Raw genomic sequence first — 81,596 nt, forward strand, 5'->3', positions numbered from 1 at the left:
GATATTGCCGGTGGTGGGGGCGGTGGGTATGCCGCGGGAATCTGACGATGCCTGATGGAGCTTTACGAGCTAATGTGCCCAATCATCACTCTGCGCCGAGGTTGCCTGACTGCGCAGATCGAGCAGACAGTGGAGGAAGCCGACAATGGTAAGTTCGCAAGCGATGAGCAAGTAGCGGCAATCCGTGCCCGGCGCTGGAGCCGGAATGCGGGTTGAGTGGCTGGCAAGGGCGCTCAAGAATCTGGAAGACCAAGCCAATTACATCGCGTTGGAAAACCCCAAGGCAGCTGACGACTTCTCTGAAGCTATTTTCGCGAGCGTCGACAGACTTGCGCAGTTTCCCGACATGGGGCGTGAGGGGCGGGTCCGTAACACACGAGAGTGGGCTGTACCGAACTGGTCGTATTTGAGATTCCCTATCGCGTGCGGGGCGACTGCTTGCAAATCCTGGGTGTCTTTCATACCAGGCAACGTCCGCGCTCAAAGTGGTAGGGAGAACCGAAAGTGATTAACGACAATCAGATTTAACCCCTTCCTTGTAGTCCATTTCCCAAACATACTTTTGCCGCCTTTTTTCCGTTGCGGTCGATCTAGCAGGCCCCTAGTCTCGGCGAGTCGTTGCACATCAACGATACAGCTTTGACAGGCTGTGACGGTAAATCGTGTATAGCTCGTCCTCTATGGCGGCTGTACGTGCGGGCACGCTTGCGTGCGCCGGAACTTTACGATTTCCGCCGGTCTGTCAACCCACGTACAGCTGCCACCCTTCTGTTTGACAGCGGGCAGGTGGTCGCACGCCAGAGGAAAATCGTGATGTTGAAGATCGTCCCCGATCCACCCCACAACCACCACTCCCTCGAAGACACCCTCATCCAGGCCACGGAGTACGCCCTGTGCGCGCAGGCTGTGGCGCATCAGGCCATTTCGGTCCAGCAGCCCAAGTCGCCCGCGTCGATTCTGATCGTGGCGTTGACGCATGAGATCGAGGCGCTGCGTGTGCTGCTTGAGTCGGCGTTGATTCAGGTGCAGATGCCGCAGATGGAGCGCCGGGCGTTCCACTAGGCCTTTAGGCGTGTTTGCCTGTGGGGGCCTCATCGCCGGCAAGCCGGCTCCCACAGGGTTCTGCGTTGCTTCGCCGTTTGCGCCGTACCTGTGAGGCTGGGTTGGCAGCGATATGGTCCGCCCAGGCATTGATCATTTCAGGGAGATTGAGCAATGAACACAGACGACACCACGCCCCGCACTACTGTGGGCAAGACCAAGTTCTACCAAGGCGAAGGGATGACCGACCCGCTGTTTTGTATCGAGCCCGGCATCCCCTGCCAACATGCACGGGACCAGGCCTCGGAGCTGATGGGCTGCGTGCGCGACTTGACCATCACCGGGATCATGGAGGAGAAGCCGCAACTGCTCTGGGCATCGTATTACCTGAGCGCGCTGGCCAAGGCGCTGATGGATGATGCGGAGTTGGGGATGAAGCACTGAGAGTGGGTTACCTAGCCTGGCTACCTCATCTTTTTTGACTGCAGTATTCCTGTGAGTGAGGCGGCGCCTGCCTTTCGTGCATGACGCAAGACAGGCGCAGCGGCATTCGCGCGCACCGGGATATCGCGCCATGCCAACAAGGCGGACAGTGGTGACCTCACAGGAGTGAATGGCCAGAAACAGATGTGGGAGCTGCGGTTCGCCGCTGCGACTTGCCAGCGATGCGCCGCGCGGGCGGCGCTCGATCTTGAGAGCGCTGCAAATTTCCCGGCGAGCACATGGTGGCCTTCACCCAATATCCTGACATGCATCTGTTGGCCATTACCGAATGCTGATTCAACAAAGCCAGCGGTGTGACTCCCAAGCTTCTGTCTTGAGATCGCCATGTGGGCCACTAGGTGCATGGCGACAGCTTTGCAGCGCCTATGAAATCGAGCGCCGCCCGCGCGGCGCATCGCTGGCAAGCCAGCTCCCACATCTGTTTCGGGCCAGTCACGCCTGCGAGATCACCGCTGTCCGCCTTGTTGGCATGACGCGGAATCGCGGTGGGCATTGCAGCCGCTGCGCCAGTCTCAAGGCATGCACCTACACAGGTGCCCCGCCTTGCACAAGACTGCCGCGGTATAAACAGATTTGGCGACGGGGCCAGCACAACCAATGAAAAGCTCCGCCTACCCCGCAGCTTATCGCCGATCGGACCGGACGAATCCCCCCGCGCTTGGTAAACTGGCGCCCATCTACCTTTCCATCGCCTGCCAGCGGCCTGCCGCCTGGCTCCGTCGAGTGCGTGCCCCAGACTTATGCCATCACCAACCGCCACCTCCCCTGCCCTGCGCCCTGAGCCCTCCCGCCGCTTCAGCGTTGCGCCGATGATGGATTGAGGCCACTTTTCTGGAAGCCCAGTATTTACGGGGCCTCTAGGCTAGGACTACCACATCCGTACCAATTCTGTACCACACGGTGCCCCAAAGATCAGATGCATCTTGCCCCGCAGCATAGACCTTGCCTCATAACTAGCCTTCCCGGTAATGTCACGGTACCACTCGAGTAAAACCAGCGGAGGGCATGGGTGACTAATTTTGTGTTCTCACGGAGAAAGATCCAAGAGTGTATCAATGCGCTGGTGCCAAGCCTTGACGGTTCTCAGCTTGCTGCACTTGTGAGCCGTCTCAATGCGAGAAATGCATCTCGACTTGATGCAATGTGGGAGGTAGCTATCTTTTCAGCGCTTTCCAAAGTTGGAGATCTTCAACATGAAAAAGCTCTCACAAACGGACGCCGCCCTGACATTTCTTGGAATATAAAGAAATTAGACGGCAGCAATCTGACGATAATCGGTGATATTACTACCATATCCGATGATGGCCTTGAAGATCAGAACCCCTTTAAACTTGTAAGCCAAGAGATAATTCGAATTGCCTCAAAAGCTGGGTTGCGACCCGGAAGCTTCTGGGTAGATGCACGTGGTGAAACTGTCGGCCAGCCTCACAAAAGCAAGATGCGGTTGATACTGCCAGAAAAGGCTTCGCTTATAAAATTTATCCAAAACGAGCTTGAGCCCTGGATTTACAGCATAAAGAATAACAGCACAACGAAATTGATATTTGAGAGCACCCTCCCCTCTAATGCTCTCAAGGTAATATACGACCCTAACTGGAAAAACGGTGGCGGGAGCTATACAAGCTATACAGTGGCAACTTCAAAATCCATCAACCCTTTATTCAGCGCACTCAAAGGAAAAATCAAACAATTAAATGGCGCCCCTGATAACGCAATCCGAATAATTTTTGCATGTGATGGAGGCTGCAACCTCATTAGACAGGGCGCGAAGGGAAAATCGCTATACACCTATAACTCAATAGAGGTAGCAGAAGACTTCCTGCGCCAGAATAGTAGCATCGACTTTATTTTGCTGAGCACTATTGACGAACACCACCATCCATTTGGTTTACCAACCAAATACAACATGAGCTACGAATTAGTTTGTGCACCAACAAAATTCCGGTCAGCCCGTGTGACGGCTGAGTCGATCGACACTATCACGAAAGCACTGACGCTTGCCTTGCAAAACATACCCCAACCTCTTCGCCCAGCTTATCATGCCGCAACACTATTAAAAAAAGCGGGGGTCGGTCGTGACCAACTAGGAGGACACTCGATGCAAGGGAACAAGATAACAATCTCTTCGAGAGGCTTGATCAAGTTTCTCGCCGGCGAAATTTCCGCCGAAGAGTTCAACAAGGCCCACGGCTGGGAACACTCTGGAATATATCAAAACCCGTTTATCAGGCATCTTAAAAGCGGCTTGATGATTAGCGATATAGAGGTAATCAGCGGCGCTGATAAAGACGACGACGAGGTTACATTCACAATCGACAAGTGGGATGCCGCAAATATGCCTTTCGCGGCGCCGAACGCAGACGAAAAACACAACGCCTGACCTTATGTCGACAATGCCTGTGCGACAATAATTGTACAGGCTTTAGTCACCTCGCTCATAATGTCGGGACCTGTGCGCCTTTTGGGCTACGGGGACTCAGTACATGTATCGGTATGAGCTGGCGTGGAAAGGTGTTCGGTTTGTCCCATTTCTCCCTTACGCAACACCTAGGCCCAAGGAGGAAGTCGAGCTAGCACTGACATTGCCGGGAATATGGGTAGGGAACCCGCCCGGAAGGCTCAGTAGGCTGCAACCAGCCCGATTGTACTGGGGGCCAACCCTACAAGCGTGAGCTATGGCACCATAATGCAGCCCAGATTTTGCCCTAAATCTGCCTAAATCTGCCCTAAAATTTCGGGGATGCTCGCCGCCAAACAAACTGCGTAGCCGCCTTTGGCTTAAAGCTAATTTTCTTGGCTTAACGGAGTAGCTAAGTGCTATCTTGGCACCTCCTTTTGACATCAGAGAACGAATCGATGACGGCTGAAGAAAAGGCACTCGCTAAACTGCTTGAATACGGGCATTTCGATCAGGAAGACAGCAAGGTTGAGGGCATTGCAAAACGAGCCATGAGCCATGGTTACAACAGCCTTACGCAACCGCAAAAAGCAGTTCTCAGTAATCATCTCACTAGAGACTGCGAAGGCGTCACAGACCCAGGCGGGCACCACAATGGCTGTCAGGCAGAGCTTGAAGGTGAAGCTCTCGCCGAAGCACTCGACAGAGAGAGCTACGGCGATGGCTTCATTTGTGAGTCATGCGATCAAGAATCACATGAGCATCAGCGCCTGTGGGACAAGATGAACGCAGAGTAAGTCGCGACCTGCACACCCCAATTGGGCTGGAGTATTAACGAGAAAAGGCGCCCAAGCCCCTAGAGTCAGGGCTTGAACGCCTTTTGTGCATTGGCGTATTAGAGTTGCAAATGGCATAGGGTGGCATAGAACGACGTCCGGCTTGCCCCATTTTTGCCCAATCTCAGAGCCAACGGCCAAGCTCTACGTCTTGGGCATTCATAGCTCATCACCAAGCCGACTCGACGAGCTCTAACATCTCGGGCCGATATTCGACACGACACCACCAGGACTGCGCGTACAGAACGCCGTCGGCCTCCGATCTTGGCCTCGCAGGCGTATGGACATGGCTCGACACGGCCAAAATTAATTATGACTTGTTGTTACTTTCAGCCGCTGGCCTACTCCACGAACTAGCAGCGTGCCCTGCAACCATGCATAATCGCAACCTTTCTGATCTAGCCAGTAGCACTTGCAATAGGGAGACTACATGATTTTTTCTCAGCTAATTGACGCCACCCCCGAAGTACAAGCTGAAATACGGCTTCTGAGAAACCAAGAAGAAGTCCGTAAATATATGTACACCGCCCATGAGATCTCGCTGCAAGAGCATGAGAACTGGCTAAAGTCGCTGCATGGCAATGCGCGCCAGTCCGTATTCGTGGCAATCCATGATGATAAAGCCGCAGGCGTAGTTTCTCTGAACGCAATTAACGCCACACAAAAAACTGCCGACTGGGCTTTCTACTTGGACACCGAGCTACAAGGCAAAGGGTTCGGCAGCTTGGTAGAGTTCTGGATGCTTGACTATGCATTCGGTGAAGCCGGCCTGGAAAAGCTGAACTGCGAGGTACTTGAGACGAACCCCTCAGTGGTAAAAATGCACCAGAAGTTTGGCTTCACTATTGAAGGGGTCCGCAGAAAAAACATCCTAAAAGATGGCAATCGTATCGACGTAGTATTACTGGGCATAGCGAAAGATGAGTGGATATCTCACCGCCCCTCAATTGAACCGATCATCACTCGCCTGAAACGAAAGTCATGATTTTAATCAGCGTTTACGAATCCGAAAGTGCTCCCCTGGCGCTTTATGAGCTTTTGAAGAAGCGCTCAGCCACTCATTCTATCAGCCACAATGCCGTGCCTGAGTATGCGGAACATGAGTTATTTGTCCAGTCCAAGCCATACCGATACTGGTATCTGGTAACACTGGACGGCATGACCATTGGATCTGCCTACATAACCGAAAATAATGAAATCGGTATATTCTTAACAGATGAGTTTTCTCACCTTCAGTCCGACTTGCTGGGCAAGATGATTACCAACCATGAGCCGCTGCCAGCGGTGAAATCGAAACGAGTGGGCCAATTCAGCATCAACTCCAATCCAGGGAATGCTTCGCTGATTTCTGCGATCATCTCAACTGGAGGAATACATGTGCAGAACTCTTATCTTCTTGGCAACTCAACGAAGTCTAAGCCCGAATAAGTCGCGGGGCCGCCTGCCTAGTCACAGCCTGATAACTTCATGCACACATGCTTGGCACAGCGCATCCACTACTCGATCACCTTCGTCGGCGATGGTGATAAGCCAAGACCCCTAATTGATCGATCTCATTAGAGGCGGGCCGAGGATCTCGGAACGCCTCTACAAGGACTAGAACAGCTGGCCAAGCCCCTCAGGCTGCCAGTTCATGATCACCAGCTCACCAGTCACATCAGCCTTGCCGTGTCGCTGATTCGCCGTGGTGTAGCGAATATCCAGGCACTCGAAGTGGAAGCCGTCGAACGCCCGCCGGATATCCGGGTGGTCGTTGATGCTGACCATCACCCTCCCCTTGCACCGCCGCATGAAGTCGGCCATGCGCTCGTACTCCTCGAACGGGAAGTCGACGCCGTAGCCGGCGGTCTGCCAATAGGGCGGGTCCATGTAGAAGAAGGTGTGCGCGCGATCGTAGCGCTCGGCGCAGTCGAGCCAGGATAGATTTTCAATGTAGGTGCCGGCGAGTCGCTGCCAGGCGGCCGAGAGGTTCTCCTCGATGCGCAGCAGGTTGATGGCCGGCCCGGTGGTGGCGGTACCGAACGTTTGCCCGGTGACCTTGCCTCCGAAGGCATGCTGCTGCAGGTAGAAGAACCGGGCCGCGCGCTGGATGTCGGTCAGCGTTTCTGGGCGGGTCATCTTCTGCCACTCGAAGATCTGGCGCGAGCTGAGCGCCCATTTGAACTGGCGGACGAACTCTTCGAGGTGGTTCTGCACCACGCGATACAGCGTCACCAGGTCGCCATTGAGGTCGTTGAGCACCTCCACCGGGGCAGCCTGGGGGCGCATGAAGTACAACGCGGCACCGCCGGCGAAGACTTCGACATAGCATTCATGTGGGGGAAAGAGGGGGATCAAGCGATCGGCCAGGCGGCGCTTGCCGCCCATCCAGGGGATGATTGGAGAGGTCATAAATATGCAAGTCTTTACTGTATGGATAAACAGGTGGTAGGCTCGCAGCGCTTTGTGCACAAGGCAGGGGCCGCGGCTGAACTTGCAGGAAATGTCTGCAGGTGCGGCGGGCCAGGTAGGATGTTGGCGCATCCAACCTGGCTCGCTCCTTTTTGATTTGCTAAGGGATGAGGTCTTTCATGAGCGCTAAAGAGTTCGCGAGACAACTCAAGACTGAGATAGAGGGTTTTGCGGCTCAAGGCCAAAGCTCTATCAGCATTGATACCCTTACCTCTGGGCTCGACAAGTTCATAACAAGTACAGAGGAAGAGAGCGAAGGTGTTTTAATCGAGCGCCTAAAGGCACACCTCCAATCTAAAGTTGAGAAAGAAAAATATAGTTACTCCGCCGAACTGGAAATGTTCAAGTCAGTTATACAAACTGGGCAGAGCGCCCTCAAAGCCATTGTCCTCTTAAACGGTGGTGCCGCAGTAGCACTTTTAGCTTTCATTGGGAAGCTAGCCGACGTCAGCAAACCAAACATATCCTTATTTGCTCTGCCCCTTACCATATTTGTAGTTGGCGCTTTCCTTTCTACCATATCGTCAGGACTCACATACCTGACTCAATTAATTTATTCAGAAAATGGAAGATGGCGAGTCCAATCTGGCATAAGCCTTCAAGCAATAAGTATAGGTTTAGGCATGGGGGCATTGAGCTTGTTTGGATACGGCACGTATCTCTCCTATAACGCTTTTATAGCCTTAGGGGCCGGAAACTAACCTTACGTAAGCCTGGCAGGCCTTCAAGGCGATCACTGCTCGATCACCTTCGTCGGTGATGGCGATAATTCGTCGAGCATGCGCTGGGTCAAGCTGGGCGCGTAGGGCTCCATCCACCACGCCCCTGGTGCCGGCGGGCGCTCGCACCCCACCGTTACAACCCTGGGCGGCAGCGGCTCCAGCGTCGACCAGGACTGACAGCCGCAGATCAGCAGTAGCCAGCCGGTCGCGCAGGCGAGCCTGAGCTTGGTTCGCATCATTCATCTCCTTCCAGTGATTTTTATCCTGCGTCTGCAGGCGGTCTTCCAGGTCGCGCCGGGCATCCTGCTGCACCGCCAACTGATCGAGGGCGGCACCGGCGGCGGCTTCTCGCTCGCGGCTGTGCGCCAGGTCCTTCGCCGCAAGCTGCCGCTCATACGCCGCCGCCTGCTTCTCCAGCTCGTCGGCCTGCCATGCCCAGGCGAGGCGCGCCCCCACTGCCGCCCCGAACAGCAGGGAGAGGAGCACCAACCGCACACCAAGCGACATCAAATCAGCACCTGTTCGGCGCGCTTGTAGATGGCCAGGCGGTCGTCTTGGCCGTTGAGCCCACCGTTGATACGGCGGGTGATTGCCTCGAACGCCGATGGCCCCTTGTCGGCCAGCGAGTTGAGCCCCGCCTGATGCCAGAACCAGCCGGCCGAATCGGCCGCGTGCTCGGGCCGCTCAAGCTGCTCGGGGCGAGCGAGCAGATCGAGGCCCAGCGCTTCGCCGCAGCGCTTGTAGTTGTCATGCCCGGTGACCTGAATCAGGCCACGGCCGCGATACTTCTGGCCGTCGCCGTCAGCCTCGGGCGTGTTGCCCAGCCGGGCGGCGAGCCGGCCGGTGTCGTACCTCGACAGATACTGGTCATTGCCCAGCTCACGCACGTAACGCAGCTGGCCCGACTCATGGCCAACCTGGGCCAGGAAGGCGCGCTTGCGCAGCGGAGTCACGATGCCCCACTTGACCATCGCCGCATTCAGGACGGGAAGAAAAACGCCGGCTTGAGTGCCGGCGTTGGGGAGGATGTGCTGCAGCTGCTTGAGTGTGACAGTCATGTTGGATCTCCTGCAGTGGCCGCTCAGGCCGGGTTAACGTCGACCACCTTCAGTGGTTTGTCGGATTTCTTTTTCTTGCCTTTGGCTTTCGCCTTGCCCTTCTTGCCGCCGTTGCACTCGACGGCCGTCGACCAGCCCGAGGCATCGAAGGTCTGCTCGACACTGTCGACCAGGTACTCGCCGTCCAGGCCGATCTTGAAGCCCTGGGCATTGATGACCCGCTCGGCGAATAGATCGGTGCGCCCTTTCATCTGTAGGCGCACGCTGGCCGTGCTGCGGTTGAACGCCGCGAGCTTGGCTTTGGCGGCCTGCTGGGCGGCGGACTTGTCGGGGTAGATGTGGCGGTCGGTGTGGACTGCCGGCAGGCCTGCGGGGGCGTCATCGTTGCCCAGCTCAATGACCTCGAGCTTGCCGCTCTTCTTGTCCTGATGCTGGGTCTTCACCGCCTTCTGCGCGGCGCGATCGCCGAGGCTGAACTGCCAACGACTCACATCGGCCGGGGTGATGGTCACCACGCCAAAGGTCTTGCCGCTGGCACTCATGCTGGCTTCGCGCGGCATGACCAGCAGCTTGCCGTCGCCGACCTTCGCCGTACAGTCGTACTGCTTTGCCAGGCGGGTGATGAAGTTGAAGTCCGATTCGTTGCGCTGGTCGACGCGATCGACCTTGGTTTGTACCGGGCAAACCGGTGTCCAGCCGTTGCGGGCGGCGATGTCGCGCACGATCTGCGACAGCGGGACGTTCTCCCAGCTGCCGCTACGCGTGGTCTTGCCGGTGCCGCGCATGTCGCTGGCCTTGCCCCGGATGACGATCGTGCGCGGCGGGCCAGACACCTCGACCTCGTCGACGGTGTAGCGGCCCAGGCGGGCCAGGGCGTGACCGACATAGCCCATGTGCACTTCGATGCCTGCACCGCGCCCGGGCAACGCCACAACCGCGTCCCGGTCATCGATGCGCAGCTCGAACTCGTCGGAGTCCATGCCCGGCTTGTCGGTGGTGCGCAGCAGCGTGAGCCGGTCATTGATCAGCGTCGTGATGTGCCGACGGCCTGGGTGGCGCTGTGCTTCGGCGTTATCAGCAGCCGGGGCTGGGCGTTGAAACGGCTCTTGCCGTCGAGCAGTGCCTGCAGGCCGGTACGCTGCCCGCCCGCCTTCACACCGCCGATGATCACCGAGGTCTGCTCGGCAGCATCCTCAAGCTTGGCCACACCGCAGGCGACGATCACCGCCTTGGCGCGCGTGTAGATGGCGCGGCAGGCCTTAGTGATCGCGGCGTTCTCGCCAAAGGCTGCCACCGCCTCGCGCTCGCTGGTGATCAGCACCAGGTCGTTGGCTTTGGCGGTGACGCCAGGGCCTTCAGTGAAGGTATCGACCAGGCCGATGATCGAGGACGACGGCAACGCGATCGCGCGCGATCCGGTGTCGACGTTCGTTACGGTAACGCCGTGGAAAAAACCGCTCATACAAAGTCTCCAGATACGAAAAAGCCCCGCAATGCGGGGCCTGGGTGCAGCGGAAAAGAAAGCGCCCTGTCAGTGCAGGGCGTCATTCGGCTTGGCTAGTGATCCATGGCAGTGGAGCAGGCCGATACTCTGGATCAGGAAAATGCTCTGACTGCGGCCAGTCACGGAGGGACTGAAGCAAAACCAGAAGCTGCTCATACTGCTCGGCTGTAATGGTTGTGGCTCGGTTCAACTCCAGCTCGTCACGATGCCGATCTCGCAAAGCGCCATAGATTGAAAGCTGAGAATCCCGCCAGGCTCGCTCGTCATCAGCCGACGGAGGCAAGTAGAAACACTTACGCTCAGCGTCCCAGTAGTACTTCGAACTCTCTGGCGCGCTTGGTACTTCGATGAAGCCCTGCTCTGCTAACTCGTTGTGATCTTGATCGGGGTCACCCCACTTGTTTTCCAACGCAAGGTTCTAGCGGGAGAGATCAAAATCCCTATCACCCGACTCGAACCGAGCCAGAAGAGTGCCCGAGGGGTTCACATTTCTGATCTGGCCCTGTATCTGGATCAACAACGGGATGCTGCGCGTAAAGAATGCGACCAGCTGAACAGGGCTCTACGAGCAGGGTGACCACCCAAACCAGGGTGCGAAATTCGCGCCCTGGCTTTCATCAAGACTTATTCGCCTGCGCATGAGCTGCTTCAAACACGGAAACATCCATGCCAACTACGTTGTCATAGCTCTTTTTGCCTGAAAAAAGACTAATCGCATTATCAGAGAGCTCATCCACTCCGATTATCGCGCGACATAACAACGCGATCTTTGCCATTCTCGACTCAAGTTTTGAAAGCGAAATAGCGCTGATGACCCCATGATCATCAAACTCCTCCAAAACGTCACAATAAAACTTGGACATCCTCTTGAGCTCGAGCCAAAATTCAACGGGCATTATTACTGCGGACTTCTCCTCCAACTCGCAATATTGCCTATAGTAATCAGCAATATCGTCACGCGCTTGAAGGGCATAGGGGGATTCTTCACAGGACAACAGGGTAGCAAAAACCCGAATCCGAGACTGAAGATGCCCTATCTGCATAGCCATATCGAGTTGGCGAGTGAATAAAGCATCTCTCAAAGGGGCGACCCTCGCTTTGGCGGTGTAATACAACCCCATAGCACTAACTAAAAGCGTTGAGGCAATACCGGCAACCCCAACCACCAACGTCACCACTGTTTCTTCCATAAAAGCCCCAAGAACGTTAAAGTTTGCTTACTTGCAAAATACGAGCTAGCCAGCCCTCGCCCCAAGTGTAACTTTTGAGCTTAAGACTTTCACAAACCATTTCCAATCCTTGTAACGATCCCCGCGCCCACGCAAATGGGTATATCGCCGCAATGAGTTCCAATCGCGGTGACCAGATACACTCGAAACCCTCGGAATATCCCAGTCCATTTCAAACAGCCGACTCACTCCCTCATGGCGCAAGTCATGAAAGTGCAGATCTTCGACACCCTTCATCTTGCACGCCTTTGCCCAGGCCGTACCGACTGAGTCGGTGTTGTAAGGGAAGATCTCCGGGCACTCGCGCGGCATGCTGTGCACGATCTGCCAGGCCTCATCTGGCAGGTGGCACCAGACGTCATTGCCGATCTTCTGGCCGGGGTTCTTCATATCGCGGACCTTCACAGCCTGCCGGTGCTCATCCAAGTCTTCCCATCGAATACGGGTGATTTCATCCATGCGCCGCGTCGAGTAGATGGCAAACGCTACGACCTTGGGCATATGGATGACTGTCGGCCTGCGCTGCAGCATCTCGAAGAAGTGCTCGAGCACCAAGTCAAGCTCGTCCAGCCCAGGGCGACGATCCCGCTCGCGGCTCTTGAGGTTGTACCCGAACTGCTTCAAGACCAATCGAGCATCCGACATCGCCTGAGGATCGATCTCATAACCCCACGCCGCCCTGGCCAGCGACAGTACCGAGCCCAGATGCGCCATATCGTTGCCGGCCGTCTGGGGCTTGACCCCTCCGCCCTCGGTACTCATACGCCAAAGCGCATAGTCCACAAGTACCTGCTGGGAGATGTCGGAATCGACACTTTCCCCAAGCGGGCTGCGCTTGATAGCTTCCAAGGTGCGCCGCTTAGTTTCCCCGAGAGGCCGGGCTTTCTCGGCCTCGACCAGATAACGATCGATCATGTCCTTGACCTTGTGCCCCACACGACTGGCGCGCTCAATCGCACCAGGCTCTGCCAGCTCCGTCTCCCGTCGCTTCGCCCAGGCCACGGCGGCCTGTTTCCGGGCGAACGTCTGGCTCTCTTGGTAGACTGTGACTTTGTCGCGGTTGATGCGAATCTGAGCGGTGTAGCTGATAGTGCCATCGGCTTTCTTGCGTGGTCTGATCGTTGCCATAGTAGTTGGTACACGTCATTGGTCGATTGGTACATTGTACCAAGCGCTTGGTAGAAACGCCGCAAAACCCCCGGAAATCGGTAAGAAACACGTTGAACGAAAACACCACAAAATTAGACGCTAAGCCAGAAAATACGCGCCCTGAGCCCTCCCGCCGCTTCAGCGTTGCGCCGATGATGGATCGGGTCGATTAATCGGGAAGGCCCAGTAAATACGGGGCCAAAATGATGCTTGAAGATTTGCTAAAGCAAAAATTCAGCAAGGAAGGTAGGATGACCATCGAAATGGTCATTTTTTAGGCAGGAAAACAGTGGCACTCCGGTCTGCCACTGCAGGTGTTTCTCACGGCCTCCGGATGCCGTCAATCACAGCCTCGCACGCCAGCCCCGCTATTCGACTTCGCTCAAGCGCTTTCGCGAGGTCTCCCGCCATTCGGTCAGACTCTTCAAGCAATCCCCCGAGCACCACGACGGCAGAGGTTCCTGCCTTGCGCTGCTGGGCAGCGATGGTATCGCAGGTAGCTCGGTGCCCGGCGCGCAGTCGGGAGATTTCCCCGCGCAGCCCACTAGCAGCAGACTCAGCAGTAGCGGCGCGGCCTTGGGCCAGTTCCAGTTGTTGTCGTGCACTCTCACCCTCCTCATCCGCCACGGCCTGGCGGCGATGTTCTTCAGTTCTGGCCTGGACCGCGGCGCGCCGGTCACGCTCAGCCACCTCCAGGCGGTAGTCGGACAGTTCGCCGCGGGCAGTGCCGGTCTCGCCCTGGGCAACCACCACCCGGTACTGCTGGCCGCCGGCGACCAGCACCAGAGCGACCAGCCACCAGCACCAGGCCGGTACCGCAGCAACCCAGCTCACGCAGCCTCCAGGAACAGCTCTCGCTCAGCGGCGCGCCGGCGTACCAAACCCTGAAGTACCTTGCCGCCCGCCTTGTTCCAGCGCGGGAATTGCTCCGCAGCGCCGGCATAGTCACCAGCATTGAGCAGTCGACGAAGCGTGGACGACTCAAGGTTGGCAGCGCCCAGGTTGTAGGTGAAGCAGATCAGCGCATCCCACTGGTTCTGATTCAGTGGGGCAGTCACCAGGCGCTGAACCTCCGGCTCGAACCGCTGCACATCGTTCAGCAGCATGCGCTCGGCCTGATCCTTGGTGATTGTCATCCCGGTCTTCACGCCTCGGGTAGCACCGTAGCCGATGGTCCAGACGCCCACGGCATCCTGATAGGCCTGCAGGCGCAGTCCTTCGAACGACTTGATCAGGTTCAAGCCGCGTTGCGATGTACGCATGTGTTTTCTCCAGGAAAAAAATACCCTCAACTGGTCGGGCATTGGGTAGGATCTGAAGCAGCTGCTGCTGGGTGATTGGCATGGATTTCACATGACAACACCTATTCGGTTAATAGGCTCTTGGAGCATTTGGCTCAGACAATCGACATCCAATCGCTAAAAAACATGATTCACGACAATTAAAAAGCGCATAGAAAGCGCCTCACAAATGGAAATTGACATGAGTTATCAGGCGCCAGAGAGACGATTTGAGTTCATACACTTATTGCGAGGAATCGCTCCAATACTTGTCATATGGGCGCACCTCGCCGACTGGTGGCCTACTGCGCAAGGTATTCATTGGGCCGGACAAGACATATGGACAGACTATGTCGTTAACCCTCTACGCCTTTCACAATTCGGCGGCCACCTAGGCGTAGTAATATTCTTTATAATTAGCGGCTTCGTTATAACTCACGCCTCACTAAGAGAAAGCAGAACCGAATTCTTCACAAGAAGACTCTTCAGGCTGGCTCCAATGCTAGTCCTATCCATTCTGCTTACTGTTTTAGCTGTAAGACTGAGCCAGTACTGGGGGCTTCCGAAGCCAATAGGCTCCGAAACCATAAAGCCACTGGACATATTTCTAAATATTACTCTGCTCTCTTGGTTTATTGGAACCCCCTGGGTATTGAGTGTGGCATGGACGCTATTGATTGAGGTTGCCTTCTACACAGCCGTTTTGCTTGCGATCCCTCTTAGGGATAGACACGTTACATCGACGTTTGTAATCCTTGCAATTTGCGTTTCGATGATCATCCCAATTCAGATGTTTTTTGACGCAAGCCAATACCTCGACAGGATCATCTATCTTCCTTTCCTTATATTCGGGCGCTGCCTCTACTTCCTCAGAAAAAATCCATCATGGAAGTGGACTGTAATTTCCGCAATATGCATTGCCACTTTCTTCGGCCTGCACATTATGAGATTTGGAACAACCCTATGGACTGATAGCTACCCACCAATAACCACTTATGCAATTGCGATAATTGCATTTATTACATGCATGTATGCACCCATCAAAAGAACGCCACAGCCATTCAGGTGGCTGGCAGACATTAGCTACTCTGCCTATCTTATACATCTTCCCGCTGGATCAGTTCTGCTTGGAGCCTTGACGCACTTTGGCTTCCCATTCTATTCCGCATTCTTCATTGCAGTCGCTATCTGCCTCGGCCTTTCAACCATCACATTCAAGACAATTGAAAGGCCTATGCAGAACTTCGGACGCTCGCTAACTACAGGAATGAGAGATAAAAGTTCTGCGGGAGGTGCAGACGGAAGGCTGCCTCGTTGATGAGGCTTGGTCAGCCATCGGAGGGCGCTACCGGCCATTCGATTTGAGCCGGGTACTCCGCCTGCAACTCAATTCTGTTCAGGGCTACTCGGTACTGCTTCCACGACGTTAGCAGTACCTTTTCGGAATCCGCAGCATCACCAAGGTCAACCGCATCCTGGAGCGGTGCCACCATTGCGGCAGCTATCTGCATGCGATAGGTCTTCTCGGCAGAAGCCTCTGCCACCAGCTGCTCATGGGACGGCGCCGGCGCATCGATCCACGCCGGCAGCCCGTCTGCTCCCCCGGCGCGCACCTTCCCCACCGGAGCAGGAGTGATGGCGAACTCCTGGAACACCTCGTCCGAGGCCTGGACGCAGTCCTCTGGCCAATTGCCCGCCTGCTCGTAAACATCCCGCAAGGAGTCATCCAGGAAGGCATTCAGTAACTTGCTGTAGTAGTAGGACATGTCAGTACCCCAACGCGAAGGCAGCAACGGCAGCAACGCCGGTGTTCACTACGGTTTGAATGGTGGTCAGTGACGGCGGAGAAACTACCGCTGCATACTGAATAAGTGGGCCGCCAGGTACTGAGACAGTTGACCATTCAATAAGAACCGACGTTGGAAACGCAATCGGGAAATTGTCAACCTTGCCGCCAGTGCCAACACCGGTTTGAGTAACCCACTGCAAGATAAGCACTCGCTTGAATCCGCCGACGCTCACTGGAAATTTTACATAACCAGTAGCAGAGAAAAGGCAAGGGAAGTCAGAGACGTTGACGGCATGCCTGACCTGAGTTGGTGCGGCTACCTGCAATGCGCCACCAGTGCTGGACACCAGCACCCATGAGCCACCACCGATAGATGTGTTGTATTGCAACCACACATCACCGCCAGAGATAATTTCTCCGCCCTGCAACGGAGCGTGCGCGCCACCGACTATGTCCTTAGCGCCAAGCCCGTTAGGATTGAAAGTACATGCCCCAGTGTTCGCAATGGAAGCCTTGTACTTAATTACCATGCCATCATTGAGCGCAGTTACTGGAGGGCTTAGTGTTGCCGTATGCGCGTTCGCAGTACCTCCACCAAGCACATACGTTCCGATACCTCTCCGGAATAAATTGAGTAATGCGTCAAAATTTTGCGACGACCCAACCTTGTCCACATTTCCGTTTGGCGCTATTCCTGCCGCTGAAAGAAGCGACTGGAAAAAACCTTCCTTATCGTTAGCCCAATCTTTCTCAAGATAAGATCCATCTTTGGCGACCGGCGTGGTTCGATTCTTGAATGAACCTTGTGGATAGTCAGAAGATGGATTTCCGTATCGACCTGGGTAACGCTCGTTAAGCTTGAGTGACATTTTAAGCTCCTGTATATCCTGCAAATTCTGCTTCTTCGTCACCGAACTCGGCATCCATATCGCCAAACTCGACCATTCCGAAACCTTCAAGGAAGCCGTTAAACCTAACTGCCTGTGGCTTCGGTACGAGCCCTTCGTTCAGTAGAGCGAATCTCTCAAGGTTGGTTATCTGTCCATAAAATTCGATGCTGAACGACATGTCTTCACCATCCGTAACGCGCAGTACTTCGGCATTCGGTAGAAGGAAGTTCATGCCATACAGAATGTTTTCTATGGTGGCGTCACCGTTGTTCTTGACGATTTTCGCCTTTATCACCAGCCGGTAGAGCTCATCCGATAGAACCCCGTCCTGGCTGATGGTGAGCGCGCTGAACATGGCGTCATCATCACCGAACTCAGATCCATCGGTCAGGTCGAATAGTCCAGGATTGAGCGGGGTTGTACCTACGAAGCTTCTAGGGGCGACAACTATTCGACCGATGGTGTTCAGCTGTTCGCCTTCAGCGCTATCGATGTCATAACTATTTCGAACTGCCTCTGCTGCAGCTTCAATGCTGCCGCCCATCTCTCTAGCAATGGCGTACCATGCCACTGCCTTAGGCTTGTTCTGGTATTGAGCGTATATCCTGTCAGGAATGTTCATCAGGTCACCGTCACGTTGACGTTGGCGGATGTCCATCTCGACATCTGGTTGTAGGCAATCGCCAGCGTCCCTGTCGATCCATTTAGGTTTGACAAGGCGATGTTGATGTAGCTATTCCCATACGCGCCGATCACTTTGTTGACAGGGGTCAGAGCCGTGCTGAACGGGACAGATTCACCAATATCGAAGCCCGTGATCTTGAATCCAACATCCGCTGGGATAAGCTCACCCTGTGCGAACTCGACGACCGCGTCCTTGATCTCCTGATCAATGGTCGATGGAAGCGTGCCGTCGCTGACCAGGGTTATATTGAGAATCGCGTCGACGTATATAGGTCGGCTTGCCTTGATTACCTTCTTGTTGGCTGGGTAGTTGGGCGAAGTAACCTCGACCGAAAAAGGTGTTCCCGCCTGATACAGCCGCGCGCCAGGATTTTTTTTCAGATATATCGCCATGGCGACATCGGAATCTGTGCCGCCATCAATGATGGGGGCAATCGAGTGCGCCGGGAGACCATAGGGGTTATCAGCAGATACAGCAGCGCTGTTTGTGTCGTTCTCGTAGATCTTCGCCCGACGAACTCCAGCTACACCGAACAGTTGACCCAACATTGAATCAATCTGGTTGTTGCCAGGCTTTCCCACGGCAGTCGCGCGAGTGACGCGCAGCTGCTCATCGGTCTGGGCGTCAGTGCCTGGCGTTGCTGGTGCAGTGTTTGTTGCGGAAGAAAGCCCTGCGACCACGTCGACTATCCGGGTGATCGTCCCTGCGTCCGCCTGCGTCGGCCCGACAACCGTGCAGGTAGCATTTACCGTCGCGCTTCCAGATGAGTCAGCCGTCACCGTCTGGTCGATTGACCACCGGCTGCCGTTGATTGTCGACTCGAATCGAGTTCCAGAGATTATTACGGTACCAGGTGTGGCCGTCAGTGTAAGGGCTACGCTGGATCCTGATCCGCTCGATCGTGTGGTGCCGGTCAGCGAACAGACGATATCAAGGTCTGTCCTCTTTGCCTTGTTCGGGTCTTTGGAGTTGTATGCCTGCTGCAGGGTCTCGTCGAGCGCGTAGAAAATCTCCGCGTCGTGCGCCATCTTGAGGCCGTCAGGTGTTGACGGGTCAAGGTTCCACAGCGGGTCGATATCGATGTAGAACTGGCGCTCTTGGGCAAACCATTCATTTTGAGTCTGCAACACGTAGCCGGTCGAAGTCAGGCTAGCCATTCAGTGTTACCTCTTCCAGACCGAACTCGGTAAGAATCCCAGCAGTTACGCTGTAGGTGCGGTTGTTGATGTCGAAATCCGCAGAGAAGCTGGTGAGGCGCACGACGCCTTGAGTGTTTGCGATCCGCGCCCGCAGCGCCGCTTCGGCAGCAGATAGGCTGGCGAATTTGCCGAGAATTTGTTCGTACCACGGCGTGCCGTCGGTGACGTCGCGAAAGTATTCGCCCAGGAAGAGGCGAAGCCTTGTCAGAACGGTCTGAGCAATTTCTGACTTTCCGCTTATGAACTGCTGCCCACGCGTCACGATGTCGCCAGTTTCGTCGTCTAGTCTGCGTACGGTCATATGATCGGCCCATCCGAGATTTGGTTGCCGCGCGTAACGCCGGTGGTCCTGTGGGTATCCAGCGATATGCCAGCGGCAGTGATTACGTCACCGCCGGGCGTGATCTTCAGGCCGTTAATTAAGAAAGTTCCATCAGCCTGAAGCTGAAAGCTTCCTGCGCCGTTCTGCATGAGGGTCGTTCCATCTGGCAGCACATCAAACTTCGCGACACCGTTATCCATGGAGATGCTGTTGTCGTTTTTCAGCCAAACAAACTGGGCACCAGCCTTATTGCGCAGACGCACCCCATTGTTTTGAAAGTCTGGAAGAGCATGAGGCTTTGACCTGAATCCGGGCAGGAACATGGCATCCTGCATGTTATGGAAGCGTCCAACCGGGTTCGAGGCGATACCGCCACTCTGCACCCACCCGTCAATGCAGCGCTGAGAGAAAAGGATGTCGCCCTCGCAGCCTGGGTCGATCTGGTACTCCATGCAATAGTCGCCGCCCGGGAAGTGCACAGGAACCTCGATGATCGGCGGGACGGTGAACTCCGCGCCGTTAATGTCCACTCGTAGAACGCCGACTTGTAACTGGGCTAGCTGGGTTTCCGCATCGAAAGTCAGAACGTGCCCAGGTATAGACGTGCAAACCCCTTTCATAACTTCACGAAAGGCGTCACGAAGCATCTTGGCCTGTTTTGCGCGGCCTTCTGTTCTAACCATGCGAACCTCTTGATCTCGTAGCGTTGGCGATAGATCAGCGCACGAACTGCTGTCCTCGCATGTAGGCGGTGTTCACCGATGCGACGGCCTCACCGCGGGTGATTTTCCCGTCACGATTTACATCGAGACCTGAGTTCGCTGCGTACTCGCGCTGGTATGGTCCGGTGTCTCGCTCCCACATGACATAGGAGTCAGGGCGCCCTATAGCGGCCGGCCATAGCACGGCAAGATAGGCGTCGCCGAGGTTACGGATTCTTCCCGCGTAGGTCTGGTAGTAGGACTCGACATAGTCGAGCTGGCGCACCGCCGTCATGCGCGCAAGCTGAGCCGTAGTGGTACCCAGCCCAACCGCAGTCGGCTCAATGAACTGGATAAGGCCTGTGGCCGAGCTGCCTGGGTTGCGAGCCGCGGGGCTGAATGTGTATCCAGTTTCGAAGCCCATCACAGCCATTAACCAGTTCGGGTCTATCGACTGCCGTCCTGCAATATCCCGTGTCTTTACCCTGAACGCCTGGTCAACCCTTGCACCCCAGATCAGCTTACCGTTCTCGGGGGTGGCAGATTGCATCAGCGGAGGCGTTGTGCCGGCGCGCAGTCCGTCGATTTCAGTCTTCCACACATCACCATGCGAATCGCCCGAGTGCTTCAGCGAGAAGACGTTGTATTCGCCGTTCGCGCTGGCATCCCCACTGATTTCCGACACATAGAGATTGCCGGTGTTGAACGTGGCGAACTCACTTTCAACGTTTATCTTCCCATTGATTCGCAGGGACGGATTTAGCTGGACAGATACGAACACGCCCAGGCCATCCGGGCCTCTAGACACTTCAGGGATACCGATCATCCCGCTGAACTGGTCGACCTGTACAGGGCTCGCAATGCGGGGAAGTTCAGGTTTCGTAATGACGATGCGACCGCGATCCTGCATCCAGTCGAACTTGTAGGCATAGGAAAGATCAGCGAATGCTGAAGGGATGTCACCATCAACCACAAGTCCAGAGGCAAGCGGCTTGGCGTCGGCGAACTGACTGTTGTCGATGTCAATCGGCAGCGGCCACGCCCTGGCCAGGGCGCGCAATACCTCCTCGACCCTCGTGCCAACCCCGAACGAGATCTGTGCAGAAGCTCGGTCAATAGCCGGCTGCCCAGACCGGCAGATCAGGCGCGTGATGATCTCTGGCGCACCTGGCTCGCGCTCCCTCAGTGAGTTGGTAACGTAGCCAGTGAAAACCGCGTCGATGTTATCGGTATATCCAGCGCGGAAGACGATGCTTGACCCCTGGGGAATCGTCGATAACTTATTTGCGTTATATAGCCTGATGTCTGCGAACGAGATCGCATCTCCCGGAGAAATGTCGATATCGAATAGGCATCTGAACTGCCGCCGACCTACCTGCTCGGACATGTACGGCTGCCCATTGATGTCCACGGACCATGCTCGCTCTCTCATGCGCTCACCGGGGGAGGTACCCATACTAGATGGTTGTCAGTTCCGAGGTTGTCGAGGGTAACGTCGCTTCCGGTAAATACAAGCTGCCCGATTCCAGTCCGATAGCTCTGGATCACATCGCTACCTGGCTCGAGCATTGCCCCAGAAACAATTCGACTACCATCGCGCAGCAGATTCATTGACCAAGCTGGAAGGTCCAGGTACGAAATGAAGTCCACTTCGAAGTCGATCAAGTTGTCGCCAAGCTGCACAGAGAACCGCTGGTGGGCGTTGGCCGCGCCTGACCTTAAAGGGATCACGTACATCAGAGTACTCCATCAAGGATATCGTTGACGGCGCTCGACACGGCATCGTTGGCTTCTTTTGCGATCGCCTGGCCGCGCTTGATCGCCCTGGATAGAGCGCTTTGCGAGGGGTCACCCTCCCGCAACTGCGGAATTGAACACTCCGTATCCCGAGCGATCCTGTCTAGCTCAATAACCTCCTGGAGCTCGACAACAAACTCAAGACCACCTTCATTGCGTGGCTCTTTAGTCCGCGACAAGCGGGTTATGGCCATGTTCTTAAGCAGGATGTCACCGGCGTCTATGTCGAAAGGGTCAGCTGACTGCATCAACCAGATCAGGAAGTCCAATGTGGTGCTTGCCCTGGTCTGATCGCTGCCGGCCAAGAAGCCAGCAGATAGGCCAGCTATCGTAGAAACAATTGGATTGCTGGTGATGTTCGATAAGGCCCCTCCTAGGAAGTCAGTCAGTTGAACCTTGACCGGGTTGTTGCTGATAGATCCAGTCATCGTCCATTTGAACGGGTTGAGGATCCTGTGATCAGAGATTCGAACACCCGACTCGATCGGAAACGACGTGATCGTTACAGACACATCCAGGGTGTCTTCAAGAACTGCATCGAATGAGTAGCCGGCAATCGTTGGAGCCTGACGGGTGAAGATATTGACGATACTCAAGGCTATCGCTCCGTGGTCGTTGCCAGGTCACTCAACGTCTCGTAATTCTGGCGCTCATTCACCTGCATGATTTTGCTTTCTAGAGCCTGCCCGTCGAGCTGGATGGTCATGTCTAGGTTGTTTTGCACCTTTAATGGAGCTCTGGTAAGCGCTCCCGCCAGCGCCTCGGCGCTGGCTTGGCGGTCCTCATTTTTCGCGTCCCGGTCAACCGCCGGCACACTGTCGATGACACCTATGTCTCCGTAGACCTCTGATTTTTTTAGCTGAATGTGATCGTAGCCTGGCATGGGATCTGCGCGCTCATCGCCTTGAGGCCATATGCTGCGCTGTTCAGGCGGCGAAAGCTGAGGCGACGCCCGATCTTCGGCGAGGTAACCGGCATCCTGTGCCTGTTCTCTATGATCGCGATCTCCTGGCGCGAACACCTCGTTGATCAACTGCAGTGGACTTTTTATCGCCTTCAGCCCGGTAATTTCTTTCAGCCAGTCGTCGAACTCACGGGAAGCCTGGCCGTAGCCTGGTAGCTTGCCGTTCAAGTACTCGCTCAGCTCGCTTGCGCCTATTGCGCCACCGACAGTCGCTAAGCCAAACGTGCCAGCAGATGAGGCTGCGCCACCAACAGCGCCCAAGCCAATCTTTGAGGCGGCAACTCCGGCCAGCGACGCCCCCGCAGACAAGCCTACTGCTGCGGTTGCACCGTCGTTCTCTGCTGCATAGTCGATGGCCTTAGAGATGCCTTCTCGGTTGTTCTCAATCAGCTTGTTCAGCCAATTGCTCGCGCCGATGAGGCTGGGGAGGAACTTGTCCGCCAGCTCATTGCGCACGCCTTCGATGACAAGGCCCAGCTCTGCCGAACTCTCGCGTAACTTCCTGCTGTTCTCGGTAAGGCCATCAAGGTCGCCGGCCAGACCATTTGCCTTTTTGGCCAGGCTGTCCAGCTGATCAGCTCCGCCCGAAAGAGCTCTGAAGGTCGCATCAGACAGGCCAAGCGCGTTTTGCACTTGAGCCCTCTGCCCCTCATCCAGGCGAGGGATCATGTCGGACAGAGCCCGCATGAACTCCTCGCCGGTGTTGGTCTGGTACAGCGAGCTGACGTCAATTCCGGCGGTGGCCAGGTCGCCCACAGGACCAGCATCACCCTTCAGGCGCAGGTTGTTCTGTATTTCCTCGAAGCGGGTGATTGCCTCAAGGGCCTCGCTCACCTCGCCACCCATCAGCCGTACGGATCTCACCGAGCAGCGCCAGGCGCGCTACCGGCACGAGCTGCCGCTGATCGAAGCGTTCCGCGATGGCCTGGGCCAGGTGGCGCGGATCATGGCCCACCTGCCCTGCCTGATGATCTTCGACGACCACGACATCACCGATGACTGGAACCTCTCGGCGCAGTGGGAACAGACCGCCTATGGCCACCCGTTCTCGCGGCGCATCATCGGCAACGCGCTGCTCGGCTACCTGCTGTGCCAAGGCTGGGGCAATGACCCGGATACCTGCACGCCGCTGATCGAGCAGTGCCAGCGCTTTACGCAGCAGCGCACCAGCCAGGATGAACTGATCGGCGAGCTGCTGCGCTTCCAGGGTTGGCAATACGAGCTGCCCAGCAACCCGCCGCTGCTGGTGCTGGACACCCGTACCCGCCGCTGGCGCAGCGAAAGCAACCTGGGCAAGCCGTCGGGCCTGCTCGACTGGGAGGCGCTGTGCGAGTTGCAGCAGGCGCTGATCGATCACCCTTCGGCGGTGATCGTGTCGCCGGCGCCTATTTTCGGGGTCAAGCTGATCGAAACCGTGCAACGGGTATTCAGCACGCTGGGTTACCCGTTGCTGGTGGATGCCGAGAACTGGATGGCCCACCGCGGCGCGGCGCAGGTGATCCTCAACATCTTCCGCCACTCGCGCACGCCGGGGCACTACGTTGTGCTATCGGGCGACGTGCATTACTCGTTCGTCTATGAGGTGCTGATCCGCCACCGCCAGCGCAGCCCGCACCTGTGGCAGGTGACCAGCAGCGGCATCAAGAACGAATTCCCCCGGCGCCTGCTGGATGTGCTCGACCGGCTCAACCGCTGGCTGTATTCACCGCGCTCGCCGCTCAACTGGTTCACCCAGCGCAGGGAGATGGAGGTGGTGCCACGGGTGCCCAGCCACAGCAAGGCCGGTGAGCGGCTGTGGAATAGCGCGGGGCTGGGGCAGGTGTTTTTCGACGAGCAGGGGCGGCCGGCGCGGGTGTATCAGCTCAATGCCGATGGGGCGGCGGCGACGGAGTTTGTGCGGCGAGGGTGAACTAATGGAGGTTTGTGGCGGATTTGCCGGCCTCTTCGCGGCTAAAGCCGCTCCTACAGAGATCGCGCTGCGTCTGTGGGAGCGGCTTTAGCCGCGAAGAGGCCTGGATCAGGAACGCTCCAGCGCGCTCACCAGGTCGTGGAACGCCTCGCGGTTGGAGTCGTTCAGGCCCATGAGGATCTTGTGCGCCTCCAGCACCTTGGAACGCACCACGTCTTCGCTCTGGTCCTGGGACGGCAGGTCGGTCAGGCACTCGGGGCATGGCACCGGGCGGTCGACGATGTTGAACACCTGGTCGAAGCCCATGGACTGCAGCAGGCGCGAGATGTCCGGGTTGGTGGTCACCACGGTCGGCAGCAGGCCGATTTTCTGCCGCGACAGGATCGACAGCTTGGCCAGCAGGCCCAGCGTGGTGCTGTCGATGCTTTCGGTTTCGGTCAGGTCGATGACGATGGCCGAGAAGTTCAGCGCAGTGAAAATCTTCTCGATCGTCGCATCCAGCGCCGAACACAGGGTCAGGCGCACTTCACCGACAAATTTCAGAACGAAGGTGCCGTTCTGTTCGGCGAACTGGATTCTACCGGTACTCATTCAAGGTTCCTGCTCAACACCAATAGGGCGATATCATCCGGCATCTCCCCAAGCGTAGCCAATTCGAATCGTTGGCGCAGCCCCTCCAGGCTGCCCCCCGCTTCCTTGACGATCTCCGGCAAGGTCGCTTCCTTATCTTTGAGTGTGCCCCCTGGCAAAAGGTCCAGAATGCCATCGGACATGAGCGTGAGGCTGAACTGCGGTGGCAGCTCCAGCACCAGGTCCTGGTAGCTGGCCTCATCGAACAGCCCCACTGGCAGGCCGCGGCCTTCCAGGTAGCGGACTTCACCCGGGGTGTACAGCACCGGCAACGGCAAATGGCCGCCGACGCTGTAGGTGAGCAGGCCGGTTTCCTCGTCGATGACGCCACCGACCATGGTTACATGCTTGCCCAGCTTGCAGTTGATCAGCCCGCGGTTGATGTGGCTGAGCACTTCCGAGGGCTTGAATTCGCGCACCTTGCTACCGCGCTTGAATTCGAACAGCAGCCGCGTGGTCATGAACTTGAGCAGCACGGTGACGAACGCCGACGACGCGCCATGGCCGGAAACGTCTGCCAGGTAGAACGCAATGCGCCGGTCATCCACACGGAAGTAGTCGGCGAAGTCGCCCGACAGGTACAACGACGGGATGATCTGGTGCTCGAAGGTGTATTCGCCCGCGACCCAGGGGTTCTCGGGCAGCATGTTCATCTGCACCTGGCGCCCGGCGGTCTGGTCTTCCTGCAACAGGTGCAGGCTGGCCTCGAGCTCGCGGTTGGCGGCTTCCAGCTTGTCGCGGTAGCGCTGGTTTTCCAGCACCAGGCGCGAGCGGTCGAGCGCGCGGCGCACCGAGTGCTCGAGCACGGCGAGGTCTTCAAGCGGCTTGATCAGGTAATCGGCGGCGCCAAGGCGCAAGGCCTCGACCGCGTCGCTCATGACACCGGCACCGGACACCACGATCACCGGCAACTGCGGCGCGCGCTCGCTGATCTGGCGGATCAGTTCGAGGCCGCCCATCTGCGGCATGCGCAAATCGCAGATCACGAGGTCGGGCTGGTGTTCTTCGAAGACCTGAAGGCCCTGCTGGCCGTTCCCGGCCTGGAGGACGCTGAAGCCACTGTCTTCCAGATAGGCGGCGAGGCTGGCACGGACCACATCGTCGTCATCGATAATCAGCAGCGTTGCACTGGTTTTCTGCATGTGGGCGAACGGCGCCGATTTGGGTTGGCGTAGCGGGCGGCGGCAAGCCGGCGCGAAGCTACTGGAATACTGTGTGATCACTCACTCTCTGAGTTGTAGGACAAGAAGACTTGCCCGGCAAATAGCAGTGGTGCCCTGTAAGGCGCAGACGGTACTCCCATCCGCCGGGCGTTTCAAGCACACAAGGGTCGAGTGCTGCGCCGTAATCACTGGTGGTTATTAAGGGCCCTGATTCGCACACTGTTATGCATATCCGCAGGCCCTGCCCTGCTCTGCAACTGGCGATTGCCGATGCAATTTGCCCGGACGTATGATCGGCTCTACTGCCTGCACAGCGGCGCAACCCGATGGAAAGGACCGAGCATGCACCTGACGCCTGACAGCCACAGTGAAAAACGCGATTTCATCCGCATGCGCATCGACACCGAGGTCAGCCTGCTGCATGAGGGCCAGGTGATCGCAGCGGTCTGCCTCGACCTCTCCAGCAGCGGGATGCAGGTGCAGGCGCCACAGCGCTTCCAGGTGGGCGACCGCATTGAAGTGCGCATCGACTCCGACCACCCTGCCCTCAAGGGCCTGCATGCCAGCACCGAGGTGGTGTGGATCGCCGACCAGCCGGGCGGCGAACAGAAGTTCGGCCTGCGCATCCTGGCCATGCACTGAGCGCAAGACGCAAAAAGGCGACCCGAAGGTCGCCTTTTTTCACATCGACACAGCTTAGAAGTCGTCTTCGACTTCGCCATCCTTGACCTTGAACTCGCGGTTCTGCAGGTAGGCGTTGCGGATGAAGATGTACTTGTCGCCCTGGATCAGCTTCTCGGCAGGCAACAGGCTGGCACGGGTATCGATCACGTCCAGGGCGAAGATCGAGTTGCGCGTCGGCACGTGGTCGATATAGCGGTAGGGTTCGGTGTAGGTGTCCGGGTACTTGGCCAGGCCGTCACGCACGGTGCTTGGGCCAAGCAGCGGGATGACCACGTAGGGGCCGCTGGGCACGCCCCAGTAACCGAGGGTCTGGCCAAAGTCTTCGTCGCTGCGTTGCAGGCCCATCTTGGTGCCGACATCGAAGAAGCCGCCCAGGCCGAAGGTGGTGTTGACGATCAAGCGTGCAGTGTCGACACCCGCCGCGTGCGGCTTGAGCTGCAGCACGTTGTTGGCCAGGTTGGTCACATCACCCAGGTTGCGGAAGATGTTGTGGATGCCATCTTCGAGGAACTGCGGGGTGACGGCCTGGTAACCCTGGGCCAGGGGTTTGAGGGCGTAGGTATCCAACACATCGTTGAACTTGAAGATCGGTCGGTTGACCGTCTCCCACGGGTCGTCCTCGGTGGCCGCCTGGGTGGCTGCCACGGGCGCCAGCAACAGGCTGGCGCAGACACAGGCCTGGGTGAGTCGCTCGATCACTCCGGCACCGATCCTACGCATAGATGTTTCTCCATCGGATTTCAGGGCGGCAACGGCCCTGGGCGCGCTGCGAACAAGGCGCCAGTATAATGGCTCGCTGGCTGATAAACAGCTTTACATATATTTGCTCAACATTTTGTGAACAACTGTTGCAGTCATCGCTCGGTAACAAACGCTGGATAGCCTGCAGGGTATTTCAGGGAAGTTGCCATGCAAGACGCACCTGCCTTCACTGCCGTGCTGTTCGGCCTGCGTGGCTGCCTGGTCCAGGCCAGCAACGGCAGCCCCCTGCCCGCCCCCGGCGCCCTGGCCTCGCTGGCCAGCCTGCGCGCCCGGCAAGTGCCCTGCATCTGGCTCGACGAAGTCAGCGCCAGCGCGGGCAAACGCCTGACCAGCGTGCTCCCTGCCTGGCTGCCGGGCCAGCCCAGCAACGGCTGCAAATGGCCGGCGCCCGATGCCTGCTGGCACGCCCTGATGGCCCTCGAAAGCCAGCAACTGGAAGGCTGCGTGCTGATCAGTGGCGAGCCGCTGCTGCTGCAGTCGGGCCTGAACGCCGGGTTGTGGACCGTCGGCCTGGCCGCCTGCAGCCCATCCTGTGACCAGGCCTCAAGCCAATGGCAGGCCATGAGCCAGCAGGAGCAGGAGCGCGCCCGCGGCAAGGCCACGCTCGAGCTGTTCGGCCTGGGCGTGCATTCGGTCATCGACCACCTGGAATCCCTCGACACCTGCCTGTCGGACATCGCCCTGCGCCGGCACAAGGGCGAAAAACCCTGACACATCCGCTTTGACGCGGGTCATGCAAAGCACCGGCAGGTGGATTACGCTAGAGGTCAGGCACGAACCTTTACCATTGCGCCGAGGTCCATGCCTTGCCAAGCCATTGATGGAGAACGAACAATGCCTGCCCGCGAACTGCAAGAGCGCCTCAACAGCCTGCGCGAGCAACTGGACCGCAACGTGCCGCTTTCGGAAGAAGAGCTGGCCAACCTGCATGAAGAAGCCCGGCAGATCGAGGCTCAACTCAAACTTGAGGAAGCCACGCCAGACAACAACCTGGTGGATGGCGTGAACCTCGCCATCGAACGCTTCGAGGCCGACCACCCCGACCTGACCGCCACCCTGCGCAGCATCGCCAATTCGCTGCATAGCATGGGGATCTGATCCTTCAACTCCATTGGGGCTGCGTTGCAGCCCTTTCCGGCCGGTCCGGCGCCCCGGCAAGGCCGCTCCTACAGGGACAACGCGATACCTGTAGGAGCGGCCTTTTGCCGCGAAAAGGGGCGCAACGCGCCCCCAATCCCTTACTGCCGAACCAGTCGCAGGTTCTGCGGGCTGATCGCCCGGGTGCTGCGGTAAGGGTTGATATCCAACCCACCTCGGCGCACATACCGCGCATACACGGTCAGGTGCTCCGGCTGCAGCAGCTTCTTCAAATCCAGGTAAATGCGCTCGACGCACTGCTCATGGAAATCGGCATGCTGGCGGAAGCTGATCAGGTAGGTCAGCAGGCTGGCGTGATCCAGCGCCCGCCCCTTGTACTCCACCACCACACTGCCCCAGTCCGGCTGGCCGGTCACCGGGCAATTGGACTTGAGCAGGTGGCTGTGCACGGTCTCTTCCACCACGCGCTCTGCAGAGCAGTGCAGCAGCTCAGGCTGTGGCTGCTCGTAGTTGCTGATGGTGATATCCAGCGCATCGATGCACTGGCCCGGCAAGGCGGTCACGCCCTGAGCTTCGACTTCAGCCAGGGTGCGGACCTTGACCAGCACCGGCTTGCCGGCAGCGCCGGACAGGTCTTTCTCGAGGCAGGCCTGCAGCTCGGCCACCGAGGCGAACACGGTCTGGTTCAGCGAGTTGAGGTACAGCTTGAACGACTTCGACTCGATGATGTTCGGCGAGTCGCAGGGGATGGCGAACTCGGCGATGGCCACCACCGGCTTGCCCGACGGCAGCAGCCAGGACAGCTCGAAGCAGTTCCAGAAGTCCACCCCCTGCCACGGCAGAGCCTCGCCACTGACCCCCAGTTCGGCCCACTTGGCCAGGCGCGGGATGGGGAACAGCAGCGCGGGGGTGTAGGTGGCGATGTATTCGCTGGACTTGCCCAGCGGGGAGTGTTCGGCGGCGGGATGCATGGAAACTGACCTGAAGGTTCGAAATGGCCCCTAGTCTACCGGTTTTGCACCCCGCCTTGGAGCGCAAGCTACTCGATGGTCAGTGGGCCGACCATGCCGGCCTGGTAGTGCCCGGGTACGTTGCAGGCGAACTCGATGGGTGCCGAGGTGCGGAAGGTCCAGGTCAACTCGGCGCGCCGGCCGGGCTGCACCAGCACGGTGTTGCCGCCGCCATGGGCGTGGCCGCCCTGGCTCATCTGGCCGTGGTCCATCTGGCCATGGTCCATGCCCTCGTGGTTCATGCCAGCGGTGAAGAGCTTGCCCTGCATCGCCACCATCTCTTTCTGGTGCTCGGCATGCATGGCCTTGTCACCCAGGTTGAACTCGTGGGGCAGCTTGCCTTCGTTGATCAGTACGAAACGTACCGTCTCACCGGCCTTGACCTTGAGGCTCTTGGGCTCGAAGGCGATGTCCTTGAGCACGACCTCGACGGTACGGGTGGCCTTGGCTGCCGGCGCCGGCTCGCCGAAGGCGAAGTGCTGCGCCTCATCGGCGAAGGTGGGCAGGCTGACCAATGCAAGGGCGGCGGTGATGAACAGGTGTTTCATGGGAACTCCGGGAACTGCAGCGAGAATGAGGCCATTCTGGAAAGCGCCGGCTGGCAGCTGGCTGACGGGAAGATTACAACTTTGTCAGCTTGGGCGGCGCACGGGATCGTCACGTATGATTTCCAGCATCGTACCTGTGGGAGCGGGTTTACCCGCGAATGCTGCGGTGAATGCGCCGACGCTTTCGCGGGTAAACCCACTCCCACAGGGCCCGCTTGACCCAGACGGAACCGTGAAAAGCCCATGAAACTGCTGATCGTCGAAGACCAGGCCAAGACCGGCCAATACCTGGCCCAGGGCCTGAGCGAGGCCGGCTTCAACACCGAGCTGGCCGGTGACGGCGAGACTGGCCAGCACCTGGCGCTGACCGGCGACCACGACCTCTTGATCCTCGACGTGATGCTGCCCGGGCGCAATGGCTGGCAGATCCTCCAGGCAGTGCGCCAGGCCGGCCTGGCCACCCCGGTGCTGTTCCTCACCGCCCGCGACGCCGTCGAAGACCGCGTGCACGGCCTGGAGCTGGGCGCCGACGATTACCTGGTCAAGCCCTTCGCCTTCTCCGAACTGCTGGCCCGCGTACGCAGCCTGCTGCGCCGCGGTGCCAGCGCCAGCCAGGACACCTGCCTGATGCTCGCCGACCTGCGCCTGGACCTGATCCGTCGCCGTGCCGAGCGCTCAGGCCTACGCATCGACCTGACCGCCAAGGAGTTCGCCCTGCTCGAACTGCTGCTGCGCCGCCAGGGCGAGGTGCTGCCCAAGTCACTGATCGCCTCCCAGGTGTGGGACATGAATTTCGACAGCGACACCAATGTCATCGAAGTGGCAATCCGCCGCCTGCGCCTGAAGATCGACGACAGCCACGCCACCAAGCTGATCCACACCGTGCGCGGCATGGGTTATGTGCTTGAAGAGCGCCAGGACTGATGCGCCGCCTGTCCCTCGGCGGCCGTCTGGCCCTGCTGTTCGCCGCCTGCACCGCCAGCGTCTCGCTGGGTGCCGGGCTGTTGTTCAGCCGCGCCAGCGAGCAGCACTTCGTCGAACTCGACCAGCAGTTGCTCAGCGGCCGGCTGTCATTGATGCGCAGCCTGCTCGAAGGCGTGGCCACGCCTGAGCAGCTGCGCGCGCGCCTGCCCCAGTTGCGCGACGAACTGAGCCACCAGTCCGAGCTGGCCTTGCGTGTGCGGGGCGCCGACGGCACAGCCTGGTTCGACAGCCGCACCGGCCTGCCGGACGAACCGCGCCAGCCGGGCCTGGCGACCCTGCATACCAGCGGCATCGACTACCGCAGCCTGAGCACCACGCTGGCAGACCGTCAGCCCAGCGCCGCGCAGCTGACCCTGTTCCTCGACATCACCCATCACCAGCACTTCCTGCAGGGTATGCAGCGCCTGATCTGGCTCACCGTCGGCCTGTCCGCGCTGGCCACCGCGCTGCTCGGCGCCTGGGCCGCGCGCCGTGGGCTCAAGCCGCTGCGGCAGATGGGCAAGGTGGCCGCCAGCGTCAACGCCCGCTCACTGACCACGCGCCTGCCGCTGGCGCAGTTACCCGAAGAGCTGGCCGAGCTGGGCGCCACGGTCAACGCCATGCTGCAGCGCCTGGATGACGCCTTCCAGCGCCTGTCGGCGTTCTCTGCCGACATCGCCCACGAGCTGCGCACGCCGCTGTCAAACCTGCTCACCCACACCCAGGTCACCCTCACCCGCCCACGCAGCCTCGAGGAGTACCGCGAAGCGTTGCACGGCAATCTGGAAGAGCTGCAGTGGATGGCCCAGCTGGTCAACGACATGCTCTACCTGGCCAAGGCCGACCACGGCCTGCTGATGCCCAGCCGCCAGCCACTGGACCTGGCGGCGGAGGTGGACGCGTTGCTGGAGTACTACGCGCCGCTGGCCGAAGACGCCGAGGTGCGGTTGCTGCGCGAGGGTACGGCGCACACTGAAGGTGACCGGCACATGCTGCGCCGGGCCCTGTCCAACCTGCTGGACAACGCCCTGCGCTTCACCCCTGCCGCAGGCCAGATCCGTGTGACACTCGAGCCCGGGCTGCGCATCGTGGTGGCCAATCAGGGGCCGGCGATTGCACCAGCATTGCTGGAGCGGCTGTTCGACCGTTTTTATCGGGCAGACCCGGCACGCCAGGAAGGCAGCAGCGAGCATGCGGGGTTGGGTTTGGCGATCACCCGCTCGATCGTGCAGGCGCATGGGGGGAGCATCAGGGCAGAGTGTGCCGATGGCTGGACTAAGTTTGTGATCGAGTTACCTGAAAGGCCTTGAACTGGGGCTGCTTTGCAGCCCATCGCGGGGCAAGCCCGCTCCTACAAGGGATCGCATTTTCCTGTAGGAGCTGCCTTGTGCCGCGAAAATCTTCAATTCAACGAGCGGTTTGAGCCTTACTCGTAACGCAGCGCCATCGCCGGCTCGATCTGCGAGGCGCGGTACGCCGGGTAGATGGTCGCCAGGAAGCTCATCACCAGGCCCGCCGTGCAGATCAGCGCCACGTCGCCCCACTGCAGCTCGGACGGCAGGCTGCTGATGAAGTAGATGTCGGAGGTGAAGATGTGCTGGCCGCTGACCCGCTCCAGCCAACCGACCACCGCGCTGACATTCAACGCCAGGGCCACCCCGAGCACACCACCGAGCAGGGTGCCGACGATACCGATCAGGCTGCCCTGGACCATGAACGTGCCCATGATCTGCGCAGGGGTGGCACCAATGGTGCGCAAAATCGCAATGTCCGCGCCCTTGTCGTTCACCACCATCACCAGGGTGGCGATGATGTTGAACGCCGCCACCGCGATGATCATCATCAACAGCAGGCCGATCATGGTCTTTTCCATCTTCATGGCGCTGAACAGGCTGCCCTGGGTGTGCGACCAGTCATCGGCGCGGTAGGCATCGCCCAGGCCCGCGGCAATGGCCTTGGACACCTGCGGCGCGGCATACAGGTCGTGCAGTTTGAGACGTACGCCCTGCACCTGGCCCGGGGCCCAACGCTGCATCTCGCCGGCATCGGCAATGTGGATGTAGGCCTGGGAGCCATCCAGCTCGGCGCCCACCTTGAAGATGCCGACCACGGTCAGGCGCTGCATGCGTGGGGTGATGCCACCCGGCTCTTTGCTGACTTCAGGGACGATCAAAGTCAGCTTGTCACCGGTATTAAGGCGGAAGCGCCGGGCCGTCAGCTCGCCGATGACCACCCCGTACTCGCCCGGCTGCAATGCTTCCAGGCTGCCCTGGACAATATGCCGGGTAACGATGGAGACCTTGCCCTCCTCGGCCGGGTCGATACCGGCAACCTGGATCGGCTGCATCGCCCCGCGGTACGACAGCATGCCTTCCATCTCGGTGATCGGCGCGGCAGCCATCACCGCCGGGTTGCCTTCGGCGGCGCCGGCGACCTTGCGCCAGTCGTCCAGTGGCTGCACGCCGAGGATGGCGGCATGTGGCACCAGGCCAAGCACGCGCGAGCTCATTTCGCGCTGGAAGCCGTTCATCACCGACAACACCGTGATCATCGCCAGCACGCCCAGCGACAGGCCGATCATCGAGGTCATGGAAATGAACGAGATGAAGTGGTTGCGACGCTTGGCACGGGTGTAGCGAGCACCGATGAACAAGGACAAGGGTCTGAACATGAACCGGGATACCCAATGAAAGTGTGAACCGGGGCGCTTCAGCACGCCCCGCGCAGGCGATTCAGATCGCCACCAGGCGCCCGTCTTCCAGGCTCAGCACGCGGTCCATCTGGCGCGCCAGGTTGAGGTCGTGGGTCACCACCAGGAAAGCGGTCTGCGAGTGAGTGGACAGCTCGCGCATCAGCTCCTGGATACCGAGGGCGGTATGGTGATCGAGGTTGCCGGTAGGCTCGTCGAGCATCACCAGGCCCGGGCGGTTGACCAGGGCACGGGCGATCGCCACGCGCTGGCGCTCACCGCCGGACAACTCGGCCGGCTTGTGATTCAGGCGATGGCCCAGGCCAACGCGCTTGAGCAGCGCTTCGGCACGCTCGCGGGCCTCGGCGATCGGCGTCTTGCCGATCAGCAGCGGCATGCAGGCGTTCTCCAGCGCGGTGAACTCTGCCAGCAGGTGGTGGAACTGGTAGACGAAGCCCAGCGCGCGGTTGCGCAGCAGCCCACGGGCCCGCTCGCCGAGCGCCGAGAGCTCTTCACCGGCCAGCCACACGCTGCCCTGGGTCGGTGTATCGAGGCCGCCCAGCAGGTTGAGCAAGGTACTCTTGCCCGAGCCCGAACTGCCGACGATGGCCACCCGCTCACCGGGGTGCAGCTCAAGGTTCAAGCCGGACAGCACCTGGACCGACTCCGGGCCTTCGTCGTAGCTCTTGCCCAGGTTGCGGCAACTCAACACGGCTTTATCACTCATGCGCGACTCACTCATAACGTAGCGCCTCTGCAGGCTGGGTGCGCGAGGCACGCCAGGCCGGGTACAGGGTGGCGAAGAAACTCAGGACCAAGGCCGCACCGCAGACCATCCACACATCCTGTGCCTGGAGCTGCGAGGGCAGGTAATCGATGAAGTACACGTCGGCGTTGAGGAACTTGTGCCCGATCAGCGTCTCGATGCCGGCGATCGCCGCACTGACATTGAGTGCACCGAGGATGCCGATGGCGGCGCCGATGAGGGTGCCGACCACGCCGATCACCGTGCCCTGGACCATGAAGATGGCCATGATCTGGCCCGGCGTTGCGCCCAGGGTGCGCAGGATGGCGATGTCGCCGCGCTTGTCGTTGACCACCATCACCAGGGTGGAAATGATGTTGAACGCTGCCACCGCCACGATCAGCAGCAACAACAGGCCGATCATGGATTTTTCCATGCGGATGGCCTGGTAGAGGTTGCCGTGGGTGCGGGTCCAGTCACGTGGATAGAACTCCTGCTCGCCCAGTTGCTGGGCGATGGCCCAGGCTGCACGCGGGGCCTGGAACAGGTCGTCGAACTTGAGGCGGATGCCCTGGACCTGGTCAGGCTTCCAGCGGTGCAGGCGCGACAGGTCGTTGATGTTGGTGAGGCCGAGGTAACCGTCGATCTCGCCGGCGCCAACGTGGAAGGTGCCGACCACGGTGAAGCGCTTCATGCGCGGGAACATGCCCGCCGGCGTCACGCTGACCTCGGGGGCGACGAAGGTCAGCTTGTCGCCGATGGCCACGCCGAGCTTCTGCGCGGCCTTGTCGCCGATCATGATGCCCCACTCGCCCGGTGCCAGCTGGTCGAGGCTGCCGTCGAGCACGAACTTGTCGATGATCGACACTTCACGTTCGCGCGCCGGGTCCACGCCGTTGAGCAGCACCTTCTGCACTTTGCCTTCATGGGTCAGCAGGCCCTGCATCTGGGTGAAGGGCGCAACCGCCAACACTTGCGGATTCTGCTTTACTTTCGAGGCAAGGCCCTGCCAGTCGTCGATCGGCTGGCCGGTCTCCAGCGTGGCATGGGGGATCATCCCCAGCACGCGGGTACGCATCTCGTGATCGAAGCCGTTCATGACCGACAGCACCACGATCATCACCACCACGCCCAGGGCGAGGCCGATCATCGAAGTGAGCGAAATGAACGAGACAAAGTGATTGCGGCGTTTGGCACGGGTGTAGCGCGTACCAATGAATACGAAAAGAGGTCTGAACATGTCGGGGCTTGTTCGGATGAAAGGGAACGTCCTTGTGGCGATGCGCCTACGGCGGCTTTACACTCGGACCACCGCCGCAACCTTGGGTTCGCCATGACGACATTAGACGAAGAAGATCGCCGCGAATACTACCGCATCGAAGATCGGATCGCACTTCAAATCAGCCCCCTCAGCGCGGCCGAAGCCCTTGATACAGAACTGTTGCAGGATGATTCTGAGCTGTTCAACCTGCTCAGCGAATTGCACCTGTCCGACTTCGAATCACAACACCTGCTGCGCCAGCTGAGTGAGAAGGACCGCACCCTCGCCGCCTTCCTGCGCGCCCAGAACAAACGCCTCGACCTGCTCAGCGCCGTGGTCGCGCAGACGCTGCTCGGCGAAGTGGGCCAACCGCAGCCGGTGATCATATCCGAGGGTGGCATCGAGTTCGCCCAGGCACAACGGCTAAACCCCGGCACCCGGGTAAAAGTGAAGATGGTACTGATGCCCCGCGCCCACGGCTTGTTGCTGCGTGGCCGCGTCACCCACTGCGACCCACGCCCCGACGGCAGCTTTGAAGTGGGCACCGAATTCATCGACATGAGCGACGCCCAACGCCAACTGCTCGCGCGCTACATCCTGCAGCGCCAGCAACAGCAACGGCGCCAGGCACTGGAACAGAACGACTCCGCCACCTGAGCCATTTTTCTCTGATTTGAAGGAACGAACGTGACCCTGATCTATGGCCATCGCGGCGCCAAGGGCGAAGCCCCCGAGAACACCCTCACCAGCTTCCGCCAATGCCTGTCCCACGGCGTGAACCGCTGTGAACTCGACCTGCACCTGTCGGCCGACAACGAACTGATGGTGATCCACGACCCTACGCTCAAGCGCACCACCGGCCGGCGCGGCAAGGTGGTCGAACACCCGGCCGCCGACCTGATCAAGATCGACGCACGCCAGGGCGGCCCGGGCCATGTGCAACCCTGCCCTATCCCCAAGCTGGAAGAACTGTTCGAAAAATGCCCGTTCGAGCATTGGCAGCTCGAAGTGAAGAGTGCGTCACGCACCCGCGCCGCCACCACCGTGCTGGCGATACGCGAACTGGCCCAGCAGTACGGCCTTCTGGACAAGGTCACCATCACCTCGAGTTCACGGGAAGTGCTGGGCGCCGCCCAGGAACTGGTGCCCGACGTGAAGCGCGGCCTGGTAGCCGAATACGCCTGGCTCGACCCACTGAAGGTCGCACAGAACTATGGTTGCGAGATGCTGGCATTGAACTGGACACTGTGCACCCCCGAACGCCTGCTTAAAGCACAGGGCCAGGGTTTGCACGTGTCGGTGTGGACGGTCAACGAACCGGCACTGATGCGCCGGCTCGCTGATTTTGGCGTGGACAGCCTGATTACAGACTTTCCCGGTTTGGCCAAGACCACCCTCGGGTAGGGCTGAAATCGGTCTCCCCGACCGGCTCAGGCCACCGGCCGGAGCCGCTCAAAAAAGCCGGTTCAGGCCGTCGTAGGCAGCTACCCGATAGGCTTCGGCCATGGTCGGGTAGTTGAAGGTGGTGTTGACGAAGTACTTCAGATTGTTCTGCTCACCCGGCTGGTTCATGATCGCCTGGCCGATGTGGACGATCTCCGAAGCCTGGTAGCCGAAGCAGTGCACGCCGAGGATTTCCAGGGTTTCGCGGTTGAACAGGATCTTCAGCATGCCTTGCGGCTCACCGGCGATCTGCGCGCGGGCCATGCTCTTGAAGAAGGCCTTGCCCACTTCGTACGGCACCTTGGCCTGGGTCAGTTCCTGCTCGTTCTTGCCGATCGAGCTGATCTCCGGAATGGTGTAGATGCCGGTGGGCACGTCATCAACGAAACGCCAGCTGCCGTTGTCGACGATGCTGCCGGCAGCGGAGCGGCCCTGGTCGTGGGCGGCACTGGCCAGGCTCGGCCAGCCGATCACGTCGCCGGCACCGTAGATGTTCGGCACGCTGGTGCGGTAGGCCTGGTCGACTTCGATCTGGCCACGGCTGTTGACCTTGATACCGATGTTCTCCAGGCCCAGCTTGTCGGTGTTGCCGGTACGGCCGTTGCACCACAGCAAGGCGTCGGCCTTGATCTTCTTGCCCGACTTCAGGTGCAGGATCACCCCGTTGTCCAGCCCTTCAACCCGGTCGTATTCCTCGTTGTGGCGCACGGTGATGTTGTTGTTGCTGAAGTGGTAGCTCAGCGCCTGGGAGATTTCCGAGTCGAGGAAGCTCAGCAGCTGGCCACGGTTGTCGACCAGCTCCACCAGCACGCCCAGGCCACTGAAGATCGAGGCGTATTCGCAACCGATCACCCCGGCACCATAGACGATCAGCTTGCGCGGGGTGTGGCTGAGGCTGAGGATAGTGTCGCTGTCATAGACGCGCGGGTGGTGGAAGTCGATGTCGGCCGGGCGGTACGGGCGCGAGCCGGTGGCGATGATGATCTGCTTGGCATTGAGTTTCTCTACCACACCGTTGGGGCAGACCACTTCCACGGTTTGCTCGTCGGCGAAGCTGCCGGTGCCGGTGAACACGTCGACGCGGTTGCGGGCGTAGTAGCCGGTACGCGAGGCGACCTGCTTGCTGATCACCTTCTCGGCGCTCTTGAGCACGTCGGGGAACGAGAACCAGCGCGGTTCGCCGATGGCGCGGAACATCGGGTTGGTGTTGAACTGCATGATCTGCCGCACGGAGTGACGCAGCGCCTTGGACGGGATGGTGCCCAGGTGGGTGCAGTTGCCGCCGACCTGACGACGGCTGTCGACCATGGCCACCTTGCGCCCTGCTTTGGCGGCGTTCATTGCCGCGCCTTCTCCGGCCGGGCCGGAACCCAGCACCACTACGTCGTAGTTGTAGACAGCCATGCGTACTCCTTCAGAACTGGCCCGCCGGCCGGTTGGCCGCGGGGCGCGATCATGTCGCCTTAGCGCCATGAGAAAATTCGGGTGCAGTCTAATCAAGCGTGAACGCCGCGCACATTAACCCTTGGTCGCGTCGTAGGCCACTTTTGCCTGCACTACATGTGGTTTCACCGAATCCATGGTGGCGATCATCCGTGGCTTGCCTTTCATTCGCCTTTCAGCGCCCGCTCGAACGCCGGGGTGGAACGGGAGACGAAGCCACCTTCGGCCCGAGTCACCAGCACCGCGGCGATACCCTGGGCGATGGCGAAGTCCCAGCCCTGCTGCGGCCCCAGGATCAACAACAGGGTCGAGTAGCCGTCGGCCAGCAAGGCCGATGCGTCGAGCACGGTCACTGACGCCAGGTCATGCTCGACCGGGCGCCCGAGGCGGGCATCGAAGGTGTGCGAATAGCGCCGGCCATTGTCCTCGAAATAGTGCCGATAGTCACCCGAGGTCGATACCGCCAGCCCCTGCACGGCAATGACCTGGCGGGCGATCTGGCGATCCTCGCGGGGCAGCTCCAGGGCCACCCGCCAGGGGCTGCCATCGGGCTTGCGGCCCACGGCCTTGAGCTCGCCGGTGGCCTCGGCGAGGAAGCTGTCGATGCCCATCGTTTGCAGGTGCGCGGCAATCAGGTCGACGGCATGGCCGGCGGCGATGCTGTTGAAGTCCAGCTCGATCAGCGCGTCCTTGCACAGGCGCTCGCCCTCGATGCGCAAGTGGCGGTAGCCAACCCGCTGGCGGGCCAGGGCCTGCGCCTGGGCGTCCGGCACCTGCAGTTGGCGGGCTTGCGGGCCAAAGCCCCACAGGTCCAGCAGCGACTCGACGGTGAGGTCGTAGGCGCCCTGGCTCTGTTCGGCCAGGTGCTGGCCGAAGGTGACCAGTTCGAGCATGTCGGCATCGACAGGTAGGCACTGGTTGGCCGGCAACTGGTTGAAGCGGCTGACGGTGGAATCGCCGCGGTAGGTGGAGTAATGCGCGTCGATGGCCTGCAGGATGCCTTCGACCGCCGCCTGCACCTGCGCCGGCGCCGGGCCGCCGGGTTGGCGCACGTACTGGATGCTGTAGCTGCTGCCCATCGTCGGGCCGCCGAAGCGCTCGAGGGTGGGGACTGGATCGCAGCCAGCCAGGAGCATCAGGATGGACAAGAGTGCTGCGCGCAAATTCAAGTTCTCGACAGGTTGCACTGGCCTCTTCGCGGGCAAGCCCGCTCCCACAGGAATCGCAGTCGCCTTGGGAAACACAATACCTGGCCAAAAAAAACGGGAACCCGAAGGTTCCCGTTTTTTCAATGCATTACAAGCGGATCAGCGTGGAAACGCTGGCGGGTTCACACCGGCCATGTCTTCCATCACACGAACTACCTGGCAGCTGTAGCCGAACTCGTTGTCGTACCAGACGTACAGGACAACGCGGTTGTCGCTGCAGATGGTCGCTTCGGCGTCGACCACACCGGCGTGGCGCGAACCGACGAAGTCGGTGGAGACCACTTCCTGGGAGCTCACGTAGTCGATCTGCTTGTGCAGCTCGGAGTGCATGGCGGTCTGGCGCAGGTACTCGTTGAGTTCCTCGCGGTTGGTGGCCTTCTCCAGGTTCAGGTTGAGGATGGCCATCGACACGTTTGGCGTCGGTACACGGATCGCGTTGCCGGTCAGCTTGCCCTTGAGCACTGGCAGTGCCTTGGCGGCTGCGGTGGCGGCACCGGTTTCGGTGATGACCATGTTCAGCGGCGCGGCACGGCCACGGCGGCTGCCCTTGTGGAAGTTGTCGATCAGGTTCTGGTCGTTGGTGAACGAGTGAACGGTTTCGACGTGGCCGTTGACGATGCCGTACTGGTCGTTGATGGCCTTGAGCACCGGCACGATGGCGTTGGTGGTGCAGGAAGCAGCGGAGATGATCTTGTCATCGGCGCTGATGTCGCCATGGTTGATGCCGTGCACGATGTTCTTCAGCGCGCCTTTGCCCGGTGCGGTGAGGATCACGCGGGCAGCGCCCGGGCAGGCCAGGTGCTGGCCCAGGCCGTCGGCGTCACGCCATACGCCGGTGTTGTCGACGATCAGCGCATCCTTGATGCCGTACTGGGTGTAGTCGACTTCGCTCGGGCTCTTGGCGTAGATCACCTGGATCAGGTTGCCGTTGGCGGTGATGGTGTTGTTGGCTTCGTCGATGGTGATGGTGCCATCGAACGGGCCGTGCACCGAGTCACGACGCAGCAGGCTGGCGCGCTTGACCAGGTCGTTTTCGGCGCCCTTGCGCACGACGATGGCGCGCAGGCGCAGGCCGTCGCCACCACCGGTCTTCTCGATCAGGATGCGCGCCAGCAGGCGGCCGATGCGACCGAAGCCATACAGCACGACGTCGGTGCCCTTGCGTGCAGAGGCGTTCTGCTGACCGACCACATCGGCCAGTTCTTCGCGAACGAACTGCTCGGCGGTGCGACCGTTGCCTTCCTGCTTGAACTTGTTGGCCAGCTTGCCCAGGTCAACCGAAGCGGCGCCCAGTTTCAGCTCGCTCATGGCCTTGAGCAGGGGGAATGTCTCGTGGACGGACAGTTCGGTTTCGTCGGCTTGACGGTGACGCGCAAAGCGGTGGGCCTTGAGAATCGAGATAACCGAACGGTTGATCAGGCTGCGGCCATAGATCGAGCTCACCACATTGTTGTTGCGGTAGAGCTGACCGATAAGCGGGATCATCGCTTCAGCCAGGGCTTCACGATCGATCCACTCACCAAGACACTGGTCGGGCTTCTGAGTCACGGTAACCTTCCACATGTAGGGGAACAAAAAAGGGGCTACATTATGACGCCCCGCGGCGTATCGGGCAATGAGCGCCTGTCGCCGGCCGCAAGCCCCGTCGCCATGCCCTTTCGAGCCTGACAGCGCGCCCACTCACCGGTACAATCGACCTCTTTGCCGCAACGCTTGGAGTCGGATCTTCCGTGTCAGTTCTGCGCCTACCGAAAATGTCGGCCACGGCCGGCAAACACACCTGGGGCAACCTGCCCGGTGCCGCCTTGAGCCTGGCCGTCGCCGAAGCCGCCAGCAGTGCCGGCCGCTTCACCTTGCTGCTGACCGCCGACAGCCAGGCTGCCGACCGCCTGGAGCAGGAGCTGCGCTTCTTCGCCCCGGACCTGCCGGTGCTGCCCTTCCCCGATTGGGAAACGTTGCCCTACGACCTGTTCTCGCCGCACCAGGACATCATCTCGCAGCGCATCGCCAGCCTGTACCGGCTGCCGGAGCTGGACCACGGCATCCTGGTAGTACCGGTCACCACCGCCCTGCACCGCCTGGCCCCCACGCGCTTTTTGCTGGGCAGCAGCCTGGTGCTGGCCGTGGGCCAGAAGATCGACGTCGAGCAGATGCGCACGCGCCTCGAGGCCAGCGGCTACCGCTGCGTCGACACGGTCTACGAGCATGGCGAGTTCGCCGTGCGCGGGGCGCTGATCGACCTGTTCCCCATGGGCAGCAAGCAGCCGTACCGCATCGACCTGTTCGACGACGAGATCGAGACGCTGCGCACCTTCGACCCGGAGACCCAGCGCTCGATCGACAAGGTCGACTCGGTACGCCTGCTGCCGGCCCGCGAGTTCCCCATGCACAAGGACGAGGTGACCCGCTTCAAGGCCCGTTTCCGCGAGCGCTTCGATGTGGACTTCCGGCGCAGCGCGATCTTCCAGGACCTGACCAGCGGCATCATCCCGGCCGGCATCGAGTACTACCTGCCACTGTTCTTCGAAGAAACCTCGACCCTGTTCGACTACCTGCCGGCCGACACCCAGGTGTTCTCCCTGCCGGGCGTGGAGCAGGCCGCCGAGCACTTCTGGAACGACGTGCGCGGGCGCTACGAAGAGCGTCGCGGCGACCTCAGCCGCCCACTGCTGCCGCCCGCCGAACTGTTCATGCCGGTCGAGGACTGCTTCGCCAAGCTCAAGCAATGGCCCCGCGTGGTGGTCAGCGCTGATGACCTCGAGCCCGGCGTGGGCCGCGAACGCTTCCCGGCACGCGCCCTGCCCAACCTGGCCATCGAGGCCAAGGCCAACCAGCCGCTGGCGGCGCTGTCGAACTTCCTTGAGCAGTTCCCAGGCCGCGTACTGTTCACCGCCGAGTCCGCCGGCCGGCGCGAAGTGTTGCTGGAGCTGCTCGAACGCCTGAAGCTGCGCCCGCAGACCGTCGAGGGCTGGGCCGACTTCATCACCGGCAGCGCGCGCCTGGCGATCACCATCGCCCCGCTCGACGACGGCCTGGTGCTGGACGACCCGGCCATCGCCCTGGTGGCCGAGAGCCCCTTGTTCGGCCAGCGCGTGATGCAGCGCCGCCGCCGCGACAAACGCGGCGAGGCGGCCAACGACGCGGTGATCAAGAACCTGACCGAGCTGCGCGAAGGCGCGCCGGTTGTGCACATCGACCATGGCGTGGGCCGCTACCTGGGCCTGGCCACGCTGGAAATCGACAGCCAGGCCGCCGAGTTCCTCACCCTTGAGTACGCCGAAGGCGCCAAGCTCTACGTGCCGGTGGCCAACCTGCACCTGATCGCCCGCTACACCGGCAGCGACGACGCCCTGGCGCCGCTGCACAGGCTGGGTTCGGAAGCCTGGCAGAAGGCCAAGCGCAAGGCCGCCGAACAGGTGCGCGACGTCGCCGCCGAGCTGCTCGACATCTATGCCCGCCGCGCCGCACGCAAGGGTTATGCCTTCGCCGACCCGGCCGCCGACTATGCCACCTTCAGCGCTGGCTTCCCGTTCGAGGAAACCCCCGACCAGCAGAACGCCATCGAGGCCGTGCGCGAGGACATGCTCGCCGCCAAACCGATGGACCGCCTGGTGTGCGGCGATGTCGGCTTCGGCAAGACCGAGGTGGCCATGCGCGCGGCGTTCATCGCCGTGCACAGCGGCCGCCAGGTGGCGGTGCTGGTGCCGACCACCCTGCTCGCCCAACAGCACTACAACAGCTTCCGCGACCGCTTCGCCGACTGGCCGGTAACGGTCGAGGTGATGAGCCGGTTCAAGTCGGCCAAGGAAGTCAGCGCCGCCGCCGCAGACCTTGCCGAAGGCAAGATCGACATCCTCATCGGCACCCACAAGCTGCTGCAGGACGACGTGCGCTTCAAGGACCTGGGCCTGGCCATCATCGACGAGGAACACCGCTTCGGCGTGCGCCAGAAAGAGCAGCTCAAGGCCCTGCGCAGCGAAGTGGACATCCTCACCCTGACCGCCACGCCGATCCCGCGCACGCTGAACATGGCGGTGTCGGGCATGCGCGACCTGTCGATCATCGCCACCCCGCCGGCACGACGCCTGTCGGTACGCACCTTCGTCATGGAGCAGAACAAGAGCACGGTCAAGGAAGCCCTGCTGCGTGAACTGCTGCGCGGCGGCCAGGTGTACTACCTGCACAACGACGTGAAAACCATCGAGAAGTGCGCCGCGGACCTTGCCGAACTGGTCCCGGAGGCACGCATCGGCATCGGCCACGGGCAGATGCGCGAACGCGAGCTCGAACAGGTGATGAGCGACTTCTACCACAAGCGTTTCAACGTGCTGATCGCCTCGACCATCATCGAGACCGGCATCGACGTGCCCAGCGCCAACACCATCGTCATCGAGCGCGCCGACAAGTTCGGCCTGGCGCAGCTGCACCAGCTGCGCGGCCGGGTTGGCCGTAGCCACCACCAGGCCTATGCCTACCTGCTGACGCCGCCGCGCCAGCAGATCAGCGCCGATGCCGAAAAGCGCCTGGAAGCCATCGCCAACACCCAGGACCTGGGTGCCGGCTTCGTCCTGGCCACCAACGACCTGGAGATCCGCGGCGCCGGCGAACTGCTCGGCGACGGCCAGAGCGGGCAGATCCAGGCGGTCGGCTTCACCCTGTACATGGAAATGCTCGAGCGCGCAGTCAAGGCCATCCGCAAGGGCAACCAGCCGAACCTCGAGCAGCCGCTTGGCGGCGGCCCGGAGATCAACCTGCGCCTGCCGGCGCTGATCCCCGAGGACTACCTGCCGGATGTGCATGCGCGGCTGATCCTCTACAAACGCATTGCGTCGGCGGCAGACGAGGAAGGCCTCAAGGACCTGCAGGTCGAGATGATCGACCGCTTCGGCCTGCTGCCCGAGCCCAGCAAGAACCTGATGCGCCTGACCCTGCTCAAGCTGCAGGCGGAAAAGCTCGGCATCAAGAAAGTCGATGCCGGCCCCAATGGCGGCAAGCTCGAGTTCGAGGCGCAAACCCCGGTCGACCCACTGACCCTGATCAAGCTGATCCAGGGCCAGCCCAAACGCTACAAGTTCGAAGGTGCAACCCAGTTCCGCTTCATGGTGCCGATGGAACGCCCCGAAGAACGCTTCAATACACTGGAGGCGCTGTTCGAGCGCCTGACCCCACAGCCAAACTAAGGAAGCTCCATGCGTGCCATTCGTTGCCTGACCCTGCTGCTGGCGTTGTTCGCCCCGGCCGCCTTCGCCGCAGGCCCCTATCAGGTGGAAATGGTGCTGGTGCGGCAGAACGCCGTGCCGGCCATTACCAGCCCGTTCGCCCCGGAAGACTGGAGCGCCGGCGCGCCGCGCCTGGAAAAAGCCGCCGAGCGCCCGACCGGCCTGGGTGACGAGATTACCCGCCTGCAGGCCACTGCCGACTACACCGTGCTCTTGCACAAGGCCTGGCAACAGGAAGGCGAAACCGTCGCCCTGAGCGCCGGGGACGAACAGTTCGGCCACTTCCCCATCGAAGGCAACCTGAGCATCAAGGAAGATCGCTTCATCGCCGTCGACGCCAGCTTCTGGGTCAACCAGCTCGACAGCAATGGCAGCGTGCTGCAGAGCGAACAGCTCAAGCAGAGCAACAGCAACATGAAGGCTGGCCAACTGACCTTCCTCGACGGCGGCCACCTGGCCGTGCTGATCAAGGTCTCGCCTGCCGGCATGCGCAAGATACCGCTGCCGGACCCGGAGATGATGGAGCAGTGAGGTGAGCGAGACCGATGCGCAGTTCCTCGTCCGTAATCACGACGGCTGGACGTTCGCGTTCGACCGCGGGGCGCTGCAGCGCGGCCTGAAGTATGCCGAAGAGGGCAGAAGCGAGATCGTCTCGATCCTGCACCTGACCATCCGCGCGCAATGCGATGGTTCTGCGGGCAGCGTCTATTACCAGCGGATCACGCTGGGCATGACCAAGGGCGGCCTGACGTGTGACGGCACCTGTTCATGCCCTGTCGGCAAAAACTGCAAACACTGCGCCGCTGCCCTGTTCACACTTGAGCGTGGCGCTGCCCCAGTCGAAGGTGAGCAACACTTCCCGGGCAGCAGCACGCCAGCCGCCGAGCACTCCCTGGACTTGCCGCCGGAGCTTGCGCACTGGGTGGAGGCACTCGAGGTGCCGGCAGCACCCGCCGCCGAGCCGGCCAAGCGCAAGGGCCCGTCACTCTATTACCTGGTCAGTGTCGATCACGGTCGGTGCAACCTCTGCGTGTTCAAGGGCACGCGCCAGGCGGACGGCAGCTTGAAGCTGACACGCCCCAGCTCGATGCCGGAGCTGATGTATTACACGCCGCGCTATGTAACCGACCAAGACCTGCGCGTGCTGCGCTTGATCGATGCCATGAACAAGGAGTACAGCCTGCCCAGTGCCCGCCTTGAAGGCAAGAAAGGCGCAGACCTCTACGAGTTCGCACTGGCAACCGGTCGACTTTTGTACAGCGAACAGCAGCCTCCGCTTGCAGCCGGCCCGGACCTGCATGCCGACTTCCGCTGGGTCAGGCTGGACAATGGCAGCTACCGCGGCGCCTGGCACCATGATGACAAGGCGCACTGGCTGGCATTGCCACTCGACCCGCTGTACTACGTAGACCCACAAACGGGACAGACCGGCAAACTGCTGCATGATCTCGACCCGTTCATCGCCAGCCAGCTTGCCAGCGCCCCCACGGTCCCGGAACACCTGATCGTGCCGTTGAGCCACCGCCTGAACGCCTTGAATCGCCAGGTACCGACGCCCACGACGGTGCGCAGCGAGCAGATCGAGGACATCCAGCCCACGCCGCGGTTGACCCTCGGCAGCCTCGAATTCAGCGCCTACACACCGAAGACCGGGCGCATGCAACGGCAGATGCAGCACCGCGCCGCACTGTCGTTCGACTACGATGGCCTGCGCACCAGTGGCACCGACAACAAGCCGCTGACCCGCCTGGTCGACAGCACCAGCCAGCGTATCCGCCGCCAGCCCCAGGCCGAGCAGGCGCTGCGCAATGTGTTGCGCGATGCCGGCTTCAAACCTGCCACCCGCCAGAGCAAAGCGCTGCCTGACAGCGCCGGCGAGATGTATCAGCTGGCCGATGACGAGGCCTGGCTGCGCTTTGCCCGCGAGGGCCTGCCGCGCCTGCGCGAGGCCGGCTGGGCAGTGGATGTGCACCGCGACTTCGCCTTCAACCTGCATGAAGTCGACGACTGGTACGCCACCATCGACGAGGCGCCGGGCCACGAATGGTTCGACCTGGAGCTGGGTATCGTGGTCGAGGGCCAGCGCCACAGCCTGCTGCCCATCGTCCTGCAGTTGCTGCGCAGCAGCCCGGAGCTGCTGCGCGCCAGCGAGCTGGCACGGCGCAGCGACGACGAACACCTGTTGATCGACCTCAACCGCGCCCGCCACGACAGCCCTGCCCTGCGCGTCGCCCTGCCCTACGGGCGAATCAAGGCGGTGATGGGCACCCTCGGCGAGCTGTACCTGCACGAAGACGCCGTGGGCCCTAGCCTGCGCCTGGAGCGCGCCGACGCCGCGCGCCTGAACGACATCGAACACCTGCCGCTGCTGTGGGAAGGTGGCGCCCAGGTGCGCGACCTGGGCCGGCGCCTGCGCGATGCCCGCGACCTGCAGGTGCAAGCCCCCAAAGGCCTCAATGCGACCCTGCGCCCCTATCAACAGCAAGGCCTTAACTGGCTGCAAGCCCAACGCGAGATGGGCACCGGCGCCATCCTCGGCGACGACATGGGCCTGGGTAAAACCCTGCAGACGCTTGCCCACCTGCTGCTGGAGAAAGAAACGGGGCGCCTGACGCACCCGGCCCTGGCGGTGATGCCCACCAGCCTGGTGCCCAACTGGCTCGACGAAGCCAAGCGCTTCGCCCCCGAACTGCGCGTGCTGGCCCTGCACGGCCCAGGCCGCAACAAGCATTTCCCCGCACTAGGCGACTACGACCTGGTGCTGACCACCTACGCGCTGGTACCGCGCGACCTTGAGCACCTCAAGCCACAGCCCTGGCACCTGCTGGTACTGGACGAGGCGCAGAACATCAAGAGCAGCACCAGCAAGGCCGCCCAGGCCGTGCGCGAGTTGCAGGCCACCCAGCGGCTGTGCCTTACCGGCACGCCCATGGAGAACAACCTGGGTGAACTGTGGTCGTTGTTCCACTTCCTGATGCCCGGCTGGCTGGGCGACAGCAAGCGCTTTACCCAGGACTACCGCACCCCGATCGAACGCCACGGCGACACCGAGCGCATGGCCCACCTGGCCAGCCGCATCCGCCCGTTCCTGCTGCGCCGCACCAAGGAACAAGTGGCCACCGAGCTGCCGGCCAAGACCGAGATGATCCACTGGGTCGAGCTCAGCGACGCCCAACGCGACACCTACGAGGCCGTGAGGGTGGCGATGGACAAGAAGGTCCGCGACGAGATCGCCCGCAACGGCGCGGCGCGCAGCCAGATCATCATCCTCGACGCCCTGCTCAAGCTGCGCCAGGTGTGCTGCGACCTGCGCCTGGTCCAGGGCACCGAAACCAAGGGCAGCTTCGCCGACAAAGGCAAGCTGGGCAGCCTGCTGGAGATGCTCGAGGAGTTGCTCAGCGAAGGCCGCAAGGTCCTGCTGTTCTCGCAGTTCACCTCGATGCTGGCGCTGATCGAGTTCGAACTGGAGAAACGCGGCATCCGCTACAGCCTGCTGACCGGCGACACCCGTGATCGCCGCGCCCCGGTGCAGCAGTTCCAGAACGGTGACAGCGAGGTGTTCCTGATCAGCCTCAAGGCCGGCGGCACCGGCCTGAACCTGACCGCCGCCGACACCGTGATCCACTACGACCCGTGGTGGAACCCGGCCAGCGAAAACCAGGCCACCGACCGCGCCTATCGCATCGGCCAGGACAAACCGGTGTTCGTGTTCAAGCTGATTACCCGGGGCACGGTGGAGGAGAAGATCCAGCAGCTGCAGCAGGAGAAGGCAGCGCTGGCGGCCGGGCTGCTCGATGGCGGGCAGGCTGGGCAGTGGCGGCTGGGGGATGAGGAGATTGACGCGTTGTTTGCGCCGTTGCCGGGTAAGCGCGGCCGTTAAGCCAGGTTCTTCCTGTACCGGCCTCTTCGCGGGCAAGCCCGCTCCCACAGGGGCAGTGCCAGGCTCAAGGGCCGCACGAATTCTGTGGGAGCGGCGGTTCGCCGCTGCGTTTTACCCGCGAAGAGGCCGGCGAGGTCAATCGACCAGCTGTGCTTCTTTCAACGCACCCAGCGCCTCCAGCCAACGCGGCTGCTGGCGGTAATCGGTACGCGCGAAGCCCTGCCCACGCATGCGCGCAATGCGCGGCGACGGCTTGACCTTCAGCCGCTGCGCCGCGCTCAGGGCCAGCTCCGCCGCAGCCCGGTCATTGCACACCAGGCCCATATCGCAACCGGCGCTCAAAGCGGCTTCGATACGGTTGGCGGCATCGCCCACTACGTGCGCGCCAGCCATCGACAGGTCATCGCTGAAGATCACCCCATCGAAGCCCAGTTCGCCACGCAGGATGTCCTGCAACCAGCGGCGCGAGAAGCCAGCCGGCTGGTTGTCGACCTGCGGGTAGATGACGTGGGCCGGCATCACAGCCGCCAACTGGCCGCTGAGGCGACTGAACGGCACCAGGTCGGCGGCGCGCAGTTGCTCCAGGTTGCGCTCATCAACCGGGATGGCCACATGGGAGTCGGCCTCGGCCCAGCCGTGCCCGGGGAAGTGCTTGCCACAAGCGGCCATGCCAGCGGCATTCATGCCACGGATAAACGCCCCGGCCAATTGCGTGGCACGCTCGGGGTTACCCTCGAAGGCCCGGCTGCCCACCACCGCGCTGCGCTGGTGGTCGAGGTCGAGCACCGGCGCGAAGCTCAGGTCCAGGCCAACCGCCAGCACTTCGGTCGCCATCAGCCAGCCGCATTGCTCGGCCAGGTACTCGGCGTTTTCGTTGTCGGCGATCGCCCGCATCGCCGGCAGGCGCACGAAGCCTTGGCGCAGGCGTTGCACCCGGCCACCTTCCTGATCAACCGCAAGGATGAGCTCGGGACGGATGGCACGAATCGACGCGCACAGCTCGCGCACCTGGCGCGGGCTGTCGATATTGCGGGCAAAGATGATCAGGCCGGCCACTTCGGGCTGGCGCAACAGATGGCGGTCCTCGGCGGTCAGCCATTTGCCGGCGATATCTACCATCAGAGAGCCTTGCAGGCTGGCGGTCATAGCGAGTCCTTCATTGAAGATTCAGGGAAGCCCAGTGCGGGCAAGCGGCCTCGTCTATCCGTACCGGGCAATGGGCGGGTACGCGATCGAACAAGGCAAGCAAATCGTCGTTGCGCAGCCGTACACAGCCATGGGACAGCGCAGTGCCCATAGGTTCAGTGTCGGGCGTGCCATGCAGATAGATATAGCGCTGGAAGGTATCGACCGGACCCAGCCGGTTGTATCCCGGCTCGCAACCGCTGAGCCAGAGGATGCGCGTGAGGATCCAGTCACGCTCGGGAAACTGGGCGTGTAGCGCTGGCGACCATACCTCACCCGTCCAGCGCCGACTGCTGAGCACCGCGCCCCGCGGCAAGCCGCCACCAATCTTCGCGCGCACCTGGTGCAGGCCACGCGGTGTGCAGCCAGAACCTTTGCGCTCACCCGCGCCATTGAGCGCCGTGGAGACCGACAGGCGCACCAGCAGCACGCCATGGGCGAAGCCATAGAGGCATTGATCGGCGAGGGAAACATGCAGGAAATCGAGGTCGGGCATGGCGCTAGCTTATCTGAAGCGCCCTGCTCCGCCCAGTGCGTCAGGCCTTGGCCGGGGCGCTGGCCTTGCTGCGCGGGCGCAACTGTGCGCCAGCCAAGGCCTCGTCGGTTACACCGGTGTCTGCACGCATGCCAGCCGCGAGGAAAGGCACCATCAGGCGCATCACCTGCTCGATCGAGGTATTGATGCCGAAGTCGGTCTCGGCGATGGCGCGCAGGGCCTTGATCCCGGACATGCTGAACGCCGCGGCACCCAGCATGAAATGCACCCGCCAGAACAGCTCAAGCGGCGGAATGCGAGGGGCGGCCTCGTTGACCAGCAGCATGTAGCGGCGAAACACCTTGCCGTACATGTCTTCCAGGTAACGGCGCAGGTGGCCCTGGCTCTGGCTGAAAGCCAGGCCCAGCAGGCGCATGAAGATAGACAGGTCGTTGTTGCTGCGCGGCTGTACCGCCAGGGCCTGCTCGACCAGCATTTCCAGCAGCTCTTCAAGCGAGGCCTTCTGCTCGGGGCGCACCTGACGGCGCTCAAGTTCACGCTCGAGGCTGGCGCAGAACGGCCCGAGGAAACGCGAGAAAACCGCCTGGATCAGGGCCTTCTTCGAACCGAAGTGATAGTTCACCGCCGCCAGGTTGACCCCGGCCTTGCTGGTGATCAGCCGCAATGAGGTTTCCGCGAACCCGCGCTCCGCGAACAGCTGTTCCGCCGCATCGAGGATGCGTTCAACGGTTTCCGATTGGGCCATGACTACTCCGCCTGACAAACAGTTGTTTGAAACATACGTTTCAGGCCTGCTGATGTCAAGGCTCGGTGACTGGGCAGTCGCCATTTAAAAGCGCCAAGCCACAAGCCGCAAGCGCCAAGTTGCGCGGGGCTTTTGATCTTTCTTGCAGCTTGCAGCTTGCAGCTCACAACCCACTGTATATAATCCCAGTCACTGTATAAAAAGACAGAGCCCTCGCCCATGCTGAAACTGACGCCACGCCAAGCCGAGATCCTGGCTTTCATCAAACGTTGCCTCGAAGACAACGGCTTCCCCCCAACCCGCGCCGAAATCGCTCAGGAGCTGGGCTTCAAGTCGCCCAACGCGGCCGAGGAACACCTCAAGGCCCTGGCGCGCAAGGGTGCCATCGAGATGACCCCTGGCGCCTCACGCGGCATCCGCATCCCCGGCCTGGAAGCCAAGGTCGAAGAGCACGGCCTGCCAATCATTGGCCGGGTCGCCGCAGGCGCGCCGATCCTCGCCGAACAGCACATCGAAGACTCCTGCAACATCAACCCGGCGTTCTTCCACCCCCGTGCCGACTACCTGCTGCGTGTGCACGGCATGAGCATGAAGGACATCGGCATTTTGGACGGCGACCTGCTCGCCGTGCACACCACCCGCGAGGCCCGCAATGGCCAGGTGGTGGTGGCGCGCATCGGTGACGAAGTGACCGTCAAACGCTTCCAGCGTGAAGGCAGCAAGGTCTGGCTGATCGCTGAAAACCCGGAATTCGCCCCTATCGAAGTCGACCTGAAAGAACAGGAGCTGGTGATTGAGGGCTTGAGCGTCGGCGTCCTGCGCCGCTGATCGAGGAGGCCTCATGCAGCCGTTCATCCCTGCACCGCAACAAGTCCAGTTGCCACTGTTCGAGGCATTTTTCGCCAATCCGGTTTTGCCAGGCTTCAAGGCCCGCGAACAACCGCGCAAGAGCAACCAGCCCGAGCTGTTCAGCGAACTGGCTCTGCGCGGTGCACCCGGCCATTGCCAGAGCCTGCTGGCACCTGTTCTACGCGAACTCAGCGAAGAGGACGACAGCCGCTGGCTCACCTTGATCGCTCCGCCTGCCAGCCTCACGCAAGCCTGGCTGCGCGATGCCGGCCTCAACCGTGAACGCATCCTGCTGCTTCAGCCAGGCAGCAACCAGAACGCCCTGCAGCTGGCTTGCGAAGCATTGCGCCTGGGGCACAGCCATACCGTCGTCAGCTGGCTGGGCAGTGTGAGCAACAGCGCTCGCCAGCAGCTGCTACGCGCCGCTGCCGCTGGCAAAGCACAAAGCCTGAACATCCGCCTGGGCTGATGTTCAGGCTTTGCCTGTCATCCGTTTGTAGCCGTGAACCTCTAACGTGGTTCAGTGAAGGACTCGCGGCCCTTCATCACGCTCGAAATCGCCTTCTACCAAGCGGCCAGCCATTTGCACACCGACGCTGAGCATGGCCTTGGCCACTTCCACATGCTGTCCTTGCAGGAATGCCTTGGCATCCTCGGAGAAATCCAGGGTTACCAGGGAACCTTCATCCTCGGCGCGGCGCAGCTCGATCCGGCCATCAGGCAACTCGACAATTTCTAGAAAGGACGTTGACATACTTGGGGCCTGCTTTTCACGAAAGGCCGATAGTGTACCAGCCATGATTGCTGTCAGCACTCACTCAGCGCGTCGCGAAATCGTCTCACCAAGTCCTTCAAACTCTTCCGCCAGGCCTCCAGCTCTTCCTGAGAAAGCTCCAGCGGCTCAGCCTCGTCCAGATTAACCGCTTGGATCAATGGCTGGGTAACATCGGTTTTCGCGCTTTTCTTCGCGACCGGCGGTCGGAACAAATCGGCATAAGCGGCGAGCAGACGAGCCAGCCAGGTTTCCGGCTGACGTGCCAGCTCCAGCATTTCTGCCATCTCCGGAATCGCCACGTTCTGCAGCACCTCATCGTTGAGCAGCAGCTCAGCCCGCGCCGCAGCCGCCTGCGGCAAGCGATAGAAACCGGCGATCTCGTGGCACAACCCCAGTAACGCACCATACAGGTGGAACAACGCCGCTTCGCGCTCGGCCTGGACCAACCCTTGGGCATTCATGGCTCCGCTGGTAGCGGCCTTGGCCATGGACTCCAGCGCGAGGCCGGCAAAGAACAGTTTCTGATTGGTGCGAGTGTACAGTTCCTGGGCCATTTTCGATGACCTCCCATTGGCAGCAAGGCGATGTTGCAGTGTCGGGGATTGGCAAGCATTACGGCAAGCACAAACGATCGCGGGGCATGCGCGCCCCCACTAAGCCGTGGAAGCGCGCTTGCCCCGCGATCAGGCTGCGCTCAGATCAGCGCTTGTCTTCGACCTTCCACGCCTTGCCGTCGTAGAACGCCTTCCAGCCGGTCGGCTTGCCGTCGACTTCAGACTGCACGTACTGCTCCTTGGTCTTGCGGCTGTAGCGGATTACCGCCGGGCGGCCCTCAGGGTCCTTCTGCGGCGCTTCGCAGAGGAAGTGGTACTTCGGATCGATCTCGTGCTTGTGCGGCACGATTTCCAGCACCAGCGGCGCACGGGTCTCGCGATTCTTGGGGAACTGGCTGGCGGCCAGGAACAAGCCCGAGGCACCGTCACGCAGCACATAGGTGTCGTCGACCTTTTCGCACTTGAGCTCTGGCATGTCCACCTTGTCCATCTTCGGTGGCGCCGCCTCGCCGCTTTTAAGCAGCTTGCGGGTGTTCTTGCACGCAGCATTGGTGCAACCGAAGAACTTGCCGAAACGACCGGTCTTGAGCTGCATCTCGCTGCCGCACTTGTCGCACTCCAGGCTCGGCCCTTCGTAGCCCTTGATGCGGTAGCTGCCCTCTTCGATCTCGTAGCCGACGCAATCCGGGTTGTTACCGCAGATGTGCAGCTTGCGCTTCTCGTCGAGCAGATAGGCATCCATCGCGGTCGAGCAGATAGGGCAGCGATGCTTGCCACGCAATACCAGCGACTCGGACTCACCTTCGTCGTCGGCAGCGATCTCGTCGCCCGGCACCAGGTTCACAGTGGCCTTGCAACGCTCTTTGGGTGGCAGACTATAGCCCGAGCAACCCAGGAATACGCCGGTGGAGGCCGTACGGATCATCATCGGCCGCCCGCATTCCTTGCACGCGATATTGGTTGGGGTCGGCTGGTTGGCACGCATGCCATGCTCGGTAGACTCCGCGGTCTGCAGCTTCTTGCTGAAGTCACCGTAGAACTCGTCCAGTACGTTCTTCCAGTCGCGCTCGCCCTGGGCCACGTCGTCGAGGTGCTCTTCCATGCCGGCGGTGAAGCCGTAGTCCATCAGGTTGGAGAAGCTCTCCGACAGGCGCTCGGTGACGATGTCGCCCATCTTCTCGGAGTAGAAGCGGCGGTTGTGCAGCGTCACATAGCCGCGGTCCTGGATGGTCGAAATGATCGCGGCATAAGTCGATGGTCGACCGATACCGCGCTTTTCCATTTCCTTGACCAGGCTGGCTTCGGTGAAACGCGCTGGCGGCTTGGTGAAGTGCTGGCTGGGGTCGATCTGGATCAGCTTGAGCGCTTCGCCCTGCGCCATGTCCGGCAGCACGTCATCTTCACCTGGCTTGCTCTGCTGCGGCAGGACGCGGGTGTAACCGTCGAACTTGAGGATGCGGCCCTTGGCACGCAGCTCGAAGTCGCCAGCCGCTACGGTGACGCTGGTGGACAGGTACTGCGCCGGCGGCATCTGGCAGGCCAGGAACTGGCGCCAGATCAGCTCGTACAGGCGCTCGGCGTCACGCTCCATGCCGGTGAGCTTGGTTGGGTGCGTATTAACGTCGGACGGGCGAATCGCCTCGTGCGCTTCCTGGGCCCCTTCCTTGCTGCCATAGACGATGGGCGCGGCCGGCAGGTACTGCTTGCCGAATTCTTTCTCGATATAGCTGCGCGCCATCTCGACGGCATCGGTCGACAGGTTGGTCGAGTCGGTACGCATGTAGGTGATGTAACCCGCTTCGTACAGACGCTGGGCCATCATCATGGTTTTCTTCACCCCGTAGCCCAGCCGGTTGCTCGCGGCCTGCTGCAGGGTAGAGGTGATGAACGGTGCCGATGGTTTGCTGCTGGTCGGCCGGTCTTCGCGCTTGCTGACGCTGTAGCTCGACGCCTTGAGTTTCTCAAGGGCGGCCATGGCCTGGGCTTCGTTGAGCGGCTTGAAGGCTTCACCCTTCTCGCGTGCCACCTCGAAACGCACCTTGGCGTTCTTGGCAGTACCCAGGTCGGCGTGGACCTCCCAGTACTCTTCCGGATTGAAGGCGCGGATTTCACGCTCGCGCTCGACCACCAGCTTCACCGCCACCGACTGTACACGGCCAGCGGACAGGCCACGGGCGATCTTGGCCCACAGCAGCGGCGAAACCATGTAGCCGACCACACGGTCGAGGAAGCGACGCGCCTGCTGGGCATTGACCCGATCGATATCGAGCTCGCCCGGCTGCGAGAACGCTTCCTGGATGGCTTTCTTGGTGATTTCGTTGAACACCACACGCTTGTAGCGGCTGTCGTCACCGCCGATGGCTTCGCGCAGGTGCCAGGCAATGGCTTCCCCCTCGCGATCCAAGTCGGTTGCGAGATAGATGGTGTCGGCATCCTTGGCCAGGCGGCGCAGCTCTTCGATCACCTTCTCCTTGCCGGGAAGGATCTCGTACTTGGCTTTCCAGCCGGCTTCCGGGTCGACGCCCATGCGTGCCACCAGGGTGCGGCGGGCCTTTTCCTTGGGCGACAGCGCCGGCGCTTCACCTGCTGCCTTGCCACGCTTGGCCGCCGGATCCTTGCTCGCACTGGCGGAACCGCTGGTGGGAAGGTCGCGGATATGGCCGATACTCGACTTCACCACGTACTGGTTGCCCAGGTACTTGTTGATGGTCTTGGCCTTGGCCGGGGATTCCACAATGACCAGCGATTTGCCCATGGATCGGAGTATTCCTGAATCTGAAGATGAAAAACGCGTCAGGTGCCGGACGCGGCACCGCTATATATAGTGGCAAAACAGTGAGGTCAAGCGCGGTCGTTCACTCGCCCGCTTTGCCTTGCAGCTCCGCCAGCCCCTCTTCGGCCTCGACCAAAGCAAAGCGTGGCACCTGCTCGCCGTCAACCTCGACGCACTCCTGGAACATCGAAAGCGGCCTGACCCAGAAGCTGTAATCACCGTACAGGCACTGGTAGAAGACCATCCATTCTTCGCTCTCGGAATGCCGCGCAGCACTGAAGACACGGTACTCAGGCCCTTTGTAATGCCGGTATACGCCTGGTTGTATCTGCATGTCGCCCTGCCTCTTGAACAAATCCTGTAAAAAACAAAAACCGGGGCACTGGGCCCCGGTTGCTGCCTTGCAACGCGATCAGACGCGTTCGAAGACAGTGGTGATGCCTTGGCCCAGGCCGACGCACATGGTCGCCACGCCGAGCGTGCCGCCATTCTGCTTCATGACGTTGAGCAGGGTGCCGGAAATTCGCGCACCCGAGCAACCGAACGGGTGGCCCAATGCGATGGCGCCGCCGTGCAGGTTAACCTTCTCATCCATCTTGTCGAGCACTTTCAGATCTTTCAGCACTGGCAGGGCCTGTGCCGCGAAGGCTTCGTTGAGCTCGATGAAGTCGATGTCGGCCATGCTCAGGCCGGCGCGCTTGAGGGCTTTCTGCGTCGAAGGCACCGGGCCGTAGCCCATGATGGCCGGGTCCACGCCGGCCACCGCCATGGAGCGGATTACTGCCAATGGCTGGATGCCCAGGTCCATGGCACGCTGGCCGGACATGACGATCATGCACGAAGCGCCGTCGGTGATCTGCGACGAAGTACCGGCAGTGACGGTGCCGCCTTTGGGGTTGAACGCCGGCTTCAGCGACGCCAGGCCTTCAAGGGTGGTTTCCGGGCGAATGGTTTCGTCAAAGTCGAAGACCTTGAGGAAGCCGTTCTCGTCATACCCCTGCATCGGGATGATCTCGTCCTTGAACTTGCCTTCCACCGTCGCCTTGTGGGCGAGCTGGTGCGAACGCAGGCCGAACAGGTCCTGCTGCTCGCGGCTGATGCCGTGCATCTTGCCCAGCATCTCGGCGGTCAGGCCCATCATCCCCGAGGCCTTGGCGGCATGCAGGGACATGTGCGGGTTCGGGTCGACGCCATGCATCATGCTGACGTGGCCCATGTGCTCGACACCACCGATGACGAACACGTCGCCGTTGCCGGTCATGATCGCCTGGGCGGCGGTGTGCAGCGCGCTCATCGACGAACCGCACAGGCGGCTGACGGTTTGCGCGGCAGAGGTGTGCGGGATCTGGGTCATCAGCGACGCCATGCGCGCGATGTTCCAGCCCTGCTCCAGGGTCTGGTTGACGCAGCCCCAGATCACGTCCTCGACTTCTTTCGGGTCGACCTTGTCGTTGCGCTCCAGCAGCTTGCTGATCAGGTGCGCGGACATGTCTTCGGCGCGGGTGTTGCGGTGCATGCCACCCTTGGAGCGGCCCATCGGCGTGCGACCGAAGTCGACAATCACCACGTCTCTTGGATTCAGGCTCATATCAGTATTCTCGCTCTAGCTCGTTGGGCGCTCAGTTGAAGAAGCGCTGGCCGCTCTTGGCCATTTCGCGCAGCTTCGCAGTGGGGTGGTACAGCGGCCCCAGGTCGGCGTACTTGTCGGCCAGTGCGACGAACTCGGCGACCCCGATCGAATCGATGTAGCGCAGCGCGCCACCGCGGAAGGGAGGGAAACCAATGCCGTAGACCAGGCCCATGTCGGCTTCGGCGGCGGTTTCGACGATGCCGTCTTCCAGGCAGCGCACGGTCTCCAGGCACAGCGGGACCATCATCCAGTTGATGATGTCTTCGTCGGTTACCTCACGCTGCTCGAAGACGATCGGCTTGAGTACGTCGAGCACCTCGGCATCGAAGACTTTCTTCGGCTTGCCGCGCTTGTCGGTCTCGTAGGCGTAGAAGCCCTTGCCGTTCTTCTGGCCCAGGCGGTTGGCCTCGTACAGGGCATCGACGGCGGAGCGACGATCGTCCTTCATGCGGTCCGGGAAGCCTTCGGCCATCACGTCACGGCCATGGTGACCGGTGTCGATACCAACCACGTCCATCAGGTAGGCCGGGCCCATCGGCCAGCCGAACTTTTCCATGACCTTGTCGATGCGCACGAAGTCGACGCCGGCGCTGACCAGCTTGGCGAAACCGCCGAAGTACGGGAACAGCACGCGATTGACCAAAAAGCCCGGGCAATCGTTGACCACGATCGGGTTCTTGCCCATTTTCTTGGCGTAGGCCACGGTGGTGGCAACGGCCACTTCACTGGACTTCTCGCCACGAATGACTTCGACCAGCGGCATCATGTGCACCGGGTTGAAGAAGTGCATGCCGACGAAGTTCTCGGGGCGCTTGAGCGCCTTGGCCAGCAGGTTGATCGAGATGGTCGAGGTATTGGAGGCCAAAATGGCGTCCTCTTTCACCTGCCCTTCCACCTCGGCCAATACCGCTTGCTTGACCTTCGGGTTCTCGACCACGGCCTCGACCACGATGTCGACGTTGGCGAAATCGCCATAGGACAGGGTCGGGCGAATGGCGTTGAGCGCTTCGGCCATCTTCGCCGGGGTGAGGCGGCCTTTCTCGACGCGCTTGCCGAGCAGCTTGGACGCCTCGTTCAGGCCCAGCTGGATGGCTTCCTCGCGGATGTCCTTCATCAGGATCGGGGTGCCCTTGACGGCCGACTGGTAGGCGATGCCGCCACCCATGATGCCGGCGCCGAGTACGGCGGCCTGCTTCACGTCGTGGGCGATCTCGTCGTGGGCCTTGGCCTTGCGCTTGAGCTCCTGGTCATTCAGGAACAGGCCGATCAGGCTCTCGGCAACCGAGGTCTTGGCCAGCTTGGCGAAGCCTGCGGCCTCCACTTCCAGCGCCTTGTCACGGCCGAAGTTGGCGGCCTTCTGGATGCTCTTGATGGCTTCGACAGGCGCCGGGTAGTTCGGGCCGGCCTGGCCTGCAACGAAGCCCTTGGCGGTCTCGAAGGCCATCATTTGTTCAATGGCGTTGAGCTTGAGCTTCTCGAGCTTGGGCTGGCGCTTGGCCTTGTAGTCCAGTTCGCCGCTGATGGCGCGCTTGATCAGATCCAGGGCACCCGCCTGCAGTAGCTCGGGGGCAACCACGGCATCGACGGCGCCGACTTTCAGGGCGTCTTCGGCACGGTTTTCCTTGCCCGAGGCGATCCACTCGATGGCGTTGTCCGAGCCGACCAGGCGCGGCAGGCGCACGGTGCCGCCAAAGCCTGGGTAGATGCCCAGTTTGACTTCCGGCAGGCCGATTTTGGCAGTGCTGGACATGATCCGGTAATCGGCGGCCAGGCACATCTCCAGGCCACCGCCCAGGGCGATGCCGTTGATAGCGGCAACGGTTGGCACTTCGAGGTCCTCGAAGGCGTTGAAGATACGGTTGGCTTCCAGGTTGCCGGCAACCAGCTCGGCCTCGGGCAGCTTGAAGTTATCGACAAACTCGGTGATGTCGGCGCCGACGATGAACACGTCCTTGCCACTGCTGACGATCACGCCCTTGACCGAAGCGTCGGCCTTGATGGCTTCGACGGCCTCGCGCAGCTCGTTCAGAGTGAGGCGGTTGAACTTGTTGACGGACTCACCCTTGAGGTCGAACTTCAGTTCGACGATGCCGCTTTCAAGAGCCTTAACCGTGATGGCTTTACCTTCGTAAATCATCAACTGATCTCCACGATATGGAAGCTGAACTGTACACGCCGATCGCTGGCGCAAGAGCCGGTCTGCCGGTGTCTTGCCGCAGGCACACCCGTCGGCGCGCTAATCGGGGTTCTGTAAGAGCGATCTGACATACAAACGCTCAATTCATACGCCCGTTTGATTTGGGTGTGCACACATTCTCCGAAAAGATCGGCGTTGTCAAATGCTCTCAAGCACCTTGAAAACGCGACTTTCCAGTCATTTTGTACGCTGCAGGCATGAACCATGATGACAGTGATTGCCGACCATTCATGTCAGCGATAAACCATGGCCGAGCGCTAAAGCATGCATTTTCTTAAACGCGCGCGCCAACACTGGCTACACTGCCAGGTGTTCAGCGTGATCCCGGCCTGCCTGGCCTTTTCTGCGTAGCAGAACGCAAAGCGGCGCGCAGGAGCCTTTCGGTTCCTGCGCGCCGCTTTGTCGTTGACAAGGAAGGTCAAGCGAGGGTTTTGAGCACCCTGGCAATATCCTGCAAAACAGAATCTTCACCACGCTCGCCCCAGAACAGGGCGAGCATCTGGGTATCCGCCTCGATCTTGTAGACGCTTTCCGGCAACCCGGCGAAGGCCGCGAGCAACCGAGGGTCTTCGCAGGGCTCGCGGTACCGGTTCCACCAGACACCCGGGCTCACCTGCCAGTAGCACCAGCTGTCGTCGCGCCCCTTGCCCCGCGCCCGGTGGTACTGCGGGCAAGGGTTGGGGGGCTGTTTTTCCAGCCAGTGCGGCCACTCCTGCGGCGCCAGCTGCATGGCCAGGCCCATGCGCCGCCCCTCCAGGCGCAAGTCCATCTGCCGGCTCTGCTTGCGCGAGGGGCGCAACCAGGCGAGCGGGCTGAGAATCAGCGCAAGGATTGACACCACCAGCCATACCGTCATATCTGTAGACCTTATAAAGCGTTGCAAATGAGCGGGTTACTCAGCCTTCACGGACACCCCGCACGAAAGCGACCATACTTCTTCTATCGCGATTGTCAGGAGTACAGCTCATGTCCTACGAACATCTTCTGGTCGCCGTCGACCTGACCGAAGAATGCGACCCGGTGATCAAGCGCGCCAAAGCGATCGCCCTGGGGAGCGGCGCGAAGGTGTCACTGGTGCATATCGTCGAACCCATGGCCATGGCCTTTGGCGGTGACGTGCCGATGGACCTCTCGCAGCTGCAGCAGCAACAGTTCGATCAGGCCAAGGAGCGCATGGAGCGCCTGTTCAACAAGTACCCGGATATCAACCGAGGCGACTCGCACCTGGTCTATGGCCAGCCTCGCCAGGAGATTCACCAACTGGCGAAAGACCAGAAATGCGACCTGATCGTGGTGGGCAGCCATGGCCGCCACGGCCTGGCACTGCTGTTGGGCAGCACCGCCAACGATGTGCTGCATGGCGCGCCGTGCGATGTACTGGCAGTACGCTTGCTGAAAAAAGCCGAATAATGCGTTGATCGCGGGGCAAGCCGGCTTGCCCCGCGACGGCTTCAGCCTTCCAGCTCGGCCCAGCGCTCGACCAACACGTCCAGTTCGCCCTGCAATTGCTCAAGCTTTGCCAACACGGCAGAGGTTTCAGCAATCGGACGCTGATAGAAGCCAGCATCGTTGATCTGCGCTTGCTGAGCCGCCATCTGCTGCTCCAGCGCGTCGATCTGGCCGGGCAGCGATTCCAGCTCACGCTGCAGCTTGTAACTGAGCTTCTTCTTGCTGGCATCTGCCGCCGGCGACGCTGCCTGAACAGGCGCAACCTCCTCCACCGGCTTTTCCACCACTGCGCTGTTGAGCTCGGACTTGCCGCCCTTGCTCTCGGTGACGCCAAGCAACTTCGGCGAACCGCCCTGGCGGATCCAGTCTTCGTAGCCGCCCACGTACTCGCGCACGCGCCCTTCACCTTCGAACACCAGGGTGCTGGTGACCACGTTATCGAGGAAGGCCCGGTCGTGGCTGACCATCAGCACCGTGCCCTTGTAGTTCGACAGCACCTCTTCGAGCAGCTCGAGGGTTTCCACGTCCAGGTCGTTGGTCGGCTCGTCCAGCACCAGCAGGTTGGCTGGCTTGCTGAACAACTTGGCCAGCAGCAGGCGCGCACGCTCACCACCGGACAACGCCTTGACCGGCGTGCGGGCGCGCTGCGGGCTGAACAGGAAATCGCCGAGGTAGCTGAGCACATGGCGGCTCTGGCCATCGATATCGATGAAATCACGGCCTTCGGCCAAGTTATCGATAACGGTCTTCTCCAGATCAAGCTGGTGACGCATCTGGTCGAAGTAGGCCACTTCCAGCTTGGTGCCGATTTCGACCTTGCCCGCTGTCGGCTGCAGGTCGCCCAGCATCAGCTTGAGCAAGGTGGTCTTGCCGGTGCCGTTGGCGCCGAGCAGGCCGATACGGTCCTGGCGCTGCAGCACCATGGAGAAGTCCTTGACCAGCTTCGGGCCACCTTGATGGGCGAAACTGACGTCTTCGAGCAGCATCACCTGCTTGCCCGACTTGTCCGCCACTTCGATCTGGATGTTCGCCTTGCCCTGACGCTCGCGGCGCTCGCCACGCTCCACGCGCAGCGCCTTGAGCGCGCGCACGCGGCCTTCGTTGCGGGTACGTCGGGCCTTGATGCCCTGGCGGATCCACACCTCTTCCTGGGCCAGGCGCTTGTCGAACAGCGCGTTGGCGGTCGCCTCGGCCGCCAGTTCGGCCTCCTTGTGCACCAGGAAACTTGCGTAGTCACCGTTCCAGTCAATCAGGCCGCCACGGTCCAGCTCCAGGATGCGCGTCGCCAGGTTCTGCAGGAATGAACGGTCGTGGGTGATGAACAGCACTGCGCCATTGAAGCTGTTCAAGGCTTCTTCCAGCCAGGCGATGGCGCCGATATCCAGGTGGTTGGTCGGCTCGTCGAGCAGCAGCAGGTCCGGCTCGGACACCAGCGCCTGGGCCAGCAGCACGCGGCGACGCCAGCCACCGGACAGCTCGGCCAGGGTCTTGTCAGCGGGTAGTTGCAGGCGGCTCAGGGTGCTTTCGACCACTTGCTGCAAGCGCCAGCCGTCACGCGCTTCCAGCTCGTGCTGGACGTGCATCAGTTTGTCCAGGTCTTCGGCCGTGTGGATGTTCAGGCTCAGGTGGTGGTATTCGGCCAGCAGCTCACCCACACCATCCAGGCCCGCGGCCACCACGTCGAACACCGTGCGCTCGTCAGCCACCGGCAGTTCCTGCGGCAGTTCGCCGATCTTGAGGCCCGGGGCACGCCAGATATCGCCGTCGTCGGCCTTCTGCTCGCCCTTGATCAGGCGCAGCATGCTCGACTTGCCCGTACCGTTGCGGCCGATGATGCACACCCGCTCACCACGGGCGATCTGCCAGGAAACCTTGTCCAGCAACGGCATGGCGCCGAATGCGAGGGACACATCGCTGAATTTGAGCAGGGTCATGATCATCTCCAAAAACCGGGCGCGCATTCTACCCGACTTGCCACCCCACGGCATCAAAACCACGTTGCCGGCAGCACCGCGTCGGATAACAACTCGATACAAGCACAGTGCTTTCACCGGCCCACGGCAAACGGCTAAGCTAGGCAGTAATACCCAACAGTGCTGGCTCCGCCGTCACTCTCTATGGTTCAACTGCCCGGACGTATCATGCGCAGCCGCCTGTTACAAATTGCTTCCTGCCTGTTGCTCACCGCCACTGCGGCGAGTGCCGCCCAGGCCATCGATATCACCCAGCAGCGCCAGTACTACGACGAAGCCAAGCGCGCCCTGGCCAAAGGCGACAAGGGCCCCTACCTGCGCTACGCGCAAGCCCTGCGCGACTACCCGCTGACGCCCTACCTCACGTATGACGAGCTGACCGCCCGGCTCAAAAGCGCCAGCAACGAGGAAATCGAAGGCTTCCTCGCCGCCCACGGCGACTTGCCCCAGGCCAACTGGATGAAGCTGCGCTGGTTGCGCTGGCTGGCCGAACGCGGCGAATGGAACACCTTTGTCAAATATTACGACCCCAAGCTCAACTTCACCGAGCTGGACTGCCTCAACGGCCAGTATCAGCTCAGCCATGGCCAACGCCCCCAAGGCTTCGCCACGGCAGACAAACTGTGGAACGTCGGCAAATCACAGCCAGAGGCCTGCGACACGCTGTTCGCCATGTGGGCCGCCGAAGGTCAGCTGACCGAGGCCAAACGCTGGGAACGTGCCAAGCTGGCGGCCCAGGCACGTAATTACGGGCTGGCCAACAACCTGGTGAAAACCCTCACCACGCTGGCCCCTCAGGGCAAGCTGCTGATCGATGTGGCGCAGAAGCCCGAGCTGCTCAACCAGCCTTCGCGCTTCACCCCGGTCAACGAGGCCATGTCCGACGTGGTCAGCCTCGGCCTGCGTCGCCTGGCGCGCCAGGACCCGGAGCAAGCCATGGCGCTGCTCGATGACTACGCCCAGCGCATGCATTTTTCCCGCGACGAGAAGGTCGCCATCGCCCGCGAGATCGGCCTCACGCTCGCGCGTCGCTACGACCCGCGCGCGCTGGACCTCATGACCCGCTACGACCCCGAACTGCGGGACAACACCGTCAGCGAGTGGCGCATGCGCCTGCTGCTGCGCCTGGGGCGCTGGGAAGAAGCCTACGAGCTGAGCAAGCGCCTGCCGCAGGACCTGGCCAGCAGCAGTCGCTGGAAGTACTGGCAGGCGCGCAGCCTGGAACTGGCGCAACCCAACAACCCACAGATCCCGCTGTTGTACAAAACCGTGGCCCGCGAGCGTGATTTCTATGGCTTCCTCGCCGCCGACCGGGCACAGACGCCCTACCAGCTGAACAACAAGCCACTGCTGCTCAGCCAGCAGGTGATCAACAAGGTACGCAACACCCCCGGCGTGCGCCGCGCCCTGGAGTTCCACGCCCGTGGCCAGATCGTCGAAGGGCGCCGCGAGTGGTACCACGTCAGCCGCCACTTCAGCCGTGACGAAATGGTCGCCCAGGCGCGCCTGGCCTACGACATGCGCTGGTACTTCCCGGCGATCCGCACCATCAGCCAGGCCCAGTACTGGGACGACCTGGACATCCGCTTCCCCATGGCCCACCGCGACACCCTGGTGCGCGAAGCCAAGGTACGTGGCCTGCACTCGAGCTGGGTCTTTGCCATCACCCGCCAGGAAAGCGCCTTCATGGAAGACGCCCGCTCCAGCGTCGGCGCCAGCGGCCTGATGCAGCTGATGCCCGCCACCGCCAAGGAGACCGCACGCAAGTTCAGCATCCCGCTGGCCTCCCCGGCCCAGGTACTCAACCCGGACAAGAACATCCAGCTCGGCGCCGCTTACCTGAGCCAGGTCCACAGCCAGTTCAACGGCAACCGTGTGCTGGCCTCGGCCGCCTACAACGCCGGCCCCGGCCGCGTGCGCCAATGGCTCAAGGGCGCCAAGCACCTGAGCTTCGATGTCTGGGTCGAGTCGATCCCGTTCGACGAGACACGCCAGTACGTACAGAACGTGCTGTCGTACTCGGTCATCTACGGGCAAAAGCTCAATTCACCGCAACCCCTGGTGGATTGGCACGAGCGGTATTTCGACGATATGTAAGCAATCGTCCGTGGGAGCGCGGGTTCGCCGCTCCCACAAGCCGCTACTCGATGATCTCGACGGGCATCCCCACCCTCAACTCCCCCGCACCATCCACCGCCAGGTTCTGGCCAAACAGCACATCCCCTTCCTTCTCGCGGAACGTCTTGAGCGTGGTCAGCGGCTCACGGTCCGGACTGCGCTCGCCCGTGGCGGGGTCGAGGGTAGTGAGGATGCAACGCACGCTGGGCTTGAGCACGCGGAAGGTCATGTCACCAATGCGGATGCGCTTCCAGCGGTCTTCGGCGAATGCCTCGGCGCCTTCGACCACCAGGTTCGGGCGAAAACGCAGCATTTCCATGGGCCGGCCGATTCGCGCGCTCAGCTCGTCCAGGGACGCCTGACCGATCAACAACAGTGGAAAACCATCAGGGAATGCGGCGCGGTCACTGTTCAGGCCATAACCGCTAGGCAAGTACCTCGCCCGCTGGTCAGGGCAGTGCACCAGCCGCACCGCCTTGCCCAACAGCTCGCTGAGCCACGCCGCTGCGGCATCCCCCGCATCGGGCACGCGCAGCGTGTCACGCCAGATGGTGACACCACGCAAGTCATCGTCGGCAGATGGCACTGGCACTTCCAATGCCTCCCGCCCCGGTGCCGAGAGCAGCAATTGGCCATGCACGCCGTAGTCGGCCGTTATCTGCCCAAGCGCTGGCCACGCCCGCTGCGTGAGGAAGCGACCGTTCTCGGCCTCCACCACCAGCCAGCGTCGATCACCGTCCAGGCCCAGGTTGTCAACGGGCGAGCGTTGAAGGCTCTGCGCCTGCGTCGACTTCACCGGGTAACGATACAACGCACTCAGAATCATCCCTGCCTCACCCTGCGCCAGTAAAAGCCCAAGCTTATACCGGACACCGGTGATACGGGTATCAGGCCGAAGCGGTATCCAGGCTCAGGCGCTGACGCACCACATCCACCAGGCGGTCAGGCTGGAACTTGGAGAGGAAGTTGTCGCAACCGACCTTCTTCACCATGGACTCGTTGAAACTGCCCGACAGCGAGGTGTGCAGCACCACGTAAAGGCCGCGCAGGCGCGGGTCATTGCGAATTTCGGTGGTCAGCCGGTAGCCGTCCATCTCGGGCATTTCCGCATCGGTGAAGATCATCAGCAGCTTCTCGCAGACATCCTCCCCGGCATCGGCCCAGCCCTTGAGCAGGCGCAGCGCCTTCAGGCCATCACTGGCCACGTGCAACTTCACACCCAGCTGCGACAAGGTATCGCGCAACTGCGCCAGGGCCACGCTGGAGTCATCCACCAGCAGCACTTCGCGGCCACGGGCACGGGCCAGCACCGGGTCTTCGAGCTTGTCACGGGATACCTTGGCGCTGTAGGGCACGATCTCGGCCAGCACCTTCTCCACGTCGATGATTTCCACCAGCTGCTCTTCGACCTTGGTGATCGCCGTCAGGTAGTGCTGGCGGCCGGCACTGGTCGGCGGCGGCATGATGGCCTCCCAGTTCATGTTGACGATCCGGTCGACGCCGCCCACCAGGAAAGCCTGCACCGATCGGTTGTACTCGGTGACTATGATGGTGCTGCCTGGCCCTGGCTGCAGTGGTCGCATGCCGATCGCCTGGGACAGGTCGATCACCGGCAGCGTCTGCCCCCGCAGGTTGACCACGCCACAGACGAATGAGTGGCGCTGCGGCATCAGCGTCAGCTTGGGCAGTTGCAGCACCTCCTGCACCTTGAACACGTTGATCGCGAACAGTTGCCGGCCAGCCAGACGGAACATGAGGATTTCCAGGCGGTTCTCACCTACCAGTTGCGTACGTTGGTCTACCGTGTCGAGAATGCCGGCCATTTGGACAACCCCCTGGCTAGTGTCGGGAAAATTGATTGCATCCGCCCTGTATCGGCGGCAATTCGCGCAGCTTGACCCCGAACGGAAAAAGCCGCGGCAGCGATTGATATCACTTTACCATCATGCTTTACTGCCGCCACGCCCAGTGCAATCCAATCCCCGCAACGAAGCACCCGCCCACATCTTCATCAGGGAAACCCCTACACGCAATCGGGTGCAACCTGATGTTCGCAATATCCTTTAGCCATTAATGTGACGCCATTCTCAATGCATGAATGGAGTCAGGCTTTTGCTCGCGATCTTCCAAGTGTGGCCCACCCCTGCTCCAGCCCTGCGCGCTGGAGTGACCTGAATGGAAAACGCACCACTGCCCAGCAGCGCCCTGCAGGGCTTCCTGCTGGATGCGCAAGCCCTGCTGAGCAAGGCGCAGGAATGCCTGCAACACCTCGAGTTGATCGGCAACGACCCTGATGCCTGCCACTGCCTTGACGAAAGCCTCGACCTACTGGCCCTGCAGGCCGACGCCCTTGGCCTGCTTGAAGTGGCCCACTACGCCCGCACCCTGCAACAGCTGCTCGCCCCTGCCTGCAGGCAGCGACACTTGCAGGGCAAGACCTTGCCGGCACTGGCAGCCTGCCTGACCCTGCTGGCGTGGCAACTGGAGCTGGTTGATCCGTTTACCGGCCGCCTGGGCCTGGACAGTGAAGAACAACATCTGCTGTTGAACGAGCTGGCCTGTGCACTTGGGCAACCCCCGAACACCGACGCCAACTGCACGTCCGTACATGCCGGGCAGGCAAGTCCAGGCCTTTAATGTTAAAAGCGCATCGGCCGGCAACTAACAGCCCGCGCTGGTGTTGCAACTAGGCTGGACCATTGTCCAACTTGCAAAGTTGTACAACTTATTTGAAACCTGTACATCAGGGTTGACCTTAGTTGCACTTACCCCTCCCGCTCCCGCCTCCAGGTCGTGGCACTGTGCCACCCCGCGAGCTACCCATAGGCTCCGCAATAGCCAGTAAATTCCGAGGTTTCAAGCAGTTGCACCCCCGCGACCAAAGCAAACCGAAGTGTTAACATGCGCGCACTCGAACGGGCGCTCCGTCGATACCGGGCCATTGCATTCGTCCCCGATGCTTACTTGAAAACGGGACGCCAAACCTCTGCCCAAACCTGTGTAACGCCTCCAACAGCAATAACTTATTGGCCTCCCTCTCTATGTTCCCAGGCTTGACGTTTTTCCAGCGCTGCCGCTCTAGCATCGCCCTGCTGCGTTGGGCAACCGCGTTGTTGTGCCTGGCCTCACTGGCAGCCAACCTGCTCTTCTACTGGCGCGCGCAACCATTGCCCGGCAGCCTGCTGCTGCTACAGGTACTGGCGATGCTCGGCGTGGCCTGGCAGCTGCGCCACGGCGCACACTCGATCAGCCTACGCCCGGCAGAGCTTGCGGACCGCATGCTCAAAGTGCAGGAGAGCGAGCGCCAGCACCTGAGCCGAGAACTGCACGACGATATCGGCCAGTTGCTGACCGCCGCCAAGCTGCAGCTCGACTGGCTGCAACGCCGGGTGCCCGAGCAGTTGCAGGCCCAGTGCACGACCCTGCGCAGCACCCTGGACCATACCTTGGGCAACGTTCGCGACCTGTCCGCCATCCTCAACCCCCGGCAGCTGGCCAGCCTGGGCCTTGAGGCCAGCCTGCGCGCGCACCTGCAAAGCACCCTGCAGAGCAGCGACCTGCACTGGAGCCTGGACTGCCACCAGCGCCTGGGTGGCATCAGCGAAGAAGTCTCCATGGCGGCCTTCCGCATCACCCAGGAAGCGGTCACCAACGTGCTGCGCCATGCCAATGCTCGCAATCTGCTGATTCGCCTGCAACGCACCCCGCCAGGCCTTGCCCTGTCGATTCAGGACGACGGCTGCGGCTTCGTGCCCGCCCATGCCCCAGCCGAAGCCGGCCAACGTGGCATGGCCGGCATGCAGGAACGGGCCACTGCCCTGCAAGGCAGCCTGACCGTCAACAGCCACCCCGGCCGCGGCTGCCAGATCGATGCCCTGTTCCCTTGGCCCCCACGCAACCAGGAACGCGCCAGGACCTCCCCAAATCATGACGTGTAGACTGCTGCTGGTAGATGACCATTCACTGATTCGTGCCGGCGTACGTGCACTGGTATCGGACCTGCCCGATTACCTGGTGGTCGGCGAGGTAGAAGATGGCAGCCAACTGCTGGAGCAGGTCATGCGCCTGGCACCGGACATCGTCCTGCTGGACATCTCCATGCGCTCGACCAGCGGCCTCGACGCGCTGGCGCAACTGCGCGCCAGCGCCTGCCCGTGCAAGGTGCTGATGCTCTCCATGCACACCGACCCCGACCTGATCATGCGCGCCCTGGAAACCGGCGCCCATGGCTACCTGCTCAAGGACACCACCGCGACCGAGCTGGAGCAGGCCCTCACCGCACTGCGCAACAACGAACGCTACCTGAGCCCCGCCATTGCCCACACCGTGATCAATCAGGCGCTGCTGCGCGCGCAGAGCGGCAAGCAACCCAACGATGAACGCCACAACCTGACCGCTCGCCAGCTGGAGATCCTGCGCCTGATCGTGCGCGGCAAATCGACCCGCGAAATCGCCAATGGCCTGGGGCTGTCGATCAAGACCGTGGAAACCCACCGCTCGCAAATCATGAAACGCCTGCAGATCTACGACGTGGCGGGCCTGGTGCTGTTCGCCGTGCGCGAGAAGATCATCAGCCTGGATGACTGAGCAACGGTGAGTCCGCCGGCAGGTGCAGGCGCAAAGCCCGGGGCCTGGCCTCGAAGCGCAGGCTGTCGGCCTGCAGCGGCTCACCATCGAGGTTGATGTCCAACCCCTGGGCGCTCTTGATTTCCACCCATGGCAGCCGCGCCCGGACGAACAGCTCCTCCCCCGCCAGTAGCCCGCGCAAAGCCCCCACCATTTCCTGCGGCGCCGGCAGGATGCCGATGTCCAGCAGGCCATCGTCAGCCTTGGCGTCCGGGCACAGCACGTGCCCGCCACCGGCCTGGCGCCCGTTGCCGATGCCCAGTGCCAGCAAATCGCCCTGCCACTCGAAACCCGGCCCGTGCAGAGTGACCGAGGCGGCCTGCAACTCACTGAAGCGCGACAGGCCGGTGAACAGGTATGCCGCCGCCCCCAGCACTTTCTTGAGGTCTTCCGAGGTGTTGGCCGTGACCTGGCTGCCAAAACCGCCGGTCGCCATGTTGAGGAACAGCTGGTCACCCACCTGCCCCAGATCGATCGGCTGCGCCGGCGCGTCCAGCAGCGCAAGTGCCGCCGCCGGCTCCAACGGCACCCCGGCGGCCCTGGCGAAGTCATTGGCCGTCCCCAGGGGCAGCAGCGCCAGGCTTGGCCGAGTGTCGGCGGCACCCTGTGCCACGGCCTCGGCCACGTCACGCAAGGTGCCATCACCACCACCTGCCACCACCAGCGGATAGCCTGCGGCCTGTGCCTCCTCGACCAGGCGCCGGGCGTCGCCAGCCTCCCAGGTGAGGCGCACCTCCAGCTGCCAGCCGCGCTCACGCAGTTGCCCCACAGCCTCGCGCACCTCGTCGTTGGTTGCCTGTTTGCCATGCAGGATCAGCAGTGCCTTGCGCTCATTCATCGTTGTTCTCCATGGAAAAGCCCTACCGCAATCTCGACCACCATGAACCAGAGATTGCTCCCTGAGCTACGCGATTAAAGCTGACTTCACACGATTGACATTGAAAGCCCAAGGCTACAGGCGCATCATTCGACAAATATTTGGCCTTCAAGGACGATGCCGCTCACAAAAGTCATTTTATTGACTTTTTGCCGCCAGATGCCTGACAGGTCGTGATTTCCGTTCGTTGCGCTGCCCCCAGCGCCCTGAGTAGAGGCTATGACTATGAGCGTTCTGATCCCCTGTATCATCGCTGGCGGTGCTGGCACCCGATTGTGGCCGGTTTCCCGCGAGGCCATGCCCAAGCCCTTCATGCGCCTGGCCGATGGCATCAGCCTGCTGCAGAAAACCTTCCTGCGCGCCAGCACGCTGCCAGGGGTGGAGCGCGTACTCACGGTGACCAACCGCGAAGTGGTGTTCCGCACTCAGGACGAGTACCGGCAGGTGGATAGCCAGCGGGTGGCGCTCGATTTCATCCTCGAACCGTTCGGCCGCAATACCGCGCCCGCCATCGCCGCCGCTGCGCTGCACTGTGCCCGCGTGCATGGCGAAGACAGCGTGCTGCTGGTGCTCCCTGCCGACCACCTGATCGAAGACCAGGACGCCTTCGCCACGGCCGTCGAACAGGCCCGGCAGCTGGCCAGCCAAGGCTGGTTGACGACCTTCGGACTACAGCCGACCCGCGCCGAGACCGGCTTTGGCTACATCGAACAAGGCCAGCCGCTCAGTGGCGGCGCCTACCAGGTCGAACGCTTCGTCGAAAAGCCCGACGCCGCGACCGCCCAGGCCTACCTGCAAGGCGGCCGTCACCTGTGGAACGCCGGCATGTTCTGCCTGCGTGTCGACACCCTCCTGCACGAGCTGCAGCTGCACGCGCCGGAGATTCTGCAAAGCGTCACCCACTGCCTGGCCCAGAGCGAGGCCAAGCAAGGCTCGGCCGGCCTGCAGGTGGAGCTCGATGCGCACAGCTTCGAGCGGGTAACCGATATTTCCATCGACTACGCGCTGATGGAACCCTCCTCCCGGGTCGCGGTGCTGCCCTGTGACATGGGCTGGAGCGATATCGGCTGCTGGGAAGCGGTACGCGAACTGCGCCCCGCCGACGAGCTGGGCAACCACTGCAATGGCGAAACCGTGTTGCACGACGTGAGCAACTGCTACATCGACTCGCCCCGTCGGTTGGTCGGCGCCGTGGGCCTGGACAACCTGATCGTCATCGACACCCCCGACGCCCTGCTGATCGCCGATGCGGCCCGCAGCCAGGAGGTCAAGCTGATCGCCCAGCAGCTCAAGCGCCAGGGCCACGACGCCTACCGCCTGCACCGCAGCGTCAACCGCCCGTGGGGCCTGTACACCGTGCTCGAGGAAGGCGCGCGGTTCAAGATCAAACGCATCATGGTCCGCCCTGGCGAATCGCTGTCGCTGCAGATGCACCATCACCGCAGCGAACACTGGATCGTGGTCAGCGGCATGGCCTTTGTGACCAATGGTGAAGAGGAGTTCCTGCTCGACACCAACGAGTCGACCTTCATCAAGCCCGGCCGTACTCATCGCCTGACCAACCCCGGCGTCATCGACCTGGTGATGATCGAGGTGCAGAGCGGCGAGTACCTGGGCGAGGACGACATCGTGCGCTTTACTGATATCTATGGACGCGCCCCGGCAGCCGCCATCGGTTGACTGCCAGTGGGCGCGTCGTGCCTTCCAGGGCCGACAGCCGGCCAAGCTTTGAGGAATCGGGCTCATGCGCATACTTTGGACCTTGCCCTATCTGCCCTGGCCAACCACCAGCGGCAGCAAGACCCGGCAATACCACCTGCTGCGCCATCTGGCGCAGCGTGGTCACCGGATCACCTTGCTGGTGCAGTCCAAGGTCCCGCTGGGCGACGCTGCGCGCGAAGCCCTGGAGCCCTTGCTCGAACGCCTGATCGTGTTGCCCCGGCGCCCGCTGCACAGCCCCCTGAACCTGCTGGCCTCACCGATAATCGACTACCCCATGCGGACCATCGTCAATGGCCTGGCGCCGTGCCTGCGGCATCGCTTCGAGCAGCTGCTGGATGAACCCTGGGATGTAATCCAGATCGAGCACAGCTACAGCTTCCAGCCCTTCGAAAAGGCGCTACAGGCCCGTGGCCTGCCCTTCATGCTCAGCGAGCACACGCTTGAATCGGTGATGGGCGGCGCCTGCCATGACCGCCTGCCGCTGTGGCTGCGCCCCTTCAATGCCTTCGACCGCTGGCGCTACCGGCGCTGGGAGCAGCGCGTGCTGCGCCAACCCAGCGAAGTGGTGGCAGTCAGCAACCACGATGCCGAGCTGATCGAGCAGATCAGCGGGCGCGCGGTCAACGTGGTGGTCAATGGCGTCGACTGCGACTACTTCGAGGCCGTGCGGCCGTGCCCCCACAGCCAGCGCCTGCTGTTCGTCGGCAACTTCGAATACGGGGCAAACCTCGAGGCCATCGAATGGGCCCTGGAGGAGATCCTGCCACAGGTATGGATGAGCAACCCGGCCGTACGCCTGGCCATCGCCGGGCACGCGCTGCCCGCCAGCTGGAAACTGCACTGGAACGACCCACGCATCGAGTGGGTCGGCTACCGCCCTGACCTGCGCGAACTGCAACGGCGCTCGGCCCTGTTCTTTGCACCGCTGCGCTATGCCGGTGGCTCCAAGGTGAAAATCCTCGAAGCGATGGCTGCAGGCCTGCCGGTGATCAGCACCGGCAAGGGCGTTTCGGGCATGGCGGCCAACAATGGCGAGCACTATCTGGGTAGCGACGACAGCGGCCAACTGGCGTTGTTGATCACCCAGCTGCTCAACCAGCCCTGGCGCATGGCCCAACTGGGTGAGGCAGGCCGCCAGTTCGCCCGCCAGCGCCACGACTGGAGTGTCGCGGCGCAACAGCTGGAAAACGTGCACATGCGCCTGACCCAGTTGGCCCCGGCAGGCGCATCGCCCAGCGCCGGGGTGCTAGCCGAGTAGCTCGCTGAAAGGAATGAACGGCACCAGCTCGCCCTGGCGCGGCATGCTGCCCTCACGCACCTCCACCACCCCCTCGGCCCAGGCAGCGCTGCGCAGCACGCCGGAACTCTGGTTCTTGTAGATGCGTACCTGGCCGTCTTCGATGCGTGCCCGCAGGTATTCCCGACGATTGCCCGGTTTGGGCCAGTCGAAGCCCGCCGGCACGCTGAAGCGCAGCGGCGCGACAGCGGCCACACCTTGGCGGCGCAGCAGATAAGGGCGGGCCAGCAGGCCGAAGGTGACCAGGGTCGAGGCGGGGTTACCCGGCAGGCCGATGACCGGCACACCCTGGTAATGACCGAAGGTCAGGGGCTTGCCCGGCTTGATCGCCAGCTTCCACAGCGCCAGCTCACCGGCCTCGCGCAGAGCCAGGCCAAGGTAGTCGGCCTCGCCTACCGACACGCCGCCGGTGGAAAGGATCAGGTCGACATCGCCCAACCCGGCCAGGCACTGGCGGGTGCGGTCCAGGTCGTCGGCCAGAATGCCAGCATCCACCACCTCACAGCCCAGGCGCTGCAACCAGCTGACCAGCAGGCGCCGGTTGCTGTTGTAGATCTGCCCCGGGCCCAGCGGCAAACCGGGCTCGACCAGTTCGTCGCCGGTGGACAGCACCGCCACCTTGGGCCGGCGAACCACGTCGAGGCGGGCAAAACCCAGGGTCGCCGCCAGCCCCAGCTGGATCGGCCCCAGGCGTGTGCCGGCGCTCATCACCTGCTCGCCAGCGCGGGTCTCCTGGCCTTTGGGGCGCACGTTCTGGTCGAGAACCAGTGGTTCTAGAAAGCGCACCCGACCATCTTCCAGCACTTCGGCGTTTTCCTGCATCTCGACGCAATCGGCCCCTTCGGGCAGTGGTGCACCGGTGAAGATACGGGCACAGGTGCCTGGCTGCAGGGGCAGCGGCGCGTGGCCAGCAAAAATACGCTGGGTCACCGGCAACGGTTCGCCCTGCCAATCACCCAGCCGTAACGCATAGCCATCCATGGCGCTGTTGGGCCAGGGCGGCAGATCGAGCCCGGCCACCAGCTCACGCGCCAGCACACGGCCTTCGGCATCGGCCAGCGCGACTGCTTCAGTGTCATTGATAGGCGCGGCCTCGGCCAGCGCCAGCAGCCGCTCGAGGGCTTCTTCCACCGGCATCAACGGCCGGGCGGGTGCGGCCTCAACCACGGCTGTCACAGGCCGCCGCCTGCTTCAGGTGCGGGACGAAATTGCACGGGCGATGGCGCGCGTCGAGCTGTTCGGCGAGGATGCCATCCCAACCCGTGCGCACGGCATTGGTCGAGCCCGGCAGGCAGCACACCAGGGTGCCATTGGCCAGGCCGGCCAGGGCGCGGGATTGCACGGTCGAGGTGCCGATATCGGCCACCGAGATCTGCCGGAACAGCTCGCCGAAGCCCTCGACCTGCTTGTCCAGCAGGCAGGCCACGGCCTCCGGGGTGCTGTCGCGGCCGGTGAAACCGGTTCCGCCGGTGATCAGCACCACCTGCACCTGGTCATCGGCAATCCAGGTCGCGACCTGGGCGCGGATCTTGTACAGGTCATCCTTGAGCAGCACCCGGGCGGCGAGCTGATGACCCGCCGCCGTGAGGCGGTCGACGAACAACTGGCCGGAGGTATCGGTGTCGAAGGTACGGGTGTCACTGACCGTCAGCACAGCGATGTTCAGCGGCACGAAGGGAGTATCTGCCTTGGCTTTCATGGGGGTCCGTCGCAGGGAAACTGGGATGTGCGCTGTTATATCACAGGCCAGCCGAACGCTGCCCCGCCGTTGTTCCCGGTCAATGCCCGAGCCTGGGCACTATGCTGCACTGTGCAAGGAACTTGCGTGGACGCCCTGCGTCCTAATGTCATCTAGCACCCTCATACCAGGAGAAACACGATGATCCAACGGACCCTTCCCGCTTTCCTGCTTGCCCTGGGCCTGGGCGCCCTCGCCGGCTGCGCCTCGCCCGCCGTCATCACGCTGAACGACGGCCGCGAGATCCAGGCGGTGGATACCCCGAGCTATGACGAAGACTCCGGCTTCTACGAATTTGAACAGCTTGACGGCAAGCGCACGCGCATCAACAAAGACCAGATCCGCACGGTCAAAGAGCTGTGATCCAGCCTCTGCTTTTCGACGCAACTCCTTTTTGCAACAAGGGGTTGCGTTGAAAAAAACGATGCAGTAGCATTTTGGCCATCGGAGTGTAGCGCAGCCAGGTAGCGCGTCTCGTTCGGGACGAGAAGGCCGCAGGTTCGAATCCTGTCTCTCCGACCAGATCCCAACAAAAAACCCGCCTTGTGCGGGTTTTTTGTTGCCTGCAAACAGGCGACTTGAGTTGCTTACATTGGCCTCATCGCCGGCAAGTCGCAGCGGCGTACCACGACTCCCACAGGGGTCGCAAAATTTTGTGGGAGCAACTGTCCTGCGCATTTCCTCTGTAGGCGCGGCCTTGCCGGGGCGCCGGACCGGCCGGAAAGGGCTGCGTAGCTGCCCCGGCAATTCTACGTTCACGCTGAAATCCTGGGGCCGCGCTGCGGCCCTTTCGCGACACAAGGCCGCTCCTACGGGGCTCGTGCAATCCATGTGGGAGCCGGTTGCCGGCGATGAGGCCAGCACCGCTATCAGCGGGTCACTGCGAACCCGCTACAGTCGCCTCCGGCATTACCGGCACATGCAGCAGTTGCAGCCGGGCACTGCTCCACTCGCGGGTCTTGTTGGTCAACGCCAGGTCGTTGTTCAGCTTCTGGCCGTAGGTTGGCACGATCGCTTTCAGCTTGGCCTGCCACTCAGGGCTCTTGATGCGGTCCTTGAAGGTCTTCTCCAGCACCGTCAGCATGATCGGCGCGGCGGTCGACGCGCCGGGCGAGGCGCCCAGCAGCGCGGCGATGCTGCCGTCCTCGGCGGCCACCACCTCGGTGCCGAACTGCAGGATGCCGCCGTGTACAGGGTCCTGCTTGATCACCTGCACCCGCTGACCGGCCTGCAACAGCGTCCAGTCCTCGTTCTTGGCGTTGGGGAAGTACTCGCGCAGGGCCGCCATGCGGTCATCGAAACTGAGCATCAGCTGGCCCATCAGGTAGGTGCTCAGATCGAAGTTGTCGATACCGGCATGCACCATAGGGCTGACGTTGTGGCGGGTCAGCGAGGCGAACATGTCCAGCAACGAGCCGTGCTTCAGGTACTTGGTGGAGAAGGTCGCGAACGGGCCAAACAGCAGCACCTGCTTGCCATCGATCATCCGGGTGTCGAGGTGCGGCACCGACATCGGTGGCGCGCCGACCGACGCCTTGCCGTACAGCTTGGCCTGGTGCCGGGCAACCGTGTCCGGGTTGTCGGTCATCAGGAACTGCCCACCCACCGGGAAGCCGGCATAGCCCTCGGCCTCCGGGATGCCGGATTTTTGCAGCAGCTTCAGCGCACCGCCCCCGGCGCCGATGAACACGAACTTGGCCTTGACGCTGGTCTGCGTGCCGCCATTGGCCAGGTCGGCCACCCGCACGTTCCAGCTGCCGTCTTCATTGCGCACGATGTCGCGCACTTCATGGCTCAGGTGCAGCTGGACATTGGGGTTGCGGGTCATCGAGGCGAACAGCTGGCGGGTGATCTCGCCGAAGTTCACGTCGGTACCGATGGCCATGCGTGTGGCCGCGACTTTCTGCCCGGGGTCGCGCCCTTCCATCACCAGCGGCGCCCACTGGCGGATCTGCTCGCGGTCTTCGGAAATCTGCATGCCGCGGAACAGCGAGCTGTGCTGCAGCGCCGCCACGCGCTTGTGCAGGAAGGCGATGTTCTCGTCACCCCAGACAAAGCTCATGTGCGGCACGTTGTTGATGAACGATGGCGGGTTGCTCAGCACGCCCTGTTCGACCTGATAGGCCCAGAACTGCTTGGACACCTCGAACTGCTCGTTGACGTTGACCGCCTTGCTGATGTCGATGCTGCCGTCCTTGCCTTCGCTGGTGTAGTTCAGCTCGCAGAAGGCGGAGTGGCCGGTACCGGCGTTGTTCCAGGCGTTGGAGCTCTCTTCGGCGACCTGGTCCATGCGTTCGTAGACGTCGACCTTCCAGTTCGGCTCAAGCTCGGTGAGGTAGGTCCCCAGGCTCGCACTCATGATGCCGCCGCCGATCAGTAGGACATCGACAGTCTTTTCTGGCTCCGCGGGTTTGGAGCAACCGATGACGCCCAGGCACAGGAGCGTCAGCAGGATTTTCTTCATTGGATCTATCCGGTTGTTGTGTAAGCGCGGCCTCGATAGCAGAGAGCGTGCCAACCGGTTGCAGGCCAATGTTCATGGGGGCGACAACGGGTCGCATGGCGACAAACCGCCACAGCCGGGGGGAAAGATCCTGCACGGATGGCGGATTTCCCCCACAGCAGGCGCTTCAGGCGGTCAGGCGCGAGGTGACCTCGCCCAATTGCCCCGACAAACCATGCAACCGCTGCCCCGCCTGCTCGGTATGCTGCACCGCCTGCTGGTTGGCCGTGGCGATGCGGGTGATCTCGATCAGGTTGCGCGAGATATCCTCGGCGACACTGGTCTGCTCCTCGGCTGCCGTGGCGATCTGCCGGTTCATGTCGCGGATCGCCTCCACCGCCAGGGTGATGCGCTGCAGCATCTGCCCAGCCTGCTGCACCTGCTCGGCGCCCTCTTCACTGCGCTGCTGGCCACTCTCGATGGCCTTGACCGCCTCGACCGCGCCGGACTGCACCGCTTCGATGATCTGGTGGATCTCGGCAATCGACGCCGCCGTGCGCTGTGCCAGGCTGCGCACCTCGTCCGCCACTACCGCAAAGCCACGCCCGGCCTCGCCAGCGCGCGCCGCCTCGATGGCAGCGTTGAGCGCCAGCAGGTTGGTCTGCTCGGCAATGCCGCGGATCACCTCGAGCACCTTGCCGATACGCGAGCTGTCGCTCTCCAGGTGGCGAATCACCGCAGCCGTGCCGGCGATCTCGCGGTTGACCAGGCCAATGATGTCGATGGTCTGCTGCATCACCTGCTCGCCGGCCTGGGCACTGTGGTCGGCGTCGTCCGCCGCACGCGCCGCCTCGGCGGCATGGCGCGCCACCTCCTGGGCAGTGGCGGACATCTCGTGCATGGCGGTGGCGACCTGGTCGGTGCGCTGGAACTGGTCATGGGTGCCGGTGGCCATGTCGCCGGCGATGTTACGCAGCTGGCCGCTGGCGCTCTCGAGCTCTTCGGCATTGTCCTTGAGCCGGCCGACAGTGTCGGCCAGGAAGTCGCGCAGGGTATTGGCGGCTCGCGCCAGGCGCCCCAGCTCGTCCTCGCGGCGGCTGTCGACCCGCGCGCCGAAGCGGCCTTGGCTGAGCTGGGCAACATAGTCGATCAACTGGCGAATCGGCTCGACCAGGCTGCGGTTGATCAGCCACAGGCTCAGCAGCCCGACCAGCACGGCCGACGCCAGCATCACCAGCACGCCGAGCCACACGGTGCGCTCGGCGTCGGCGTTGATTTCGGCCGCACGGCCACGGGCGTCGCCGCGCAACTGCTCGACCAACGCACTCATCTGGTCGCTGGTGGCGCGGTCCACACCCTTGACCGCCACATCGCCGGCCACCGGGTCACCACCGGCGGCGAGGAATGCCTGGCGGCCCTGTGCGTACGCCGCACCCAACTGCCGGTGGCTGGCCTTGAGCTGTTCCAGGCGCGCCTTGAGCGCCGGGTCGCTGCTGTCGATCAATTGGCCGAGCAGGGTCTGAACCTGCTGCTCGCGGGCCTGGAACTGCTGCCAGTACTTGTCCAGCTCGGCCGGCTGGCGGCCGCGCAGCAGCACGTTCTTCCACTCCTGCACCTGGATCTTGAACTGCAGGTTGGCTTCATCGATCAACTGCGAGGCCTGCAAGGGCCCATCCACCAGCTGGGCATAGCCACGCACGCTGGAAGACAGGAACTGGAAGCACACCAGGGCGATCAACAGCATCGCCGCCAGGCTACCGCCGAGCAGGGTGAGAATTTGCACTCTGAGGGATTTACGCAACATCGTGGATCTCGGAACAAGGAGGTAAGGAAGCGGGCACGAAAGCGCCGCCGACTACAGACATCCTTGTCCTCGTTCGCAGGCCAAAAAAAAGCTGCCATCGATCGATAGCAGCCAGGTCGAGCACATACGCAACAGCTGAGCCAGATACTCTCAGGCAATTGCTACAGAATTGTTACAAGCTCGCGACAGCCTCAGCCATTGTTGAACTGCAGCGCCGCCAGGCGTGCATACAGCGGGCTTTCCTCCACCAACTGGCGGTGCGTGCCCACCGCCACCAGGCGTCCCTGGTCGATCACCGCGATGCGGTCGGCATGCTGCACCGTGGCCAGGCGGTGGGCGATGACCAGCGTGGTGCGCCCGGCCATCAACTGCGGCAACGCTTGCTGGATCAGGTGCTCGCTTTGCGCATCGAGGGCGCTGGTGGCTTCGTCCAGCAGCAGGATCGGTGCATCCACCAGCAGCGCCCGGGCAATCGCCAGGCGCTGGCGCTGGCCGCCAGACAAACCGATGCCGCCCTCCCCCAACAGCGTCTGGTAACCCTGCGGCAACTGGGCGATGAACTCATGGGCATGGGCACTGCGCGCCGCCGCCTCGACCTCGGCCTGGCTGGCCTCGGGGCGGCCATAGCGGATGTTGGCCTCGACCGTGCCGCGGAACAGCGCCGGCTGCTGGGCCACCAGGGCGAACTGGCGGCGCAGCTCGGCCACCGCCAGGCCGGTGATCGGTTGGCCATCGAGCAGGATGCTGCCGCCCTGGGGGTCGTAGAAGCGCAGCAACAGGTCGAACAGGGTCGACTTGCCGGCGCCCGACGGGCCGACCAAGGCGACCGTCTGGCCGGGCTGCACCTGCAGGCTCAGGCCATCGATGGCGGCCACCGCCGGGCGCGACGGGTAGGCGAAGCGCACGTCGCGCAACTCGATGGCGCCACTGGCGCGGCCGCCCGCCAGGCTGACGGCCTGGCGCGGCGCCAGGATCGCGCTCTGTGCCGCCAGCAGTTCGGCAATACGCTCGGCGGCGCCCGCGGCGCGCTGCAGCTCGCCGATCACCTCGCTCAAGGTACCGAAGGCACTGCCGACGATCAGGCTGTAGAACACGAAGGCCGCCAGCTCGCCGCCAGAGATACGCCCGGCGATCACATCCATGCCCCCCACCCAGAGCATCACCCCCACCT

Annotated in this window: 76 protein-coding genes, 1 tRNA gene and 5 pseudogenes; 32 read left to right on the plus strand and 50 right to left on the minus strand. The window is 61.7% G+C overall.

Annotation, left to right across the window (positions count from 1 at the left end):
* The first annotated feature begins 205 nt into the window (after positions 1-205).
* The 7 genes and pseudogenes from L6D77_RS21240 to L6D77_RS21270 all read left to right on the plus strand — a co-directional run bounded on the left by L6D77_RS21240 (position 206) and on the right by L6D77_RS21270 (position 6,207).
* Positions 206-492 (plus strand): annotated as a pseudogene (locus L6D77_RS21240) (type II toxin-antitoxin system RelE/ParE family toxin).
* A 321-nt stretch (positions 493-813) separates the two neighbouring features.
* Positions 814-1,062 (plus strand): hypothetical protein, encoded by a 249-nt coding sequence (locus L6D77_RS21245; protein ID WP_232879996.1) that lies wholly within the window; start codon positions 814-816, stop codon positions 1,060-1,062.
* A gap of 153 nt (positions 1,063-1,215) precedes the next feature.
* Positions 1,216-1,485, plus strand: coding sequence for a DUF3077 domain-containing protein (locus tag L6D77_RS21250; protein ID WP_232879997.1), 270 nt, complete (start codon positions 1,216-1,218; stop codon positions 1,483-1,485).
* A 1,069-nt stretch (positions 1,486-2,554) separates the two neighbouring features.
* On the plus strand, positions 2,555-3,925 hold the full coding sequence (locus L6D77_RS21255) for a hypothetical protein (protein WP_236170121.1): 1,371 nt from the start codon (positions 2,555-2,557) through the stop codon (positions 3,923-3,925).
* Positions 3,926-4,401: 476 nt separating this feature from the next.
* Entirely contained in the window at positions 4,402-4,740 is a 339-nt protein-coding gene (locus tag L6D77_RS21260; protein WP_236170122.1) for a hypothetical protein, read from the plus strand.
* A 469-nt stretch (positions 4,741-5,209) separates the two neighbouring features.
* The gene (pseH, locus tag L6D77_RS21265) at positions 5,210-5,764 is read left to right on the plus strand and encodes a UDP-4-amino-4,6-dideoxy-N-acetyl-beta-L-altrosamine N-acetyltransferase (RefSeq protein WP_236170123.1); all 555 of its coding nucleotides are present in this window, start codon (positions 5,210-5,212) and stop codon (positions 5,762-5,764) included.
* Positions 5,761-6,207, plus strand: coding sequence for a hypothetical protein (locus L6D77_RS21270; protein ID WP_236170124.1), 447 nt, complete (start codon positions 5,761-5,763; stop codon positions 6,205-6,207). Before pseH ends, L6D77_RS21270 begins: the two co-directional genes overlap by 4 nt.
* Before the next feature lie 168 nt (positions 6,208-6,375).
* Here L6D77_RS21270 and L6D77_RS21275 read toward each other — a convergent pair whose 3' ends face one another.
* Entirely contained in the window at positions 6,376-7,170 is a 795-nt protein-coding gene (locus L6D77_RS21275) for a DNA adenine methylase (protein WP_236170125.1), read from the minus strand.
* 179 nt (positions 7,171-7,349) lie between these two features.
* Between L6D77_RS21275 and L6D77_RS21280 the strand changes: the two genes are divergently transcribed.
* Positions 7,350-7,931, plus strand: coding sequence for a hypothetical protein (locus L6D77_RS21280; protein ID WP_236170126.1), 582 nt, complete (start codon positions 7,350-7,352; stop codon positions 7,929-7,931).
* Here the strand turns inward: L6D77_RS21280 and L6D77_RS21285 are convergent.
* From L6D77_RS21285 to L6D77_RS21300, 4 genes and pseudogenes are all read right to left on the minus strand, one after another.
* Positions 7,914-8,459 carry a lysis protein gene (locus tag L6D77_RS21285; protein ID WP_236170127.1) on the minus strand — a complete coding sequence of 182 codons (546 nt, stop codon included), beginning with the start codon at positions 8,457-8,459 and terminating at the stop codon, positions 7,914-7,916. The genes L6D77_RS21280 and L6D77_RS21285 overlap by 18 nt on opposite strands.
* Positions 8,459-9,010 carry a glycoside hydrolase family 19 protein gene (locus L6D77_RS21290; RefSeq protein ID WP_236170128.1) on the minus strand — a complete coding sequence of 184 codons (552 nt, stop codon included), beginning with the start codon at positions 9,008-9,010 and terminating at the stop codon, positions 8,459-8,461. Before L6D77_RS21290 ends, L6D77_RS21285 begins: the two co-directional genes overlap by 1 nt.
* A 23-nt stretch (positions 9,011-9,033) precedes the next feature.
* Positions 9,034-9,990, minus strand: coding sequence for a phage late control D family protein (locus L6D77_RS21295; protein ID WP_236170129.1), 957 nt, complete (start codon positions 9,988-9,990; stop codon positions 9,034-9,036).
* A 53-nt stretch (positions 9,991-10,043) separates the two neighbouring features.
* Positions 10,044-10,472, minus strand: a pseudogene (locus L6D77_RS21300) (phage tail sheath protein); the annotation flags it as partial.
* 430 nt (positions 10,473-10,902) lie between these two features.
* Between L6D77_RS21300 and L6D77_RS21305 the strand changes: the two are divergent.
* Positions 10,903-11,091, plus strand: a pseudogene (locus L6D77_RS21305) (pyocin activator PrtN family protein); the annotation flags it as partial.
* Between the two features lie 40 nt (positions 11,092-11,131).
* Here L6D77_RS21305 and L6D77_RS21310 read toward each other — a convergent pair.
* The 4 genes from L6D77_RS21310 to L6D77_RS21325 all read right to left on the minus strand — a co-directional run bounded on the left by L6D77_RS21310 (position 11,132) and on the right by L6D77_RS21325 (position 14,154).
* The gene (locus L6D77_RS21310; protein ID WP_236170130.1) at positions 11,132-11,704 is read right to left on the minus strand and encodes a hypothetical protein; all 573 of its coding nucleotides are present in this window, start codon (positions 11,702-11,704) and stop codon (positions 11,132-11,134) included.
* Positions 11,705-11,749: 45 nt separating this feature from the next.
* Positions 11,750-12,871 carry a site-specific integrase gene (locus tag L6D77_RS21315; RefSeq protein ID WP_236170131.1) on the minus strand — a complete coding sequence of 374 codons (1,122 nt, stop codon included), beginning with the start codon at positions 12,869-12,871 and terminating at the stop codon, positions 11,750-11,752.
* Positions 12,872-13,213: 342 nt separating this feature from the next.
* Entirely contained in the window at positions 13,214-13,726 is a 513-nt protein-coding gene (locus L6D77_RS21320; protein ID WP_236170132.1) for a DUF2514 family protein, read from the minus strand.
* A complete protein-coding gene (locus L6D77_RS21325; protein WP_236170133.1) occupies positions 13,723-14,154 on the minus strand; it encodes a lysozyme in 432 nt (143 codons plus the stop codon). Before L6D77_RS21325 ends, L6D77_RS21320 begins: the two co-directional genes overlap by 4 nt.
* A gap of 220 nt (positions 14,155-14,374) precedes the next feature.
* Here L6D77_RS21325 and L6D77_RS21330 point away from each other — a divergent pair, with 220 nt between their 5' ends.
* Entirely contained in the window at positions 14,375-15,490 is a 1,116-nt protein-coding gene (locus L6D77_RS21330; RefSeq protein WP_236170134.1) for an acyltransferase family protein, read from the plus strand.
* 10 nt (positions 15,491-15,500) lie between these two features.
* On the opposite strand, the gene L6D77_RS21335 is transcribed toward L6D77_RS21330, so the two are convergent.
* Genes L6D77_RS21335 through L6D77_RS21380 form a run of 10 tightly spaced genes read right to left on the minus strand, consistent with a single transcriptional unit; the run spans position 15,501 to position 23,353 of the window.
* On the minus strand, positions 15,501-15,938 hold the full coding sequence (locus tag L6D77_RS21335) for a tail fiber assembly protein (RefSeq protein ID WP_236170135.1): 438 nt from the start codon (positions 15,936-15,938) through the stop codon (positions 15,501-15,503).
* Between the two features lies 1 nt (position 15,939).
* Positions 15,940-16,830 carry a gp53-like domain-containing protein gene (locus L6D77_RS21340; RefSeq protein ID WP_236170136.1) on the minus strand — a complete coding sequence of 297 codons (891 nt, stop codon included), beginning with the start codon at positions 16,828-16,830 and terminating at the stop codon, positions 15,940-15,942.
* A gap of 1 nt (position 16,831) precedes the next feature.
* Positions 16,832-17,473, minus strand: coding sequence for a baseplate wedge 1 family protein (locus L6D77_RS21345; protein ID WP_236170137.1), 642 nt, complete (start codon positions 17,471-17,473; stop codon positions 16,832-16,834).
* A complete protein-coding gene (locus L6D77_RS21350) occupies positions 17,473-18,693 on the minus strand; it encodes a baseplate J/gp47 family protein (protein ID WP_236170138.1) in 1,221 nt (406 codons plus the stop codon). Before L6D77_RS21350 ends, L6D77_RS21345 begins: the two co-directional genes overlap by 1 nt.
* Positions 18,686-19,036: a contractile injection system sheath initiator gene (locus L6D77_RS21355; protein ID WP_236170139.1), complete on the minus strand. Its 351-nt coding sequence runs from the start codon at positions 19,034-19,036 to the stop codon at positions 18,686-18,688. The genes L6D77_RS21350 and L6D77_RS21355 overlap by 8 nt, the downstream gene beginning before the upstream one ends.
* Positions 19,033-19,740 carry a Gp138 family membrane-puncturing spike protein gene (locus L6D77_RS21360; protein WP_236170140.1) on the minus strand — a complete coding sequence of 236 codons (708 nt, stop codon included), beginning with the start codon at positions 19,738-19,740 and terminating at the stop codon, positions 19,033-19,035. Before L6D77_RS21360 ends, L6D77_RS21355 begins: the two co-directional genes overlap by 4 nt.
* 34 nt (positions 19,741-19,774) lie before the next feature.
* The gene (locus tag L6D77_RS21365; protein WP_236170141.1) at positions 19,775-21,145 is read right to left on the minus strand and encodes a lysozyme family protein; all 1,371 of its coding nucleotides are present in this window, start codon (positions 21,143-21,145) and stop codon (positions 19,775-19,777) included.
* Positions 21,146-21,186: 41 nt separating this feature from the next.
* Positions 21,187-21,495 (minus strand): phage baseplate plug family protein, encoded by a 309-nt coding sequence (locus tag L6D77_RS21370; RefSeq protein ID WP_236170142.1) that lies wholly within the window; start codon positions 21,493-21,495, stop codon positions 21,187-21,189.
* Entirely contained in the window at positions 21,495-22,151 is a 657-nt protein-coding gene (locus tag L6D77_RS21375) for a phage baseplate protein (protein WP_236170143.1), read from the minus strand. The genes L6D77_RS21370 and L6D77_RS21375 overlap by 1 nt, the downstream gene beginning before the upstream one ends.
* 2 nt (positions 22,152-22,153) lie before the next feature.
* Positions 22,154-23,353, minus strand: coding sequence for a phage tail tape measure protein (locus tag L6D77_RS21380; protein ID WP_236170144.1), 1,200 nt, complete (start codon positions 23,351-23,353; stop codon positions 22,154-22,156).
* A gap of 64 nt (positions 23,354-23,417) precedes the next feature.
* Between L6D77_RS21380 and L6D77_RS21385 the strand changes: the two are divergent.
* Positions 23,418-24,428: pseudogene (locus tag L6D77_RS21385) on the plus strand (alkaline phosphatase D family protein); the annotation flags it as partial.
* 108 nt (positions 24,429-24,536) lie between these two features.
* On the opposite strand, the gene rssC reads toward L6D77_RS21385, so the two are convergent.
* Both rssC and rssB read right to left on the minus strand, forming a co-directional pair.
* Complete coding sequence (gene rssC / locus L6D77_RS21390; RefSeq protein ID WP_232880001.1) at positions 24,537-25,019, minus strand: anti-sigma factor antagonist RssC; 483 nt, start codon at positions 25,017-25,019, stop codon at positions 24,537-24,539.
* Positions 25,016-26,200, minus strand: a complete 1,185-nt coding sequence (rssB, locus tag L6D77_RS21395) for a two-component system response regulator RssB (protein ID WP_232880002.1) — start codon at positions 26,198-26,200, stop codon at positions 25,016-25,018. Before rssB ends, rssC begins: the two co-directional genes overlap by 4 nt.
* Before the next feature lie 363 nt (positions 26,201-26,563).
* Here rssB and L6D77_RS21400 point away from each other — a divergent pair, with 363 nt between their 5' ends.
* The gene (locus L6D77_RS21400) at positions 26,564-26,863 is read left to right on the plus strand and encodes a PilZ domain-containing protein (protein ID WP_125463388.1); all 300 of its coding nucleotides are present in this window, start codon (positions 26,564-26,566) and stop codon (positions 26,861-26,863) included.
* 54 nt (positions 26,864-26,917) lie between these two features.
* Here L6D77_RS21400 and L6D77_RS21405 read toward each other — a convergent pair whose 3' ends face one another.
* Positions 26,918-27,625 carry an MlaA family lipoprotein gene (locus tag L6D77_RS21405; RefSeq protein WP_232880003.1) on the minus strand — a complete coding sequence of 236 codons (708 nt, stop codon included), beginning with the start codon at positions 27,623-27,625 and terminating at the stop codon, positions 26,918-26,920.
* A gap of 189 nt (positions 27,626-27,814) precedes the next feature.
* Between L6D77_RS21405 and L6D77_RS21410 the strand changes: the two genes are divergently transcribed.
* Positions 27,815-28,378 (plus strand): HAD superfamily inactivated hydrolase PcrP, encoded by a 564-nt coding sequence (locus L6D77_RS21410; RefSeq protein ID WP_232880004.1) that lies wholly within the window; start codon positions 27,815-27,817, stop codon positions 28,376-28,378.
* Between the two features lie 123 nt (positions 28,379-28,501).
* A complete protein-coding gene (locus L6D77_RS21415; RefSeq protein WP_232880005.1) occupies positions 28,502-28,765 on the plus strand; it encodes a DUF4404 family protein in 264 nt (87 codons plus the stop codon).
* A 140-nt stretch (positions 28,766-28,905) separates the two neighbouring features.
* Here the strand turns inward: L6D77_RS21415 and queF are convergent, their stop codons facing one another.
* Positions 28,906-29,736: an NADPH-dependent 7-cyano-7-deazaguanine reductase QueF gene (queF, locus tag L6D77_RS21420; RefSeq protein WP_232880006.1), complete on the minus strand. Its 831-nt coding sequence runs from the start codon at positions 29,734-29,736 to the stop codon at positions 28,906-28,908.
* A 68-nt stretch (positions 29,737-29,804) separates the two neighbouring features.
* Positions 29,805-30,323, minus strand: coding sequence for a cupredoxin domain-containing protein (locus tag L6D77_RS21425; protein ID WP_232880007.1), 519 nt, complete (start codon positions 30,321-30,323; stop codon positions 29,805-29,807).
* Between the two features lie 243 nt (positions 30,324-30,566).
* Between L6D77_RS21425 and L6D77_RS21430 the strand changes: the two genes are divergently transcribed.
* Both L6D77_RS21430 and L6D77_RS21435 read left to right on the plus strand, forming a co-directional pair.
* Positions 30,567-31,247, plus strand: coding sequence for a heavy metal response regulator transcription factor (locus L6D77_RS21430; protein ID WP_232880008.1), 681 nt, complete (start codon positions 30,567-30,569; stop codon positions 31,245-31,247).
* Complete coding sequence (locus tag L6D77_RS21435; RefSeq protein ID WP_232880200.1) at positions 31,244-32,596, plus strand: heavy metal sensor histidine kinase; 1,353 nt, start codon at positions 31,244-31,246, stop codon at positions 32,594-32,596. Before L6D77_RS21430 ends, L6D77_RS21435 begins: the two co-directional genes overlap by 4 nt.
* A 116-nt stretch (positions 32,597-32,712) precedes the next feature.
* Here the strand turns inward: L6D77_RS21435 and L6D77_RS21440 are convergent, their stop codons facing one another.
* From L6D77_RS21440 to L6D77_RS21450, 3 genes are all read right to left on the minus strand, one after another.
* Entirely contained in the window at positions 32,713-33,957 is a 1,245-nt protein-coding gene (locus L6D77_RS21440; protein ID WP_232880009.1) for a lipoprotein-releasing ABC transporter permease subunit, read from the minus strand.
* A 61-nt stretch (positions 33,958-34,018) separates the two neighbouring features.
* On the minus strand, positions 34,019-34,702 hold the full coding sequence (lolD, locus tag L6D77_RS21445) for a lipoprotein-releasing ABC transporter ATP-binding protein LolD (RefSeq protein WP_232880010.1): 684 nt from the start codon (positions 34,700-34,702) through the stop codon (positions 34,019-34,021).
* A gap of 7 nt (positions 34,703-34,709) precedes the next feature.
* Positions 34,710-35,960 (minus strand): lipoprotein-releasing ABC transporter permease subunit, encoded by a 1,251-nt coding sequence (locus L6D77_RS21450; RefSeq protein ID WP_232880011.1) that lies wholly within the window; start codon positions 35,958-35,960, stop codon positions 34,710-34,712.
* 93 nt (positions 35,961-36,053) lie between these two features.
* Here L6D77_RS21450 and L6D77_RS21455 point away from each other — a divergent pair, with 93 nt between their 5' ends.
* The gene (locus L6D77_RS21455; protein WP_232880012.1) at positions 36,054-36,638 is read left to right on the plus strand and encodes a PilZ domain-containing protein; all 585 of its coding nucleotides are present in this window, start codon (positions 36,054-36,056) and stop codon (positions 36,636-36,638) included.
* A gap of 30 nt (positions 36,639-36,668) precedes the next feature.
* Positions 36,669-37,385, plus strand: a complete 717-nt coding sequence (locus tag L6D77_RS21460) for a glycerophosphodiester phosphodiesterase (RefSeq protein ID WP_232880013.1) — start codon at positions 36,669-36,671, stop codon at positions 37,383-37,385.
* A 48-nt stretch (positions 37,386-37,433) separates the two neighbouring features.
* Here L6D77_RS21460 and sthA read toward each other — a convergent pair whose 3' ends face one another.
* The 3 genes from sthA to L6D77_RS21475 form a co-directional block, all read right to left on the minus strand.
* Entirely contained in the window at positions 37,434-38,828 is a 1,395-nt protein-coding gene (sthA, locus tag L6D77_RS21465) for a Si-specific NAD(P)(+) transhydrogenase (protein ID WP_232880014.1), read from the minus strand.
* Positions 38,829-39,031: 203 nt separating this feature from the next.
* Complete coding sequence (locus tag L6D77_RS21470; protein ID WP_232880015.1) at positions 39,032-40,030, minus strand: FAD:protein FMN transferase; 999 nt, start codon at positions 40,028-40,030, stop codon at positions 39,032-39,034.
* A 144-nt stretch (positions 40,031-40,174) separates the two neighbouring features.
* Positions 40,175-41,638 carry a glyceraldehyde-3-phosphate dehydrogenase gene (locus L6D77_RS21475; protein ID WP_232880016.1) on the minus strand — a complete coding sequence of 488 codons (1,464 nt, stop codon included), beginning with the start codon at positions 41,636-41,638 and terminating at the stop codon, positions 40,175-40,177.
* A gap of 167 nt (positions 41,639-41,805) precedes the next feature.
* On the opposite strand from L6D77_RS21475, the gene mfd reads away from it, so the two are divergent.
* The 3 genes from mfd to L6D77_RS21490 are packed head-to-tail and all read left to right on the plus strand — an operon-like array spanning position 41,806 to position 49,174.
* A complete protein-coding gene (gene mfd / locus L6D77_RS21480) occupies positions 41,806-45,255 on the plus strand; it encodes a transcription-repair coupling factor (protein ID WP_232880017.1) in 3,450 nt (1,149 codons plus the stop codon).
* 9 nt (positions 45,256-45,264) lie between these two features.
* Positions 45,265-45,825, plus strand: a complete 561-nt coding sequence (locus L6D77_RS21485) for a CsiV family protein (RefSeq protein ID WP_232880018.1) — start codon at positions 45,265-45,267, stop codon at positions 45,823-45,825.
* A gap of 1 nt (position 45,826) precedes the next feature.
* Positions 45,827-49,174 carry a DEAD/DEAH box helicase gene (locus L6D77_RS21490; protein ID WP_232880019.1) on the plus strand — a complete coding sequence of 1,116 codons (3,348 nt, stop codon included), beginning with the start codon at positions 45,827-45,829 and terminating at the stop codon, positions 49,172-49,174.
* A 135-nt stretch (positions 49,175-49,309) separates the two neighbouring features.
* Here L6D77_RS21490 and nagZ read toward each other — a convergent pair whose 3' ends face one another.
* The 3 genes from nagZ to L6D77_RS21505 are packed head-to-tail and all read right to left on the minus strand — an operon-like array spanning position 49,310 to position 51,600.
* Positions 49,310-50,308 (minus strand): beta-N-acetylhexosaminidase, encoded by a 999-nt coding sequence (gene nagZ / locus L6D77_RS21495; protein ID WP_232880208.1) that lies wholly within the window; start codon positions 50,306-50,308, stop codon positions 49,310-49,312.
* A 22-nt stretch (positions 50,309-50,330) separates the two neighbouring features.
* Positions 50,331-50,855 carry a L,D-transpeptidase gene (locus tag L6D77_RS21500; protein ID WP_232880020.1) on the minus strand — a complete coding sequence of 175 codons (525 nt, stop codon included), beginning with the start codon at positions 50,853-50,855 and terminating at the stop codon, positions 50,331-50,333.
* 40 nt (positions 50,856-50,895) lie between these two features.
* Positions 50,896-51,600, minus strand: coding sequence for a TetR/AcrR family transcriptional regulator (locus L6D77_RS21505; RefSeq protein ID WP_232880021.1), 705 nt, complete (start codon positions 51,598-51,600; stop codon positions 50,896-50,898).
* Between the two features lie 219 nt (positions 51,601-51,819).
* Between L6D77_RS21505 and lexA the strand changes: the two genes are divergently transcribed.
* Together lexA and sulA are read left to right on the plus strand one after the other, a co-directional pair.
* Complete coding sequence (lexA, locus tag L6D77_RS21510; protein WP_232880022.1) at positions 51,820-52,428, plus strand: transcriptional repressor LexA; 609 nt, start codon at positions 51,820-51,822, stop codon at positions 52,426-52,428.
* 13 nt (positions 52,429-52,441) lie between these two features.
* Complete coding sequence (sulA, locus tag L6D77_RS21515) at positions 52,442-52,918, plus strand: SOS-induced cell division inhibitor SulA (RefSeq protein WP_232880023.1); 477 nt, start codon at positions 52,442-52,444, stop codon at positions 52,916-52,918.
* A 51-nt stretch (positions 52,919-52,969) separates the two neighbouring features.
* On the opposite strand, the gene L6D77_RS21520 is transcribed toward sulA, so the two are convergent.
* The 7 genes from L6D77_RS21520 to L6D77_RS21550 all read right to left on the minus strand — a co-directional run bounded on the left by L6D77_RS21520 (position 52,970) and on the right by L6D77_RS21550 (position 61,234).
* Entirely contained in the window at positions 52,970-53,203 is a 234-nt protein-coding gene (locus L6D77_RS21520) for a hypothetical protein (RefSeq protein WP_043215749.1), read from the minus strand.
* A gap of 53 nt (positions 53,204-53,256) precedes the next feature.
* The gene (locus L6D77_RS21525) at positions 53,257-53,778 is read right to left on the minus strand and encodes a DUF6586 family protein (protein ID WP_232880024.1); all 522 of its coding nucleotides are present in this window, start codon (positions 53,776-53,778) and stop codon (positions 53,257-53,259) included.
* A 145-nt stretch (positions 53,779-53,923) separates the two neighbouring features.
* Positions 53,924-56,533 carry a type I DNA topoisomerase gene (gene topA, locus L6D77_RS21530; RefSeq protein WP_232880025.1) on the minus strand — a complete coding sequence of 870 codons (2,610 nt, stop codon included), beginning with the start codon at positions 56,531-56,533 and terminating at the stop codon, positions 53,924-53,926.
* Positions 56,534-56,633: 100 nt separating this feature from the next.
* The gene (locus L6D77_RS21535; RefSeq protein WP_232880026.1) at positions 56,634-56,885 is read right to left on the minus strand and encodes a DUF1653 domain-containing protein; all 252 of its coding nucleotides are present in this window, start codon (positions 56,883-56,885) and stop codon (positions 56,634-56,636) included.
* A gap of 78 nt (positions 56,886-56,963) precedes the next feature.
* A complete protein-coding gene (fadA, locus tag L6D77_RS21540) occupies positions 56,964-58,139 on the minus strand; it encodes an acetyl-CoA C-acyltransferase FadA (RefSeq protein ID WP_110993548.1) in 1,176 nt (391 codons plus the stop codon).
* 31 nt (positions 58,140-58,170) lie between these two features.
* Positions 58,171-60,318 (minus strand): fatty acid oxidation complex subunit alpha FadB, encoded by a 2,148-nt coding sequence (fadB, locus tag L6D77_RS21545; protein ID WP_232880027.1) that lies wholly within the window; start codon positions 60,316-60,318, stop codon positions 58,171-58,173.
* Positions 60,319-60,796: 478 nt separating this feature from the next.
* Complete coding sequence (locus tag L6D77_RS21550; RefSeq protein ID WP_232880028.1) at positions 60,797-61,234, minus strand: hypothetical protein; 438 nt, start codon at positions 61,232-61,234, stop codon at positions 60,797-60,799.
* 110 nt (positions 61,235-61,344) lie between these two features.
* Here L6D77_RS21550 and L6D77_RS21555 point away from each other — a divergent pair, with 110 nt between their 5' ends.
* Entirely contained in the window at positions 61,345-61,788 is a 444-nt protein-coding gene (locus L6D77_RS21555; RefSeq protein WP_232880029.1) for a universal stress protein, read from the plus strand.
* A 41-nt stretch (positions 61,789-61,829) separates the two neighbouring features.
* Here the strand turns inward: L6D77_RS21555 and L6D77_RS21560 are convergent, their stop codons facing one another.
* Entirely contained in the window at positions 61,830-63,761 is a 1,932-nt protein-coding gene (locus L6D77_RS21560; protein ID WP_232880030.1) for an ATP-binding cassette domain-containing protein, read from the minus strand.
* Positions 63,762-63,968: 207 nt separating this feature from the next.
* On the opposite strand from L6D77_RS21560, the gene L6D77_RS21565 reads away from it, so the two are divergent.
* The gene (locus tag L6D77_RS21565; protein ID WP_232880031.1) at positions 63,969-65,897 is read left to right on the plus strand and encodes a transglycosylase SLT domain-containing protein; all 1,929 of its coding nucleotides are present in this window, start codon (positions 63,969-63,971) and stop codon (positions 65,895-65,897) included.
* Positions 65,898-65,940: 43 nt separating this feature from the next.
* Here the strand turns inward: L6D77_RS21565 and L6D77_RS21570 are convergent, their stop codons facing one another.
* Together L6D77_RS21570 and L6D77_RS21575 are read right to left on the minus strand one after the other, a co-directional pair.
* A complete protein-coding gene (locus L6D77_RS21570) occupies positions 65,941-66,744 on the minus strand; it encodes an MOSC domain-containing protein (protein WP_232880032.1) in 804 nt (267 codons plus the stop codon).
* A 61-nt stretch (positions 66,745-66,805) separates the two neighbouring features.
* Entirely contained in the window at positions 66,806-67,741 is a 936-nt protein-coding gene (locus L6D77_RS21575) for a chemotaxis protein CheV (RefSeq protein ID WP_232880033.1), read from the minus strand.
* Positions 67,742-68,093: 352 nt separating this feature from the next.
* Here L6D77_RS21575 and L6D77_RS21580 point away from each other — a divergent pair, with 352 nt between their 5' ends.
* The 3 genes from L6D77_RS21580 (at position 68,094) to L6D77_RS21590 (ending at position 70,505) form a co-directional block, all read left to right on the plus strand.
* On the plus strand, positions 68,094-68,555 hold the full coding sequence (locus L6D77_RS21580; protein ID WP_232880034.1) for a histidine kinase: 462 nt from the start codon (positions 68,094-68,096) through the stop codon (positions 68,553-68,555).
* 404 nt (positions 68,556-68,959) lie between these two features.
* Positions 68,960-69,856: a sensor histidine kinase gene (locus L6D77_RS21585; RefSeq protein WP_232880216.1), complete on the plus strand. Its 897-nt coding sequence runs from the start codon at positions 68,960-68,962 to the stop codon at positions 69,854-69,856.
* Positions 69,846-70,505, plus strand: coding sequence for a response regulator (locus L6D77_RS21590; RefSeq protein ID WP_232880035.1), 660 nt, complete (start codon positions 69,846-69,848; stop codon positions 70,503-70,505). Before L6D77_RS21585 ends, L6D77_RS21590 begins: the two co-directional genes overlap by 11 nt.
* Here L6D77_RS21590 and yegS read toward each other — a convergent pair.
* The gene (gene yegS / locus L6D77_RS21595; protein ID WP_232880036.1) at positions 70,489-71,382 is read right to left on the minus strand and encodes a lipid kinase YegS; all 894 of its coding nucleotides are present in this window, start codon (positions 71,380-71,382) and stop codon (positions 70,489-70,491) included. The two genes, L6D77_RS21590 and yegS, sit on opposite strands and share 17 nt — an antisense overlap.
* Before the next feature lie 264 nt (positions 71,383-71,646).
* Here yegS and L6D77_RS21600 point away from each other — a divergent pair, with 264 nt between their 5' ends.
* Complete coding sequence (locus L6D77_RS21600; RefSeq protein WP_232880037.1) at positions 71,647-73,101, plus strand: mannose-1-phosphate guanylyltransferase/mannose-6-phosphate isomerase; 1,455 nt, start codon at positions 71,647-71,649, stop codon at positions 73,099-73,101.
* A 64-nt stretch (positions 73,102-73,165) separates the two neighbouring features.
* Complete coding sequence (locus L6D77_RS21605) at positions 73,166-74,401, plus strand: glycosyltransferase family 4 protein (protein WP_232880038.1); 1,236 nt, start codon at positions 73,166-73,168, stop codon at positions 74,399-74,401.
* On the opposite strand, the gene L6D77_RS21610 is transcribed toward L6D77_RS21605, so the two are convergent.
* Both L6D77_RS21610 and moaB read right to left on the minus strand, forming a co-directional pair.
* Positions 74,390-75,616, minus strand: coding sequence for a molybdopterin molybdotransferase MoeA (locus L6D77_RS21610; RefSeq protein ID WP_232880039.1), 1,227 nt, complete (start codon positions 75,614-75,616; stop codon positions 74,390-74,392). The genes L6D77_RS21605 and L6D77_RS21610 overlap by 12 nt on opposite strands.
* Positions 75,600-76,139 (minus strand): molybdenum cofactor biosynthesis protein B, encoded by a 540-nt coding sequence (gene moaB, locus L6D77_RS21615; protein WP_232880040.1) that lies wholly within the window; start codon positions 76,137-76,139, stop codon positions 75,600-75,602. The genes L6D77_RS21610 and moaB overlap by 17 nt, the downstream gene beginning before the upstream one ends.
* 180 nt (positions 76,140-76,319) lie before the next feature.
* On the opposite strand from moaB, the gene L6D77_RS21620 reads away from it, so the two are divergent.
* Both L6D77_RS21620 and L6D77_RS21625 read left to right on the plus strand, forming a co-directional pair.
* A complete protein-coding gene (locus tag L6D77_RS21620; RefSeq protein WP_110993561.1) occupies positions 76,320-76,541 on the plus strand; it encodes a YgdI/YgdR family lipoprotein in 222 nt (73 codons plus the stop codon).
* A gap of 82 nt (positions 76,542-76,623) precedes the next feature.
* A tRNA-Pro gene (locus L6D77_RS21625) sits at positions 76,624-76,700 on the plus strand.
* Between the two features lie 355 nt (positions 76,701-77,055).
* Here the strand turns inward: L6D77_RS21625 and mqo are convergent.
* The 4 genes and pseudogenes from mqo to L6D77_RS21640 form a co-directional block, all read right to left on the minus strand.
* Positions 77,056-78,642: a malate dehydrogenase (quinone) gene (mqo, locus tag L6D77_RS21630; RefSeq protein WP_232880041.1), complete on the minus strand. Its 1,587-nt coding sequence runs from the start codon at positions 78,640-78,642 to the stop codon at positions 77,056-77,058.
* 166 nt (positions 78,643-78,808) lie between these two features.
* The gene (locus L6D77_RS27575) at positions 78,809-79,576 is read right to left on the minus strand and encodes a methyl-accepting chemotaxis protein (protein ID WP_373870616.1); all 768 of its coding nucleotides are present in this window, start codon (positions 79,574-79,576) and stop codon (positions 78,809-78,811) included.
* Between the two features lie 165 nt (positions 79,577-79,741).
* Positions 79,742-80,425 (minus strand): annotated as a pseudogene (locus L6D77_RS27580) (methyl-accepting chemotaxis protein); the annotation flags it as partial.
* A gap of 191 nt (positions 80,426-80,616) precedes the next feature.
* On the minus strand, positions 80,617-81,596 hold a 980-nt coding region (locus tag L6D77_RS21640; protein ID WP_236170145.1), incomplete at its 5' end, for an ATP-binding cassette domain-containing protein.

Source organism: Pseudomonas parasichuanensis (genome assembly GCF_021601385.1).
Lineage (GTDB): Bacteria > Pseudomonadota > Gammaproteobacteria > Pseudomonadales > Pseudomonadaceae > Aquipseudomonas > Aquipseudomonas parasichuanensis.

Coding starts and splice junctions, on each gene's coding strand:
- L6D77_RS21245 (WP_232879996.1), top strand. CDS start 814: ATGTTGAAGATCGTCCCCGATCCACCCCACAACCACCACTCCCTCGAA.
- L6D77_RS21250 (WP_232879997.1), top strand. CDS start 1,216: ATGAACACAGACGACACCACGCCCCGCACTACTGTGGGCAAGACCAAG.
- L6D77_RS21260 (WP_236170122.1), top strand. CDS start 4,402: ATGACGGCTGAAGAAAAGGCACTCGCTAAACTGCTTGAATACGGGCAT.
- pseH (WP_236170123.1), top strand. CDS start 5,210: ATGATTTTTTCTCAGCTAATTGACGCCACCCCCGAAGTACAAGCTGAA.
- L6D77_RS21270 (WP_236170124.1), top strand. CDS start 5,761: ATGATTTTAATCAGCGTTTACGAATCCGAAAGTGCTCCCCTGGCGCTT.
- L6D77_RS21275 (WP_236170125.1), bottom strand. CDS start 7,170: ATGACCTCTCCAATCATCCCCTGGATGGGCGGCAAGCGCCGCCTGGCC.
- L6D77_RS21280 (WP_236170126.1), top strand. CDS start 7,350: ATGAGCGCTAAAGAGTTCGCGAGACAACTCAAGACTGAGATAGAGGGT.
- L6D77_RS21285 (WP_236170127.1), bottom strand. CDS start 8,459: ATGTCGCTTGGTGTGCGGTTGGTGCTCCTCTCCCTGCTGTTCGGGGCG.
- L6D77_RS21290 (WP_236170128.1), bottom strand. CDS start 9,010: ATGACTGTCACACTCAAGCAGCTGCAGCACATCCTCCCCAACGCCGGC.
- L6D77_RS21295 (WP_236170129.1), bottom strand. CDS start 9,990: ATGGACTCCGACGAGTTCGAGCTGCGCATCGATGACCGGGACGCGGTT.
- L6D77_RS21310 (WP_236170130.1), bottom strand. CDS start 11,704: ATGGAAGAAACAGTGGTGACGTTGGTGGTTGGGGTTGCCGGTATTGCC.
- L6D77_RS21315 (WP_236170131.1), bottom strand. CDS start 12,871: ATGGCAACGATCAGACCACGCAAGAAAGCCGATGGCACTATCAGCTAC.
- L6D77_RS21325 (WP_236170133.1), bottom strand. CDS start 14,154: ATGCGTACATCGCAACGCGGCTTGAACCTGATCAAGTCGTTCGAAGGA.
- L6D77_RS21330 (WP_236170134.1), top strand. CDS start 14,375: ATGAGTTATCAGGCGCCAGAGAGACGATTTGAGTTCATACACTTATTG.
- L6D77_RS21335 (WP_236170135.1), bottom strand. CDS start 15,938: ATGTCCTACTACTACAGCAAGTTACTGAATGCCTTCCTGGATGACTCC.
- L6D77_RS21340 (WP_236170136.1), bottom strand. CDS start 16,830: ATGTCACTCAAGCTTAACGAGCGTTACCCAGGTCGATACGGAAATCCA.
- L6D77_RS21345 (WP_236170137.1), bottom strand. CDS start 17,473: ATGAACATTCCTGACAGGATATACGCTCAATACCAGAACAAGCCTAAG.
- L6D77_RS21350 (WP_236170138.1), bottom strand. CDS start 18,693: ATGGCTAGCCTGACTTCGACCGGCTACGTGTTGCAGACTCAAAATGAA.
- L6D77_RS21355 (WP_236170139.1), bottom strand. CDS start 19,036: ATGACCGTACGCAGACTAGACGACGAAACTGGCGACATCGTGACGCGT.
- L6D77_RS21360 (WP_236170140.1), bottom strand. CDS start 19,740: ATGGTTAGAACAGAAGGCCGCGCAAAACAGGCCAAGATGCTTCGTGAC.
- L6D77_RS21365 (WP_236170141.1), bottom strand. CDS start 21,145: ATGTCCGAGCAGGTAGGTCGGCGGCAGTTCAGATGCCTATTCGATATC.
- L6D77_RS21370 (WP_236170142.1), bottom strand. CDS start 21,495: ATGTACGTGATCCCTTTAAGGTCAGGCGCGGCCAACGCCCACCAGCGG.
- rssC (WP_232880001.1), bottom strand. CDS start 25,019: ATGAGTACCGGTAGAATCCAGTTCGCCGAACAGAACGGCACCTTCGTT.
- rssB (WP_232880002.1), bottom strand. CDS start 26,200: ATGCAGAAAACCAGTGCAACGCTGCTGATTATCGATGACGACGATGTG.
- L6D77_RS21400 (WP_125463388.1), top strand. CDS start 26,564: ATGCACCTGACGCCTGACAGCCACAGTGAAAAACGCGATTTCATCCGC.
- L6D77_RS21405 (WP_232880003.1), bottom strand. CDS start 27,625: ATGCGTAGGATCGGTGCCGGAGTGATCGAGCGACTCACCCAGGCCTGT.
- L6D77_RS21410 (WP_232880004.1), top strand. CDS start 27,815: ATGCAAGACGCACCTGCCTTCACTGCCGTGCTGTTCGGCCTGCGTGGC.
- L6D77_RS21415 (WP_232880005.1), top strand. CDS start 28,502: ATGCCTGCCCGCGAACTGCAAGAGCGCCTCAACAGCCTGCGCGAGCAA.
- queF (WP_232880006.1), bottom strand. CDS start 29,736: ATGCATCCCGCCGCCGAACACTCCCCGCTGGGCAAGTCCAGCGAATAC.
- L6D77_RS21425 (WP_232880007.1), bottom strand. CDS start 30,323: ATGAAACACCTGTTCATCACCGCCGCCCTTGCATTGGTCAGCCTGCCC.
- L6D77_RS21430 (WP_232880008.1), top strand. CDS start 30,567: ATGAAACTGCTGATCGTCGAAGACCAGGCCAAGACCGGCCAATACCTG.
- L6D77_RS21440 (WP_232880009.1), bottom strand. CDS start 33,957: ATGTTCAGACCCTTGTCCTTGTTCATCGGTGCTCGCTACACCCGTGCC.
- lolD (WP_232880010.1), bottom strand. CDS start 34,702: ATGAGTGATAAAGCCGTGTTGAGTTGCCGCAACCTGGGCAAGAGCTAC.
- L6D77_RS21450 (WP_232880011.1), bottom strand. CDS start 35,960: ATGTTCAGACCTCTTTTCGTATTCATTGGTACGCGCTACACCCGTGCC.
- L6D77_RS21455 (WP_232880012.1), top strand. CDS start 36,054: ATGACGACATTAGACGAAGAAGATCGCCGCGAATACTACCGCATCGAA.
- sthA (WP_232880014.1), bottom strand. CDS start 38,828: ATGGCTGTCTACAACTACGACGTAGTGGTGCTGGGTTCCGGCCCGGCC.
- L6D77_RS21475 (WP_232880016.1), bottom strand. CDS start 41,638: ATGTGGAAGGTTACCGTGACTCAGAAGCCCGACCAGTGTCTTGGTGAG.
- L6D77_RS21485 (WP_232880018.1), top strand. CDS start 45,265: ATGCGTGCCATTCGTTGCCTGACCCTGCTGCTGGCGTTGTTCGCCCCG.
- L6D77_RS21500 (WP_232880020.1), bottom strand. CDS start 50,855: ATGCCCGACCTCGATTTCCTGCATGTTTCCCTCGCCGATCAATGCCTC.
- L6D77_RS21505 (WP_232880021.1), bottom strand. CDS start 51,600: ATGGCCCAATCGGAAACCGTTGAACGCATCCTCGATGCGGCGGAACAG.
- lexA (WP_232880022.1), top strand. CDS start 51,820: ATGCTGAAACTGACGCCACGCCAAGCCGAGATCCTGGCTTTCATCAAA.
- sulA (WP_232880023.1), top strand. CDS start 52,442: ATGCAGCCGTTCATCCCTGCACCGCAACAAGTCCAGTTGCCACTGTTC.
- L6D77_RS21520 (WP_043215749.1), bottom strand. CDS start 53,203: ATGTCAACGTCCTTTCTAGAAATTGTCGAGTTGCCTGATGGCCGGATC.
- L6D77_RS21525 (WP_232880024.1), bottom strand. CDS start 53,778: ATGGCCCAGGAACTGTACACTCGCACCAATCAGAAACTGTTCTTTGCC.
- topA (WP_232880025.1), bottom strand. CDS start 56,533: ATGGGCAAATCGCTGGTCATTGTGGAATCCCCGGCCAAGGCCAAGACC.
- L6D77_RS21535 (WP_232880026.1), bottom strand. CDS start 56,885: ATGCAGATACAACCAGGCGTATACCGGCATTACAAAGGGCCTGAGTAC.
- fadA (WP_110993548.1), bottom strand. CDS start 58,139: ATGAGCCTGAATCCAAGAGACGTGGTGATTGTCGACTTCGGTCGCACG.
- fadB (WP_232880027.1), bottom strand. CDS start 60,318: ATGATTTACGAAGGTAAAGCCATCACGGTTAAGGCTCTTGAAAGCGGC.
- L6D77_RS21550 (WP_232880028.1), bottom strand. CDS start 61,234: ATGACGGTATGGCTGGTGGTGTCAATCCTTGCGCTGATTCTCAGCCCG.
- L6D77_RS21555 (WP_232880029.1), top strand. CDS start 61,345: ATGTCCTACGAACATCTTCTGGTCGCCGTCGACCTGACCGAAGAATGC.
- L6D77_RS21560 (WP_232880030.1), bottom strand. CDS start 63,761: ATGACCCTGCTCAAATTCAGCGATGTGTCCCTCGCATTCGGCGCCATG.
- L6D77_RS21565 (WP_232880031.1), top strand. CDS start 63,969: ATGCGCAGCCGCCTGTTACAAATTGCTTCCTGCCTGTTGCTCACCGCC.
- L6D77_RS21570 (WP_232880032.1), bottom strand. CDS start 66,744: ATGATTCTGAGTGCGTTGTATCGTTACCCGGTGAAGTCGACGCAGGCG.
- L6D77_RS21575 (WP_232880033.1), bottom strand. CDS start 67,741: ATGGCCGGCATTCTCGACACGGTAGACCAACGTACGCAACTGGTAGGT.
- L6D77_RS21580 (WP_232880034.1), top strand. CDS start 68,094: ATGGAAAACGCACCACTGCCCAGCAGCGCCCTGCAGGGCTTCCTGCTG.
- L6D77_RS21585 (WP_232880216.1), top strand. CDS start 68,960: ATGTTCCCAGGCTTGACGTTTTTCCAGCGCTGCCGCTCTAGCATCGCC.
- L6D77_RS21590 (WP_232880035.1), top strand. CDS start 69,846: ATGACGTGTAGACTGCTGCTGGTAGATGACCATTCACTGATTCGTGCC.
- yegS (WP_232880036.1), bottom strand. CDS start 71,382: ATGAATGAGCGCAAGGCACTGCTGATCCTGCATGGCAAACAGGCAACC.
- L6D77_RS21600 (WP_232880037.1), top strand. CDS start 71,647: ATGAGCGTTCTGATCCCCTGTATCATCGCTGGCGGTGCTGGCACCCGA.
- L6D77_RS21605 (WP_232880038.1), top strand. CDS start 73,166: ATGCGCATACTTTGGACCTTGCCCTATCTGCCCTGGCCAACCACCAGC.
- moaB (WP_232880040.1), bottom strand. CDS start 76,139: ATGAAAGCCAAGGCAGATACTCCCTTCGTGCCGCTGAACATCGCTGTG.
- L6D77_RS21620 (WP_110993561.1), top strand. CDS start 76,320: ATGATCCAACGGACCCTTCCCGCTTTCCTGCTTGCCCTGGGCCTGGGC.
- mqo (WP_232880041.1), bottom strand. CDS start 78,642: ATGAAGAAAATCCTGCTGACGCTCCTGTGCCTGGGCGTCATCGGTTGC.
- L6D77_RS27575 (WP_373870616.1), bottom strand. CDS start 79,576: ATGGCCACCGGCACCCATGACCAGTTCCAGCGCACCGACCAGGTCGCC.